Origin of the sequence: Leptospira sarikeiensis, from assembly GCF_004769615.1 — a bacterium.
Taxonomy (GTDB): Bacteria; Spirochaetota; Leptospiria; order Leptospirales; family Leptospiraceae; genus Leptospira_B; species Leptospira_B sarikeiensis.
In genome coordinates this window covers 633,930-748,913 of record NZ_RQGF01000028.1, presented here as the reverse complement: position 1 = coordinate 748,913, position 114,984 = coordinate 633,930, and the positions used below count along the sequence as shown (strand labels likewise).

The window sequence follows — 114,984 nt, the reverse complement described above, 5'->3', positions numbered from 1 at the left end:
ATATTCGGTAACTAGTGTCCGGATTATCTCTATGTCTCCCTCATCTATAACGAGAGGAATTCCCTCGTTAGAAACAAATCGTACCGAACCAGGAGTTTCCAGGACTTTAAGTTTCTCCGTTCTTATATCAATTTTTACGAATACATAAGAAGGAAATACCGGAACAAGTACCGTTTTGATCCTATCAGACCATTGTTTTTTAACCGAAATAATCGGCAAGTATAGGGTTATCCCTTTTTTCTGCAGTTGAAGTGCTAATTTCTTTTCGGATCGCGAATGTGTATAAACTGCATACCAGTATTTGGAAAGTTCAATCATCGGATTCAACACGAAAAGAGATCGGAATAATTATGACTTTTCCTTCGGGTAGTTGAAATTTCCAGCTAGAAACCGCTTTTTTAAAATGAGTTTCGAAGACTTGGTATCTGCAAGGTTTTATAGTTCTGATATTTCTACCTTGGCCGTTAGCTCCTATTTCTAACTCCCAAGAGCAATCGGATTCTAATCTTTGCTCTAATGCCCCCGCCGGGTAATGGATCTCATTTTTAAATCTCTCAATCTCGGCCTCAGGGGTCCCTGCAAGCCCGGAACTAGTAGATGAATCCAAACCTTCTCCAGAATTTTTAGGAAGAGAGAAGTATACGTTCGGAATTTGTCCTTTACTGAGCTCTAATCGAATCTGTTCAAACGATGTATTCGGAGCCATCCCTATAAGGAAATATCCGAAATAGAGAACACAATGAATGAATAAAGAAAGGATATAACTATATTTGGAATCCATTTGGATTTCCTAAGACCTGATTCAATTTGTAGGTTTGGATTCGTGCAGCAAACGATTTTTTCTTGAACAAGAACTTCGATTTTTTAAGATCTCGCGGATGCAAGGTCTGCACATAGCAAGCGGTTCTACGATTGAGATTGTTTCGATCCTAATCACTTGTTCATTCGTAGGTTGGATTACCAACTATATCGCTGTGCAAATGATCTTCTACCCAAAACATTTTAGAGGCTGGGGATTCTTAGGATGGCAAGGGATCATCCCAAGGCATTCCAAAAAAATGGCGGGGCTCATTTCAGATGTAATGATGGAAAGGTTGATCAAACCCTATGATCTTTACAAAAAACTAGATCCAAAACAAATCACAGAATTGATCCGAGATCGGATCGGTGAGAAATCTTCTTCTATTGTGAAAGAGGTATTTTTTGCAGATAACCCTGTTATTTGGTCCATGGTCCCTCAGGAATCGAAAGAGATTCTAGAAAAGGAAATACGGGAAGATATACCCCAAAAGATCGAAGAAATATATGCTTCTTTCGGAAAAAATTTGGAAGGAATATTAGGGATCGGTAATTTAATTCGAGAATCTCTATCGGGAGAAAATGCAAATGTTCTTTCCGAAATTTTTAAAAGATGTGGAGGGCCGGAATTTAGATTTATTATTCGATCCGGGATCTATTTTGGATTTTTGATCGGCTGCATCCAGGTTCTATTTATCGCATATTTGAATCAATGGTGGACCATGCCTCTTATGGGAATTTTTGTGGGATACATCACGAATTGGTTGGCGATCTTAATGATCTTCTCTCCTTTGCAGCCTAAAAATTTCCTCTTTTTCAAATACCAAGGTTTATTCTTGAAGAGACAAGTAGATGTTTCTAGGGAATTCGCTTCCGTTGTCGCTTCTAAAATTTTGGACCCTGAAAGTTTGATCCGAGTGATCTTTAATGGAAAGGGTGGTGATTTGATTATAACTGAACTAATTTCCAAATCTAAAGAGTTGATGGATGAAAAATTAAAGAAGAAGATCCCGTACGCTTCTTTGATCTTAGGTTCCCAAAAATTAGAAGAGATGAAACAAAAAATAACGGAATCGATTTTGGAATTAGTTCCTGAAGCTGCGGATAAAATGAAAGATTATATAGAAGATCGTTTGGAGATAGAGAAACTTACATTCGAAAAACTAAGTGTCCTTCCTGCGGAAGAGTTCGAACATCTACTTCATTCTGTGTTCAAGGAAGATGAAGCTACTCTGATCACTTTGGGAGCGTTCTTAGGGGGTTTGGCGGGATGTATCCAAGCATATTTAGTTTTTATAAAGTAAGACCGCAGACTAATTTTTTCTTTGTTCTTAACTAACTAAACCGAAAGCATTACTTCCCAAAAGTTAATCCGATAAAATCAAGAATTGAATTTTCTAAATTCGCTTTGCCTATCTTGATCTTATAAAATTACTGAGATTATGAGAAAGAATCTACCGATTACAGGACGTGAGATCCAATTCTCGGAATCGGCCGTTATTATTTCAAGGACCGACGCAAAAGGCAAGATTACTTATGTATCTAAAGAATTTGCAGAGGTCAGTGGCTTCTCCGAGTCTGAAATGCTCGGTCAACCTCATAATATAGTTCGTCATCCCGATGTTCCTCCTGCGGTCTATAAAGAGTTATGGGATACGGTCCAATCTGCTCGTCCTTGGAACGGTATCGTTAAGAACAGAGCAAAAAGCGGAGATCATTATTGGGTAGATGCAACTGTTACTCCTGTTTTAGAGAACGGGATCATCACCGGTTACATGTCGGTTCGCAAAAAAGCTTCCAGAGATCATATTGAAAAAGCGGAGAAACTTTTTGCGAGACTTAACGGAGAGTCACGGTTTTTACAAACGATCAATTCTTTCGTGACTTCATTTAAGATAAAGTTCGGTTATTTCGGACTGATCTCTCTTATTTTCGCATGTATATTTATTCCTTCTTCCTACTTGGGTTGGAAATTATTCGTATCCGAGCCAATCGCTTCTACGATCGCATTTTTAGCAGTAATTTTCGGATTCTTTCTATGTTTGAGAACTATCTATAAACAAAGAAAGAAAACTTCAGAGACATTAGAGATCGTAGGTAAGGTAGTAATTGGAAACCTAATCTCCGATTTTCCTAGGAGAGAAGGGACCGACGATGCAGATCGGATCTACTCGAACTTTCGATGTTTAACGATCAGTCTTTGGGGGCTTTTAGTTCAGATGAAAGAAAACTACCAAAGGAATTTGAAACTGTACGAGGAACTATTCGAATCCGTGAACTCCTTCGAAACAGGTTCTCAAAAACAAGCGCATGCCGTACAAGAAACCGCATCCGCTTCTCATGAACTTTCTAAAACGATAGAAGAGATCGTTTCTACAATTAGTGAGCAAACAAGAAGTCTTTCGAATGTGAATGCAAGCATCGGATCCATCGATATTTCCTTGGGAGAGACTTCCAAATCGATGGAAAGTTTAGAATCTCAAACCGGGAACGTGGCAGGAAAAGCGAATCAAGCCAAGCAGATCTTTAATGAAGCGATCAGATCCATGGAAGAGATCCGTTCTTATTCGAATGAGATCAACAAGATCGTAGGGATCATTACTAGCATTTCTGAGAGAACGAATATGCTCGCTTTAAATGCTTCTATAGAATCTGCTCGAGCTGGTTCTGCAGGAAAAGGATTTTCGGTTGTTGCTGATGAGATTTCCAAACTAGCGGAACAAACGAAGTCTAGTATAAAAGATATCACACAACTTGTAAAAAGTACTTCAAGTTCTGTAGAAGAAGGAGCTGTAAAAGTAGGCGAGTCGGTTCATGTTTTCGAAAATTTACAGGATTATATAGAAGAAGTCCATAATTCAGCATCCAAGGTGAAAAGTTTACTTTCGGAACAGTCCAGAAAATTGGGAGAGATCCGAAATAACTCGGACCAGGTTTTGGTTTTAGGAAAGATGATGTCCAATTCTTCTGAACAACAAAAGATCGCTGCGGGAGAGATCTCTGATTCGATGAGCTCTATTTCCAAATCTGCAGAAGATATAGCAGCGACTTCCGAAAATATAAAACACTCTGTAGAAGATACTTTGGAGCATTCGCAAAAATTAGGCGGAATCTTAAGTCATTTTAAAACTGACTGAAAAATTTCCGAATGAATTTAAGCGCTGAACTTCCGATTTCCCGGTAGGAATTCCTTCAAAAAAGCCGATATCTATTTTAGAATGGAGAATCGGTTTCTACGCCTCGCACTCTTACTCGCAATCATAGTTACACTTCTTTCTTATTGGAATCACGGTTGGGTTTCTTATCTGAAAGATTTTGTGGTCTTAATCCATGAGGCGGGGCACGCAGTCGCAACTTTGATATCCGGAGGTTCGGTCCAGATGATTGAACTGAACGGAGATGAAGCTGGGCAAACCGTTGCTTCTCCTACATCCGGGAAAAGCCCGTTTATCTTTGTTGTTTCCGCAGGATATTTAGGTTCTTGTTTGGTCGGTGGATTTTTGATCAACAGAGGATTTAAAGGAAGTCTTGTTCGACCAACCTTGTTACTTTTGGGAGGAGCAGTTTTACTTCTCACTCTTAAGTACACTTCTTCCGGAGGACTCGCGCAAAGAACCGGACTCCTTTGGGGAATTTTTCTTTTGGTCGTATCCTTCCTTCCTTTCGGTTGGGATCGATTGATTACCGTATTTTTAGGCACTAGCGTGAGTTTATATAGTCTTTATGATCTTTTAGATTTTACGGAGAATATTCAAAACACCGATGCGGGGATATTAGCATATTGGGCAACAGGCACTTTACCTGGAGGAGCTGTCCCGAAATCGGTTTTATTCTTGGGATATTTGATTGCTCTGCTCTGGTCCTTTTTTAGCGTATCCATCATATTCTTTTCATTGAAGCGAGCGGTAGCTCCTCGTCCTGCTCCGGCAGATGAGACACCTGGATTTGATGAAGGGCCGGTGGTTGGTTTGGACAATCCGTTTCCTGGAGAAGTTACTCCGGAAGTATTGGAATGGTTTTTAAGTAGAGGTTTGGATTTGAACGGTAAACCTCTTCCTCCGGAATTTACGAATATCGAGAGAATTGATGGCTAATAGAGTGCTAGTGACCGGAGGAGCCGGATTTATCGGATCCCATCTTTGTGAAAGACTGATCCAAGAGGGAAACGAAGTTATTTGTGTGGATAATTTCCATACTGGAAGAAAGAAAAACATAGAAAAACTTTTAGCCAATCCTCGCTTCGAATTAATACGCCATGATATCACCGAGCCGATCCGGCTTGAGGTAGACCAAGTCTATAATTTTGCATGTCCTGCAAGTCCTGTTCACTATCAATCCAACGCAATTAAAACTATTAAAACCAATGTTCTCGGAACTACCAACATGTTGGGACTTGCAAAAAGAGTGAAGGCAAGGATCCTACAAGCTTCTACTAGTGAAGTGTATGGAAACCCGATCGAACATCCTCAGAAAGAATCCTATTGGGGAAATGTAAATCCGATCGGGATCAGAAGTTGTTATGATGAAGGTAAGAGAGTAGCGGAGACTCTTTGCTTCGATTATCATCGAAATCATAAAGTAGATATCAGAGTGATCCGTATCTTCAATACCTACGGCCCTCGTATGCTTCCGGACGATGGAAGAGTAGTAAGTAATTTTGTGGTCCAAGCATTGGCAGGAAAAGACATCACTGTTTATGGAGACGGTTCTCAAACCAGATCTTTCTGTTACGTAGATGATCTTGTGGATGGTATCATTCGAATGATGAATACCCAAGACTTCAACGGTCCTGTTAATTTAGGGAACGATGGAGAATTCACAGTAAAAGAGTTAGCGGAGTTAGTTTTAAAAGAGACCGGCTCTTCTTCTAAAATCGTTTATAAAACTCTTCCTCAAGACGATCCAGTGCGTAGAAAGCCGGATCTGACTATAGCAAGACAAAAGCTGGGTTATGAACCGAAGGTTCCTCTCTTAGAAGGAATCCGGAAAACGGTCGAATATTTCAAAAATAACTTGGATTAATCATTCGCCGAGAAAATCTGGACCTACTTTTCCCAAACAAGGGAATTAAACCGAAAAATTGAGTTTCGAGTAGGCTGTATGAATATCGGAGTTTTAAAAGAAGCTAAGGAAGAGACTAGGGTAGCTATAACCCCAGACGTAGTAGACGCTCTGAAAAAAATCGGCGCTTCTGTTATCATTGAAAAAGGCGCGGGAGAAGGTTCCTTCTTCTCTGACGAAGATTATAAAAAAGCAGGAGCTAGCATCCAGTCTCGCGCTGATATCCTGAAAAAATCTGACATCGTTGTAAGCATCCATTTGGCTGACGGCGCAAGTCTTTCTAAGATTAAAAAAGGCGGATTCTACTTAGGTATGTTCCAGCCTGCTGTTAATCCTCAAGTAGTCAAAAAGCTTGCTTCCCAAAAAGTAACCGTACTTAGTTTGGATGCAATTGCTCGTATTACTCGTGCTCAGTCCATGGACGTTCTTTCTTCCCAAGCAACCGTTGCGGGATACAAAGCTGTTCTATTGGCTTCTACCCATTTAACCAGATTCTTTCCAATGTTAACTACTGCTGCAGGAACAATTACACCTGCATCCGTTCTGATCATTGGCGCTGGAGTTGCTGGATTACAAGCGATTGCAAGTTCGAGAAGATTAGGTGCGGTTGTAGACGTATTCGACACTCGCCCCGAAGTAAAAGAACAAGTACAATCACTTGGTGCAAAGTTCGTAGAAGTAGAAGGTGCAACTCACTCTGCTGCTGCGGGCGGTTACGCTGTAGAGCAAACTGAAGAGTATAAAAAACGCCAGCAAGAAGCGATCGAAAAGTTCGCTGCAAAAGCTGACGTGATCATCACTACTGCTTTGATCCCAGGAAGAAAAGCTCCAATCATCATTTCTAAAAAGATCGTGGATAAAATGAAGGCAGGATCCGTAGTTGTGGACCTTGCTTCTCCAAATGGAGGAAACTGCGAGTATACCCAACATGGTAAGGTTGTCCTAACTAAAAACGGAGTTTCCGTAGTTGGACACCAAAACTTGGCAGGATCTCTTCCATCCGATGCTTCCAGAATGTTTGCGAAAAACATCCTGAATTATCTGAAGTTATTAGTGAAAGAGAAGAAGATTAACTTTGACTTGAATGATGAAGTTATCGCTTCTACGACGATCACTCACGAAGGAGAGATCCGTCACAAACTTACTTTGGATGCCTTAGGTGGTGCCAAAAAAGAAGGGAAGAAGCCAGCGGCCAAGAAATAAGCCAAGGCTCCCGAAACAAGTTCCTATCACCCACCCTCCGAGTACATCGGAGGGAAAATGGTGAAGAGATAATAATCTCCCGATCCCCGCTAACAAACTAATTACCAAAAACCATTCCGGGAAACCGAATAAAAACACTAAGATCAAGGCTGCGGTCATCGAGTTAGATGCATGCGCGGATGGAAATGAATGTTTCATGTCCGGATTTTGATCCACTTTTCCTGCGACAGTAACCAATGGTCTTTTGCGAGAGATCAGCTTTTTTAAGAATAAAACAAATCGATCGTTCGCATATGCGATGATCCCTGCGTATGGGATGACAATCCACCAAGGATAAGGCAATATTTCTTTCCATGCGGCATATGCCAAATACGGAATAATCAAAAGAAGCATCATTTCTCCACGATTGATCCTGGAGAGTGTACGGTTTAAAATCGGACCATGGATCTTCTCGCGAACAAACATCGCGATTGCATAATCGATTCTTTCGAAGGCGGATAATTTTTCCAAAGTGTTTTTATCCAAGTAGGGATTTCCGTAGGGTAGAGACCAGATCCATTCTGGATACTATAGATTGTTCTCCGGAAATAAGATCTTTTAACTGTATCTTATTTTCGGCAACTTCGGATTCTCCCAGAAATAAAACGAAACGATATCCTTTTTTCTCAGCAGTTTGGATCTGTTTTCCGAGTTTGGCGGACTCGAGCATTGTTTCCACTCCGATCCCTTCTTTGCGAAGTTCATCTGCAAGTTTGAGAACTTCCGGAAAAAGTTTATCGTCCATTAAAGGAATTAAAACTGCATTTTGCGTATTTAGATCTTTCGGAACAAGATCATGTCCTTCTAAAAAATTTTTGAAGGTTACATCACCTAATCCGAACCCAATCCCGGAAAGTTGTTCGTTGGAGAAAAGTCCGATCAGGTTATCGTATCTTCCTCCGCCGTAAAGAGAGCGTCTATTTTCAGGATTGGTATCGAATACTTCGAAAATGCAACCTGTATAATAATCGAATCCACGAATGATAGAAGGGTCGAACTCGATCTGATCTTTGATCCCGAGTTTTTCTAGATCCGAAAACAGGTTCTTAATGAACTCAACGGATATAGTATCGATCCCTTCTAAATCTCCGATCGTTTGAATATTCGTATCTAGATATTTATAGATGAGTGGAAGTTGTTTGCTTGGATCTGAAAGTAGAGGGCTAATCTCCTCTTCGAAAGCTTCTTTGCTGATCTTTGACTTTTTATCCAAAAGTTTGGATACTGCATGGGCTTTCTCAGGGGCCAAAGCCAAAGTTTTGTTTAAGAAGGAATCCAAAATCCCTCTATGAGAAACTTTGATCTGATAACTTCCCTTAGGAGCTTTAAAGTTTTCTAAAATTGCATTTGCGATCAGAATGATTTCCACTTCTGCGCGATAGGAGTTTACACCAAAAAGATCCACATTGAGCTGCCAATGTTCTCTTAATCTACCCTTGCCCGGTTGTTCGTATCTCCATAGATTCGGAATGGAAAACCAACGGATCGGTTTTGCTAAATTCCTAACTTCTCCCGCAACCATTCTCGCAAGAGTCGGAGTCATCTCAGGGCGGATCGCAACATGACGATCTCCTTTATCAGTGAAATCGTATAATTGTCTTTGTACGATCTCTTCTCCGCTTTTTGCTTGGTATAGTTCGAAAGATTCTAAGATAGGGCCGTCGTATTCTTGGTATCCGAAAGACTGAACGGTTTTCCGCATAACGGAAAACATCCAGTTTCGAAATCTCATTTCTTCCGGATAAAAATCTCTCGTCCCCTTGTAAGGGGCTGTGGGTAAAAAGGCTTTCTGTTTTTCCAAGTCTCTTAGACGCTCTTAATGAAGCTTAAATTCTTCTTTAATAGAGTCATATTCGTCTTGGCATCGTTGGAGCCAACTATTTCTGCACCGACCAGGTAAATTTCCCCAACCTGTGAAATATGTCGGATTTTAAATGCGAATCTAAGAGGAGCTTGCATCTTAAAAGTTATATCCGCAGTAAAAAACGGTTTATGCAGAAAAGATTCGACTAGCTGAGATTCGGTTACTTCCAAAAGGATCCCGCCTTCGGAAGCGTTGATCACGTTCTGACGAATATCAATGTCCAGAGTATTCGAGTCCTCGATCCTTTCGTTAAAAACGTCTTCTAGTTCCACATATTTTTTCAATATAGCCGGATCCAAGGTTCTGTCCTTGGTTTCCGCATAACCTAAAGCAACGAGTTTAGGTCCTAGAGGATCTCTATAATAGATCGGATAGATGGCGAAGGATTGGATCTTGCCGGAACGATATACTTTCGTTCTATCTTCCAACATCAATTCTTCTTCGAGTTCTTGTTTTAGATCTATAAGATTAAAACCTTCCGCTTCTTCTTTAGAAAGTGGATCCAAATTGATCGCATCTTTTACGAAGATCGTTTTACCAGTACGTTTGGACATATCCTGTTCTACGCTTAGTTCTTTTCCACTCGGGAATACGAGCCTAGAATAAGGATAATCGGAAAGTATGTTTTTATGTAAGTCGGTAAGAAGGATTTGGCCGGAAGTCCCAAGAACTTTTGTAGAGTCTTGTTCCTTCTTCAACATATGGAAACGATGAGCGATTACCTTTCCCTGTAAACCTTCGATCCTTGGAAGAATTCTTCCGTCTTTAGCGATCCTCACAAATTCAGGAGAACAAATAACAACTCCGTCATCATGATTGATGGAATCTACTCTAAAGCCGATCTCCATATGTTTACTTAAGGTTTTGTAAACTGTGATCTCGCCCTCTTCGTTCACAAATTCCGGATCGATCCTAAGGAATATTTTTCCTTCTGGAGTTGTTTGCAAGATTTGTAATTCTTGTTTGAGAGGATTTTCTTTCAGAAAGAGCCCGTTATTATGTACGTACTCTTTCAGAATATAACCGATTTTTTGAGGATCCTTAATCGTATCCCAAATTCTGGGCGATTGTAGGTAGGATCGGTACTCGACGTCCATCTGTTCTCCTTTATAGCCGCCCAAGAGTTTACACTCATGGGCTTTCGCTTTTCAGGAATCAGAAGTTTGGGCTTTAAGTCCAAACTCTTATAGCTTGCGGAAGTCGACCCTCCTATTTTTTGCTCTACCTTCTTCGGTAGAGTTATCTTCATCAGGTCTGGAATACCAATAAGCTCTGGTTTTTAGCCTAGCAGCTTGGATCCCTTTACTACGAATGTAGTCAAAAACTTTCCGCGCTCTGTTCCCACTCAAGCGAGTATTATATTCTTTGGAGGCTATATTATCTGTATGGCCCCCAATCTCTATTTTATCGGACGGATTCTTCTTGAGATAGTCCACAATCAGATCGAGTTGTTTGCGATGTGCTTCAGTTACCTCGGTCTTATTGAATTCGAAATAGAGTTTTGTACCTACAACAGCTGGAACATCCGAATCTTTCCTTAAAGCGATAGAAATTGTAGATCCAGGTTTAATATCTTTTCGAATGATATTTACACTTTCGGAAATATATTTCTCAGCCTTTGCAAAAATTTCAAAATCAGTGTCGGGAAGCAACTCGATATGGAAATTTTTTGACAAACTGTTGTATTTTAGGATTTCTCCCTGTCTATTCTTAGGTGTAAACACTGTAGCGGTCGCTCCAGGGATTGGTTCTTTGGTTGTAGCATCTATAACTACCACATTAAGTCCCTTTCCTTTATCTCCATCACCTGTGTTAACCACTTTTCCTTTTTCATCGTCTTTGATCGGAAGAAGAACATAAGTCTTATAAACTTTCTTGTTCCTTTCTACGTTTCCTCTCAGATCCAATTTATCTTCAGTTGGATAAAATCCAGGAGAGGAAATTTCTACCTTATACAATCTTCCTGTTTTAAGAACAGTTTTAAAGTTAGTCGGATTTCCTTTAGAAAGATCTCCTCCGATCCTTTTAGAGGTAATCGTTCTAGAAGGTCCTACGCTATCCGAAATTTTGATCGTAGCATCCAAACCGATCATAGTCGCTTCGGATCCGTCCAATACTAATCCTTGGAAAGAAACGTCATAGGAGTTCCTCAGATTTTCCGGGACTTGGAATCTATAAATATCGTACTGTCCTTGTCCCCCATTTCGATTTGAAGAGATATAGGCCCAGAGACCTTCTTGGTCGAATGAAATCCCTTCAGAGTCGATTCCTTCTGAAACTTCTAAATTAAAAGGATGAGGAAGTTTTTCTAAACTTCCTGCTTCAGGTACGGGATGAGAAGAATTCGTTTTGGAAACAGTCAGTTTATCTTCCGGATCTTCCGTGTCAGCGTCTCCCGGAAGATTTAAGAAAATACGATAGAGAGAAAATTTCTTACGATCATTCTCTCGATTCGAAGAGAAGTAAAGTTGTTCTCCATCAGGATGAATATAGGGAAGGATCTCGCTGGATTTGGAATTAATTTCGGATCCTAGATTGATTGGATGAGACCAGGCTCCCGTAGCCAAATTCCTATAACTTACCCAAAGATCGTATTCACCGTAACCACCTGGGCGATCGGAAGAAAAGACTAGATATTTTCCATCGGGAGAAATCGCCGGCATCTTTTCGTTAAAGTTTGAATTGATCTCGGAAATTCCGATCAGATCACTCCAACGTCTTGTCTTATCGTCCCGTTTAGTATAATAAATATCTAATGCGTCAAAACCTTCTCTATCCGCTTTTACGTTACGGATAGAAGTTAGAAAAATTTCCGCAGGATTTCCCGATTCGTCGAATCGGATTGAAATCCCTCCTTCATACTTATCCGTATTGAATAGTTTGGATTTTTTTTCCCCGGAAGGAAGTTCCTTCTTATTCTGTTCCCAAATGTCCTGGTTCAGGTTTACTGGTTTTTTCCAATCCGCTTCTCCATCTCTCTTTTTATAATTTGCGTTTTCAGAAAGCCATATGTCCATCTCGCCTTCTCCGCCTGGGCGATTGGATTGGAATATCAAGTATCTTCCGTCAGGGCTGATGATCGGATTATATTCTACGTTTTGTGTATTTAATGGAGAACCGAAGTTTCTTTCTAAAAGTGTAGGAACAGGTTGTGCGAAAGGACTAGCGAGAAATAGAAAAAATAGAATACTTCCGGCAAGGATTGAGCTTACAAAATGATCCCGTTTGATATTGGATCCTTTTCCTGACTTGTAAAAAAACATCTGCGGTCCTTTACTCTCAGAAAATCCTTGGATTTTCCGCCGTTTGTATTTAGTATCGGAAGAAAGACCCCAAGGATCAAGATGGAAACTAAGATGTCGGAGAGGCTTTCCGAAGGAATTCAGGGTGCAAATTTCCCCTCTAAACCCGTATTATTCGGGGTTCTGAACATTACGAGTGATTCTTTCTCCGACGGGGGAAAGTATCTACAGGAAGATTCCGCATTGGAGAAGGCAAAATCCTTAATCGAGGAAGGCGCCGATGTGATCGATATTGGTGCCCAGTCTTCCAATACGAAAGCAAATCCAGTCTCGGAAGAGATAGAATGGGAAAGAATGAAAGGGATCATCTCTGAGCTTAAAAAAGAGAATGTCCGGATCTCGATCGATACATTTCGTCCTTATGTAATCCGTAAAGCATTGGAGACTGGCGTGGATTATATCAATAATATCAGAGGATTCGTGGATCCTGAAAGTTTGGAGTTATTGAAAGACCAAGTTGGAACTCCTACAAAGTATATTTCGATGTTTTCCCAAGATCATTCTGTGAAAGCCTCAGAAGTTTCGGATCTAAGGCCTGAGACTGTAGTATCTAAAGCATTGGAGTTTTTTAGGGAAAGAACGAGAACTTTCGAAAGTTTAGGATTGGCCGATCGGTTGATCCTTGATCCAGGGATGGGTTTTTTTCTAAGCCCGGATTATAAAGTAAGCTTTGCAGTGCTCGCAAGTATTTCAGAGATACTTTCTGAATTTCCAAATCTAATGGTTTCAGTTACTAAAAAATCTTTTTTAGGAAATGCTTTAGGAGGTTTACCAGTTGAAGAAAGAGAAGTTCCGACTGCGATCTCAGAAACATATTTATGGATGAAGGGGGTCCCGATGATCCGAACTCATTCTCCTAAATCATTTTTAACAGCGATGAAAACTTGGGAATTAGCTCACGGAATCTATAGTCCGCAACGCGGACTTCAGGAGCGAAGCGACTATAGTCCGTAACGCGGGCTTCAGGAGCGAAGCGACTATAGTCCGCAACGTGGGCTTCAGGAGCGAAGCGACTATAGTCCGCAACGTGGGCTTCAGGAGCGAAGCGACTATAGTCCGTCCTGAAATTTAGGTTATCGGCCGTGACGGATCCGATCCATCGACTCTTTTCCTTCCGGAGTTAGAGTCGGAAAAAATTCCTCTTCCGTAAATTGTAGTCCTTTGGATCTTAATTTTCTAAAATAAGGAAGCAAGACAGAAACATCCGCCTTTGGATTTTTAGAAAGTAAACAGTGCTTCCATAACTCCAAGAATACCAGGGATTCTTTTTCTGTTTCGGGGGCTCTTTGGATCCAGTTTAAAGCTTCCGAATATCTTTTTTTCTCAGAATAAGCGTGAGCAATATAATATTCTAATTCAGGAACTCTTTCTCCTGTACCGCTCAAAGAAGTCCCAAAAACTAAAACATCATCCCATTTTTCTAAAATATGGGCCATCTTCAGCATAAGGCCTCTTGCGTTCTTATGAAATGGACTTTGTTGTAGGATCTTCTCCAGATAATAATAACTTTTGGACCAATCTTGTTTTGCGAAGAAGTATTCTGCCAGACCTTCCCAAGCATATAATTCCTGTCCCGGAATATTGGAAAGTGAGTCTCGGAAGATCACAAGCTCTTCTTCTCGATTGGATTCTATCAGAACATTCTCGAATTTCTTTCTCTCTAAGGCAGGAGATTGTTTGAGATAAGTTCCCAGAAATTTTTTAGATTCGGTGATATCGTCTACTAGATAGTATAAACGTAATAGATTCAGAGCAGGGACAGGATTGTTCGGTAGAAGTTTTTGTGCGTTTAAAAACTCTTCTTCTGCATCGTCTATGAGAGAATTATGAACGAATAAGATCCCCAGATTATTTTTATCCGGAGCTAAGATTGCCTTTCCCCTATGATTCTTTGCTTCCCAAGGACTTTTAACTGAGTCTACTTTTTCCCGAGTATAATCGGTAGCGGGAAGATACAAGAACATCGTATCATTTTCGATCAGTTCATTGTTTCGGATAGGGTAGAGGCAATTAGAAAGAGAGAATACAACTAGAAGAAAGAATAGATTAAGATACTTCTGAAGCAGGATTTTCCTGCAGATTTTTTTGTGCATACAATAAGTACTTTAATGCCCGCTCTGTATCTCCATGAAACAAATACATAAGCGAAAGATCAAGCGCGTCCTGAGCTTCCGGAGCCTCGAAATCCTGAGGATTCTCTTTTGAAAGAGTAAGTTTGTCCTTAAATTCATCCAACTTCTTTCTTGTGAGAACTTCTAAATTCTCAAAGAAAACCTTTTGTTCTGTGTCCGGATTTTGTTTTGCTTCCTTAATCGAATTATTGAACTGAACGAAACCTTGTGCGGAAGAAGTGACTTTTTTTAGAGATTCAAATGATTGTTTATAATTTCCAAGTTTTACATGGATCTCAGTGACCAAGATATCCATTCTAGGATCATTCGGATTGATCTGAAGTGCGGTGTTTGCTGCCTCTAATGCAGCCTCCCATTTTTCGGTATCAAAATAGATAGTCGCAAGAGCAGCATATGCGGTCTTATTCTTCGGATCTAGTTTGATCGCATTCTTCAGATATAATTCCGATTTATCCGGACGATCTTGTTGTTTATAACAATAAGCAAGAAGCAGATGAGAGTTTAGGTATTTTTTATTTAACTCTAAAGAACTTTTGAGGGCTTTGATGGCTGCGTCTAAGCTCCCTAATCTATAAAGTTCCACACCCAGATTATAATATAGTTCTGTGGTTTTACCGAGTTCCAAGGCCTTTTGGTAGGTCTTGATCGCATTTTCAGAATCCCCGGTCCTAGAATAAAGGGCCCCTAAATTTAAATATGCCTTTTGGAACTTGGGATTCATCCCCAAAATTTCAGTATATACCTTGGCCGCTTGGGAAACCTTTCCCTCTTTTTCGAGTTTTAATGCCTCGTTGAACTTCCGTTTGATATCGGCTTCGGTCATATCCGGAATATCGACTAAAATCAGAAGAAAACAACCTGAAAAAAAATTCAGGGAAAAATCAAAAACCTCCGAAAATAGAATAGATAGAGACAGAGGTCCGAAATGAAACAAATAGCCGCTATCTTCGCATTGGTTACAGTCACCGCTTGCGCTTCTTCAGAAACAAGAAGAAGTATAAGCGCTTCCGGTGACCCATCAGAAATATTTTTTGAAAAAGAGATCGCTCCGATGGACCAAGAGTCCAAGAGAGATCTAGTACTTGCTAAGAATAATTCCTCCAGTTCCAGAGGATTGGATGATCTTTTAGCTGATAATAAACCTGTAAAGGCAACTACCCCGCCTAGACAACAAGCGAGTTCCGGAGAATTCGATGAAGTGGGTTATTCTTCTTGGTATGGCCCTAAATTCCATGGAAAGCCTACCGCTAGCGGAGAAATTTTCGATAAAACAAAACTGACTGCGGCTCACCCAAGTCTTCCTTTAGGTTCAGTTGTTAGAGTGAAGAACCTAGAAAACGATAAGGAAGTTCTGGTTCGAGTAAACGATCGTGGTCCTTTCGTTAAGGATAGGATCATTGACTTATCCGAAAAAGCGGCAGAGAACTTGGAATTCAAAGATGTAGGAATTGCAAGAGTTGGTTTGACCGTAGTTAGTAAAGGTGGAGCAGCAGCTGAATCGGAAGACATGGAAGGTTTGGAAGATGAAGAAGCTCTTCTGAAAGAAAACAAACCGGAAAGATTAACACCGAAAAAAGCGGTCACTCCTGCTCCTTTAGTAAAAGGTGCACCGAAAGGACAAACAGTTCAAGTTGGTGTTTTCAGAAATAGCCGACTTGCAGAAGATTATAGAAAAAATCTTTCTGCGGAATACGGTGAAAAAGTATATCTATTCGAAAGAGAAGGTATGTTCGTTTTACAAATGGGAGATTTTGCGGATCGTGCAAAAGCCGACCTATTAAAATCTAAACTGAAAGAAGACGGAGTGGATTGTTTTATTCCGAGAAAATAAAACAAGATTTCGGTCTCTGAAAGAAAAAGCCTCCATTCGGAGGCTTTTTTATTTAATTCCTAAAAAATTATGAAAAAGGGTGAGGAGGCAGGTTTAAGTTTTCCATGAGAGCTTGTAAATATATTTCAGACACTTCCCAATCGGGATGACAAGCAAACGGATATGTTAAATTATTAGAACAGTTTTCAATTATTCCATTAACAAAGCCTTTCTCATTATGGCTATCGGGTATAATATCACAATTAAATTCCTGTTCCAATAAGATAAATAGATCTGAATAAATCATTTATCTTATTGATTAGCTAATTGTAATGGTAAGCGAGTTGAATCCGTATCAAATTCTATTTCTGCCTTATATTTATGCCTAGTTTCAAATAGATGTAGATACGTTCCTTTCTTAGTAAGATGGTTTGACCAAGGATCAATTCCTTTCTTTTCATCGTAGGCTTTTTGGGCTAAAATACAACCTACCAAGCACTCAACCGCAGCATCATGAGTAGGGCCTTGAGCAACGAAAGTGTAATCAATTGCCTTTGCAATGTAATGATTTCCTTGCTTGCTTACTAAAATCTTAAAAGCAGTGTTGTTATCCATTATTTTAACCCTCCCAGAATTATATAACTTATATACTTATTAGTCGGCATATCGGGCTCCGAAAAGACCCTTTTTGCAATACTTTTTCCGGTACCGTTATCTTTAAAGTTTAATTAATTAGTACAGACTCATGTCTATAATCAAGATTATCCTAAACATTTACATAGTACTGATTTTGGCTTATGTCTAGTTTATCTCTGTTTTATCCCTGAATCTCAATTCCGCAAAAGAGCAAATTTTTTGTTTAATTCCTATGAGCGCGACAACCTTCTGTCTTCATCCTGCTCGCACATAATGTTTTAGCTAATTGAACAAACGCAGGGAGGCAGGTTCCAACTCCTTGACCACATGCAGGATCTGCAACCAAGAGGATCGTAAAACAATTATCGTAATTTTTTAGATCTTCTCCGCATAGGTCCTCATGGCTTACTAAGATCCCACAATTGGAAAAGGAGAAGAGGGTAAATGTCGTAAGACAAACTAGAAAAATACGCTTCAATTTTGATTTCATAATTCCTCGGCCGCAAGATGCAGATACGAATATAGCCAAAGGAAATAGAAAGAAGGTCAGTTTGTCAAAAAAATTCTAGAAGAAATTTAGATCCCGCCGCCATGGATGAACTCGTTCAATTCATCATCGTCGCTTTTTTTATCAGCGTACTTTTCAGTTAGATTACTGCGAGAATAAAGCTCGTTTACTTCCTTTTGGAGAGTATCTATCTTTTCTACCAAAATGGAGAATACTCTCGCCACAGGATCCGGAAGTTCTCCGTGATCCAACATTCTTTCCCCTTCTTTTCCAAAATCCACTTTGGATCTAACTACTTTTCCGGGAACTCCTACAACAGTGCAGTCTGCAGGGACATCTCTAAGTACAACCGAACCTGCTCCAATTCGTACATTATGTTCGATTATAATATTTCCTAAAATTTTTGCGCCGGCACCCACTACTACGTTTTCTTTTAAAGTAGGGTGTCTTTTGCCACTTTCCTTACCGGTTCCACCCAAGGTGACTCCTTGTAAGATCAAACAACCTTTTGCTATCTCTGCGGTTTCTCCGATCACTACACCTTGTCCGTGATCTATAAAAATTCCGGGTTCAATTTTTGCTCCGGGATGGATATCGATCCCGGTCAAAAATCGTGCGAAAGTATTGATGATTCTAGGAAATAAAGGTACTTTGATCCGATATAAAAAATGAGCTATTGAATGAAACCAAAGTGCGTGTAAGCCCGGATAACAAAGGACTACTTCTAGATAAGATTTAGCCGCCGGATCGTTTTTTTTAATCGCTTTGATGTTTTCGAACAAATGTTTATCCCAGTTCTTCGTATAGACGGTCGGAAGAAGAAGATTGTTTTTTCCGGATAGGAATCATGCTGAAATCGTATAAGCTTATGTAAAGGAGGAATCGTTTTGAGAGTCGATTGGAAACAGATTATGGAAGGAAACGGATCAAAAAATTGAGCAGACCGTCGTACGGATGGAATATCCTTCTTTTCATCCTAACTTTTTTCACTCTAACCTTTCAGGGAGAAACGTTGCAGATTCCCTTTTTGAGTTCGGCAACTATCTCAGAAATTTTAAGGGCCCGATCTCCTTATTCCTTTTCATTATTAGGAATTCTTTTTTGTCATGAGATGGGTCATTATCTTGCGGCAAGATACTACGGGATCCGAACCACTCTTCCTTATTTTTTGCCTGTACCTCTTGCACCTGTTGGAACAATGGGAGCTGTTATTAAGATCAAGGAAGCGATCCGAGATAAAATCCAATTATTCGATATAGGAGTTTGGGGACCTGCAATGAGTTTGGTTCTTTCTATTCCTTGTTTATGGATTGGTCTAAAAAATTCTCAATTGGTTCCCTTGGCCGAAAGATCCGTCTTATTACATTCGAATCCGGAACTTGTAGATATACATTTTGGTGATAGCATATTCACTTACTTTTTATCCCAGCAGATCTTGGGTCCATTCGATCCTAAACTTTTTACTGTGGAATACGGCCCGCTTGCATTTGCAGGTTGGGTAGGGCTTTTGATCACTGCTTTAAATTTATTACCTTTCGGGCAGTTGGACGGAGGGCATGTTTTATATTCCTTAGCGGGGGAAAAATATAGAAGATGGATCTATTATTTATTTTCAGCGTTTCTGTTACTATCCCTTTGGAATTATTCGTGGATCTTATGGGGATTACTCATCTATTATCTTATTAAAGTAGAACATCCTTATGTTCCGGATGCTTCTTTTCCCTTAGGTAAATTTCGCAAGATATTCGGTTGGAGTATGTTACTATCTTTAGTATTCATCTTCCCGATCTCTCCGATTACTGTAGTTTCCTCTTCAGGTTTGCGGACAAGTTTGGGAGAAGATCTTTGGAACTTTCTAGTAGATGTGATTTCAAAATGAGAAAAAAGATCCTTAATATTTCCTTAATCCTTTTCCTATTATTTTCAGCTTCCATCGATTCTCAGGAAGAAGGCGACGTAGATATTCAATTAACTGAAAGCCCATACGGTCTTTCCTATGATGGAACAAACTTTTGGTTCGCGGATAGTAAAAGAAGGGCGATCATAAAAGTAGATCCTACCGGAAGGCAGGAGGCCTTTAATCTAGGAATTCCATTTATTGCAGGCTTAAATTTCGATCCAAGAGAAGGAAAACTTTTCGTAGCAAGTAAGCGGATCGTTTTGAAGGTAGAGCCGAATACCGGCGGAGTAACTGAAAGGATCCAAGTCCCGATCGATAAGATCGGTGGGATCGCAAATTTTCAGAATTATCTATATATACTAGATTCGGACACTGGGAAAGTTTCCGTATATGATAAGGGCACACAAAGCTTTTTCGGTGGGTTCTTAACCGATAGATCTGAGCCTAAAGATATTTGTTTTGCAAGAGACAGTCTTTGGATCACGGATTCTTCGGATGGGAACGTATATAGATATGATCCAACTAGTGGTAAGATCACAGGTTCCGTTCGTTCTCCTTCTAAAGATATTCGAGGAATCGCTATCTTAGGAAGTAGGATCTATGTAGTAGATCGCACGACTCGAGAAGTAAAGAAGATCTCCTTTGTTGAAACGGATCGATTCCTTTCTTCTGGAGAGGCTACTTATCTGATCAATGTTAAGATTAAATATTCTCTGGATGAAGCAAGTCTTGTAGGAGGAGTTTTGGGATTACTTCCTCCGCCCACTACTGAACACCAAAGGATCCGGAATCTGAAAACAAAGGATCCTAAATTTAAAGGAGATATGGTAATGGGTGTTCGTGCTCTATCCAAAAAGTTAGGCATAGACGATCCGAAAGGTCCTCAAACATTAGAATATCATTTCGAAGCAAGAACTACCAATGTCAGGTATTACGTAATAGATGATTTTTTAAAGAAGAAGGAAGAGATTCCTACTGACTTAGCTGCATTTACCAAGAATAGGGTCGTGGTAAAAGAAAAAGCGGGGAATTATTTCTTAGATAAAATTTTCGATGCTAGATTATTTAGATCAGATTGGGATGGGTTGAAAAAATCTCTACTCGATTCTGGTTTACCCATTCGTCCGGTTAGAAGTTTGGTCTTTTCGGGAACTTCGAATCCTAACTTCAAAGATACTTTGGATATCTATATACCTAGCTTTGGTTGGGTGCCTTTGGCAAGTATCAAACCGGAGAAGATAGAATCATCTCGTGCATATCAGAAATCGGAAGATATGGTGGATCTTTTTAGAAGTGAGGCTTGGAATAGTTTACCTTCTCCAATTCTGTTTAAATCCAAGGATTCGGAAGTTTGGAAGCCTCTTCCGGCCGAAATAGAAGTCACTCTTCTTCCTAAAGGCACGGATCTTTCTTCTAACTGATAGATCTTTCTACATTTCTAAAATATCTATTGTATGCGATCACTCCCAAGGTGATCGCTCTTCCTAACATGTAGGAAGTCAGAGAAAGCCATAGTATATGATTATTATTCTCTAAGTTTCCCCAATATGCAATCGGCAGAAAGAAGACTAAAGAACTTACGATCATTGAATTCCTAAGTGTTTTTCCTTCTGAGATCCCTAAAAAGAAGCCATCAAAAATAAATGCAAAAGATCCTAAGAGTAATACCGGAGCGATCCAAAGAGCGTATTCTTTTGCAAGGTCTACTACAGGTTTGGATTTGCTGAATTGTGTGAATAATATATCAGAAGGAATAAGGATCAATAGGCAGAAGAACAAAGAGATCAAGAATCCGGAAACAAGCGCCATTTTTAGGATTTTTCTTAGTCCTTCCGAGTTTCCATTTCCTTTTAGAGTTCCTGCGACCGTTTCCATTGCGATAGCAGCTCCATCTATCCAGAAAGCGCCGATCAAAATGAGTTGGTGTAAAATTGCATTTGCCGCTAAAAATTCGGAGCCGAAACCGGAGCTGTAATTCCTAAATAAGCTGAACGTAGTGATCAATAACAATGTCCGGATCATAATATCCGAATTCAAAGAAAGTAAGGATATATAACCTTTCAGAGAAAAAATTCGGATCTCCTGTCGGACATGTAAAAACTGATCTTTTTCTTTTAACAATAAGATCAGGAAAAATGCTAACATCAGATATTGGCTGATAGAAGTCGCAATTCCTGCTCCGAAAGCTTTCCAATCTAAAATAAGAATGAACCAAAAGTTCAGAGAGATATTCACTAGATTTGCAATTACAGTCGCTACTAAAACGGTCCCACTTTTAGATCTACCTAAGAACCAACCTGTTAAAACGAAATTACAAAGAGTCGCAGGCGCGCTTATGATCCTAGCCTGAAAATAATCTAAGCCCGCGGATTTTACTTCTTTCCCACCTTCTAAAATGGAAAAGCCGAATTCTCCGATATAATTCATACATAACAATATGAATGTGCCGATCCCGGCACCCAATATCATAGATCTGATCAGGATCTGAAAAGATTCCTTTTTGTTTTCGTCTCCTTCTGCTTGAGCAGTGAGACCTGTGGTGCTCATTCTTAAGAAAGAAAAGCCCCAGAATAAATAATCAAATAACACATTAGATAATGCAACCCCGGCCATGAATGTGTGAGTTTCTAATTGCCCGAGTACTGCGGTATCAGCGAGTCCTGTAAGTGGAACGGTGAGGTTCGCGACTATATTATAGAAAGTAAGAGTGAGAAATTTTTTTTCCAAAAGGAAGTTTAGATCCGAAGTTTGTTTTTATCTTCTATATTCTGAAATACATTACAGGCAACAAGATCTCCTGTAATGTTTACGGTAGTTCTGCACATATCCAGGATACGATCCACTCCTAGTATGATACCTATTCCTTCTGTTGGAACTCCTACACCTGCTAGAATAGAAGCTAAAATTACGATCCCGACTCCGGGAGTACTCGGTGTTCCTATGGAAGCAACCACAGTCGCAAGCAAGATGAAAACGAGATTAATCGCAGTTAATTCTATTCCATACACTTGTGCAAGAAATACGGTAGCGACCGCTTGGTATAAAGCGGTCCCATCCATATTTACCGTAGCACCCAAAGGAAGAATGAACTCCGCTATTTTTTTGGAGACCCCCATCTTCTCAATCCCGGTTCTAAGAGTAAAAGGTAGAACTGCTGCGGAACTAGATGTTGAAAATGCTAGTAGCTGTACTTCTCCTGCTTGTTTAAAAAACCAGAACGGGCTTTTTTTCGCGACTAAGATGAGAATGAGAGAATACATGAACAGAATTAAAACTAATCCACCTAAAACGGTGCAAAAATAAACTCCTAAACTTAACATTACTTTGAGTCCGATTTTCACGGTGATTTGCGCGATCAAACCGAATACCGCAAAAGGTGCGATTTTCATGGCCCATTCTACAAAGACCATACTAGTTTTAAATATCGCTTGGAATACCGGAAGAACATGAGAAGCGGTTTCGGATTCGATAGAAAGAAGTGCGATTCCAACTAGAACTGCAAGTAATACTACACCTAGCATATCTCCGGTTGCAAATGTTTGAAATGGATTTCTTGGAAGAACTGAAACGATCAATTCCGGTATCTTATCTATTGAAATTGAGCCGGAAGCTTCGGAAACCTTGTTTGGAATTTGAGCCTTAGGAATTCCGGCAGCATCTACGAAAGTTCCAGGCCGGACAACACTTGCTAAGCCGATCCCGATAGATACAGCGACTATGGTGGTGAATACAAAATATAAAAATGCCTTTAGCCCAAAACTTTTCAGATTCTCTAAGGTCTCTCCTGCATGGATCCCTAAAACGATGGAGCAAAACACGAGTGGTATCATGATGATCTGCAATAAGATCAGGAAAAAATGACCAGGGAGGCCGAGCCAAGATGCGATCGGTTTGGAATATTCTATACTAACGAAAGAATTTTCGGGGCTAAGATATAATCCCACCAACAGTCCGGAACCCAAACCTAATAAAACTCTGAACCATAGTTTTTCTAAAGGAAGAAATCGAATGGTTTTCGGTAGGATTCTTTTCTGTTCGGAATCGGACATACTCGACAGAATAGGAGGCTTACTCTTATTTTTCTATTGATTTTTCCCTTTTCAAAATGATAGTGAAGGCTTTAGCCGATTTTTTACCTGTCTGAAGACGATACTAAAGACTAGGTAGATCAAAAATATAGATTCGGCTTGATGTCAGTTTCGATCCGCCGGTATCCGAAATTGCCGACAGGAGTTTATGGGGTTAAATCCGATTTCTTGGGACCTTGTCCTATTTAACTATTATTCGTTCGGAAGTTTATTGGTCACATTGACCACCATTTTCCTAGGGATTTTCTTTTTTACCCTAAAGAATAGAACGATTGCCACTACGCATCTTGGGATTGGCTTTATACTTCTCGGTGTTTTCGAGACAGGATACTTTTTAGCTGCGTTCTTATATCATCCAATTGCGGCCTATCATAGATGGCTGACCGGTGGATTCATATTATTCGCTTTAGCTCATTATACACAATTCTTACTTCGTTTTCCAGGGAACAGTAACCAAAGGATCGCAAAATGGGTGCTGATCGCAGAATATAGCGCCGCTACGGTCATGGTAGCGTTCTTTATATATTTTACCTTTATATCCGAAAAGATCTATCACTTCACTGCACATCATTGGGATTTCAATGCATATGATGTGAGCCGATACTTAGCAATCCTGATTGGGATCTTCTCCATTGTAGGTTTTATTATAATTCCTACATGGAGAGTTCTGATCACTAAGGATAAGAGAAGAATTGCTCTTTTGATGTTTAATATAGGATTTTTGATCGCAGCGATTTATCCGAATATCTCCAATATTCTCAGCAGAGACGGAGTGATGGAACGTTCGACCTACATGACTTCGAACGTAATCCTATTTCTCACAGCGTTCTCTTTCTTAGTAATCGCATTCATCAATAATAGCGCAGAACGTACTACATTCATGGTTAAGATCGTAGGGATTACTCTATTTACGATCTGTTTGATCATGCAGGCGCTCGTTTATATTTCCAGTCAAGAGAAGGACGCAGAATACGATAGTTTACGAATGGTAAATATCGAAAGAGCCTTGGAGAACGGGGTAAAATCCAGCGATATAGAGTATGTATTCCATTGGGAAGATCCGAAAGAAAATTTGAATTCTTCCGAATATGATCCTGCAAAAGAATTGGATCTAAAGCAGATCGAAGCCGATTTACAAAACGTAACTATTTACGAAGAAATCCGGAATCTAAAGGAAGAAGATTTTAGAAAATCCTTAATTACCGTTTTAGGTCACGCTCATAATTATTTCGGAGCTTATAAACGTTTTATCATAAAATTATCCAACGAAAATATAAATCTTCCTGATGCGGAACTAAAGAAGAAGATCTTAGAAAAAGCAGAAGAATGGAATAAACAGGCTTTCGTTGCTACAAACAAATTCGAAGCAGTCATTGGCGGATCTAATTGTAGCAAAGAAAGAGATTTTATTAGCGGCTTAAAAGATTCTGAATTTGGTTTTAAGGAAGAAATTTTTTCCCATTGGACGACAGAAGGTTGCCGCTGGAACGGAAAAGAATTAGACCAAGCAAAACTACGTTCCGAGGTCTTAACATACTTCAGATATTTTAAACCGAGTGAAACTCGTCACTACAGAAGAAGCAAAGATGGTTTACACCATTACGTTGCTTTCATGAAATACCAGCCCGATAAAAGCCAGATGAGCGAAGTAGGGTTCTCTTATAGAGTGTATCGCGAATTCATGCACCCAACTGCTGTGAAACAAACCGGGATCTTGCTCGCAGTAATTTTCATCGTATTAGCGTTATTCCCTCTCTTCTTTAAGAACAGCTTAGTGGATCCTTTGAATAGCCTTCTTTCCGGGGTGGAAAAGGTAAACAAGGGAGATTTGGATGTAGTCGTTCCGGTAAAGGTCAGAGACGAGATCGGATTCTTAGCGGATTCATTCAATGCGATGGTGGCATCTATCAAACAAGCTCGAAGAGAGCTCCAAGATTATGCAGAAAACTTGGAGGAGAAGGTTCGAGAAAGAACTAGAGAAGTTCAAGAAAAGATGGAGGAAGTCCAACGCCTCAAAGTTCAGCAGGACGGGGATTATTTCTTAACTTCTTTATTAGCGAAGCCATTATTCTATAATGCGAATAAATCCAAATTAGTTACTACAAATTTCATCATACGTCAGAAGAAACAATTCGAGTTCAGAGGAAAACATTCCGATCTGGGTGGAGATATTTGCGTCACCGGAAATCTTAGATTAGGCCGCCCGGATTCCTTCAAACGTTACACACTTTCCATGAACGGGGATGCGATGGGTAAATCCATGCAGGGTGCAGGTGGAGCGTTGGTAATGGGGGTTGTTATGAACTCCATTTTGGCTCGCTCTGCAGCTAATAACAGGATCTTAGATGTAACCCCTGAACAATGGTTAACTGAAATTTATAATGAGATCCACTCCGTATTCAAATCATTTAACGGATCCATGGTAATCTCCGCCTCTCTATATTTGATAGAAGATGAAACAGGGAAATGTTGGTATTTCAATGCTGAGCACCCGTATTCCGTTTTATATAGAGATGGAAAAGCAAGTTTTATCGAAGACGGGTTAACTCTTAGAAAATTGGGATTGGATTCAGAGTTCGAGTTCAAAGTCAGAAGTTTCCAATTAAAAAAAGGTGATATTATCATATTAGGCTCGGACGGCCGAGACGATGTGGACCTAACTCCTGATGAAACGATCCGTACGATCAACGAAGACGAGATGTTATTTCTTAGACACGTTGAGAATGCTAAATCAAATTTGGAAGATATAGAGATTGAGATCCGAAAAACAGGCGAATTAACGGATGACCTTTCTCTTTTGAAAATAGAATTCCAGGGTGAACCTAAAAGTGACGAGATCGAAGAAATTTTCGAATCCTCTGATCATATCGACAAAGCATTAAATACGGATTCGGTCTACGAAGAAGCGAAGAAGATGTACAAAATCGGTCGCTTGGACGAGGCATTAGATCTTTTAAAAACAGGCTACATGCACGATAGTGCAAATCAAAGGTTGAATAAACTTTTGGGTCTTTTGAGCTTTAAAGGAAAAGATTACAGTACAGCTGTAGAAGTTCTAAATAATTATCTCGGGGCCGATCCTGATCTTCACGAGTACTGGTTCTATCTTTCCATTGCGAATAAGAAGATGGGAAAATATGATCAGGCTTTGACTGCAAGTTTGAAACTGTTAGAGATAGATCCGAACAATATGTCCAATCTCGTGAATCTTTCGGACATTTACAGATTGATGGAAATGTATGATAGAGCGGAAGAATATGCCCGAAAAATCCTTCAAAAAGAACCGGGAAATGAGAACGCTCATAAACTGATCCGATTGATAGAGAGAGATCGTTGATAAGAATATTTTCCGATAAAGCCAAATGGGTTTTATTCGGGATTTGTATCCTAGTTTTATTTGGGGTCTCTTCAGTATTCTCTCAATCGAATAAAAAGCAGACAAGAAACGGCGAGGCAAACTTCTCCCTTCGATTAAGAGGAGGAGAAGTTAAACTAGTTATTCGCAACGAAACCGATTTCAAAGAATGGGATAAGTATGCATCTGAAAAAACGAAAAAGGTTTTAGACGCATATGAGTCTTATTTAGGGATTACATTCCAACAAGCATCTTCTCCGATCTTTAAAACTCTTCCATCTTCAGAAAAAGATAAAATTCGTTTAGTATTGAAGGAAGCAGTTCTTCTTAACGGGACCAGGGTTGGAGGATATAATAATGTCTCCGGAGAGTTAGGAAAAGATCTCGGTATCTTTATGGAGATCGGCCTTGTTCCTCCCGGCTATCCCGCTTTACTACTGCACGAATTGGGGCATTATTATTTTACGGAACCTGCTTGGTTAAGTGAAGGGATTGTTTCTTATCTTCCATACTTACTTTCTAAAAGAGGGTATTTGAAATTAGATCCTGACGAACTCCAATCTGTAATGGAAGAATGGACTTTATCAGAACCGATCCCAAAACTGGATCCACCTTTGTCCCAAGACTTTCATCAGAGTAATCCTAGTCTTGGGCCTTGGTTTTATTCCAAGTCTGTCCGTACGCAGTTCATTTTGCATAAAGAATTAGGGTACGAAGGATATAAATCTTTCTTAAAGCAGGTAGCCTCTGCTGAAATTTTGAACACGGATTCAATTCTAAGAATTCTGAATAAACTCCAGAGAAAGGATTGGAATAAGATCCTACAAGGTTGGGTGTTACCGGGGCCTTATTCAGTCTATCCTGTGAATTCTTTTTTGAAAATCCAAGAGATAGAAAAGCTTTAAGCTTGTTTTTTATATTCTACCTGTTATACAAAAGGGTGGACTTTCCTCGAATTTCTTTTTTGATTTGATCTGATTGGTTCGAGCTTTAATATAATCCATTTATAAGTTTATAACTTCTGGAGCGAACAGCCCGAATTCGATCCACCAAATCGAAGTTAGGATCGATTCTTTTCTCATATGGAAATTTCTTCAATCTTGCAAAACGATATTCTACTCAACTATTACTCCTTCGGGAGTTTGTTGTCGATCCTTGCCTTTTTGTGCACCTCCTTATTCTTTCTTTTTTTAAATGAGAAATCTTCCAGCACTTTGCATCTGGCTCTTGGGGCTTTGTTCTTTTCCTTCTTCTGTTCCGGTTATTTTTTTGCGGCATTCTTATACAACCCAACTGCTGCATATCATAGATGGCTAACTGTAGGTTTTATTCTTCCCGCCTTAATTCACTTGGGCCAATTCTTAGCTCGTTATCCTCAAAACGCGAATCCAAAACTAAATCGAAATCTTTTGATCGGGATGTATGCAACTGCTGCAATCGGGATTTCCTATTTCTATTACGTTACTCTTAGTTCGCCTAAGAAGTTTCACTTTACCGCTCACCATTGGGACTTTAATGCGGAAAAGGCTTCTTCTATCATCGCTGTTCTGATCGGTTTATTCGTTCTTATTTCCTTTTTGATCATTCCGATCTATCGAATGACTAAAACGAAAGGAAGGATCCGGTTTGCGATCGGCGGTTTTATGGGGGCCCTGCTTGCCGGTGGTGTGGTCCCGGCGCTAACAAATATTCTGAGCCGAGATGGTTGGATAGAACGTTCTACTTATCTCACTTCTATCGTTCTTCTAATGACATTAGGGATCTTTTTGATCCTAGTTATTTTTCTAAACTTCAGCGAAGAAAAAACTACCTTCATGGTCAAGATCGTAGGAATTACTTTCGTAACCTTGATGTTGATCATGCAGGCTCTCGTATTCATCTCCAATCAGGATAAGGAATCGGAGTACGATACCAAAAGTATTGTAAATATGGCGAGAGCTTTGGAAGGGGGAAAACAAATCCCGGAAATGCTCTATATCGTTCAATGGGAAGGTGGAGCGAAGAACGTAGACTATTCTCGCTACGATAATCAGTATGATCTTCGTCTTCCTCAATTGGAGATAGACTTTAAGAATACGATTATCTTCGAACATTTAAAACTTCTTGAGGAAAAAGGTTTTAGGGAAGCGGTAAAGAAGAACTTAAAAGATACACACGAATATTTTAGCGGGTATCGTGCATTCATTCTTAGATTTTTAGATGAGAACCCAAACCTTGAGGGAAAGGAACTAAAAGCAAAATTATTCGATGATATTATCAGTTTGAACACCGCTGTCTTTGTTACTTCGAATAAGTTGGATTATATTTTCCCGAAAGAGTTTTGTATAGATGGTCGGAATTATCTGAAAGGAGTCGGGAATCGCAAAGTAATTCCTTTTAAAGAACATCTTCTTCAAAAATGGAAGGAGAAGGACGGTGGTTGTACTTTTGGTGGAAAAGATCTTCTGATAGGCCATCTAAAAGAAGAAGTCCTACTATATTTCCGTCCATTCCAGCCTGCCTTATATAGACATTATAGAAAAAGTTTAGATGAGCACCAACATTTCGTAACCTATATCAACTATGATGTAAACAAGGACGTGGTTAGCGAAGTAGGTTATTCCTATCGTAAATACCGCGAGTTCATGCACCCCACCGCTGCAAAACAGACTTTGATCCTTGGGCTCGTATTAGTCGTAGTATTCTTCGTATTCCCATTGTTCTTCCGCCAAAGTTTGATCTCTCCTTTGAACCGATTATTATCCGGGGTAGAAAAAGTAAACCTAGGAGCCTTGGATGTGGAAGTGAAGGTAGACTTGAAGGATGAGATCGGTTTTCTATCCGATTCCTTCAATAACATGGTGACCTCGATTCGCAAGGCGAGAGGAGAACTCCAAGACTACGCGGAACATTTGGCAACTAAGGTAAGAGAAAGAACGAGAGAACTTTCGGAGAAAATAGAGGAACTCCAACGCCTCAAAGTGCAGCAGGACGGAGACTACTTCCTAACTTCATTGTTAGCAAAACCTCTTTTCTATAATGCGAACAAGTCCACTAAAGTTAGTACGGACTTTATTCTCCGCCAAAAGAAACAGTTCGAGTTTAAGGGGAAACGTGCGGATTTAGGAGGAGACCTTTGTGTTTCCGGAAATCTTCGCCTCGGAAAAGAACCTGATTTTAAACGTTATACTTTCGCAATGAACGGGGACGCGATGGGTAAATCCATGCAGGGTGCCGGAGGTTCCTTGGTCATGGGAGTTGTGATCAACTCTATCTTAGCGAGATCTGCAGCAAATGACCGTGTATTGGATACTACTCCGTCCGAATGGCTGACTGAAATTTATAAAGAGATGCAATCCGTCTTTAAATCCTTTAACGGATCCATGGTTATTTCCGGAACGTTTATATTAGTTGAAGATGAAACCGGAAAATTTTGGTATTTCAACGCAGAACATCCTTTCTCTGTGATGTATAGAGATGGAAGAGCCGGGTTCTTAGAGACTGGACTCACTCTTAGAAAGATCGGTTTAGATTCTGAATACGAATTTAAAGTTCACACTGGCAGATTGGAACCGGGAGATGTATTGATCATTGGTTCGGACGGTAAGGACGATCTGGATCTCACTCCTGAAAAAGAAATCAGGACAATCAATGAAGACGAGATGCTCTTCCTACAAATGGTGGAGAAAGGCCAAGGTGATCTAGAAAGGATGGAAGAGGAAATCCTAAAAGTAGGAGAATTAACCGACGACCTTTCCCTTCTTCGTATCGAATATTCTCCTGTAGCTTCTCCCATTAAAGATAATGATGAAGACGAAATTTCGGATCCTTTCGATTGGAAATATATCTATAAAAAAGCAAAAGAAGATTATATGGGCGGCCGTTTGAGCGAAGCATTAGGCGCTCTAGAAGGTTTATACAAATCCGATCCTCAAAATACAAAGGTTACAAAACTTTTAGGACTGCTTAGTTTTAAAGGAAAGAATTATGGAAAAGCAGTAGAAGTATTGAATAAGTACTTAGGCGCTGACCCTGACCTAGTAGAATATTGGTATTATCTTTCTCTTGCGAATAGACGCATCGGGAGAATGGATGAGGCGATCCTTGCTGCGAAAAGGATGGAGGAACTCCAACCGGATAATCCTATGAATCTGATCAATCTTTCGGATCTATATCGCCAAACGGAACAATTCGAATTAGCGTTAGAATACGCAAAACTTGCTCTGGAAAAAGATCCGGAAGACGAGAATGCTCAGAAGTTAGTAAGGCTGATTGAAAGAGATAGAAAGACCACTTAACAGAGGTCAATACTTTCCGTTCTCAAAATCTTTGTACAACATAGAGGTTTGGATCCCTTTGTTGCCTTGGTATTTGCCTGATTTATATTCCGTAATATCTCCTTCTACTGTATGGTAGAAGATCTGGCAAATCTCAACGTTCGGATAGATCACTAAAGGTTGGATTACAGAGATTTCGAGAGTCCAGAAACCTTTGAAACCTACGTCACCGAACCCTGCGGTTACATGCACATACATTCCCAAGCGTCCGATCGAAGAACGTCCTTCTAACATTGGAACTAGATTATGGGTTTCGGTGTGTTCTAAGGTTCGCCCCAGGTATAAAACTCCAGGTTGTAGAAGAAGACCGGATTCAGGAATGATCAGCTTTTCGGAAGGATTGGATTTTTTCATATCCAATGGTGTCTCAGTATAACGAACCAATTCGTTATGAAGACGAAGATTATAAGAGTTTGGGTTTAATCTGGTATCGGAATAGGGATCGATGATGATATCCTTTTCCAATCTTTTTTTAATTTCCGTACCCGTTAGAATCATTCGTTTCGCTGCTTCCTTGTTTTGTCAATTTTTGGGTCCCGGCTACGTCTCGCCTCCCTTTTTCGGACCCTTATCTTCCTTTAAATTCAGGTTTTCTTTTTTCCTTAAATGCTTTTAAGGCTTCTATTCTATCTTCCGTCTTTAATGTTTTATTATAATGTTTCCTTTCTATCTTTAAGGCGTCTTTTATATTTTTCCCTTCTCCTTCCTTGATTGCCTCTTTTGCTAAACGCAAAGAGATAGGTGCTTTTTCGGAAAGCAGGACCGCTAGTTTTTTTGCTGCCATGAGCGCAGAGTCATGCCAAACTGAATTTGCAAGTTGGATCTCTAACGCGGTTTGTGCATTGATAACTGATGCGGTTAAAATAAGTTCTAATGCTTTTGTCTTTCCTATTCTTCTCGGAAGTCTTTGGGTTCCACCTGCACCGGGAATAATTCCTAAACCTGTTTCAGTTAATCCGACTTTTGCTTCGCTACTCATTAAAATAAAATCACAACATAAGGCCATCTCCAAACCGCCGCCATATGCATCTCCATCGAGAGCAGCGATCGTTGGGAAGGGAAGATTCTCTAAAGTTAGGAAACATTTTCCGACTGAATCCAAGAATTGATGTACTTCTTTCTCGGACATATCTGCTCTTTCTTTGAGATCTGCTCCTGCACAGAATACGGATCCTTCTCCCGTGAGTACTAAAGCTCTGATCTTAGGATTTTTTTTAGCAGCTTCAATATGGGACATAAGCTGAAAAAGTAAATCCTTGGAGATCGCATTTCGTTTTTCGGGTCGATTTAAAGCAATTATACAAGTATAATCTTCGATAGAATAAAGAACCGTTTCGCTCATATATACCTTCTAAAAAATCTTTCCGGATGATCTTAATTTTTCCGATAATTGGGTAGATTCTTCCGTTTTTTAAAAACGGCAAGCAAAAGCGTTCTATGAGAGCGGTTCTAGGTTAAAGAAAAAATGCGATTTCAGATTCTAATTCTTATCTTATTCACGGTAGCTTTCTCATTTAATTGTTCCAACAGTAAGAACTCGGATTTAGCTACACAACTTGGATTGGGAAATCCTGTGATCACAGAAATCGATCCTCCAAGTGGGTCCCCTCCAATCGGTTCTAATCCCGGGACCACTGTAACGATCAAGGGTCGTCTTTTTTCCGCGGATGTAAGCTTAACTACGGTTAAATTTAACGGTATCTCGGCCAATGTTTTGAGTGCTACTAGCACTGAAATCATTACCACTGTTCCTGCGGGAGCTTCTACCGGGACATTATTCGTTACTAAGGATGGTCCTACCAATTGTGATGCAAGCAATGGGGATTCGGCCACAAACTGCTATGGCAGAACATTCTACGTGGATTGTTATAAATCTTTCGATAATCTGTATGGAGAAGAGCTTGGGGTATCCTATCCGGACTCAAAAACATTCGAGATTACCGGACAAACCGGGACCAAGGCATTGCGGATCGATCTGAATCCTGAGGGTCCAACCAACGTAAAAATTGCATGTGATACATACCTGACCTATTCCAAGTTTTCGAAAACCTGTGGAAGGACCGATGTAGGAACTATTTCGAATACGAATACCTGGGTTTTCGAGCCTACTTTAACCTTCTCCAGCTATTATACTGTGCAGATGTTCGTAACGGCCGGAAAAGGGGACTGTACGGTATCTTTTCCTTAATTGATAGGTTAAAAAAATACTTGGTTTATTCGCCGGTTTGGATTAGGATCGGAGTGGAGGAATTACTGAATGTCTACGATAACCGCTATATATCTCGGACTTGCTGAAAAAGCTTCTTCCGATCCTCGTAAGATGCCTAAGGTGGAAGGAATTCCTAATAAACCTTACGAGAACAAACAGGCTGAAGTATTTGATCAAAAAGCTATGAACCCTAGCTATGCAGGTGATATTTATAAAACGAGGGGAGCCTTCGTCGATAAAGTTTCCTGAACTTTGGGCTCCAATACGGATAGCCCTTTAAAACAAAAAAGCCCTCGAATTCGAGGGCTTTTCTTTTAGATACTCGTAGTTTCGAGATCTTATTAATCTTCTTTATAATTGATTTCTAGAATGTTTCCGGATGGATCCAAGAAATGTAGGAATTCCCCACCGTCTCTTGTTTCTGGTCCTCTTACGATTTGAACGGACTTAGACTCGAGTTCTACGATTGCCTCGGTAAAATCATCCACATCCAGAACGAAACTTAATACTGGGGACTTTACTTCGGTTAAAGAACTTTTTACTCCGTTGGTATTGAGGAGTTTAATGTTCACAGAATCCAAACCGATGATCGCGAATTCATTTCCTTTCTCTTCGATCGTTTCAAAATCGAATAGCTCGGAATAGAATTTTACGGAAGCTTCTATATCTCCGGTAGGTATTACAATATAATCGATTCCTTCTACGATGATCATTGAGGTAGATCCTGTTTTCCTTTTTCGTCATTATGAGATGAAAACCGTGCTTGTCTATCGGAAAACCGTAGGATGCCCGTTTTTCAAGTCCGGAACGGCTTTATGAGTTTGAATCTCTAAGGCCTAAAAAGCCTACCAGCTCGGAGTTCTCTTTTCCTCCCTTCCAAAGGAATCCATCCAATATATAATGTGTGAATTGAGGTAGGAAGAAGATCGGGACCAAGATCCCTTCGAGTCCGATGCCTAGTTCTGCCTTTATTACGGAAACATTTCCGAATAGATTGGGATGTTCTCTCCATACAAAACTATCCCATAACCATTCTTCAGAAAAGGCGAATGCTAAAAGTAGAAGTACAAAGGGTAGAATGGCCAGAGCCCCTCTTTTAAAAGAATAATATAAGGAAGAAGGTAGCTGATCTTTTCTAAAATCCGCATATGCGAATACAAGCGCCATATATGGGATCCCATGATTTATCACATTTGTGAGAGTGAACGCAAAATCATCGTTTAACAATACTATGCCGACATACCAAACGCAGGCGGTATTGAATAGTAGAAGTAACTTACCAGTTGAAATTGTCTCCTTCTTAAGAACCAAATAGGCTTGAATACATGAGTATATTAGAATGCAGATCCAAAATGTAAGATGTGTTAGAGAGGCGATTATTCGATTCGGAAATTGATAAAAGTCACCTTCCATGAACCATTCGAATTGTCTTCCTTCCGGAGCTACATGCCAATACAAAACGGGTAAGCCTGTGATCAGGTATAAGAAGATCTTATCCCAAATGAATGAAAATCTTTCTCTACCTTTTTCTGCTCTCGCGTATAAACTTAAAAAACCGTATTGTTGTCGGATAAAATGAAATACTGCAAGATAAGCCATTACTCCCCAGAAAAACAATTTTCCGAAAGAGTATAGGACCAAGGCCCCAACGAAACATAGGACCGGTGTCAGGGCTAATAATACTTTTTTTCGATTCCAAACTTCTTTATCCAAGTAAGCTCGGAAGATCGTAGAATAGACATGAGAAACATCTACTCCGGGAATTAATAATAACCAGAGCCAAGGAGGAAGAGCATTCCCTGAAGTTCTGGAAGATCCGTGAGAAATATTGTTAGGAAATCCAAAAAAATCAGCCGCTAATACTAAAACGACTGCGATTAAACCGGGAGAGATGAACCAGGAAAGATCGAAACTCCTAGAAATGATCCAACTCTGTTTTTGATCCGATTTGTTCATTAGATCTTTTTAATAGAGGCTTGGACTTTTTTAGAAGCTTCAAATCCTCTATACAAGGCTTCTTCAAAAATGGAAATGCCGCTTAGGTCACAATGTGCGAAATGAAGGCCCGATTCGGATTTTGAAAGTTTCTCTCTTTCCCCTCCCCATAAAAATCCTGGGACTGGACGGATCATTGCATGTGCATGAGTCATGATATCGACTCTGGAAACTAAACTTTCTATATTTGGGTGAGGGCGTTTGAGATCGGCTAATATCTCTTCTTTCCAGTTCCCCCAAGTTTTTGGAAGCATTGACCTTCTTGAAGCCAAGGTATCTTTCTCTCCGAATGCCATGTAATAAGTAAGAACAGATTGGGGCCTTAATGCTCTTAGATCTTGATGAGTTGAAACCACGTATCCAAGAGATTTGCTTTTATAGATTACGTTTTCCCAGGCCGGCGGATGACCCTTTCCTTGAGGAAGTTCGTCCACGAATAGGTTTGCGACCAACCAAGGAGAATATTCCAACTTTTGCAGAAAAGGATCCGTTTCCCCCAGGATATATTTTCTAGTAAAAGATGGAAGTGCGTAGATGACCTGCTCTGCCTCTATGAGTAAGTCCTTCTTTTCTTTAACATCGTATGCGTTGATTTCCCATTTACCCGAAACAAGACGTATTCTTTCTACGAGAGTAGAGGTTTTTATCTTTTCTATAGAAGGTTTTTGTAGGAGTTCTAACAAGAAGCCGTTTCCTTCCGGCCAAGTAAGAACTGGAGGAGAGTCTTCTTCTTCTCTCAATCTCGAACAGAAATAATGAATGCCGGCCCAGGCGGAGATATTGTCGGAATTCCCACCGTAATCGTCCCTCGCGCAGTAATCCGCATACCATAGGATTTCAGTGGATTTAATGCCGGATGCTTTTAAATAATCGGAGAATGAGATCTTATCTAATTTTAGGATCTCAGGATCTCTAGAAGATCGATCTATCGGAATACAGAATGCTTTTAGCCCGTCTCTTCCGATCTTATTTTGCCAAGAGTTTATAATTTTACGAAATAATAATTCTTGTTCGTCAGGTTCTCCGCTTCTTCTAGGAACGAGACCTGACTGCCATCTTCCTTGATAGAATAATCTTTCTTCGGGATCAAAGCAGAGATATTTTTCCGGATAGATTGGATTTCCTTTCGAATCTTTACCTTCGACCAACCCATTCTCATCTAAAAATTTACGAACTAAAACGGATTCGGGTCCCGGTTGAGGAAGATAATGTGCTCCCCATGGATATTTCAAAGAATCCGTTTCGGAGTATCTAGAATTTCCTCCTACAGAATTCTCCAGATCTAAGATCAAATAATCTTGGATCCCGAATTGAGACAAATAATAGCCGGAAGATAATCCGGAAATACCTGCGCCTGCTATGAGGACCTTGGTTTTGATCCGACCTTGTGGAGAAAAATTGCTCCTTGCTTGTCTAAGCCTATGACCTGTTTCCCGATCCGGTCCTAAAATACTTCCTTCTATCTTTCTCTTTTTGAATCTAAAATAAGATCCTAAGCTTATAAGAGCCGCTGATATTGAGAGAGCGGTTAGAAATACTCTTCTGGAAAATCGATCTTCCGACATAAATGAACGGGTCGTAGAATAGTCAGAGCGGTAGAAGACGCAAGAAAAAGAAATTTCCTTTGCTTTCCGATCGCGTCGAGAATCCTAGAGTTATGGCAGTTCTTTTGGATTTGGATAATACGGTCTTTGATTCTAGTGGGATCTATGAGTTTACGATCCGAGGACTTGAAAAAAAGGCAAAAGATCTTGGATTCTCTTCCTCTAAAGAATTCAAAAAGACTTATGATCAGGTTCGAGCAGAAGTAAAAAAAGAACTCCCGGGAAATCCGGTAAATCGTCTTAGGATCTTATACTTCAAAAAAATGTCCGAAGTATTATTCGGAGCAGTTGATCCGAGTTTTGTTTTAAAATTGGATTCTGCTTATTTCGGATTTTTTCTACAAGGGATCAAGGATTGGAAAAAGAAATATTCTTCCGAATTCAAGAGGATCCTTTCTTTACTAAAAGAATTACAAGAAGTCCAAGATCTGGTTCTGATCACTAATGAATCCTTACGCACTCAGGTTTTAAAATTATCCGTATTATTTCCAAAGGATATCAAGTATAGATTAGTGACTTCTGAAGAATCAGGAGCGGAGAAACCTTCTCCTTTGATCTTTAATAAAGCTTTAGCAGGTGCAGATCCGAAAAAATCTTATATTATCGGAGATTCTTTAGAAGATGATATTAAGGGTGGGATTTCCTTCGGATTAGAATCCTTTCATCTACAAACTCCGATCTCTTCTAAAAAGCAAAAATCGTTTTTAGAAAAGAAAACTTTGGGCGGAAAAGAATATTGGGAATCTCCCGATTTAATATCCGCTTTGAATTATATCTTAAGTTTGGAAAAAGGGATCGTTCTTTAAGATCACTTCTTCTTTAACAAAGCAAACAGTGTAAGATTCAGATTCACCTGTTTGAAAGTCAGATACCAAAGGATCAAGGTTCCGTAATAGAAAGCCTTCTTTGCGAAGACTCCTAGTTTCGCTTTCGGACCAGAAATTCCGGATACGGAAGCGATCGGTTTTAAGATCGAAAACTCTACGGAAGAAAATCCGCACTGTTCTGCCAGAAGTCCAAGGGTTTTTTCCGTATAATCGTTAATATGATCTTTTGCCTCTAAATAATGCCCGCCTTCTTGCATTCCTTTCAGGGCGACTTTCAAATTCGCTTTGAATAGTTGTACTGGGAAGTTCGGAGTTTGAACGAATAAGAATCCGCCTGGTTTTAAAAGGCCGAACAGATATTGGATGAGGCTATGAGGTTTAGGGATATGTTCGATCACGTCCCAAAGAGTAATGATATCGAAACTTTCCTGAGGCAATCCACTGTCTTGGACGATCCCTGGAAATACTTGTTTCAGACCGTTTTTCTCTCTAGCGAATTTTACGGCCTTTTCAGAGATCTCGTATCCGATCGCTTCCCAACCAGGTCTGGATGTTCCTACGGTTTTAACAAAGAATCCTAGGCCGCAGCCTACGTCCAAAATCCTTCCCTTAGGAGCGGACAAAAATTTGCCTACGAAGTCTTTATAGATCTCTCTATGAGCTACATCCCACCAGTCTAAATCATAACCGGTTTCGTCGTCCCAGTATCCTTCATAATGTTCGTCTTGTTCGTATGTGGAGAATGCATGAGTGCAGTTTAAACAACGTACGATTGGGATCCCGTTTTCGACGAATAAGGTTTTGTTTTTCTGGCTTCCGCAGAGATAGCAGGTCTGGTTCAAAGAGAAGTTTCCGTTTTAGTTGATAGTTTATCCTTCGGTTTCAGTCTCTAAATTCCAGTAAAAAACGAAGCTAGTTCAGGCCTTTTTAGATTTTCCAGGGAAGCTCCGATTGGAAGCATGGAACTATCCTCTTAGGTTTTATAAGGAGTTATGTTTGGCTAAAGTACATTTTACCAAAATGGAAGGTATCGGGAACGATTACGTATATGTGGATGCTACCAAGGATGATCTACGTTTAAGTCCGGAGCAGATCCAAAAACTTTCCGATCGTAATTTCGGGATAGGTGGAGATGGAGTCATTTTCATTCGTGCATCCGAAAAAGGCGATTTCCAAATGGATATGTACAATGCGGATGGTTCTTCTTCCGAGATGTGTGGAAATGGGATCCGTTGCGTAGGCAAATACGTTTTTGATCATGGCCTTACTACTAAAAAACAACCTAAGATAGAAACAGGTGCCGGGATCCTTGAGCTGGATCTAAAAGTAAACGGCAGTGGAAAAGTGGAACAGGTTTCCGTAGATATGGGAAAGCCGATCTTAATTCCTTCTCTTGTTCCTGTGAAATGGGAAAATGAAAATCCTATTTTGGAACAACCTCTCTCTTTTTTAAGTAAACTCCCAGGTTATTCTTCCTACAATTTGAAGTTCAGCGCCGTGAGTATGGGAAATCCTCATTGTATTATTTATGTAGAAGATCCTGATCAATTTCCTGTTCGAGAGATCGGACCCTTGATCGAGAATCATACTGAATTATTTCCTCGAAGAGTGAATGTGGAGTTTGTTTCCCTGAGAGGAAAAGATCATCTCTACCAAAGAACTTGGGAAAGGGGTGCTGGAGAAACTCTTGCTTGCGGAACGGGAGCGTGTGCAGTGATGACTGCGTCTCACTTGAACGGTAAAACAGGAAAAGATGTTCGTATCGATCTAAGAGGGGGAACTTTAAGAGTTCAATTGCTGGATAACGGACATGTCCTTATGACCGGACCTGCAACCGAAGTATTTAGCGGAGTCGTGGAAGTCTAAGCTTCCGCGTACTGCCCTTCTTGCAGTGCGATCATTCTACTTCTAACTACATCGGAGAGTTGTTTCATATTCTCTTCTAAAGTACCGGAAAGAAATTCTCTATGATCTATTTTCTCTCCGTAGATCACTTTTACTTTTTTATAGATCGATCTTTTCTTGATCTCGCAGACTTCTTTTGGCATTCCCATAAAGCTTCGAACAATAGGTGGGATCGGAATATCCGAATAAGTTTCTTCGACTGGGATGATCACTGAAGGTAGAATATCTACTTTGTTCCGAATAGAGAATGCAGCAAAGCCTGAGTGAAAGTTTACCATTCCGGATTTAAAATCATTTTTGACCATATAGTCATGGCCTTCCGGAAAAATACCTAGAGTCTCTCCCTTTTTGAAAACCTGTTGGATCATCTTGATAGAACCGATAGAAATATTTCCATCGATAGACATCGGGATCCCGCCTGCGATTTTTGCGAGGTCTCTGAAGATCGGAATCCTGAAAGTGTACTCGGCAGCGATCCAGGAAATAAATCTAGGGAAGGTATAAGAAAGAATAAAAGGATCCATATCGGATCTATGGTTGCAGGTTAAGATCAGCTTTCCGTTCGGAACTATATTCTCCGTTCCGTATGCGCTGATGTTCACCGCTAATCCGATGAATGGCGCTACGAAATTTTTGATCCGAAGATATGTCTTTGCTTCTTTCTCCACGGTGCAACCTGCCTTGCGACTATTCTCCTAAGAAAACGCTCCACCATTTTTTGTTTTGTTCTCCGGTATTTCCGGAGTTCGGATTGCCGTCGGAGGATTTTACTTCCTGTCTTGGTCTTCCGAAATCTTTTTGTTTCCGTTTCGGTTGGACATTGGAGAGATTTTTTTTGATCTCTTCGTATTCCTTGGAAGCGTTGGTGTTAGAGCGAATATAATTACGTATATCGTCCCATTGAGGATCGTCTTCATTGCCGTAAGCGGCATAGTTGAATAGATCTATTTGGTCGAATTCAGGCATACTGTTCCTTTCCGTTAAGGGGAAGTTCGAATAAGATCGATCGGAATCGCTAAAAAGCAAAATCCTTTCAAACCATTCGCATGTTTGCCTGGGAAAATACTATGGCAACAGTTTTCGTAAATTTCAAACCGGATTTTCTTTGTACGCTTTTTAAATTTTCCGGCGAATGTCACTGAATTTGGGACTTCGATTTTCCGAAGGTATTATTTATGGAGAGAGAGAATCTCCCCCCTTTAAACAGACATAATCATAAAGAATCGGAAGAACAAAAAGAAACCGGTACGGCGAAAAATTTAGGTAGGATCATTCCATTTCCTTCCCCACCAGGAAGAAATCTGAAGAAGATCCGGGAATTGTACGAGGATATTTTCGATCAGGAACCTTGAACGTAAAGTTTAGGGTTTAGAAAAGAGATCTGAGAAAATCCAAATATTCGGTTTTCCCATCGCTGTTTTCCGGTGGAGCCCAAGCCGCGAACTCTTTATCGGTCTTTGGATCGTAAGGACCTGATTTGCCTTCGAAGCAGATACAGGTTTCGGAGAGGCATACCAGAGTATGATAGACTCCCGGACTGATATCGATCCCGTACACAGGTCCTTCGGAACTAAGGAGATGTTTTTCTCTGACTGTCCCGTCTTCTTCGAATAATACGAAGCCTAGTCTTCCTTTCAGGACTAAAAATGTTTCCGGCTTAGGAGGATTTCTATGCCGGTGCGCTTGGACATAGGTATCTTTTGTGAGTACGTTCAGAAACCTTTGGTAAGGCTCTTCAAGTTCATGGAAATTATGATTGGTTCTTCCTCTTGCGGAAGAGGAAGCGAGTGGAAGGAGTTTTTCGAATAACTCCTGATCGATGAGTTGTTTATCCGGCCGAGACAAGTTGTAGATGCTGCTCGCAATACGCGATTAAGTAATCTTTGCAGGCTGTGCAAGTATCTGCAGCTCCGCAAGCTTTTACTACTTCGCGATAGTCTTGTCCTTGTTGTTTAGCAGTCTCTACGATTTTTTCAAATGTGATTTGAGCGCAATGGCACTTTTCCATTCAGGTCCCGATCTCTCTTTCTATAACTATCGTTTTTGAGACTCAGTATTAAAGTCAAGTTTTCTGAAACAAAATTTAGAATATTTTCCAAGCTTTTAAGGGACATAATGTCAGAGTTTCTAAGGAGAAGAAAACGGAGAAATTTCGGCTTATGAAAGCGGAAGCGACCGTAGCGGAAATCTTGCGATGCGCTAAAAGTTTATACTTTTGTATTTTATAATATTCGGAAGAATGTTTTGGCGCTCTGCAAATTGAAGCGTAGGGCGCGGTCCCGCGAAGCGGGATCCGCCCAAATGATCTAGTATAGATATGAATGAGTAAGTGGTGCGCCCAGAAGGATTCAAACCTCCGACCTTCTGATCCGTAGTCAGACGCTCTATTCAGCTGAGCTATGGGCGCGGATGATTAAAAAAGTTTCTTTTCCAAGAGAGTTAAATGCTCTTGAGGAAGTTTCGGGACCAGTTTTTTTCCCTTGGTGTAATTGTATAGCAGGAAACCGGATAGGCCTAGATAGATAATCACTCCCGCTAAATGGGCAATGTTTGCAAGCCAAGGTCCAGCGACAGGGATAAAGGAAAGAAACCAGGACAAAACTAAGAATGCGATGAAATATAGAACGTTTAAGAAGGCGAGTTTCGCGTGTTTATAAACTTCCGCTTCTCCGGAATAAAAACTAAATCCTAAAAGCCAATTCCCAAATAGAGGTAGAGTTACCAGATAAACTCTGAACCTTTCCGTATCTATAAATGACTTTGTTTGGTTCCAGTAAGGAGAGAGAAAAGTCCAGGCCTTAGCCTTGAGTTCCTCTAATTTTGCTGAGTATTTTTCGAACTTCATTCTCTATTTCCGGGAATAATGGTAATACGAACAATTTGCCTTGGTATGCTTGCAAGGCTCCTAAAATTCCATAACCGAGTAATGCAACCCATGCGACATAGCTGATAAAGTCGGTTACTACAGGATTCGCATGGATCCATTTTAAGATGGTGCTTAAAATCGGAAACTCTCTTAAGAACCAAACTATCAAGTATAAGAATACGAATCCTATATTTAATTTGATCGCTTGGAGTGCATGGAATTTACAAATTTCCTGTTTTTTTCTAAAAAACCAAGGAATGACCCATCCTAAAAATGGAATGTAAGAAATTGCTGCGAATAGATTGGGATAATCATCCCCTTCTAATAATCGTTTAGTCTCTTCCAGGAATTCCCGGGTGTTGAATCTCTGGTCAGACATCTTCTTACTTCTCGGGGTCAGCGGAGAGTTTGGAACTTTCGGAGACGCAGGGATTCGAACCCTGGGTACAGGTTACCCCATACGACAGTTTAGCAAACTGCTCCTTTAAGCCACTCAGGCACATCTCCAGCAGTGTTCCAACGGAGAAGGTAGGATTCGAACCCACGGTGGGAGTTACCCACGACGGTTTTCAAGACCGCTGCCTTAAACCACTCGGCCACTTCTCCGGTTAAGGATTACTTTACTGACAAGATGGGGGACCCTGTCAAGGTGATTTACCTATGAGTACGGAAAAGAACCGTCCTAAGAGATCCGAATTCCGAAGGAAGAAACTTGGAATTTCCAAAAATGAAAATTCTACTTCGAGAGAAATTTCAGGATTGGTCCTGGAGAAATGGGCGAATCTTGGAACTTCGATTTCTCATGCGGAGAATAAAACCGTTTTTGTAAAGGGAGGAATTCCGGGAGAGAAAGTCCGTATCAGGATCGATAAAGAAAATTCTAAACTGATTTGGGGAACAGTTGTTTCGGAAGAAGTTTCTTCTTCTCTTAGGATCGTTTCGGATTGTTCTGCGTTTCCTGAATGTGGTGGTTGTTCCTACAGACATATTCCATATGAGGAAGAGTTGAAGATCAAAAAATCCCTTCTTGCGGAAGCGATCCTTCATGTTTCCAAATTTCCTTCTTCTGAAATTCCAAAAATTTCGACCCTTGCTTCTTCTCCCGATGCTTATCGAAATACTGCTCAGATCAAAATCGGATTTGAAAAAGGAAAAACCAAGGCCGGTTTTTATCGGGAGAATTCCAACTCTCTCGTTTCTTTTCCGAAAGAAGGTTGCAAACATCTTCCTCTGGAGATGAACGAATACATCCGTGAAAATTTGGAGAAACGTACATCTTTTTCCAAGAAAGGAGATTGGAGGCTTCGTTTTTCTTCCGGAGAAATTTTAGAATATGATAAGCAGGAGATGAAACTCGGGCCTTATCTTTCGGAAAAAATAGAATGGTCTATTCCTGCGGAAGGGTTTACCCAAGTGAATCGTTTTCTTTTAGAGGATTGGATGATTCAGATCCGATCTTGGATCCCTAAAGACATTGGTTCCGTTTTGGAATTTTATTCAGGAGCTGGTCTAATCAGTTTGTCGGTTGCTTCCTTGGTAAAACGTTTATCCGGTTATGAGCTATCCAAATCTTCCGTTCTTGCTGCGGGCAAAAATGCGAAGAAGGCGGGTTATTCTCATCTGGAATTTCATTCTTTAGATTTGAATTCTGCTTTGCCTAAAGATTTACATTCTTCTTCTGCGAAACTTTGTATTTTGAATCCTCCTAGGGCCGGAGCTTCTTCTTCTCTTCTTAACTTTTTTGAAAGAAGTAAGCCTGCTCGGATTATTTACTCCAGTTGCAATCATTCTACCTTGGCCAGAGATTTAGGAGTTTTGAGAGATGTAGGCTATCGTCTAAAGGAAATCGTCTTAACGGACTTTTTTCCCAGAACGCAACATTTCGAAGTTTTGGTACTGTTGGATCTCTGATTTTTTACTTTCAGTATAGAGATCGAAAATCGGAGAATGGTCCTAAGGACTTTTTGAATCAAATGCCTATCATTGATGAATACGAACTTCCTCCTCGTAAATCCGAATCCGGTTCCAAGATCGGAGAAGTTTTCCAAGGAATTTGGTTGGAAGACGAGATTTGTTTTGCGATCGCAGGCGGAGGTTGTAAGGCATTTTACGGTTTAGGTTTCGGCCATGAACTCAAAAGCTGGGGGTTAAAACTTAAACAAGTTTCCGGAGTTTCTGCCGGAGCAGCCATGGTTCTTTCTCTTATCTGTGGGACGGAAGAGGAATCCGTTTCTTTTTTCGAAAGGATTGTCCGCAAGAATCCTCGTAATTTTTATTTTACCAATTTGTTTCGTGGAGGGAAAGCATTTCCCCACGAGGATATGTATCGTAGAACGATCCGATTCGGAATGGATTTCGAAAAAATTATCCGTTCAGGAGTAAAAGTTTTTATTCATACCATTAAGGCTTTTCCTAAAGACGACGCGAATAAGAATACATTTCGCCTTGCGAGGTTGATCGCAGAAACAGGAAAGGCATTTTTAGAGGACGAAAGAGATAGAGGCAAAGGGCTTCATACTGAAAGGACTTTTCGTGTTTTAAGAAACTGGAATATGAAAGAGGTTCTTTTTACGGAAGCCGACTTCAGGGATCCTGCGGTGATCGAACAGATCATTATGAATTCTTCTTCTATTCCTCCGATCGTTTCTTTTCAAAATCATGGAAGAGAATATTATCTGGATGGCGGATTGACAAATAATCTGATGTTAGAGGCATTCCCTCCTCATGCAAAAATTATAGGAATTCATTACGAGCCGACTACCATCGTAGGAAAAGATCCTAGACTTTTAGATCGTTGTTTTTTAGTAACTCCTTCTCGCCAGCTTCCGATTACTTCTTTCGATTACACCAATGCTAAAGGTGTAAGAGAAACCTATGAGCTTGGTAAATCAGACGCTTTAAAGAACAAGGAAAGGATCCTGGAGTATTTGAAAAAAGATTGGGTGAAAAAAGCGGAGAAGTTGCGTAAGAATTGATATCGATTGCCAATATTCGAACAGAGAATAGTGGAAGGAGAAATATTTTGGAGAGTCCTTTTGTTTGAGAAAAAAGTCTTTATTATAATTTTATTATTCTTATATTTCTGTAAACCTTCGGAGCAATCTTCCGGAAATCCGACCAGCTTAGATCACGAAACGATCCGAATTGAATTTATAGATGAGAAAACCGTAAAAGTCAGGGTAGACTTCTTTTTTAGCGGTTTATCATTAGATGGGCAGGAACTTGCATTTCCAGAAACGCCATCCTTTCCTTTGCGTAAATTTGAGGTTTCTTATAACGACCAATTTTATTCTATAAACCGAAGGACTGCCGGAAAAGGAAAAACATATGTTTTAGGAAAAGAGCAATATCCTTCTATTTTTCCTTTTACAGTTTCTAAGATAGAACCTGATGAGCATGGGTTTAGGCATTTGATCGTTTCTTATGAATTTACTCCTCCTTATTTCTCTTCAAAGGCAAAGAATGATCAACCTGCAGGTTATTATTTGGAATACATAATGAAAACTGGAGAAACTTGGAAGGGAGCCATCTCAGATGTTAAAGCGAGCATTCATACTGGAAAACTTCTTTGTGAAAATCTGTTTTTGTTAGAAGGTTCTATTTCGGGCGAATGTGTTTCTGAAAACATTTGGGAATCTCATATTACAAATCTAGAACCCAAAAATGATTACAAATTGATCCTGAAGGATTGAGAAGTTTTCTACTTTCCCATTTTTACGAAGGACTCGAGTCGAAATTATTTTTTTCTTACGATTTTCCTTTGGAAAAATTTTTGCTTTCTGAAAATAGATAGAAAGCCAAATGAAATCGGAGGATTTTGTTTCTTAGGTAGTTTTTGTGAACTCAAAAGAAACCATTATATCCGTTCAAAACGTAAAAAAACAATTTAAAGATGTAACCGCAGTTAACGATCTTTCTTTAGAAATTAAAAAGGGAGAATTCGTAGGTCTGCTCGGGCCAAACGGTGCAGGAAAAACAACATTAATAGAGATGTTGGAAGGGATCCAATTTCCGGATTCGGGAAAGATCCAAATTTTAGGAACAGGCTGGAAAGAGAGCGAAACTTTTCTCAGAAGTAATATCGGCCTTGCACTTCAAGAAACGAGATTTATGGACCGGGCCACAGTTTGGGAAACTCTGAAACTATTCGGAAGTTTTTATAAGGCCCCCGAATCAAGGCTTCATGAGATCTTGGAACTTACGAAACTCACTGAAAAAAACAAATCTTTCGTAAATAGTTTATCCGGAGGCCAAAGACAAAGATTGGCTTTGGGAGTTTCTATCATGAACAAACCGGAAATCTTATTTTTGGATGAGCCTACTACCGGTTTAGATCCAGGAGCTCGCAGAGATATTTGGAAAATCTTAGAAGATCTAAGAACATATGGAACCACGATGATCCTTACCACACATTATATGGAAGAAGCAGAAGTTCTTTGCGAAAGGATCATAGTAATGGATAAGGGAAAAATTTTGGACCAAGGATCCTTATCCGAACTTTTGGGAAAACTAGGTGGAGGAGAGATCGTTCGTTTCTCTTTGGAGAATGGAAATGATCCGAGTAGTATCCTTCCAGAAAAAGGAAAATTCAAGTTCAGTTGGAATTCCGACACCCACGAAGGGCGGATCAACGTAGAAAGGATCACTGATTATCTTCCTTTGATGTTGGATTCTTTTTCCAAATCAGGGATCGTTTTAAAAGAATTGGAATGTCATAAAAAAACTTTGGATGACTTATTCCTTTCCATGACCGGAAGAGGGCTGGAAGAATGAAACAGATCTATTATTTAGTCACAATCCAATTAAAGGAATTTTATAGAGAACCTGGGATCCTTTTTTGGGCATTCATTTTCCCGATTGCGATCGCCGGGGTTTTAGGGCTCGCATTTACTTCTAAGGGAGTTCCTCAAACTAGAGTTGCGATCATCTCTTCTTCTCATAATGCGGATGCGCTAAGTTCTAAGATAGAAAAAGCATTTTCCAATTCAGTCAGTGGGAATTCCGACGGGTTAGGTGTGATCGTACCTAAAATTTTTGAAGAAGAAGAGGCGATCAAAGCTCTGAAGAGAGGAGAGATCAATCTTCTAGTAAAAGAGGACGAAGCAGGAAATTTAGAATTTTCTTTCGATCCGAATAATGCGAATGCTCAGAGAGATTATCTTCTTCTTTCCAACGCTCTTATGAGTGCAGACGGAAAGAGCCAAGCTAGTTCTAAGATTAGAAAACTAGACTCAAAAGGAACAAGATATATAGATTATTTAGTTCCGGGAATGCTCGCAATGGGAGTTATGAATTCCTGTCTTTGGGGGGTCGGTTGGAATCTGATCGAAATGAGGATGAAAAAACTTTTAAGAAGAATGTCAGCGACACCTATGAATAAGCTCGCATTCGTGCTTTCTTTTTTCTTCACTCGGATCGTAGTAACAACGGTTGAATCTATTATTTTTCTTACCTTTACTTTCACGGTATTCGAAAATGCATTTTTTGGTTCGCCCATAGCAGCATTTATGATCTTTCTTACGGGAAATTTTGCATTTGCATGCATCGGCATTTTTGTAGGATCAAGGGCTCAAAGTGCTCAAGTAGGGAACGGGCTCGTGAATGCTTTCACATTTCCAATGATGGTTTTGTCCGGTATCTTTTTCAGTTATAAGAATTTTCCGGATATTATTCTCCCGTTCATCAAACATTTGCCTCTTACCTTGATGGCGGATTCTCTAAGAGCCGTATTTATAGAAGGCTCCGGGATTACAGAGTCTATCTATCCTTGTGCTTTTATGATCTTGATCGGATTTTTCTTCTTGGGTACGGGGCTTCGTATATTTCGCTGGTCTTAGTTTAACGAAGTATAGGAGTTCGGATGAATTCGGAATGGAAACAATGGGTTTATGAAAAGACTGCGAAACCTTTCTTTCTGAGTATCAATCCGGAGTCCGCTCATCATCTTGCCCAAGGTTTACTTGGGCTTTCCAAAAAACTTCCTTTTGTCTTTCCTGTATTGGAATCGATTATGAACCATTCGAGTCTTCGTTTGAAGACTAAGGTGGCCGGGATCGAGTTTGCAAACCCTGTAGGGCTTGGTGCGGGCTTTGATAAAACCGGAGAACTGTATCCTTTTCTTTCGAGGCTGGGATTCGGTTCTATCGAAGTAGGAACAATCACAGGCCAGGCTCAACTTGGAAACCCTAAGCCTAGAATTTTCAGATATTCCGAAGACGAGGCTTTGATCAATCGAATGGGATTTAATAATCCTGGAGCTGATCTTGCCGAAGAAACCATTAGAAAACAAAAGAAGAATGGTATACGTGGGATCAATGTAGGTAAGACCAAAATTGTCTCTGAAGAAGATGCTGTAGAAGATTATGTATATTCTCTGAAAAAACTGACTCCTTATGCAGACTATGCGGTCATTAATATCTCTTCTCCCAATACCCCAGGTCTGAGGAACTTTCAAAAGAAAGAAAATTTCATCAAATTGATGGATGGGATCCAAAACGGGTTAGGAGGAAAATTTCCGATTCCTACGTTCGTGAAATTCGCTCCTGATATGGAGAAAGAAGAACTAAAAGTTCTGTTGGAACTCCTACCGAATTCTAAATTGTCGGGTGTTATTTTGACAAATACCACTGTAGATAAATCAGTTTTATCACGTTTTCCGAATGTAGAAAAAGAAGGAGGGGTTTCCGGTAAACCTCTTCGCCAAAGATCTACCGAATTTGTACGATACGCTTATTCTATTCTGAAAGGATCTCTTCCGATTATAGGGGTTGGCGGGATTAATTCAGGAGAAGCTGCGTTGGAAAAAATTTTGGCAGGAGCCGATCTGATCCAACTTTATACAGGATACGTATATAACGGTCCCTTCTTGCCCGTAAGAATATTAGAATATCTAGATGGAGTTTTGGAGAAAACCGGAGCTAAATCGATTTCTGAACTTGTAGGAAGAAATAAGATCTAAATTAGATTTATTCTTCCGAAGGTTTACATTTACCTTTTTCGTCCCATTCAGCTTTCCAAACTGCTGAACCTTGTTCTTTCACTAAACGGATCGATACTTCAGTGCAAACCGTTTTACTTCCGTTTTCTGAAATTTCGAAATCGCCTTCGTATCTGAACCAAAACTGTTCCTTGGTTGGAGTGAGATTTTGACCGAATTCGGGCTCGGTGAGTCGAATAGATTCGACTGATTTGCTCTTTCCTTTCTCTTCTAAGATTGCCTCTTCTACAAGTTGATAAACTTCATCCTTAGTAGGAGGTTCTTTTCCCGGTTCGGTAACTACTACAGATCTTGCCATTCCGATATCGGAGAAGACCCAACCTTTTTCTCTCACGAAATGATAGATCACTCCAACGGGAGTTTTGGTTGTTTGGCCTTCTTTTTTGCGACTAGTTACGAAGAAGGAAAATTTATATCTTAGATCAGCAGGCAAATTTTCTTCGGGAGATTCTTTTTCGATCAGTTTCGGTTTTCCGGCGGCTTGGACGGAAAGTATTCTGTCTCCTGGGAATTTTTTGGACCACTGATTTTGTAATTCTTTCTTAGCTTTCTCCTCATCAGGTGTTCCTGCGATCTGAGAAGAAAGACTTGTGACAAAGGATAGTAAGAAGAGTCCCCCGATTAAATATATCCTTAACATAGCTCATGAGTTTTATCTTTCGGAAAGATCCTTGTCAATGAAATTCCAGGTTTAAACATTTAACGAATAGGAGAAGCTTTTGAAAGAGATCCATCTAATAAGGCATTCTAAATCAGATTGGAGCGATAATAACTTAAAGGATAAAGAAAGACCTTTATCCAAAAGAGGTCGTAAAAATGCCCGCTTCTTAGCAAAGTATTTACATAAGATCTCCTTCAAATCGGATCTTATTCTAGTTTCTCCTTCTGTCCGAACCTCAGAAACTCTGAAGGTTATCAGAAGTTTTCAAACGATTACAAAAGATGTACAATTTATAAATGAAATATATGAGGCGGATCATTCGGATCTGCTCAGAATTCTGAGAGGACTTCCTTTAAAAGTAGTAAGTGTAGTTTTAATAGGTCATAATCCGGGATTGGAGGATCTTACAAACTATTTATTATATGGTGGGAGTAAAGACTCCATCTTCGAAAAATTCCCTACATCTTCTTTTGTAAGTTTAATTTTCGATAAAAACGATTGGGCAGATTTGAGTAGTGAGACTTGCAAACTTAAAAGGTTTTGGACCCCATGAAGAATGATATTTTAAATTATAATAATATTCCGTTCAAGACATTGTTTGCAAGGGAAAGGATAGAAGCCCGTGTAAAAGAGATGGGATTACAGATCGCTCAGGATTATACGGATAAAGATCCTGTTGTAGTCTGCATTCTTCGTGGAGGAGTTTATTTTTTTTCGGATTTGACCAAAGAGATCCCGATTTCCTTGGAATTGGATTTTATTCAGGCAAAGTCCTATATCGGGACGGAATCCAGCGGGACTGTGGAATTGATAAAAGATCTGGATTCGGATATAAAAGATCGGGACGTTCTTTTAGTGGAAGATATTGTAGATACAGGCCGTACTTTGAAATTTTTGATCTCTCATATCTTATCCAAAAAACCTAAATCATTAGAGGTTGCTTCCCTCCTGTTTAAAGAGGGTGGGGACGCTGTAGGATATCCTATCAAGTATGTGGGTTGGAATATCGGGAAAGAATTCGTAATCGGCTACGGCTTGGATTATGACGGCAAATTTAGAAATCTTCCGGGTGTCTTTCTTTACTCCGAATAAGTCTCTGTTTATTCCCTCTCTGTTTCAGAAACAGAAGATGGTGGAGTAGATGTTTGGATCAATGTTTTAAATCCGGAAATTGATCTTTCTAATTCTTGGATCTTTACGGTAAATCTTTCTCCATCCGCAAAATTTTTCTCACCTACTTTTCCTAACTCAGAATAAATTTCAGCACTTAGGTCGTGATATGCTTTTTGTAAGCTGATAAATGAAGACTCTAAGTTTTTAGGGGACAATGCTTTCTTCCGGATCCTATATTTTTGAAATAAGGAGAAAATGAATTTTGCCAGTACTAAAAAATAGGCGGGTAAAAGAAGGATTGCTGCGGTTTTTAATACCGCAAAAATTTCCCAGGATTCGATGACTGCATGACTTAAGAAGGATCTAAGACCGGATACGAAAAGGACTGAAATCGTATAGTTTACCCTTGGTGTCGAAGGGGATAAGGTATTGATTACATATAATAAAGGCAGGGAAAGTATTAAAACCAAAACCAAATCGATCGGAAAGAGGTTGGAAATCAAATCCAGAAAATGAACGATGGCGTTATAGGTTTTCACCAAGTCGTCTACGGATTGGTTTAACTTATCAAAGTCTGCCTTAAGATTGGAGAAAAACTGGGTGATCTGGTTCATAAATTTGCTCCCTAGAATTCCAGGATGGGAAAAGGGAACAGCCCGGGTTAGAAAGCTGCAAGAACTTTCCCTTACTCAAAAGCTCTTCCTAGTATATTCCGTTTTCGCGTTATTTTTTTTGTTTTATCACGAGGCACATCTTCCTTTGCTTTGGATGATCGGGTTGGCCTTGATCGGATACCTCGTATCCGGTATACTTTTTTGGGGAATTGTATTCGCATTCCGAAAATTGGAAACGAAGATCGTTCTTCCCGCGATTTTTGCGGAAGTCGGGATCGAAAGACCTACCATCAAATTAGTTCCTTGGGTAGAAGCGGGTTTTTTTGCCTTTTCTATTTTAGGCTGTTTATTGACCGGATTTTTTGAAAATAGATCCGGGATCCTTTTCTTTTCGGTTTATGCTGTTGGTGTCTTATCCGCAAGATTGATCGATAATAAGGCGTATTATAAAATTGGATTATTGGGGATTCTAGTTCTGGCTTCAGGACTTATCAGCTTTAAAAGTTTACAGAGAGCGGAAATATTCGTGGCTTATTCCATGTTTAAGCCGGACTTCGAGCAGAAGGATCTGTCCAAATGGAATTTTGTAGAAGCGGAAAGGTTATTACAAAATGAAGATCTAAAACTAAGCATTCATTTACCCGAGGACTTTTATTTTCATAATCCTCAAAATTTGAATTTAGAAGACAAAACCGGGATTGGTCAGATCGCGGGGATTATTTCTTCTAGCGATTCGGATCCGAATCGATATCCTGTAGTCCGTATCTTTTTTGTTCCGTTCCGTTTCGATGATGATTCGGAACTTTTATCTCAATTCAAAAAGATCTTGGATCTTCAATTGCAAAGAGGAGATATTCAAGAATTGAATGAATTGGAAAGAGAATCTTTCGAAGATAGATATTATGGAACCTTTTGGACTTTTTACGATGTTCTCAGACCTAGATATGCTAAAACAGGTATGTTCTTTCTCGCGAAACATAAACAACCCTATAGCCTCGTGTTTATTGTAGACGAAAGCCTTATTAAAGGAAGAAAACACGAGGAATCTATAGAGAAAATTTTAAGTAGTGTTAAGATAGAAGAATAACTTTTAACTTAACGCTAAATAATCCAGATGATTTGCGATATGCATTGAATGGGCGAGTTCGTATTCTTTCTTAGTTAGTTTTCCGTATGCGAAATGTGGAGCAAATTCTCCGGAATAATTTTCAAAAGCGGAGATCGCTTTTTTTAGTTCTAATGCACTATCGGAAAGAGAGACTCCAGATTGTAAACCTGTAGCACCAGGGATTGGAGCGTTTAGATCGTGAGACATTTTACCTTTTCTGGAAAAATTCCAAAATGCAATTTTGCCCAAGGTGTTTTGGAAAATTTCGGATTTGTTTTCAGGATAACCTTTGATCGAATAATAAATACTTTGAGCGCAATGAAGTAAGATCTGGCTTGGAGTCCATTCTCCGTATTGTAAGATCGTGTTTGCTTTTAGAAGTTTATCTAACTCAATACCTGCTTCCGAAAAGTTTGAGAGTTGAAGACCTCTTTCTTTTGCACCGGAAGGAGCGTTGGAACAGGATACAATCGTAGATCCCGAGCTTAAGATCACACCTGTTACTATACTTTTTTGTATAAATTCTTTTCTAGAAAAATTCCCACCCGACATTTGAGGCTCTCCACAGTTTTTGTTTATAACTCTACCCTGATCGGATAATTATAAGAGTCAAGGATTTGCTTAAACCTCCGGAAGGTTTCCGATATACTTCGCTCTCGGACGAATTAGATTGCCTGATTCGTATTGTTCCATCGCATGTGCTAACCAACCTGCTGTTCTTCCGATCCCAAAAATCCCGATCCCTGCTCCCTTTGGAAGTTGTAAAACTTTGGAAACTAGAGCAAGCCCTGCATCGATTGTAGGATAATCTTCGATCAATTCTTCCACTTGTTTTAAAAATTGTAGATAGATTTGTACGTTTGGATCATTCGGGTAAAAACGTTTTACCATCTCGATCAGTTTTTTTCCTCTAGGATCTCCTTTTTTATATAAGGGATGACCGAAGCCCGGTATGTTCTCTCCATTCCTTAATTTTTCTTCCAATAGAAGTTTATCTTTTTTTAAATTACCTGTGGATTGAGAAAGAAGGGTGGATGCTCTTTCAGTCAATTGCCCATGTTTCGGACCGGAGAGTGCGGCAAGCCCGGCAAGTACTACTTGGTATAAGGAAGCTTCACTAGACGCGACACATCTTGCCGTAAAGGAGGACACATTCAGTTCATGATCTGCGGATAGAATGAGAGAAGCTTCCAACAATCTAAGTTTCGATCCATAATTAGAAGATTCTTTCTTTTTATTCCATGAAGAGAGAAGTGTTTCTGAAATACTTCCTTCCGAACTTGTTTTTCCGGAAGAGAATAAACATAAATATCTCAAGATAGAAGAGGATGTTTTTTTATAAGTCTTATGATCTTTTCTGAATGCCTTTGCATCTTCGTATTCTATAAAAGGAAGTAGGATCCTAGAAATATCCAAAATAGGACGACCTTCTAATCGATTTAGGATCCCTATACATTCTTCAGATAGTTTTGGCCATGTTGTATCGAAAGGATACGACTCTTCGCAATCCCAAAGTAAAGAAGCTACATCCTCAAATTTTTGATTCTCTGAGAGTTTTAAAACGTCTTTTCCTCGATAGAAAAGAGTATCTTCTCCTAATAATGTGATCGAGGACTCCAATACAGGTTGTCCCAAAGAAAGTGCTGCCCTCGCTGTTTTGCCAGGTTGACTTCTTTCTTCTCTTCTTAATAATAATTGCTCTATATCTTCTTTTCTATATCGCTTGCTTCTATCTTTTCTGCCACCTGATTCGGAGTGAAGAAGGCCTCGACTAACGTATGCATATATGGTTTGAACTTCTACCCCCAATGCGGAGGCGGCTTCGTCCGCACTTAAAAAAGGTTTTTTGTAAGAAAAAGCCATATATTGACAATATAATCAACATTGACTATATAATGTCAATGCTCTAAACTCAAATCCGAACGAAGGAGAAAAAGTATGACACTCTCTGAACAGGAAAAAGAGAAAATATATAGTCCAGGTCTGGAAGGAGTTCCTGCAGCCAGGACCAAATTATCCAAGGTAGACGGACAAGGCGGAAGGCTGATCATCGCGGGTTATCCTGTGGAAGAATTTGCGGGTAAGGCAGTTTTCGAAGAAACGATCTTCCTACTTTGGAATGATAGAAGGCCTCAACCTACCGAAACCAGTTTGTTTTCAGAAGAGCTTAGATCTTCTAGAAGATTCTCCAAAGTTATACGAACGATTATAGAAGAAGCAGTATATGCAAATCTTCCTTTGATCGATATTTTGAGGATCGGTTCTGCAGCCCTCTCTTTAGGATCTGAAAAGGAAGATCCAAGAAAGGATGCTATGGCTGTTCTTTCTACATTTCCTTTGATCGTTGCATGGGCATACCGTTTGATCAAAGGGCAAGCCCCGGTGCTTCCAAGACAAGACTTGGATATCGCTGCAAACTTTTTGTATATGTTGAGCGGAGTAGATCCGGATCCTCGAAATGTAAGGGCATTGAATACGTATCTAAATACCGTTTGTGATCATGGTTTAAATGCTTCTACGTTTGCTTCAAGAGTGATCATCTCTACTCAATCCGATATGATCTCTGCAGTGACTGGCGGCTTAGGTGCATTAAAAGGACCTTTGCACGGAGGAGCTCCTGGACCGGCTTTGGATACCGTTTTTGAGATAGGAAAGAAAGAAAATGCAGAGAAGGTCTTAAGAGATAAACTTAAACATAATGAAAGATTAATGGGTTTTGGACATAGGATCTATAAAGTGAGGGATCCCCGGGCGGACGTTCTTGCAAAAGCATCTAAGATCTTGTATGACACTGACGAGAAAAAAGACTTTTACGAGCTTGCGATGTATGTGGAAAAAACCGCATTGAGCTTATTGAAAGAATATAAACCGGATCGAATCCTGCAAACGAATGTGGAATTCTATACTGCGTTACTATTGCATGGGCTGGGTCTTCCTACAGAAATTTTTACACCAATATTTGCAATGGGAAGAGCAGCCGGTTGGACAGCACATTGTTTCGAACAAATGAAAGAAAGAATTCTAAGACCGGATGCGATCTATACGGGAGAAGACGGAAAGGTTTGGAATTGACTGAGCAAAATACGGGAAAGAACTATTGTTTCTTCCCGTATTTGATCGATTAAGGTTTAGAACTTTTAGTCTTTACACTCACTAGCTCTGTTTGAACTACCGAAAGTGGATCGATCATCGTTCCTAAAACTCTAAGTCCCAAATGTAAATGAGGGCCGGTAGACATTCCTGTAGTTCCGATCCTTCCGATCAAATCACCCTTTTTGATCTTATCACCCGGTCTCACCAAAATCTCGGATTGGTGCATATAAAGGGAATATAGCTCTAACCCATGATCAATCACGGTAAAGTTACCTTCATAATACATGGACCTTGCAAGTATTACTGTTCCGTCGTTTATCGCATAGATAGGATCTCCAATGCCACCTTTAAAATCAGAACCACCATGTGGTCTTCCTTTTTCCTTATTATAGATCCTACGCTTATAAAAAGGACTGTTTAAGATTGGATTCGGAACAGGATATTCGAAATCGTTTTCGAATTGAAGATCGGACTTAGATAAAAATGCTTTTGCTTTCGCTTCAGAACATTCTTTGATAAATGTTTTTGTTTCTTCGGGTAGCTCTTCAGTTGTATATTGTTTATCCATAGTCAAATGAGAGACTTTGGAAGTTGCAAAGTACGTTTTCTGAATAGGTATCTCGTATTTTTTGGAATCGTTTTTAGTGAAAAAATGTTTTTCGATAAGTTCTAAAACTGCATAAGGTTTAGAAAATTCAGGAGAAACCGGAAGAAATGCATAGGCGTATCCTTCTTTTTGAGCAAAAGGGATCTCTTGCCCTTCCCAATGGATCACAAAATTTCCAAGCTTATCAGCAACCCTAGGAGAAGGTTTTAATTTTAAGAACAAAAGCTCTCCTTGTGCAAATTTTCTTCCCGACAACGAGAAAGAAAAAAGTTCCTCCTGCTTTTCTACTGCTTCTCCTTTGAGTCGTTTCGATCCTTTTTTCTCAGCAACTATCGGTTTTGCTTTTTTCTCTTCTTTCTTTTTCTCAGGTTTGGAATTTAACGCAACAGTATTCAATTTAGGAAGAACGGAGGCCTTTTTAGGTTCTTCTTTCTTCTTTTTCTTATCCTGTTCTTTCGCAAAAAGAGGAGAACTCGATAAGAATATTAAAATGGAAATGATTACGATCTTTCTGAGACTTTCAAACATAGGAAAACAGTCCGAAGCTTGGACATTCTTATTATCGAATAAGACGTTTATTGGTACAGAAATATTTTTCCCAAATTGGAAAGAATCTATTCTTCCGATAAAAAGGAACTTAGTTCCGGATTCAGAATGTCAGGTATTTCATGGTGGATCCAATGAGTTCCCTTTGAAAAGAAACGAACCGAAGCTTCTTTAAACAAAGTCAGAGTTTCTTCCGCCATCTCTTTCTCTAAAAACCTGTCTTTTTCTCCCCAAAAAATGCGAGTTGGAACTTGGATCTTTCTGGAGCGGATCAACTTAGGCGGATTTTTTACTACTGCTCTATACCAATGAAGCATTGATTTTACACAACGAGGCATGGACCAGGCTTCTTTATAAAGTTTGATCTCTTCTTCGGAGAAAGCTCCTTTGATTGAAGTTTTAGTTAAGGATCTTTCCAATTTTTTATAGTTCGATCGAGAAAGAAGAAATTCAGGAAGCCAAGGGATCCTAAAGAATAGAATATACCTGCTCTTCTTACGCTGAGTCTTATCAGAAAGGATTTTTCGTTTCATGATCGTAGGATGAGGAACGTTTAAGATACATGCTTTTCTAAATCGATCCGGGAATTTGGAAAGTGTCCAGTAAGCGACTGCACCTCCCCAATCATGAGCGATTATATCCGTTTTGGAAATTCCATATACATCCAAAATAGAAATGATATCTTCCGACAGATTATCTAAGCCATAGTCAGAGATCGATTTAGGTTTAGAACTTCTCGCATATCCTCTTTGGTCCGGCGCGATTACTAAGTAGCCTAGTTTTGCGAAATAGCCGATCTGATTTTTCCAAGCATAAGAAAATTCAGGGAAACCATGCAACAATAGAAGAGGTTTTCCTTCTTTGGGTCCTGATTCGAGTATGAAGAATTTTTGACCGTTTGCTTCCAAGTATTTGGAACGAACTTCAGGAAAATCTGAAGGAAATGGAAACGATCCCGTTTTTTCTTTTAGATCGATAGACATGCGAGAAGGTATTTTATTTATTCAGCTTTCTTATTCAAGAAAGAATAAATACAGATTAGGTAAACGACCGTTTAATTTTTACTTGAGAGAATATGACAGATCTTCATATTTTTGGAATGTTGTTTAAGAATCGATTCTTAGACGGGATCAAGGACGGCTCCATAACGATTGCTTTTCGAAATTGGAGAAAATCAAGTGTAAAAGAAGGAGGCACACTTCAGACACCAGGTGGGCTTTTGGAAATTATAAAGATAGAAAAGTATTCCATCTCCAAGATCAAAAAGGCTGAAATAATAAAAGCAGGATATGGATCTATAGAAGATCTACAAAAGGATCTATATTCAAAGATTCCCGGAGAATTATATAAAATCGAATTTCGTCTGCTTGGGGCTGATCCCAGAATTAAGTTAAGGGAAAATACTTTTAGTTCTGATCAGGAGTATGAAGAACTTCACGAACTTTTAAGATCTTGGGATAAAAGATCTAAACATGGAGAATGGACAATCCCTCTTTTGAAACTAATTCGAAAATTTCCTGCAATGAAAGCAGGAGACCTGTCTTTAAAGATCGGGATCGAAAAAGAAGAACTCAAACTTTTAGTCAGAAAGTTGAAAAACAAAGGTTTAACGGAAAGTTTAGGAACTGGATACAGAATATCTCCTAGAGGAGAATCTTTTTTGAAAAAAGTAAAACAATAGATTTATGAATATTCTTCTAATTTCCTAAAAACTTCAGTTGGCCAGTCGGTCAGGCTTAAACTTTTGAGAGATGCGAATCCATGTAAAAAATCTCCGGAACATCTTCTTTCTTCGCCGCATAAAGCTTCTACATGGATTAAGATGTTTTGTTTCCTAAGTCTTTTTACTTTTACTCTAAACTCTAATAGATCTCCTAACTTAGAAGGTTTATAAAATTTTGCGATGATCTTCATGGCAGGGATGCCTTGTTGTTCTTCACTTACCATTTGTGAAAATCCGAATCCGATCCCTTCTCTAAACCAATCTTCTATCGCTTCTACGAATAAATTGAAGTATTGAGGAGTGAATACGACCCCGCCCGGATCACAATGTTGCATTCTGATGATCTTGTTTACTGTGTAGATCTTATTTGCCATTGTTTTGAACTTATATGTCCTCAAATCAGGAGGCATTTGTTTGCAAACTATTCAAACTAAAAACTAAGCTTCGGATTTGTTTGGTTTTGGAACAAAAGCGATCGTTTTATAAGTTTTTCAAAGACTCGTAATTTCCTCTCCAAACATTCAGATCTACCGGTCCTTCTATTCCTTTAATCCTTGCTCTACTATGATATTGCCAAATGATCCAGTTTCTCTCAAAGGAAGAACTTGGATGTCCGAATATATCTCGGATCCAAACTGGATATTCTAAGAAACTATCTTTTAAATAAGAATCTATAAATTCGTAAGTAAGATAGAGGATCGGCTTCTTTCCATAATGTTTTTCTAAAATGATGAGAAAGTCCCCGATTTCTTTTTTTATGTCCTGCATAGGAGGTCTTTCCTTGCAGTTCCCTACAAATTCTAAGTCAGCAACCGGAGGTAATGATTCGGGGTCCTTTGGAACGGTTGATATGAAATTTTCCGCTTGCTCTTTCCCTGGTCTGCATAAGGTAAAAAAATGATACGCTCCTACTCTTAGGCCGACTCGATTTGCTTCTTCCCAATTTTTGGAGAAGGATTTATCTTTCCAATCCCCTCCTTCCGTTGCTTTGATATAAATAAAAACGATTTTACTTTCTGAGATCTTCTTCCAATCGATCTCTCCTTGATGATTGGAAACATCAATTCCTCGGACCGGATACTCTGTCTCGGAAGGATAAACGAACCAGAGGATCCCTTTATCGAAGGCGAAATACAAACAAATTGTGCTTAATGCGAGAATGGTGAGTAGTATGATAATTTTTTGAATGAACTTCATTTTGGATTTTCTATTAAGAAATCCTGAAGGGATTGAATCCGGTCACCCTTTTTCAAAATTGTAGGAGGTCCTATAGGCGGAAAAATTATGTCTCTTCTTTGATATTCAGATTTCGGCAGATCGCTCTTTTCTCTTTAGAAAATTCTTCATTATCCTTCTTCTTCCTTTTCCAATCCCCGAATTTCTAAAAAAACCCCTCATAAAATTCTGGATTCCGCCGAATTAAAGAACAGGGACCGGACAATGATATTAAATAAAGAAGAATGGTTGGATCGGGTTTCTTCCCTTTTTGAGGAAGAGATCCGTCTGTACTCCGAAATCCTGGAGTTAGAGAAAGAAAAGACTGAATCGATCACAAAAGCGGACGGAAAATCTTTGGAAACAATTTCTAAAAAGACTTACGAATTGATCGTTCATGCAAGCGAACTGGAAAGAGTTCGTATGTCCGCAATCCACGACGTATATACTTCTAATAATTTAGGAATTCCTAAAGAAGGAACTCCAACACTTACTGATTTTTTAAATAAGATAGATCGTGAATCCGAGCACAAACTGAAACAACTCGGAACAAGATTAAAGGACACTGTTCATCGGCTGAAGGATAAAATTAAGGCCAACGATAGATTGATCCGAACCAGACAGGAATTTTTAAAAGCTACAATTGATGCGATGCGCGTTAACGCAAATAGCGGAGAAGTAGAAGTGTATGAGGATGAAAACTCTACGGTTAGAAATAAGAAGAAACGTTCTTCGGTGCTTGTAAACGCTTCTGCGTAGGGTTTGGGATAGGAGGAAGAAAGTATGGGATCCACATTCTCCGGATTAGAAATAGGTAAAAGAGGTTTGGCTGCTCACCAGCAGGCCTTACAAACTACCGGTCATAATATTTCAAACGCGGATAATAAACATTATTCGCGCCAAAGAGTCGTGCTTCAAGCGACTGATCCCCTTTATGAACCTTCTTTAAACCGTGCACATGTTCTGGGGCAGATCGGCCAAGGTGTTGAGATCGCTTCTATCGAACGTGTAAGAGATAATTTTATTGATGATAGAATTATCGAGACTTCCGGTGTGAAGGATTATTGGGCGGCTAAGAACGAGTATTTATACCAAGCCGAGAATATTTTTAATGAACCGAATGGTACAACACTTCGTACCCTTATGGATAAATTTTGGTCTTCTTGGGAAGAATTGGCAAATTATCCGGAAGATAACGCACATCGCTCCGTAGTTTTGGAAAAAGCCCAAGGTCTTGGAAGCAGAGTTGAAGATGTGTATCGCAAACTTTCTCAATTAAGAGATCAGGCGAATCGTGAAATAGAATCTCATGCTCTTCATTTGAATACGATCGGAGAGAACATCCGTACTTTAAACGAGAGGATCGCTAAGTCGGAAGCCTTAGGAGATAAACCGAACGATCTTTATGACAAAAGAGATTCTCTTTTACAAGAGCTCGCTAGCTTAACAGATATCACGATCGGAAGAAGTGACGAAGACGAATTGATGGTCTTTATCGGTCAGCAGATCCTTGTCCAAGGCGGAAAGCTGAACCGTATCGATATATTAGGAAATCCTGCTAAAGACGGACTTTTGGATCTTTATTGGAAAGTCACCGGAGATCCAGTTCTTTTGAAGAAAGGAAGACTACAAGGTTTGATCGAAGTTCGGGACAAAATGCTCGGAGAGAAGATCGACCAAGTGGATGCTCTTGCGATCAACGTAATGGATGTGATCAACGAGATCCATAAAGATGGTTTCGGACTAAACGGAAATACGAACCAAAACTTCTTCGATATTCGTTCTTTAGCATTGAATACTTTCGGAGAATATGACTCCGACGGAGATGGGCAGAATGATATTACTGCCATCTTTAGAGTTAGTGGTAAGAATACTTTAGATCCGGATCGTCCAGTTGGGATCAGCGGAACAATGACATTCTTAAAACCGGATGAAAAAGAAACTCCGGTGTTAATTCCGTATTCTGCGAATGAAACTTTGAACGGAATTATCAAACGTATTAACGCTTCTAAGGTTGGAGTTGTGGCTTATATGAACCATGATAACCAATTAGCTTTCAAAGCTACTGTTGCGGAAGATACTCCTAAGAAAAATTTCATTCTTAGACATATCGAAGATTCTGGAGAATTACTTGTAGGTTTAACTGGAATGCTCATGGCTTCCGGCCCATCCGGAGCTTATGATTATAAACGTTTAGGAGAGATCACTAAACTTCAATCCAAACCGGAAGACATTACTTTATCTCCTCATTTTCATCCTTCTTCTCATTTTAGAGTGAACGAGCAGATTGCGAATAACGTGGCGAATATCGCTGCCGCAAGAGGTAAGGATGTAGGTGGAACAGGAGATTATAATTCTCCGGGCGGGCATAAGGACGGAAGGAATGCTCTTCTAGTAGCTTCTTCCCTTAGAAATAATCCTGTGATGGTGGATTACTCCAAGACCACAGACGATTTTTATAATAGCTTAATCTCTAAACTGGCAACGGAAGCAAGAGAAGCAAAACAAGAATTTGGGATCCAAACGGACCTAATGACCGATCTCGAAAATATGAGACAATCGGTGATGGGTGTAAGCTTGGATGAGGAAATGGCGAATATGGTCCAGTTCCAACACTCGTATAACGCATCTGCGAAGATGATCAATACCATGAATGAGATTCTGGATACGATCATCAACCGCTTGGGCGTTTAATTCCGCGGGAATAGCAAGGAGGCGAAGCCATGATGCGGATCACTAACATGATGCAAAATAACACTCTGGTGAGAACTTTAAATCGTCACCAGATGGCCTTGGATGAAACCCAAAACCAATTGGGGACAGGTCAAAAAATTCGCGTCCCTTCCGATGATCCTGGAAAGGCTACCAATCAAATGTTCTTCCGATCAAGGATGAACGAGTTGGATACTTTCCAAGCGAATATCGACGACGGTTTCGGAAGATTACAACAGATAGATGGAGAACTGGATCGTATCGGGAATTTATTCCAAAGAGCCAGAGTTCTTGCGGTCCAAGCTTCTAACGGTATTTATCAAGGTGATAAAGGTTTCGAATTAGAAGTTGCTGTCGGTAAAGAGATCGATGAACTTTTAAGAGCATTAGTAGATATTGCGAACACTAGAGATGCAACCGGAAGACCTTTATTCGGTGGTCACGTAATTGAAAGGCCTCCTTTCGAGCCGATCGAATCCAAGATCAAAGGACTCCAAGGATTGGAATTAAAAAACCAATACATCGGAGTGGAATATCGTGGTGATATCGGAGAACAAATTCGCGAAATAGAGAAGGGAGAATATATCCCTGTCACTATTCCAGGAAACAAAGTTTTCTGGGGAACGAATATGAGCGTTACAAGCCGTGTGGATAACTCAGGATATGTTGCTGTTTCCGATCAAAAATTTAAGATCGATGGAGTAGAGATCCAAGTTTCAGCAGGTGACACGATTGATGATATCATTGATAAGATCAATAATTCTCCGATCGAAGCAAAGGCGAATAAACTTGCTCAAGATAATATCAGTCTTAGTTCAACTGCACCTCACCAGATCTGGTTGGAAGATGTGGATGGAGGAACCGTTCTAAGAGATATCGGTTTGATCGATGCAGGAAATTCAGAACCTCCAAACAATTATAGCAAGTCCGCAACAGTTACCGGTCTTTCCGTATTCGACGTATTGATCCAATTCCGTAACGATTTGATCCAGAAAGATCAAGAAAGAATTTCAGGTCGTGATATTCAGGACTTGGATCTTGCTTTGGAGAACGTTCTTAGATACAGATCCATCGTTGGTGCAAGGATGAATCGTTTGGATGAACATTCTCAAAGAGTCGCATTCGATAAGTCGTATATGACCGAGATACTCGCTAAAAACGAGGGGATCGATTTTCCTGAAACCATCATGAATTTGAAATGGTTGGAAACGATCCACCAATATGCGCTTAACGTCGGGTCCAAAGTGATTAAGACCACTTTGATGGATTTCTTAAGATAATAGGAAGCCTTAGGATCTATTTCTAAGATTTCTTCTTGTAGCGAATTGAAAAAAGGATAAACTAAGAGCCTAGCTCTGAAAAACAGGTCAGTCGATGATTGAGATTCATAGCAAACCTTTCGGAAAAATAGAGATTTCGGAGCGTCAGCTTGTCAATTTTCCGGAAGGACTTCTAGGTTTTGGCGGATATAAAAAATTCGCCTTGATCGAGGAAGACGAAGAGTCGGTATTTAAATGGTTACAATCCATCGATGAAGTGGATCTTGCTTTTGTAGTAATTCCTCCTTCTTTGTTCAAAAAAGAATACAAACCTCTTTTAAGTCAGGAAGAACTTTCCCAAATCGGGTTGCAGGATGTTTCGGAAGCTTTGACCTTAGTCATAGTGACGATTCCGAACGACGACCCTGCTTCTATGACCGCAAATTTACAAGGTCCTATTTTGATTAATAAGAAGGATTTGACCGGTCGCCAATTCGTTTCCCGCAACGAGATCCACTCCGTACGTGAAAGGATTTTGGAAAGCGCCACTGTGGAGATGTCCTAAGTGCTCGTACTAGCTAGGCGTACCAATGAATCCATTATTATCGGTGACGATATTGAGATCGTTATCGTGGATATCAAAGGGGATCAGGTAAAAATAGGAGTTAAAGCTCCTAAAGAAGTTTCCGTTCATAGAGCGGAAGTATATCGTGAAATCCAGGCCGAAAATAAAAAGGCTGCCGGTGCTAAAATTAAGCCGGAGGAATTGGGAAAAATTGGCAGCATGCTTAAAAAAACCGACTCAGGCAAAAAAGAAAAATCTTAAATCTCTACTTTTTCTTTTCTTAATATTCTTCGCCGTTTCCTGCTTATCTTCCCAGAGAAAGGGGATGGCATCTTCATCCGATTCAATCGTATTATATTATCTTAAAAAGAACTCTGAGACCCCGATCTTTCTACAACCTGGGTCTTGGCTTCCTGTTGCTACAACCATCTTAACGGGAGCACCTCCTGATCTAATGGATAAAAATGAGTTTTTACTTAGATGGGAAAAACTTTTTAAGTTCCTCGGAGTTTCGGACACTGGAGTTATTAATTCTGAGCCTGTTCGTTTATTTAATGAAGAAGAATCTTCCCGATTGGGTGAGTTATTATATAAGGCCGAAGCGGAAATTCCGGATGGGCTTCCTCAAGCGTATCAAATAATAATCAAAAGAGAGGATCCTATACGCCCTGGGCTTAGGATCAGAAGGACCGTTCTTTACTTAAGAAATTCTCCTGAATGCCTTATTTTAGAATTTTCTGAAATAGGTCAGGTGCTTGATTTTCAAACTACATATTCTTTTCGGGATTGGACCCTGGTGCCTATCTCCAAACCGGATCCTTCTTCCCGTAATTCTGTATTTCTCCCAGAAATCCGTCCGGATGGGTTGGACTACCTACCTTCTTTGCAAGCAGGAGAAGAAGAAAAAAATAAGATCTGTATTAAGAATATATTCTGGAATTCGAATGTTTCTAAAACGAATACAAATAGTTCCGCCAAAAAAATCCCCAAAACGATAGAAGATCGTTTGAAAACATTACAAGAACTATTGGATAAAAAATTGATCTCTAAGCCGGAATATGAAAAGAAAAAAGCGGAGATCTTAAAGGAACTCTGACCCGGAAATCAGGATGATCTCCGGATCTTCATGTTACAGAACTTAAACTTAGAAGTTTTTAACTAGCCCGAAACTACCTCCGTAGTTACCGAACTGTTTATTATCTAAGGTAGAAGCTAGGTTGTCTACCGATCCAATTTCTACAGGAGTACTTCCCGGAGCTATATTGAAACCTTGAACTCCACCGACACTGAAAGTACTTAATTGGTAGAATCCTCCAACCCTGATCCCGAAGGTGTTGAAAATCCTGATGATAAATCCGGTTTCAAAGCTAAGTGAAAAACCGCTTAGGCCCTCAAAAAATCCGTCTTTAGATTTAAATATTGTGCCTTGGATCGGAGAATAAGATCCCGCAGTTCCTCCCGTATCGACACCGGTTTGGAAGGCAGCCATTGAAATATTTCCCCAGAACATATTAAAATCTCCACGGAAATACCAGTTCAATCTTTCCCAAATCGGCACGGCAATTCCGTAATCGATTGAGAAATTTGTAATATTATATTTTAGCTGACCGCTTGAAAGTGCATAACCGCTTTTATCATCGGAAGCTCCTTCCGAGAAACCTGGCAATTTAATCCCAATGTTATTATAGTTTCCAGTAGTTGAAGAACGTCCGTATCCGATAGAAAATTCATAACTAAAGTCATTTCTGGTCAGAAGATTTAATGGTCCCCAACCGTATCTTATTTTCCATTCGTTCGTAACAGGTTTGATCGAATCTTCGGTATAACGATTATTCGTGCTAGTAGTGGTTGTTTTGGTAAGAGACTTTTCACCAGCTGAATAATTGATCCCAATAAAAGTATTATCGGAAAGCTGTTGGCTTAAACGAATTTTAGGAGTGAAACCACCTTCTGGAGTAGTGGAAGTATTTTCTTTGAAAAATTCAGGAGCATCTCCAAGTACGCTATTTGCTAAACGAACACTATTTAAGATCCCGTTTACGGATTGAGGTCCGCCTTTTTGAAGACCACCGCTTACAGCATCCAATTCAAGAATAGTTAATAAACCTGAATACGTTGCTCCTGAATCCGAACTGCTACTAGAGTTCTGATTATTGGTATTTTGTATCGGAGCAGTGTTTTGATTCTGCTGATTTTGAGGCGGAGGATTTTTAGTTGGTTTTTGATTCGGAGTGTTCCCTTGTCCGAACACAGCGAAATTGATTAGCAATGTTGCCAATAAAGCTAGGATCTTTTTTTTCATCATGGTGGTGCCAGAGTAATAATTTTTTTCCCAAGACACCAATTAATTCGGGAGATATCAAGACAAAAAAACAAAAGACCGGAGCGGCCCCCGAAAGGGCCGCTCACGTAGTGAGAATAGTGAAGAGAATTGGATATATGTTAACTATTTACCGGGTTATTGGTACTTAGGTAACAATCCATAAATACCATACCCATATAACCGATTGAAAAGACAGATTTTTTTCACTTATTTGCGGTTTTTTTAATAAGAAACCTTCAATATGATTTTTGATTCGCGAAATAAATTTCCAGCTTCGATAGGAGTTGCTACTTTTCCACTCATCGCTTGAAATCCGTCCGTCATGGGATAAGGATCGGAAATTTCTTGAGTTTCGACTTGGATCTCAACAAAATCCTTAAATTTTAAGCCCAATGCCGAAAGAACTGTATCCGCTTTTTTGCGAGCATCCTTTGCTGCGAGTTGTAAAGCTTCGTGAGATGCTTTCTCTAAATTTATTTCCGTAGCTAATAGTCTGATCCCAAGAATTTGATTCGCTCCGTTTTGGATGGACTCATCAATTAATTTGCCAGCGGATTCTATCTTTGCTCTGATGAGTATTATATTGGACGCTACATAACCTTTGATCTGTCTTTGTCCAGACTTAGGATACTCATACAGAGTCTGAAGACGTATCGCTTCCGTTTGTAGCGATAATAAGGACTGCTTCTTTAGATATTTAACTAAGGAATCCGATTTAGAAGAAGTTTTTCCATGAGCCTCCTCTGCGGTTTTGGATTCGGTTTCGATCCCGATCCGGATTTCTACCAACTCTGCCGGAACTGCAACTTTTGCCGTTCCGCTTACAATTAAAATCTTCTCCTGTTCTGCGGAGGCGAGAGAGCCGAGACCGATGAATAAGAATATGCACCCGAATAATATTTTTTTCATAAAAACTCCTACGATAGGACCTTTTTCCCTGCCGAAAAATTCCAGGAGGTTTCGGAATTTTAAATTTTATTCTTGGTTATAGAAATTGAAATCTGTAAGAAAGAGTTACGATTTTTTAATGTGTTATGAACTCCTGATCATATTCATTTTGATAACGAGAAGTTCTTTTTTTCAGGTTTTTCTTCCCTAAATAATATTTCCCTTCCTCTTCCATTCTTGCCTTTTCAGAAAATTTCTCCGAACGATGAGATAAATAAGGGTGGGTCATAAAATATTCTTGGATGGGAGAAGCTGCATTCTCTTTTCCTCCACTTTCTTCCTGCAGTTTCAGAAACGTTCTGCCCATTGCAAATGGATCATAATTCTCTCTCAACAAGAGATCGTATCCGTATTGGTCCGATTCATCCTCTTGATTTTTTCCGAAGGCAGGTCTCAGAAGAATAGCTGCAGTCAAATCCGCTAATTCTCCTAGAGTAGAGGCTCCAATTTTTCGAGCTAATAATTCCCCTCTCACCATATCCATACAATGAGAAAGTTCCACATGGCCGATCTCGTGTCCTAGTACTGCCACTAGTTCAGCTTCTGATGTCACCATGTTTAGCAACCCTTTCGTTACAAACAATACACCTCCAGGCATCGCGTACGCGTTTGGCACAGAAGAGTCCATTATAAAGATCCTATATTCGAATCTTTTCTCTTTTCCAATAGTCAAGTTGGAGATCAAACTACGAAGATAGATGAGATCCGGATCCTTTTCATCCGCATAAGATTCGTATCTTAACGCGATCGAATCTCCTAATTTCTTTTCATCTAGATCGCTGATCGGCATTAATTTGGTTAGAGACCTATCCAAGGTTTTGACAGGTTTACCCAAAAGTTGAAAGGCAGGAGATAGAGTTGCCGGAAGTTCTACATTCGCCTTACTCTTTATCGCTAAGAAGGATATAACTCCGCCGAATAAGATTAGAAGAATAAAATATATAGGTCGGCGATTAAACATCCGTTTTCTCCTTATTTCCGAATTTGCTATAAAGAGTATTCATTAAGATCAATATTCCTCCTACTCCTAAGAATACGAGGGCTCTTGTAATCGTAGAAGACTGGGAAAGATCCCAGAAGATCAACCTTAGCAAACAAACTAACATCGCGGTTAGGGAGACGTATCTGAAATGTTGCGCCTTGAAAATGATCCCTAATAGGAAAATTACGAATACTTCTACCATCCATAATAATGTAAGTAGAGAAGAATCGAAACTCCAGAATAGGAATAGAGCAACAGCAGCGAAAAGAGGGTAGAAGATAATTACCTCGAACTTTTGATCCAATTTTTCCGAGATCGCCCGGATCTTTTCTGGATACCCCGTCACTTCGGTTCCTTGATAAGGAGGAAGAAGATACATTCTTACTAAATACACTGTCTGCAATAGGATCCCAACTAGTCCTCCCACCCATTCCTGGTTAGCCCAGTATTCGGAAGGAGTGAGTGCCGAACTAGAAATAAATCCCACATGAATGCATGAATACCAATAGAAGCATAAGGAATAAAATCTGAATCTTGTGATCCCCCAAGATAGTTTGAGACTGATCCAATTTAGGAAATAAGCCCAGATAATCCAAGCAACAGGGAGCCATACATTCGGGATCTCTAATGCTATTATCGCTGTGCAGAATATAGCGGTCAATTCCCAGAACAGAGTTAAAATAGAATTCCAAAGATCGGAAGAACCACTTTCTTGTTTAGGGCTATTGGCCCAGTATATGAATACTCCGACCGCCAAAGCCTGGATCAAAAATCGGATCTTAAAAAAGCCTACATATAATTCCGATTGAAGATGAACGAGTGTATGTGCTCCTAAAAATAAGACCACGAACGTGAGTGCAAAAATTTGCAGAACGGTTTTTCCGGAAGTAAAAGAAGATTTCCAAGTATTCTCCCATTTCGATTCACGAGCAGAAATAAAATGTTTGGTTTCGAGATAAACAAGAGAAAGTAAAAGCCAAATGATCCCTGGTAAGAAGGGAGAGATCGGTTGTGTTACCCAATATGTCAAAAATAGGACATGCAAGGAAAATAATATTGTCCCTGGTATAGAGAAATATACGGTTTTTTCTTTGCCGATCTGGATCTTTGAGAGAGGGATCATTAAGAAGCAGAATAGGATCGTAGGTAGATCTTTTAAGAGAACTTCCCATCTTTCCAGATCGTAAATCCTATAGATCACTTCGCAATGTAAAGCGGCAGTAAAGAATAGTATTCCGATCCCGAGTCCATTCCATTTTCTGAATTGGCGTACTGCTAGAATCACTATTCCGAAAATAGGAAGGCAAAGTTCCGAATACTTCCAGTTGAATGTTTGGAAACAAATAGCAGAGGCAAGTAAACCTGAGAAAATACCGGAAGGAGATATTTTAGAGTCTCCTCCAAATCCATAGATATCATCGCAAGACTCGGGTGCTTCCTTATAACGGATCTCGTCATATAATTGAACTGCAAAACTCAAAAGGATCATCCAGACCGTAGTGATTACTACGGGCCAAGTTCCCAGATCATTTCCTCCGGAGTATTTTGCTAGCAAGAGTACTAGATATCCAAACCAAGAAAGGTGTAGAAGAACGGCTCCTATTCCTTTCAGAAGATTTTCTTTTTCCTCGGCGCTTACTACGAAGAATATAAAGAAAAGTACGGATATATACACATTGATGAGATAAACATCGATTTCCCAACGAGTGAGAAGTAAGATCCCGATCGAGGCAAGTGCGAGAGATACAAGTGTATCGGTTAGGTATAACCAGCGTATTTTTAATTTTTCACGAGCGGTTCTTGCCCAAAAGAAAAGTACGATCGAGATCAGAACTAAGACCGGAGGATTCCATTTTGAGCCGGTGGAATATACCGAAAGCCCGAGGCCGATACTTGCCCAAATGATAAGATGAGTAATGAAAGGAAGATGTTTTAGATTTTCGGATGAATAGATCTTTCTATAATGTACTAGTATGGAAGGAATTCCAATGGCCAGGGTTCCCAATATTCCCCAAATCCTGGAATGCGAGGAATTTAATATATGTAATTGTTCCGAAAAATGTCCTTTATAAATGAAATTTAATATTAAAAACGAAACTACGGTTTGTATTAAATGGAATTCCCATTTTGATCTATAGGACAATACAACGCTGAAAACTGAAACTCCTACTCCGAGTAGGAAGATAAGAGTGCTTAAGGGAAGAATAGCTAAAGAAATTAAACTTAGTACGATATGTAAGCTTGCGAATTTCTGTTGCGAGGTCTGCCATGCAAGTCCTAAATTTACTGAGATACCCGCGATGATCAATAGTAGCGCATAAAATTCGGATTCTATCCATTTCATTCCTGGAACGGAAACTGCAGCAACGCAGGAGAAGAGAATTACGGCACCGGAACCGCTTCTTAACCAATAACCTATCTGTTCCCAGAATTCTTTTTTTACTAAAAGAACGGAAACTGCAAACAATCCCACTCCGATCCCTAAGACCATTAAGAACCGAAAGAAAGGAGACATGTTTAACGCAGCATAGATCCCTAAGAATCCTACACCCATAACGAGGATGATGGTCCCTAAAATACCGGTCCAATTATTCGCGATCTGTTTTTCGAGTTTTGCCCATGCTTCCGATTTTTGAGGAATTGGCTGAGGTTCTCTTTTTGGTAAGGGAAGGGGAGGGGCGTATGCTTTGGTAGTCGCAGCTTTAGGCGCTTCTTTTTTTGGTTCTGGGATAGTTTCCCTGACTACGATCGGCTTTTCTTCTTTTACAGTAGGCTTCTTCTTTTCTGCCTGTTTCTCCTGCTCAGGAACAATATCTTTTTGTTTTAATTTGTTTTCGAGGTCTTGTACCTTCTCTTGAAGTCCGTTGATCTTAGATAATAGAATGAATGGGATGAGTAGATAGAATAGGCCGACAAAAAAGCCGACTAAACCGAGCAAAAAATCCATAGGCGAAATGAGTTCAACATATGGGATCTGAGTGTAAATTTATTTTTAACCGGTTTTCTCGCAATATAAGGGCTTTTTCGAATAACGTGGATAAAATAGATAGAAACCGATAACTTTCTTAAATTTTGGAAAAAAAAAGGAACTTTTAGAAAAATAGTTTCTAGCGTTCTTGAGTCCATTAGTATTTGGGGAGCTTCTCCCGGTGCTACAAGTTTGGAATCTTCCTTATCACAACTCAATGTAATGAAGCAGTTCTTCGAGAGAATGGGGGACGGAATACTTGTATTCTCTTCTTCCGGAAGTTTAATAGAAGCGAATCCTGCCGCTCTAAACCTATTGGGTTATTCGGTAAACGAGTTAAGAGAAATAGATTTTAATCTAATTTCAGATATTCGGAATGGGATCTTCGAAAGCCTTAAGTTAGAAGAGAAAACGAATTGGTATTTAGGATACTTTCTACTAAAAAATAAACAGATCAAAACCTTCTACTGCCAAGGTTTTAAAATAAGCGGTGAAGCCGATCCAGATCTTACCATTTGGATCCATATACGTTCTCCTAAACAAAACGAGATCTCTAAAGATGATATTTCCAATCCTGAGATAGGTTGGAAAGCGCTTGAAAAATTTTTCGATATGAATCCTCTTCCGATGGCGATTACGGAGATCGAATCCGGAAAATATCTGAAAGTAAATAAACAGTTCTGCATTCAGGTTAAATATTCCGAAGAAGAGATAGTCGGTAAGAGTGCGCTTGATCTTGGTTTCTGGAGTTCAGCAGAGACAAGGGCTGATATAGTAGAAGCGATCAAAAAAGAAGGTTTTGTTCGAGATATAGAATTACGTTTTACTAATAAGGCAGGAGAAGAATTTTGGGGCCTTTTTTCCGCTCATCCGATCGAATACGGCGGATCTCTTAAACTTCTTACTATCACAGTACCGATCACAGACAGGGTTAAAGAAGAAAGGGAAAAACAAAAACTTTTAGAAGAACTGAAAGAGAATGAAGAGATCTTAAATCAGATCGTTCGACTAAACCCTACTGCAATTACATTATCCAAGTCGGATGGGACTTATTTGGACGCAAATGATGTGTTCCTAAGTTTGATCGGAAAAACAAGAGAGCAAATTTTAGGAAAATCTCCTACAGAGCTTGGAGTTTATTACGATGTAAGTGATCGCGAGATCATTCGTGGACTTCTGATACAAAAAGGGGCAGTCGATAATTTAGAAGTAAAGATGGGGACTGCGGAAGGAAAAGTTCGCTCCATTCTTTTTTCGGCAAGAGTGATAGAAGCTCGCGGGGATAAAAAAATACTCGCTGTAGGACATGATATCACTCATATAAAAGAGGCCCAGGTAGATTTGGAAGGGCTTGCTTCCGAGTTGGAAAAAAGTAAGGAACTCTTTCAAAGATTATTCCAATTGATCCCTTCATCTGTTGTTCTTACAGATCTACATTCCAGAAAGATTATAGATGTGAACGAAAGATTTTTGGAATCGATGAATATGAAACGATCCGAAGTGATCGGAAAGCTTACTACCGATCTGAAAATTTGGGATTACGATCCTGATAGGCGGATGGAAATTTATAAACAGTTGGATGAGAAGGGAGAAGTCAGCAATATAGAGACTGTATTCAGATCCGCCGATTCGATAGCGATCCCGGTACTTTATTCTGGAAGGATCGTAAACTTAAACGGTAGACCGCATGTGATCTCTTTAGCAACGGATATCAGAGAGAGATTAGAGTCGGAAGAAAAAACAAGAAAGTTGAATGCGGAGGTCCGTTACAATAAGGAACTATTTGAGAAAATTTTCCAAATGAACCCTGCTGCGGTTTCTTTATCCGATCTCGAAACCGGAAGGTATCAGGAGATCAATGAAGCCTATTGTGATCTGATAGGTTATACTCGAGAGGAGATCATAGGCAAAACTTCTTTCGAGCTCGGGATCTGGAAAACACCTTTGGATCGTGCAAAGATCCGTAAGGAACTAGAAGAAGTTGGTTGGTCGAAAAATATAGAAGCAACTATCAATCGTTCGGATGAGACCGAAAGACATGTAATCTCCGGTAACCGGGTCTTTAAGATCGGAGATAAGATGATGCTTTTGGCTCTATTGATCGACGTTACAGATAAGAAAAAAGTAGAGAAAGAAAGAGATCAATACTTGATCCAGTTGGAAGAAAGTAAGGATCTTTTTGAAAAAGTATTCGATCTGAATCCGGACACAATCTGCATTTCCGATCTGGAAACGGGAAAATATATTAGCGTGAATTCCATGTTCTACGATCTTTTCGGTTACACCAAAACCGAGGCGATCGGTAAAAATTCTGCGGACCTAGGAATTTGGCCAAACCCTGAGATAAAACGCGAACTCATAGAACAAATGAAAATAACAGGTATATTAAGAGATATTGATGTACCTTTTACTCGTAAAGACGGGACGGTTGTGGATTCTATCTTCTCCGGTAGGATCGTAAATTTGGTAGGAAGACCTGCCGTGGTAGCTATTACGAAAGATAATACTTTAGCGAAAGCTGCCGCTAAAGAGAAAGAAGAAGAAAACGCAAAATTATCGGAACAAGCCAGAGTTCTTTTGAATATGGCTACGGATCCTGATTTTGCTTCCGGAAATATTTCCGAAGGTTTGAATAATATAGTCAAAATGTGTTCAGAGACCCTTGGATGTGATCGAGCATCTATCTGGCTTTTTTCTGATAGAGAAAAAACGATCTGGTCCTTGGTTGCAGGTTGGGATAAAAAATACGAAAGTTTTATGGAACCCGCGAGCATGAATCTTTTGGATCATCCGAATTATTTCGCCGCGATCAAAACGGAAAGATTTGTGGATGCGTATGATGCCGTAAATGATCCTAGGACTTCCGAATTTGCTGAAAGTTATAGTACCCCTCTTGGAATTCAATCTTTGTTGGATGCTCCGATCTTCTTAAGAGGTGGGATCTACGGTATCATCTGTTTGGAACATAGAGATTCTCTCCGCCGATGGAAAGGTTACGAACAACAGTTTGTGGTTACCGTCGCAGAGCAGGTTACACAGTTAATTTTAAATTCAGAAAGAAGAGAAGCAAAAGAAGAGTTGGAGAATGCCGTAAGGATCAGGACTTCCGAACTTGCTTCCGCCTTGGACAATCTTAGAAAGACCCAAGATCAGTTGATCTTGTCTGAAAAAATGGCCGCCTTAGGGCAATTGGTAGCAGGGATTGCTCACGAGATCAATAATCCATTAGGTGCAATCTCTGCGTTGAGCGGGGAATTGCGTGCTTATTTGGATTCTTCTCCTGAACGTTTGAAAAAACTCGGTCCATATTTTGCAAACGCAGAACCTTCTTATATAAAAAAATTGTCGGAATTCATACGTGCAGGTATCAACAGCAAAGAATTACCGATCTCAAGAGAAGATAGAAGGAATGTGCTTAAAAAACTCAAAAATAAATTGAGTGAACTAGGCTTCGAAAATTCTTACGATCTCGCAGATCGATTAATGGATGTAGGCTTACATAATTCTACCGAAGAATTTCAGGAAGTTTTCGCAGAAAAATTAAATTTACCTCTTTTGGATTTTGCGATCGAAGAGATCCAAACTTATAAAAACGCTGCGTCTATCCGGCTCGCTGTAGATAGAACTTCTAAGATCGTTTATGCACTAAAAAGTTTTGCTCATATCGATTCCGGGGAAGGTAAGATCGAAACTGATCTTGCGGAAAATATCGAAACGGTACTTACTATCTACCATAATCAGATAAAGAACGGAGTCGAAGTCGAACTCGATTTCCAATCTAGACCGATCATTTATGCTTATCCGGATGATTTGATCCAGGTGTGGACCAATTTGATCTATAATTCTCTGCAAGCGATGCAGTTCAAAGGAAAGATCAAAATTTCCATTTTGGATTCAGACTCGGATGTGTCCGTACTGATAGCCGATAATGGCCCAGGAATACCGGTAGATATTAAATCCAAAATATTCGATCCTTTTTATACTACGAAAGCGCCCGGAGAAGGGAGTGGTCTCGGGCTCGATATTTCCAGAAGGATCGTATTAAAACACGGGGGCAGAATCGAATTTACTTCCAAGCCCGGTAAAACAGTTTTTAAAGTTTTGCTCCCGAAAACTTGAATGAAGTATATTTCAGGTCTTAAAGAATTCTACTTCTTGTTTTAAGGAACTTGCTTGAAGAGCTAACTTCTCAGCCAAGGAATCTATATCACCTACGATCGAATTTAGAAACTCAGTAGTCTCAGAAATACTCCCGATTGTTTTAGAAAATTCTAATGAAGTTTGGGATTGTTCTTTCGTATGATTTCTGATCTCTTCTGCTGATCGAATAAGTTCCGAGAATGCGTTTTTTACCCTAGCACTTGCTACTAATTGAGCTTCTGACAAAGAAGAAACCTCCATAATTCTTTCGGAAGTATTTTGAGCAGTGTCTCCGATCCTTCTGAATGCTATTTCGGTATTTCCCAAAACTTCCCTTCCGGAGCTAGTAGCCTTTACGGCTTCCACTAATGTTGCACGGATCCTTTTTGCATTTTCTTGGGTTTGTTCTCCCAATTTGGAAATTTCCTGAGCAACTACTGCGAATCCTTTTCCTGCCTCACCTGCTCTTGCTGCTTCGATTGCTGCATTCAAAGAAAGTAATCCGATTCTATCGGTAATTTCATGGATCACATTTACGCTAGCTTCCATTTTTGCAGTATTCGATTCGATTTCGGACATTGCATTTCTTGTACTTTGTAAGGCTGCTTCTCCGTTGGAAGTTTCCAATCTCATTCTCTCTGCATCATTCTTAGTATCCATTAAGGAAGTGTGAACATTACGAATTCTATCCTCAAGTTCGGATAAGGACGCGGTTGCTTGTTCCACGGTTGCGGATTGTCCATCCGCTCTGGAAGAAGTGGATTGGATAGAAGCGGCAATTTCTTCTACACCGGAACTCATTTGTTCAGTGGATGCAGCTTGTTCTTGCATTTTGATGGAAAGATCTTTGGTTTTACTTTCCAACATTTTGGAACTTTGGGAAAGTTTATCCGATTCTCTCACTACGGTTTTTACAACGATGCGTAAACGTTTTACGAAATCGTTCAACATTTTACTACTTCTTCCAAGCTCGTCTGTAGATACCATTGGAAGTAGTATTTTTAATTCTCCCTGTGACATTTCTGAGAATGCGCCCATCATGTTTTTGGAATTTCTTCTGATACTTGCAGCTAAAAGGTAAGAAGAGATCGTTACAGTTATGATCATGAAGAATATAGTTAAAGATAAAGGAATAGTAACATCCCCTAATTTCAACCAACCGGAGGTCTCCTCCACGAGTAGATAACCGAAGATGATTACTGGAAGAGAAGCAATGGACGCGATCGTTGAAATGATCCTTGCGAAGATAGAAACTTTTCGGATCTTCTTTTCGTCCATTGCAAGACCGTTCAATCGATCCGATTCCAATACTTCGGAAAGAACGGTTTCAGTAAGGAAGAAATGAGAAATTCCTAATGTAGGATAAATGATCAGAGGTAAGAATAAAAATGGAGCAGATTCAAAAAACTCCGGAATAAAGAAAAGATGCATCATTTTCCATGCAGCCGGAATTCCGTAACTCCATTGTACAAGATAAAATCCAGTATTCACTACTGGAAAGTTCAGAAGTTTTCTTTTTACTTCGGTTTTGCCGTTCGTATTGAGTTTTTCCCATTTAGAAGGTTCTAGATTGGATAATAGTTTGCCTAAATAAAGAAAACGAAGTGTTGGAAAAAAATAGGAAGTGGTCAAAACTACCGTAGAACACCCGATCAACGAAATGGCTTTATTAAAATCGTAACCGCCCGCAGCGATGATAAAAAGTACGGCTAATGGAACTGCAAGAACAGAAGTTAGTAATTCTAAACCTAAAGTAAGCCTCCATCTTATTTTTCTCGATTCTCCCCTTGTCATTTCTCTTCTAATTCCTTTTTTTATTTGAAGAAGCTACGGCTTCCGTATATTCCATGACAATGAGACGCAGAACGCTTTTATCATCCACCTATTTGTCAATTTTACTGTTTGGATTCTTTTACGAGTATTCAACAATTTATGGAAAAAGTCAGACAACCGACACAGCCTCGCCTTCTAGTATTCAATCGGGGCCAATGCTGGGTTATTCGACGCATAAAGAAGTGAAAATCTGGGTTCAAACTAAAACTCCTTCGAAAGTATATGCGAAATATTTTATTTCCGGATCGCCCGAACAAAGCCACATAACTCGAGAAGTAAGTACTGAACATCAAAAAGGAAACGTCGCACATTTGATCGTCGATCAAGTTGAGCCTGGAAAAACATACGAATATATATTATATATAAACGGAAAATACCAGGAACCTAAGTCGGAACAAAAATTCAAAACACAACCGATCTGGATCGGAAAACCTACAGGGCCTCCGGATATTAAATTCGCTTTAGGTAGTTGTGCATTCGTAAACGATCCAAAATACGATACTCAGGCAAAACCTTACGGGGGAGAATACTTCATCTACAAATCCATATCCGCACAGAAACCGGATTTTATGCTTTGGATGGGAGATAATATCTATCTAAGAGAACCGGATTGGGAATCTAGGACCGGATTTATATATCGTTATACTGAACAAAGATCCTTGTCGGAACTCCAACCATTGCTTGCGAATGTCCATCATTATGCAACTTGGGATGATCATGACTGGGGACCGAATGATGGAGATGCTTCTTTTTGGATGGGAGCAACTGCAGAAGAAATATTCAAATTATTTTGGGCCAATCCGAATTACGCAAAAAAAGGGATCTACGGTTCCTTTACTTGGGGGGATGCTCAATTCTTTTTGATGGACGATCGTAGTTTTAGAACTGCAAACGATAATAAAACCGGAGCCCGTTCTTTCTTTGGAGAGGAACAATTGGATTGGTTAGTCAATGGGCTCGCATTTTCCAAAGCGACTTTTAAGTTTGTTGTGGTCGGTGGCCAAGTATTAAACCCGTTATCCGTCTTTGAAAATTATTCCACCTATGCGGAAGAAAGGGAAAAATTACTTTCTAAAATCGCAAAATTGAAGATAAAGAACCTGATATTCCTGACGGGCGATAGGCATTTTACGGAATTATCATATTTGGAGGAAGGTTTCGATTATCCTATTTATGACTTTACAGTTTCTCCTTTAACCTCTTCTACACATCCTCCAATTACGGAAAAAAATCCTTTGAGGATCGATGGAACTATGGTAGATGCCAAAAGAAATTTTGGTACTATCGAAATCTCCGGGCCTCTCAAACAAAGGACCTTAATATTCAAAGTTTTTGATTCGGAAGGTAAGGAGCTTTGGTTGAGAGAAATTAAAGCTAAATGAAAATCCCCAAGTTTATGCTGTATCTTCTTTCTATTATCCTAATCGTATTTTTAGGACTTTTTAGCCTCTTATACTTGAATCAGGATAAATTGATCTTTTTTCCGGAAGTGTTGCCCGAGGAATTTACCTTCTCTTTTCCATATCAATTCCAAGAAGTTTCCTTGGAGTTGGAAAATGGAGAAAAGGTTTACGGGTTATTTTTTCCGGCTCAAGGACCTTCTAAAGGTACAGTATTATACTTTCATGGAAACGCAGGAAGTTTGAGAAGTTGGGGCGGAGTAGCGGAAGATTTTGTGCCTAGAGGTTGGGATCTTCTGATGACTGATTATAGAGGTTACGGAAAGAGTAGAGCGAAGCTGACCGAAAAAGGAATGTATGAGGACGCAGGTGCTTGGTACAATTTTCTAAAAACGGATAAACTAAAAAGAGAGAATGAGATCATCCTTTATGGCCGTTCTATCGGGACCGGTGTCGCGGTCGATCTAGGTTTAAAAACCAATCCGGGATATATTATATTAGAAACTCCTTATACTTCTTTGCCGGATCTTGCTAAGGAATTTTATCCGATAGTTCCAAGTTGGTTCCTTTCTTTTTCCTTAAAATCCCAGGCTAAGATCGGAAAATTAAGATCCCCTGTTACCATTATACATGGGACGGAAGATGAGATTGTGCCTTTCCACCAAGGAAAACAGCTATTTAAAACAGGAGTGGAATCAGGATTGAAGATCCAATTTTTAGAAATAGAAGGAGGAAATCATAATAATCTCTCCTTCTATCCGGAATATCAAAAAGGATTATCTGAAATTTTAGATTCGGTCCATATGAATCGAAAAAAAACCGATCTTCAGAGATAATCTGGGAACAATACTTTTAGTTTAGCAACCGTGTCCGGATTTCTGCGTTCAGGAGCGGTAATCAAAGAGAATTTAGTGCTATTCTTTAAAGTTAGATCATCCCCATTTCCGAGGTCTGGGATCAAAGCACTCAAAAGTTTTTTAGCGTTATCTGCATTCTTCCCTAAATTAGCCATGACCATTTCTGCAGTGACAGCTTCTTCGTTCTCTCTCCAGCAATCATAGTCAGTAGACATACAAACCATTTGGTAAGCGATCTCCGCTTCTCTTGCTAATTTTGCTTCCGGGAGAACGCTCATGTTAATGATGTCTGCACCCCAAGAACGATACATATGAGATTCCGCTCTTGTAGAGAATAATGGACCTTCCATACATACCAATGTTTTTTCTTTATGGATCGGAAGACTTACTTTTGCAGCAGCCTTTTCGATACGATCGCTCAAACTTTTGGAAAATGGATCTGCAAAAGGTGCATGAGCTACCATACCTTTCCCGAAGAAAGTTGACTCTCTTCCTCTTGTTCTATCGATGATCTGAGAAGGAATAACGAAATCTAAAGGTTTGATCTCTTCTCTTAAACTTCCTACAGAACTAAATGCAACGATCTCTTCTACACCAAGGATCTTAAGAGCGCAAATATTTGCTTTTGTAGGAACTTCATGAGGCATGATAAAATGCCCAACACCATGACGTGGTAAGAATGCGATTAGTTTACCGTGGATCTTTCCGATCTTAATCGTGTCGGAGGGTTTTCCCCAAGGAGTGTCCGGAAGAACTTCCTCTACAAGTTCCATTCCATCCAGACTATAAAGACCTGTTCCTCCGATTACTGCAGCTTTTACTTTGGTCCCCATTGATCCTTCTCCTTTGAACCGGAATAAATTCCATTTATCGAAGGACGGGTCCCCTTGTAAAGAAGAAGGAAAAGAAAGGGCCTTAGGAATTTTCGCTAAGCACTTTTAATTCCGATGCCTTGGTTTTGATCACATCAATTTCAGAGTTTAAACTGGCTGAATCTTCGTTAATCTCGTTAATATCTTTTTCTAATTGGGACATGGTCCGAACCATTTCCTTTTGTCCTACAGCCTGCTCTTTTTCAGACTCGTGAATTTCACTGGATACGGATCGGATACTTTCCAACTCGCTTAAAAATTTACGGATGATATTTCTTTGTTCCACATACAATTGATTCATCTGTACGATCTTGTCTGAAGTTTCTAAAACTTTGAACTTTTGTTTTTCGGTAAGATCTCCCGTTTCTGCAGAGGCACTTTTTGCTTCGTTAATGAAACTTTGGGATTGTTTTACGATCGTAGAAATAGACTTTGCATTTTCGGAAGTGAAGTCTGCGAGTTTACTTACTTCATTCGCAACTACCGCAAATCCTCGCCCTGCTTCTCCTGCTCTCGCGGCTTCGATCGATGCATTTAATGCGAGAAGATTTGTTTTATCCGCGATTTCTCCCATGATCTGATTGATCTGGTCCACTTTATCGAATGAACCAGCGATATCTACCAAGTAGGATTTTGTTTTTTCCGCGGCGATAGTCACGTTTTCCATATCTTCTTTATTATTCGTAGCAAATGAGGACAATGTGTCGCTGTATCTCGTGATATTCGAGACGATATCTTCCAGTTTTTGGGAATCTTCTACAAGTTCGCTTAAACTTTTATTTTGGGATTCTATGGATCTAGAAGTATTATTTGAAGCGGCAGAAAGCTCCTCTAATACTGCATTTACTTGTTCTAATGCGGCGGCTTGTGATTCCATTTTTTCGCCCGTTCTATTGATGAATTGGGCAAACTTTACGATGGATTCTTCCAAACTCACTGCAGAATTTTTGATGATACTTTGATTCTCACTTAGTTTATCCAAAAGATCTTTAGAGTCGGAATACAATCTGTTTCCTTCTTCCGTTAATCGTAGGAACAATCTCATCAATTGCGCGAGTATCACACTGGCTACAAATATGAATGCGAGTTTAATAATTTCAGTAGAAGCGCTTAAGTTGTAAGGAAGTTTTGCGGCCTCCGGATCCATTACGAAGCCTGCTCCGTTTTGTAAGGCACATACGAGAGCGATCGCAGCTCCGGCCGTGGAGAAAACTCCTACAATTAATACGAATACTCTTTCTCCTAAGAGACAAGAATAGATCATTATATAAAAGTAAATGAAGAATAATACGACGTTCTTAAGAGTTCCTGCAGCAACGTCCGGTGATACGAAGGTGTCCAAGATCAAAGTAGCACTAAGAACATTCACATCGAATAGAACGAACATTTTATGGAAACCTATGGACATGTTCCTTTTTCGGTTCGCGATAAAATTAAAAATACAATAGATTCCCATGAATGCAGTTCCGCCTGCATGGACCATAAATTGTAATGGTTGAAAACTTTTATAAGCACCCGCAAGGGACAGGATAAATAGTATTACTAAACCGAGCCGGATACGGTTGATTACTATGGCCCCATTTTTCCAAATCTGAAGAATTGTGGATTCGGTTTTGAGAAGAGAAATTTCCATTCTTACCTCTGATAGCACTTAGGCAAATTATCGGAGGCGAATGTATGTATCTATAAGAAGCCGCCGAAAGAGCCTAAAAGGCCCTCTCCAGTAGACGTAAATTTATTGAATGGACTAACGTTTCCCACTTCGTTTATTAAGAAGATTGTCCGCTTAATATCCTTAGCTCGGATGCTTGGCCCTTAATTTTGTCAATTTCTGTATTTAAGCGAGTGGATTCTTCGCTGATCTCGTTTATGTCCTTTTCCAACTGACCCATTGTTTTCATCATTTCATTCTGGCCTACGGTTTGTTCCTTTGTAGATTCCAGAATATCGGTAGAAGCGGACTTAATATTATTCAATTCGCCAAGGAAACTTTTAAGAATGGACTTTTGCTCCTTATAAAGATCGTTCATCTTTAGGATCCTATCCGTAGTCTCTATCAATTTGGACTTTTGTCTTTCGGTAAGATCACCCGTTTCAGCAGAAGCTGTCTTTGCTTCGTTGATAAAACTTTGGGATTGTTTTACGATCGTTGAAATTGATTTTGCATTTTCGGAAGTGAATTCTGCAAGTTTACTTACTTCATTCGCAACTACTGCAAATCCTCGTCCTGCGACTCCCGCTCTTGCTGCCTCTATCGAAGCGTTTAGTGCCAGAAGATTTGTTTTATCTGCGATCTCTCCCATGATCTGGTTGATCTCATCCACTCGATTAAATGAGTTTGCGATATCTGCTAAATAAGAATTAGTTCTTTCAGCGGCGATAGTTACGTTCTCCATATCCGTTTTATTCTCTTCTGCAAATACGGAAAGAGCCTCGCTGTATTCGGTAATATTACCTATGATACCTCCCAGCTTTTGGGAATTATTCGCGAGCCCTGAAATACTTTCGTTCTGAGTTTCAATGGATTGGGAATTATTGATGGAAGAGGCGGAAAGTTCTTCTAATACAGCATTCACTTCTTCTAATGCTGCTGCTTGGGATTCCATTTTTTCACCGGTCCTTGCGATATAATCCGCAAATTCTCCGATAGAAGATTCCAGGTTCTCAGCCGAATTACGAATGATCACTTGGTTTTCTTTGATTTGACTTAAGAAGACCTGAGACTCTCCGAACAATCTTGAACCTTCCGAAGTAAGGTTATCGAATAAACGCATTAGTTGGTATAGGATCACACTTGCGGTGATCATAAATCCAAGTTTCACGACTTGAACGGAGAAGATCAATGTGTCTGGGTCTTTTGACTTCTTAGCGTTCTCAGTAAGCACAAGCCCGTTTTTCCAACCTACATAAAGAGCGATTGCGACGCCGATCGCAGTCAAAAACCCAACCAGTAATACGAATTTTTTCTCTCCCAATAAGGCAGAATAGATCATTATATAAAAGTAAATGAAGAATAAGATCATGTTTGCGAGAGTATCTCTCGCAACGACTGCATCGATACTACAATCTGCAGCCATGATCGCAGAAAGAATGATCACGTCCATGATCACTAATGTTTTTTGGAATCTGATCCCGACTTTTCCCCATCTTGCAAGGAAAAACTCAAGCAAACAGTACAACGCCATCAAGCCTGTTCCGACGGAATGTGCTATAACTTGAGTGGGATGGTTTGTTTTGGAAACTCCGATTAAGGTTAGTATGAATAATACGACTAATCCTAAACGGATCCTATTAATTACAACGGCACCGTTCTTCCATATTTTTGTAATGGATGATTCTTTTGAGATCTCGGAATTTTCAATGGAACTCATCACTATCCTGCCGACTGAAATTTATTTTTAATTTTTATAATTACGCATTAGATCGGATCTTTAGGGAAAGTTAGATCGTATCCCTATCGACGCAAGCTTTTATGAGAACAAGCTCAAGTAAAGATCGGATTGGGTCCGTTAAAAATCCAAGATATATGTCACGCAATGGATGATCTCACTTGGTCGAAGATACGATCTAATTCATAGATCCCTTCTTCGAATAAAGCCGGCCCTGGCTGTAAGATAATCGCAGGATCCATCTCAAAAAGTAGATCCTTTTTGATTGCAGGAACATCCTTCCATTCTTCTCTTGTTCGGACCCATTCGAAATCCATAGGTTTACCGCACCAACTTCCTACAATAACGTCGGGTTTTGCTTCCGCGACTTCATGAAGGCTTATGATCCTATCCTTTGCAAGAGATTTGTCCTTTAAGTGTTTGAAACAATCTTCTACACAAAGTATCTCTAATATTTCAGAAACCCATCGGATCCCGGTGATAATAGGATGATCCCATTCCTGGAAAAAGACTTTTAGTTTAGGTTTGGATCCGGATTTCTCTTTTAATTCTTTCAAATTTTTCTTATACGTTTCTACAAGTTTAGAAACTTCTTCCGATTTCCCGATCAGGCCGCCTACCATCAGGATTGTTTGAAAGATCTCTTCTAAACTTCTTTGGTTGGTGATCAGAACGTTTAAGCCTTCTTTCACTAAATCATGCGCGAGTTGTGCTTGGATATCGGAGAATCCGATTACTAGATCCGGATTCAGATCCTTGATCCTTTTTATATTCCCGTTAATGAAAGCGGAAACTCTAGGCTTCTCCTCTTTCGCTTGAGGAGGTCTGACAGTGTATGCAGAAATACCTACGATCCGATCTTCTTCTCCTAAAAGGTACAGAAGTTCAGTCGTTTCTTCCGTTAAACAAACGATTCTTTCCGGACCGATCCTGCTCAACTGTGATACTTCTTCTTATCTTCTATCAGCTTTTCAACAACGCTTGGATCAGCGAGGGTAGAAATATCTCCTAATCCTTCGAACTCTCCAGAGGCGATCTTACGAAGGATCCTTCTCATGATCTTTCCGGATCTAGTTTTAGGAAGCCCAGGTGCCCAGTGAATTACATCCGGTCTTGCGATCTTTCCGATGATCTTTTCTACAGTAGCGATCAATTCTTTCTTCAAAGAATCGTTTGTGACCACTCCTTCCTTTACGGTAACGTATGCATAAATTCCCTGGCCTTTGATATCATGAGGAAATCCTACAACTGCAGCTTCCGCGACGGAAAGATTTTCTACGAGTGCGCTTTCTACTTCTGCAGATCCGATCCTATGGCCCGAAACATTGATCACATCGTCCACACGACCTGTGATCCAGTAGTAACCGTCCTTATCTCTTCTTGCTCCATCTCCAGTGAAATAATATCCTTTATAAATGGAGAAGTAGGTATCGTAGAATCTTTTCGCGTCCTTGTATACTCCTCTCATCATGGAAGGCCAAGGAGATTTGATCGCTAAGTTTCCGGAGACTTCTCCCTTAGAATTGATCTCTTTTCCGGAATCATCTAAGAGGACAGGTTCTACTCCAAAAAACGGAAGAGTTGCAGATCCCGGTTTCTGAGCGATTGCTCCCGGCAGAGGAGAGATCATGATCCCTCCTGTTTCTGTCTGCCACCAAGTATCCACGATCGGGCATTTGGATTTTCCTACATGTTTAAAATACCATTCCCATGCTTCCGGGTTGATAGGTTCTCCCACGGACCCGATCAGTCTTAATGTACTTAAACTTCTTTTTTCGATCGGTTCCGTTCCTTCTCTCATTAAAGAACGGATCGCAGTAGGGGCGGTGTAGAAGATAGTGACTGCGTGTTTGTCTATAACATCCCAGAATCTTCCGGCATCCGGATATGTAGGAACTCCTTCAAACATAACTGAGGTGGCTCCATTAGAAAGAGGGCCGTATACAAGATAACTATGACCTGTGACCCAACCGATATCCGCAGTACACCAATATGTATCCGTAGGTTTGATATCGAAAATATAATGGAAGGTCATATTGACCCCGAGCAAATAACCTCCGGTAGTATGGAGAACACCTTTGGGTTTTCCTGTAGATCCGGAAGTATATAGAATGAAAAGAGGATCTTCCGCATCCATCTGTTCCGGTTTGCAGTATGCAGGAAGATTCGGATCATTCATTAGATAATGCCACCAACGATCTCTGCCTTCTTTCCAATTTAATTCTGCTTCTTGACCGGTCCTTTTAACAACGATCACATTATTTACTTTTTCAGAAGATTGATCCAAAGCAGTATCGACTGCTTTTTTCAGATCCAAACTTTTTCCACCTCTATAACCTCCATCTGAAGTTACGATGAGTCTAGGTTTACAGTCTTCTATTCTACTTTGTAAAGCTTCCGGAGAGAAGCCTCCGAATACTACGGAATGGATCGCGCCGATCCTAGTACAAGCTAGGATTGTGATCGCAAGTTCCGGGATCATAGGGAGATAGACCATGACCACGTCACCTTTTCGGATCCCTGAATTTTTTAGGACATTTGCGAATTTGTTCACTTCGCGATAAAGATCGTGATACGTATATACTTTGGATTCTTGAGGATTGTCTCCTTCCCAGATGATCGCAGCTTTATTTTTTAAAGGAGAGTTTAAGTGACGGTCCAAACAATTATAGGAGACATTCAATTTTCCTCCTTGGAACCATTTCACTTTTGCATTCTTGAAATCATGCTCTAAAACTTTGTCCCATTTTTTGAACCAAGTCAGTCGGTTAGAAGCTTCTCTGGCCCAGAATTTTTTAGGGTTCTCGATGGATTCTTTATATAATGCCTTATAATCTTTTAGAGTAATATTGGCCGTTTTTTTAAAATGAGGGAACGGTTGGACGATTCTTTCTTTTGACATTACTTCTTTCCTTCGCAATCGAATACGAAACTTTTTAAATTCCAGATTGTCCACTCATTCTCTACTTAAATTCGGATTACAGAGAAAGTGGATGGGTCTAATCTGGTTGCAAAAATTGAACAAATGTTTTGAAAAGTTGATTTTTATCTTACTACTCCTATTCGAAATTTTTATTTAAAATCTTATTCGTTATGAAAAAAAGAATGCTCCCCGACCGTATTACAGTAGGTTCGACTCAATGTCGGATAAATTGGTATCTGAAACTAAGGATAGTTTCAAAAGAAAGTTTTTAGTGTGGTTGGTGCCCACACTTGTAGTATTCCTACAAAGGATCATCGGCCTTACATCTAAGAGAGTTGAATTGGGAAAGGAACATTTTAATTCCTTATACCCTTTGAAAAAACCTTTCATTCTCTCCGTATGGCACACCAACGTTTTATATTCTCCCTACTTAAATAAAAATCGTAAACTTGCAGTTTTGATCTCCGAGTCCAAGGACGGAGATTTTATCACTGGAGTAGTTCATAGATTCGGGAACGGAAGTATACGTGGGAGTTCCTCCAAAGGTGGCTCTCGTGCTTTAAAGGCAATGATCGTACATCTTAGAAAAAATTTACCTGCTGCGTTTACTCCGGACGGACCTAGAGGCCCCGCTTGGATCGTTCAACCGGGACTAATTGCTGCGGCACAAGTCGCTCAAGTACCTATCTTGCCTTTTCACTATGAATGTACGAAACAATGGATCGCAGAAAAATCTTGGGACAAACATAGGATCCCTAAACCATTCACTACGTTTGTTATCTCTTATGGAGAGCCGATCTCTATCCCTAGGGATCTGGATGAAGCAGGTTTTGAAAGAGAGAGACTCCGAGTAGAAAAAGCAATGCTCGAAAATAAAAATCGAGCAGAGCTTAAGGCGGAAGAACTTAGAAAGGCGGCTGGGATTAAGTCGAACCAGTCCGAATTAGATCTAAAAACTCGCTCCTAGTCACCATATTCGTTTTAAATTCTCCGAGCATACAGGATGTAAATAGTTCGGAGTTTTGTTTTTCGACTCCTCTCATCATCATACAAAGGTGTTTTGCCTTAATGACTACCGCGACCCCTAACGGATCTAAAACATCCATTAGGGCGTAAGCGATTTGCTCGGTCATTCTTTCCTGGACTTGGAGTCTTCTTGCAAACACGTCTACGATCCTTGGGATCTTGGAAATACCTATGATCTTTTTATTCGGAATATAACCCACATGAGCCTTTCCATAAAATGGAAGAAGATGATGTTCGCAGAGTGAATACATTTCTATATCCCTGACTAGGACCATACCTTGGCTATCTTCTTCGAAGATAGCTCCATTCACGATGGTATCTATATCTGCCTTATAACCAGAGGTTAAAAATTCGTACGCTTTTCTGACTCGTTTTGGAGTGTTTAAAAGACCTTCTCGACTCGGATCTTCTCCGATCGCTTTTAAGATATTGGTTACTTCATGTTCCAAGGCGTCTCTTCTCCGTTCTTCGCTTTTGAGATGTATTTTGTTAGACTCGGTCTGGACAAGTGTTTGCAGTTTCCTTCTCTTTTCAAGGGGAAAAGCGATTAGCTTGCCAGTCCGACTTGATCCTACATGATGGTTTTAATTTTCTATGAAGTCCAAAGAGGTAAAAATCGGGTTTGATGCCAGAATGATTGCCCATTCGGGGATCGGTTCTCGAATCAAGGGCTTATTGAACGATTTGCCCGGCCCGGCTTCTAAGAAGGAAATTCGAATCACTCTATTGGGCAATCCGGATCTTTTAAAAAAGAATCTATCACCAAAGTCCTTATCCTTTTACGAAATTCTAGAATATAATGCTCCGATCTATTCGATCAAAGAATGGTTCGGGATCCCTCAAATGAAAGAATTCGATTTGTTGGATATCCCTCATTTTAATGCTCCTCTTAAATATCTTGATCGTTCTTTAGTTACTATCCACGATATCATTCCTTTTAGAATGAAACAGTTTCATTCTTCTTTTTTGAAACAATTGTACATGAGATTTGTTTTTTTAGCGATCGGCAAAAGAGCAAAGAAAGTGATCACAGTTTCCGATTTTACTGCAGAGGATGTTTCGGAAGTTTTTTCATTCTCTTCTTCCAAGATGAGAACGATCTATAATGGTCTAGATCAGAAAGTCTTTTTTCCTAAAACTGATCCGGAACAGAAGAAGTTCTTAAAAAAATATAATTTGAAGTCCGGCTTTTTATTGAGCGTGGGGATCGGCAAAGAACATAAAAATTTGGGCTTCGTGCTTAGATCCTTCAAGAAACTTTGGGAAGAGAAAAAATTAAAATCCGATTGGGTGATTGCAGGTTCAGGCGGAAAACTTCCGGAATATTTATCGGAAGAAGCGAAAGGTTGGGAAGATCGTATTAAGCTGGTTCCTTATCTTTCGGAAGAAGAACTTGCGACTTTATATTCTTCTGCAGGATTATTAGTGTATCCATCTTTGTATGAAGGTTTTGGATTTCCACCTGTAGAAGCACAGGCTTGCGCTTGCCCTGTTTATTCTTCGAATTCCAGTGTTCTTCCCGAAATTTTGGAAGACTCCGCATTTTTCTTTGATCCTACAGATCCGATATCGTTCGAAAGCGGCTTATTGAAATTATTAGCTTCTCCCAAATTGTTAAGATCTAAGATCCAAGCCGGCAAAAAGAATTCTAAAAGATTCGATTGGAAAAAAACCGCAGAACAGGTTGTGGAAGAATATCTGAAACTTGTTTAAGTAAAATTTTATAAGTTTCTAAAGGTCGGCTTTCCGAGAGAAGTTTTTCTCTCTTCTATCTTAATACGTATCTCTTTTCTTTCTTCTTCCGAATACATGGTCCATTTTCCGATCTCTTCGAGACTGCGATAACAACCTTCGCAGAGACCGGTGTTTGGATCCATATTGCAGATCTTGATACAAGGAGAACGAACGATCATCTGAGTTATCTGGTCTTTTGGACCTTCTTCTTATTTGACGATGTTTTTTTAGGTTTTGCCTTTGCAGATTTTTTAACTGCTAAACTTCCGTTATCTTCTACCATTCCGGATAATTCAGTAAATAAGGAAAGTCCTGAAATTTTACCCGGAACGATCACGTGGGCAGCTCCGTTATTTCGAAGTACTTCTGCTTCTTTCGGATCGTCCGTGGTGAGAATGATCTTAGGCTGATGGTGTCTGCAGATACTTTTTAAGGATTCCAATAATCGTCTATTGGTAGTTCCTTTTAAGATCATATCGGAAACTGTACAGACGATATATCTTGCCTCTTCGATCCCTAGATGGTGAAGGCTTTCCGGATTTGCAAGATCTCCGTAAGCCCAACGGATCCCTTTGGATTCTAATGTTTGTCTATAGATCGGATTGAAGTCCACAACGAGCATACGCTTTAACCAGGAAGATTTTTCGTTTTCGATCCCGTCGATCAAACCTTGGGCGATACGGAAATATCCAAGAACAACGATATCTCTTTTGGTCTCGCCTGTGACTTGGGATTCCAAAGGTTCTTTATTCTCTTTTACACCAAAGAGAGAAACAACTGCGATGATCCCTCTAGCAATCTTATCATTAAATAAGATAACGTATGTTGAAATGATCGATGCAATGATCATCGATGTAAGAACGATCGCCTGTAGATCTTTTCCGATATGTTCTTTCTGGACTCCTAACGCGAGAATTACCAAAGAGAATTCCGAGATCTGAGCTAAGTTCAAACCTGCGACGATACCTGCTCTTAGACCTTTTCCGGAGAAAAAAACTGTAGGAGCTACGATCAAAACCCTGCTGACTAAAACGAATCCAACGGCTAAGAATGCGAGTCCAAGATCGCTTGCGCTTGGAGCTTGGATCTTCATTCCGAGAGCTACGAAGAATAGAGTAATGAAGAAATCTCTGATCCCTGAAAGTTTACTGATCACATCCGCGCCGTAAGGGAAGGCTGCAATACTTACTCCTGCGATCAACGCTCCCATCTCTTTTGAAAGTTGGAGTTTTTCTGCGACACCGCATAAGAAGAAACACCATGCGATTGATGTGATGAGCACTAACTCAGGTTTAGAAGCTGCAAATAGAAATAATCTGGAAAGAATATAACGGCTAACTACGAAAGCGACTGCGACAAGTGCGATCCCTTTTACTAAGGATCCGAGAACGTTTAGGATCTGAGGATCTTGTAGATCTGGTTGAATCCCCATAAAAAGGATGGCCCAAATATCTTGTAAGACTAATACCCCGATCGTAAGTCGTCCGGCGACAGTACTGATCTCAAATTTATCATGCAGAAGTTTGACTACGATCATTGTCGAACTGAGTGACATTGCGATCGCAAAATACAATAGATCGAAATTCCCAGGACCTGGAGGGAAGAATGTCTTAAACGCAAACCAAGCCGCGGCGACTCCTAAGAAGAACTGTAAGACTCCCAGCGCAAACATGGAGCGACCCATTCTGGCCAATTCTTTCAGATCGATCTCTAAACCGATGATGAATAATAAAAGGATCAAACCGATCTCTGAGATCAGTTCGATACTCTCTTCGCTTTTTACATAACCTATGGTCAGCTTGCCGCCGACATATGGCCCGAATAATGGGCCGATAAAAAGTCCTGCTACAACATAACCTAATACGAGAGGTTGTTTGAAGGCTTTTGCAATGATAGCGAATAGGGTGGCAAAAATTATACTAAGGGCGATATCGAGTAATAAAGTAAGCGAATGATGTTCCATCTTGTCGGTACGGATTCTCCCCTGGTGATTTCGTTTTTAGGATATTACAAAAAGAAATTATTAAATGAATACAGTCCATTCTCTTTTTAGTCCGAATTTTTGGGCCACGAGAATGAGTGAGATCTAATTCTCTCGAAATTTAGTCAGCAGACTTGAACAGATCCTTCACAGCGTCTTTTGCTTTGGATAAAGTATAATCTTCTCTATCGATCAAGATCAGATCTAAATTCTCTTTTTCGATCCGAGCTAGTACTTTAGCGATATCTGCGGGTGATTTTAGGTTCGTCGCTAAATATTTGAATTTAGATCCGCATTCAGGACAGGATCTGTCCTTGGTATAGTTCAATCCGAGATGTTTACATTTTCCGCAAGTACCATACAGATCATCGATGATCATCAACTGAGAAGTGATTTCGCTTACGCTCAGTTTTTTCCAGACGCGGATGTATTTTTTGTCTTCGGTCGACATTCCTTTAAAAAAACGAATTCGAAAGATTAGTCAAGGGTTTTACGGATCGTTTGAATGATGATAGAAGAGGCTTCTTCTAATTCCGTTTTAGAAATACATAGAGGAGGAGCAAATCGGATCGTATGATCATGGGTTTGTTTCGCAAGGATCCCGGATTCTAAAAGTTTATAGCATATTTTTTTGGCTCTGGGGCCAGTTTCGTCCGGGAAAAATTCTACTGCGTTTAACAATCCTTTCCCTCTAATCTCTTTTACTTTTCCTGGAAACTCGGACTTGAGTATTTCCAAAGAAGATCTGAATTCTTTTCCTCTAAGATCAGAATTCTCGGAAAGATTTTCTTCCAACAAAACTTGTACTGCTGTTTTTGCTACAGCTGCAGCCAAGGGATTTCCACCGAATGTGGAACCGTGGGTCCCTGGTTTTAAAGTAAGAATAATTTCATTAGAACCGAGCACTGCAGATACAGGAAGTGTTCCACCTGATAAAGCTTTTCCTAATACTAAAAGATCCGGCTTTATGTTCTCGTGATCCGCGGCTAAAAGTTTTCCGGTTCTTCCCAAACCTGTTTGTACTTCGTCCAAGATCAGAAGAACATTATTTTCAGTGCAAAGTTTTCGGATCTCTTTTAAGTAACCTTCTTTCGGTAAGATGACTCCGGCTTCTCCTTGGATTGGCTCTACCATAAAAGCAGCTACATTCGGGTCCTGTAGTTCTTTTTTCAAAGATTCGATATCATCAAATGGAATGACAGAAAAGCCGGGAACGAATGGGCCGAAATCTCCTCGGCTATTCGGATCAGTTGATGCTGAAATTGCACCTATACTTCTTCCCCAAAAATTTCCGGAGGCGAAAACGATCTTAGCTTTGTCGGTAGGGATTTTTTTGACTTGGTATCCCCATCTTCTCGCGAGCTTGACCGCTGTTTCCGCAGCTTCTACTCCGGTGTTCATTGGAACCATTCTGTCAAAACCGAAGGTCTCACATAAAAATTTTTCCATAGGACCGAGTTGATCATTATAAAAGGCGCGAGAAGTCAGAGTCAGTTTTTCTGCCTGGGATCTTAAAGTTTCGATAATTCTAGGATGGCAATGTCCTTGGTTGACTGCGCTGTAAGCGGATAAGAAATCGAAATATTTTTTCCCGTCTGTGTCCCAAAGAAAGATACCTTTTCCTCTCTCCAATACTACTGGAAGAGGTTCGTAATTGAAGGCACCGAACTCTTTTTCCGTATCTAAGTAAAATTGGGACGTTTGCGTGTGCATCGTTACTTCATTCTCCTGGCTTGAGAGTCGCACAAGGAGATTTCGGTATTTTACCTTGACTTTTATGTTTCAACTTGTTGAAATTTATCGCATGCAATCTTATTTTAAAAAGATATTTATTACAATTGCGATCGCGTCTTCCGCGATTATGTTCCTTTCAACCTGCCTTTATACGAATATAAAATCTCCCGGATGGTATTATTCCCAGAGTTACTCTGACGTAAGAGGAATGGAACCTGTAGGAAAGCTGGAAGGTATTTCCTGTGGAACTAGTTGGCTGTGGATGGTTTATACCGGGGATGAAAGTTACGAAACTGCCGTTCAAAATGCGATCAAGGATAAAGCGGATCTTCTATTCGATGTTCAAACGGATTATAGTTATAAATCCTTTATATTCGCTTTGTATTTTGAGAAATGTACTAGAGTAACCGGTATCGGGGTGAAACTCCCTCAAAGACTTTTGAAAAAAGAATGAAGCTCGTTCCTTACAAACGAATTCTTTTTGCGACCCTAATCATTTCACAATTATTCCAGTGTATTCAGATGGGAGGGGGAGGTCGTACTCTGATCCGTAGAAACCCGGAACCATATCCAACCGGGATCGGGATCCCACCCGATAATGATGTTCATTTAAACGGTGTAAACTTTCGAGATCCATCTATTCATTATGGAGAATCTTCCACTAAATTGAGAACAGGCGGATTTGATGGATATATTAGAGCTACTACTTCTCTTCCGCATAAGGATATGTTCCATGCTTCTTTAGATGGTTGGGATTGGTCGGAACATAGGATCGTAAAGTTCGAAGGAGAAAGCAAGGGTTGTCAGTTCGGAGTACGATTATTTCTTCCGATCAAACGTGGGTCGAATGATGCTTTTGTTCCGATCCATTTTACATTTGGGGCTAAAAGTTTTTACGAAGAGTTGAACGAACAGATGAAGTTAAATTCTATCCAAGCATTATTCGATAGTAGGCTGGACGTGGAATATACGGCTTATATCTTCGGATTATTCAGGCGAAAATGTCTGAGGTTTCAAAGTTATGGCATCCAAAAATTCTAATTCAATTCCATTATTCTTATCCGGACTCTTAGGCTTTTTAGCAGTCGCTCTCGGTGCATTCGGTGCTCACGGATTAAAATCCTTAGTAACTCCTGATCTTTTGGTCATCTTCGAAACAGGAGCAAGATATCATTTGATCCATGCAGTAGTCCTACTCGGTCTGTCACTAAGCGGAAAACTTTCCGAATCTAAGTCTTTAAGATTCGGATTCTGGTCCATAGTAATTGGGATCTTGATCTTCTCAGGATCGTTATATATTTTAACACTCACCGGAGTTCGTATTTTAGGAGCTGTGACTCCCTTCGGAGGAGTCGCTTTATTATTAGGTTGGGCTTCGATCGCTTATTCTGCTTTTTCTAAAAAAGAATAAATTTCCTATCTGGAAATATGGAAGTTAAAATCCGTATTTCCAAAAGTTCCATACAATCTTAACCAAATGGGCAATAACATTTCAGTCGCTCTTGCCCCTGTAATATCTCCTAAATCAATAATATTCTTCCAACCGAAATCATTCGCTAAAAGGTCTGAAACTTTTTTCTTAGCATCCGGATCATTTCCACAAACGAATATATCATGTTCCCCCGGAACTCCTGAGGCGTTTACCATGATGGTGCAATTCATCGTGTTGAGTGTTTTAACTACTTTCAGATCCGGAAAAGATTTTTGAATGGTTTCCCCTAAAGAATCATTGGTCCCGAAAATTAAACCGGGTGGTCTTCCTTTGGAGAAATCGAGTGCGTTAGCGAGATCTACTAAAATTTTTCCTTTTAGAGTTTCTTCTCCTGCTGACTTTAATACTTCTAAGCTGATCTCTCCTTTTGTACAATTGAATAAAATATCACCGAAAGAAGCTGCGTCTTGGAAAGTTCCTTGAGAAGCTTTGTTTCCGGATTTGGAAACCCACTCTGCGGCCTTTTCATTCGTTGCAGAACGGGATCCCATCTTTACTTCGTGCCCTTTTTGGATGAGTTTGCTTCCTATGGTTTCTCCTACCATTCCGGTGCCTAAAACTCCGATTTTCATTTGATTCTCCACATATAATTTCAAAATACTCGAATCGATCCGATCGACGGTTCTTAGACAAAGAATTGAATTGATTGTTCTTTCTATTCTTTTTCTGTATTGGAAAAAAGAAATAAAACTGTAACTGTATTCTTTTTAGAAATAGGGAATGATATTTGAAGTATGAAACAGGAATATACGATCTTTCAAGTAGATGCCTTTACCGATTCTTTATTTAAGGGAAACCCTGCTGCAGTCGTTCCTTGGGAAGGAGAATGGCTACCAGATACTAAACTGATTGAACTTGCTGCGGAGAATAATTTATCAGAGACAGCATTCTATCGGCCTCGAAAAGAACCGGGAGAATATGATCTAAGATGGTTTACTCCTGGGGTAGAAGTGGATCTTTGCGGGCATGCGACTCTTGCTACATCATTTGCGCTCTATGAATTATTGGAGAAGGAGGAAGAAACTCCTTCTTTAAAATTTCATACAAAAAGTGGTTTGTTAGAAGTGTTTCGAGAGGACGGAAAATACTATTTGGATTTTCCTTCTAGACCTCCCGTAAACACTGAATATTCTCCTGAAGATTTTCTAGATTGCTTCGATCTGAAGGCGAAAGAAATTTTAAAGGCAAGAGATATAGTTTTCGTTTTTGAAAAAGAATCAGAGATCAGAAATTTAATACCGAATCATGAAGCTTTAAAGAAGATCCCGTTCTTCGCGGCGATCGTAACTGCCCCTGCTGATCCTGGTAAACCGTATGATTTTGTTTCTAGATTTTTCGCTCCTGCAAAGGGAGTGCCGGAAGATCCTGTGACAGGTTCTTCTCATTGCACTTTAATCCCTTATTGGTCCAAGAAGTTAGTAAAGAAAAACCTGAATGCGTATCAAGCCTCTCCTAGAGGCGGACATTTAATTTGCGAAGATAGAGAAGATCGGGTTCGGATCGGAGGAACTTGTAAACTATACTTAAAAGGAAGTTTTTATTTAGAATAAGAACTCACTTGTAAGATTTATTTTTCAACCCTGATTCCAGAATTTGTAAAATTTTATCCGCTTCTTTCATCGCGTTGTTCTTATCTATTTGTAAAATGACATTATTCAGTTGGCATTCGTTCAACAAGACTGAATATCCATGAACGATGGACCAACTTGCAGTAGCCATTTCTCTTGCTTCGAATTTTGTGATCCTTTCTGACTCACAAGCAAGTACAGTCTCCCAAAGTTTTAAAAAAGCATTCTTACCTGCTTCGGAAAGATCTTCCGAATTTCCTATTGGTCCGAGATCTATATGCCACATTGCTCTATAATAGCCCGGATTTTCTAAACAGAAAGATATATAAGCTAAGCCGATCTTTCTTAAACGTTCGAAAGGATCTTTTGTAGAAACTTCTTTTTCCGCTCTTGTAAATTCTTCAGTGATCTTTATGAATCCGTCTTTAGATATTTCCTCCAGAAGATCCCTATGAGAAGGAAAATGTCTGTATGCAGCGGCATGACTTACCCCCGCTTCTCTTGCTATTTCACGGATCGTAAATGCAGAGTCTTTACTTGTCTCTATACGTTTTAAGGCTAATGCCTTTAAAGTTTCTGCCAAATTCCCGTGATGATAGGAACCTTCCGGTTTTTTGATTTTTTTCTTAGAAGGCATAAAAAATTTCCTAAAATATGTTGACGATGGTAACATTTAGTGTTACCAATAGTAACATTGTTGGTCCAATATTAGAATTTTCAAGCAATTCCCGGAAGAAAATGGGAAATAAAGAGGTTTTATGACTCCAGAATTGGTGTTTAAGTTAGCGAGTAATTTTGCAATAGTAGGTTGGTTATTATTAGCCGGATTGCCCAACTCTAAAATTACAAGGGTTCTGATAAGGAACGGAGTATGGCCCTTACTTCTATCCATTCTGTATTTAGCGATTTTAGCATCCAATACGGGAGGAGGATTTGATTTCGGATCCTTGGAAGGAGTGACTAAATTGTTTGCGAATCCTTGGGTATTACTCGCAGGCTGGGTGCATTATCTTGCTTTCGATCTATTCGTTGGTATTTGGGAAACAAAAGAAGCTGAAGTTTTGGGAATCTCAAGATGGATCTTGATCCCATGTTTATTCTTCACTTTGATGTTCGGCCCTGTAGGTTATTTATTATTCCAGATCGTTCGATGGAGAAAAGGGGGAGACCATGCAAGCATCTAATGTTTTAAAATTAGACCAAATGCAAAGTGAAGGTTATCTAACAAAGATCCGTAAGAATCGAGCATTAAGCTTTTATACAGGTCTTGTATCTTTGATCTTGATCCCGGTTTATATTTTACTTTCTCAAGTGGATCCAAGAACCGTATTGGGGATCAATACTTGGATCAAACCTATAAAGTTTGCGGTATCAATTTGGATTTTCCTTTGGACTACTGCTTGGTTTTTGGAACAACTCTCAGAGTTTCCTTCATTCAGAGATAAGGTGGAAAAGTATTTTGTGATCTCTACGATCGTAGAATTGTTTTTGATCACATTGCAGGCTGCAAGAGGAGTTCAATCTCATTTCAATCAGTCTTCTGCATTGGATGGGATGATTTATAGCGTGATGGGATTGTTTATTTTTCCTATGATCCCTGTTTCCATTTTAATGGATCGTAAGTTCAGGCTTTTGAGTTCAAAACTGGACCCAAGAACATTGATCTCGATAAGATTCTCTCTTTGGATCTTTGCAATCGCTTCTATCATTGGGGTTTTTATATCTGCGAGACTTGCTCACTCTGTAGGAGTTCCTGATGGAGGTCCCGGATTACCGTTATTGAATTGGAGTCGAAATGGAGGAGATATTCGAATTGCACATTTTGCAGGGATCCATGCACTTCAGATCCTTCCTCTATTTGCTTACTTTGCAATTAAAAGGAATTGGAAACAAGCAAGTGTCGTTTCTGCTTCTATAGGATACGCTGCGCTTGTGGGATTTGTTTTTATTCATGCAATGCTCGGAAGACCTTTGATCTAATTTTTAAACGATCCGAACTTGTCATATTTTGATTTGGTTCGGATCGGTTTTCTTTCTCCCTTTTTTAATTCTTACTCAATTTAGAATGCAAAAGAAATCAGATCGGATTAGTGTCGGAATTCGAATGGTTTCCAAAAAATCTCAAAAAGATAGAAATGAACAAGAAATCATCTCCGATATTCTTCGTCCTCATTCCAAAAAAATTTTAGAAATAGTAAAATCCCTTAGAACGAAAATTTTAAACATGTTCCCGGATTTCGAAGAGAGAGGTTATCCGGTTTGGAAGGCGATCGGATTTAGGGATAAGAACTTAGGTTATCTTTGCGGGATTTTTCCTTTTGAAGATAAGGTGAGATTAGTATTCGAATGGGGAATTTTGCTCAAAGATCATAACGGTATACTTTTAGGAGAAACAAAACAGATTCGATATATGGATTTTATATCCGCCGGGGAAATCGATTTTGTTTCGATTGGGAATTTTATAGATCAAAGTTTGGATTTACCTAAAAGTAAAAAAGATAAGGAATTGCTTATAGAAGCTTTACATTTGTCTCAAAAGCCAGTTTCTAAAAAAAGGAAGTCCTGATGGAATATCTTAAATCCGTAATCATTTTTATACTCGCAGGTATTTGCGAGATCGGCGGAGGATATTTGGTTTGGCTTTGGTATAAAGAATCCAAATCGATCCTTTACTTACTAGTCGGCGGAGCAATTTTGATTTTATACGGGATTGTTGCGGCCTTACAATCTTCTTCTTTTGGAAGAGTGTATGCGACCTACGGTGGATTTTTTATAGTAATGTCATTGTTATGGGCTTGGAAAATGGACGGATTTGAACCGGATAGATATGATATCATCGGCTCTTTGATCGCATTATTCGGAGTTGCGATTATCTATTACGCTCCTAGATAAATTTAGGCTCCGGCTCTCTCCGTTCCGTAATAAAATTTTCCCTGTTTGCGGATCAGATTTCGAGTGATCAATCCATCTGCAATAATCAAAAGACCTTGGGCTGCAGCTTTTTTCTTTTCTTCCGGTGCTTCGTTTTGTTTTGCCATAAGCTCATGAACATATGCCCTACGTTTCGGATCCATAACTCCTAACATAGAACCGCAAACTTTTTTATCTCCGACCAAAAATGCTAGAGCAAGAGTTTGGGGAGGAGACTCATTGCATAAATAGAACAAAGCGAGATTATCGAAGAAGGAAAGTTCTTCGAAGGATTTTAATGTTAATTCTTCCTGTTCTTCTCCGCTCATATGCTCTCCTGTTCTTTGATCTTGGAGCCCAAGTATTCGACCAAATATTTGGAATTCGGTTCTTCACCTGTAGCTTCTCGGATCAGATCCTTGGCTTCTAAACTTCTGCCTTTACTATGAACATGTTTTCTAAGCCATGCAAGTAGAGAAGAAGTTTCTCTTTTTTTAAGCTCTTCAGGGAATTTAGGATTTTGTTGGACGAACGCGGAGTATAACTGGGCCGCGTAAATATTTCCCAAGGAATATGTAGGAAAATAACCGAATGCTCCCCCGCTCCAATGAACATCCTGTAAAAAACCCTTTGCATCATCCGGGACATCCACACCGAGCAAATCTTTCATTCCGTCTTTCCAGGCTTTAGAAAGATCTTTTAAGGCTAACTCTTTTCTGAAAATTGCCCTTTCAATCTGAAAACGAAGGATCACATGAAGGTTGTAAGTGATCTGATCCGCCTCAACACGGATGAAAGACGGTTTGGATCTATTCACGAAGGAATACAGTTTTGCAAAAGGAAGAGAAGATTCTTTAATCCCCATTTTCTCTAAAAAGATAGGATAAACACCTTCCCAAAATTCTTTGGATCTTCCTACTTGATTCTCCCAGAGCCTACTTTGAGACTCATGAACACCTAAGGAAACAGAATCTTTTAAGGGAGAAGGACCTCCTATAATCAAAGAAATTCCCGCTTCATATAATGCATGGCCAGTTTCATGAAGAACAGAATAAACCGAAGAAAGAGGATCCGAATCTTCGTAACGAGTAGTGATCCGTTTATCAAAAGAACCTAAGGAAGTAGAGAAAGGATGCGCGCTTGCGTCCAAACGAAAACCCGATTCAGGCAAACCTAAAAGAACAGGCAGGCTTTTATTAAATGGAATTTGAGAATCGATCGGAAAATTTCCGACAAAAGGAAACTCGGAATCCTTAGCTTTTGCAAGAAGAGGAACAAGGGATTTTCTGAGATCAGAAAAAAGAATTTCTAGATCGGATGCTTTTGCTTCAGGCTCATATTCATCCAAAAGAGCGTCATACGCTTCCGTAGAATATCCAAAGAGATCTGCTTTTTGAAAAACCAAACCAACGATCTTTTCCAAAATTGGAAGAAAGATAGAAGAGTCATTTTTCTTTCTCGCATCAACCCAAATCGAATGAGCTTCGCTTGTAGTTTTAGAAAACTCTTCTACCCAAGAGATAGGCAAACATGAAGAACGATCCAGGTCTTTAAATAAAAGATGAAGCTCTCTTTCTCTTAAAGATTTACCTGGAAGATCCGCTTTAGAATTTTCTTCTCTCGCTCTCTCAGCTAATTTACGAAATGGATCCGAAATAAAAGATTTATGAGCAAGACCCGAAAGGAAACTAAGTTGATCACCTCTTTCGGCAAGGCCATCTTTTGGGATACCGATCTCCATATCCCAATGCAAAACACTTCCGATGTTCCGAAGGTGTTGAATATTCTGGAATTCATTACGATATTCCCTAAACGCCGGAAGAAGATTTTCCCAATTTTGAAGCTCGGATTCCCACATACTTAAAAAACATTCTTTTCGATTGACATCCCGCCCACCAACCAAAAACTGACTTTTATCCTATCGCGGGCATGGTGTAATGGCTAGCACCGTAGCCTTCCAAGCTTCTAGTGAGGGTTCGAGTCCCTCTGCCCGCAAAAAGATCCCCCTTAATCAAAAACTAAATAAACGAATCCCAAAGAATACGAGGGACGCGAACGGTTTCGCCTGAGAGCAAAAATAGCTCGCGAAACGAGCGTACATTTTTGCGACCGAGGCACAGGAAGTGCCGAGGCAGGCGAAACACGCCTCGGAGCCAAGTTTTGCAGGATGCAAAACTGCGAAGAGGTCGAGTCACCACTCTTCCCTAGTACCACAAACAAATATATAACAACGCTCGAGCGAAGCGAAAGCGCAGATCGGACCAACAACGGAATCTACTTCTCCGTTCACCATCCGAACTCTAACAACGCTCGAGCAAAGCGAGAGCGCAAATCAGACTAACAGAAAATTTCAAACTAACTAAGTTCAAAAAGAAAGGCCATAGGACTAACAACAGAACCCACTCTCTGTGCTACCAACAAATATATAACAACGCTTGAGCGAAGCGAAAGCGCATAACAGACCAGCAACAAAATCTAAACACAAAAACCCAAATCAACTACAGCTTATAAGCAAAACTTCATCACCCAAAGATCGTATCCAAGTACATCATAAACACAAAACCGAAGATCAGAGTCAGAGCGGAAAAATCATGGAACCCCCTCTTATGAGTTTCCGGAATAATTTCCCCAACGATAATGAATAACATAGCACCTGCTGCGAAACCCATAGTCCAAGGCATCATAGGACCTGCAATGGTTACCGCAAAACTTCCAACAAGACCTCCGATCGGTTCAATGAGACCTGTTGCGAAAGCTATCAGAAAGGATTGTATCTTAGAATATTTCACGGATAGAAGAGAGACTGCTACAGCAAGACCCTCCGGAATATTTTGGATCCCGATCCCGGTCGCAAGAGAAATTCCGCCAGGTAGATCTTCTCCAGCGAAGCCAACACCAACAGCCATACCTTCCGGAAAATTATGAAGTGTAATCGCTACTACGAATAACCAGATACGACTCAATGCTTTCGTGTCCGGTCCTTCTTTTCCTGAAATAAAATGTTCATGAGGAGAGTATTTGTGAATTAAGAATAAAACTCCGACCCCAAATATTAAGCCGAATATTACGATGATAACGGCTGAATTTTTATTTTGAAAATATATCTCTCCGATCTCTAAGGCTGGAAGTAGTAAAGAAAAGAAAGAAGCAGCGAGCATAATCCCAGCAGCAAAACTTAAAAGTGCATCTTCCAGTTTAGCTGAAAGTTGTCGGATCAGAAACACTCCGGCAGCTCCAAGACCAGTGCAAAGGCCTGCTACTAAACTTGCAAGAAAACCGGAGAGAATGATTTGGGAAGGCATGATCCTGATTCCAATCCTGATCTTTTGAACTGCAACATCTTTTGTTTCAAAGAATATGTATATCTTACGAAAGCGGTAGGGATCGAAGCGATATCCTGCAAAGCGCAAAGAGATAAAGAGTAATATTTATAAAACGTTGAGATTTATTTTTGCGCTTTGCAGATACAAGCGTAGAGCCCGACCTCGCGCAGCGAGGGACCGCCATAGATAATAAAAAATTTCCAAATTCCATTCTGATCTTGAACTTTGTTCTGGACTGGATTCGGATTTGGTTCCAAATCAGTTCTCATTCTTTATTTGGTGGGAGAATTATGATCCGGATCACAAAATACGTTTCTATTCTTTTGATTTTTCTTTCTGTAGGAACTTTGTTCGCTCAAAACGAAACTTATACGGTGACTGCGAGTTCTTGGCCTTCTGACTTTTCTTCTTTTGAATCTTTTAGAGATGCGAATGCTACGAGCTCCCAAGGTGCGGTGATCGTTCTATTGGCTGCTCTTTCTATCTATTCTAAAAATGCGGAAGAAGGCCGTAAGGCTTTGATCATTTGTTTGGATAGTAATTCGTTGATCTCGGATACTTCTCCGAACGGTTATAAAGGTTTTAATATCAATCGGAACACGATCGATCTAGTGAAAAGGCAATTGGAACAACATCCTTATTTGATCGGTTCTTATCTTCCTGGTTCTTCTTTTCAAAACGGATATAAACCTTCTAATCCGCCGTATAATTTTACCTTAACTTCCAATCGTTTTAGCGGAACGGAAGAGTCCGGACAGAAGAAATTATTTCTTCCTTCATCAGGAGCCGATACCCCAAGACCCGTAACAGTAAAAAGAAACGCAAAAGGTGTGTGGAAAGCTGCGGAATTCTCGAGTTTATTGGTAGGGATTAAAAAACCTGCAACTTCGAACCCTGCGGATGATCTTTGATCCTTTTCATTTTTGTCTGTTAATTTTAGGAATGAATTTCCTATTTATCTTCTTCTAATTATAATAGCCGGTGTTTGCCGGCTTTATGATGTTTTTCTTTAGAACTTCTTCTTTATTCTTGGTTTGTTTCTGCCTATGTTTGAGTTCCTGCAAACAGGATTCGAATGCAGAAAAGAATTCTTTATTTCTGTTTCTTTTGACAAGGGTTTGGATCCCTTCTCCTGGCACTTCTTTTCAGATCCAATTTTCGGGCACTCTGGATGAATCCGTGAATGTAGAAGTTTTCGATATAGATTCCGATCTGACGGATTCGGATCCAACGGTTATCCAAAGACTTCATTCTGCAGGTAAAAGGGTCATTTGTTATATCGATGTAGGATCTTATGAAGATTATAGATCGGATGCATCCAAGTTCCCTTCGGAAGTATTAGGGAATGTTTATGCAGGCTTTCCGGATGAAAGATGGTTGGATATTCGAAGAATGGATCTTTTGTTCCCGATCTTTAGCGCACGTTTTGATAAAGCGAAGGCTCAGGGTTGTGATGGGATCGATCCGGATAATGTGAACGGTTACCAAAATGATACCGGATTTCCTTTGTCTGCCTGGGATCAAATCCGCTTCAATCGTTGGATCAGTGATCTTGCACATATAAGGGGAATGTCTGTAGGTTTAAAAAATGATCCGGAACAAATCTCGGATTTGATTTGGTACTTTGATTGGTCCGTAACTGAAAGTTGTTATGACGGTGGATGGTGCGATTTAGAAGAAGCTTTTCCGAATAAAGGATCTGCAGTTTTTCAGATTGAATATGTGGAGAATGGAACGACCAAGAACGATTTCTGTTCTCAGTCGATCTCTCTTCATTTTACCGGTTTGCTAAAAAACCAAAGTCTGGATGCGTATAGAGAATCTTGTCCTTAAGAGGCTTCTTTCTCAAGCATATCCGCCGCAAATGCTTCTTCTAATTGGCGGACTGCATTTTTCGAATACGCGATCAGTTCTTTTTCGTTATGTCTGAGTTTGAACTGATCTTTTACCATCTTCTCATCGTAATCCCTGAATTTTTGAATGAAGTATTTCACCTCAGAAGGTAAAAATCCAAGGTCATTTAAAGCTTCTTCAGCTAGTTCTAAGGAAGAAGCAAATGTGTCCCTGCGTATCGTTTCTATTCCGAGTTCCATTAGATCGAAATAATGAGATCTATTTCTCGCACGCGCAATGATCTTGAGATTCGGGAAATTTTCTTTAGCGATGCTTGCGATCTTTACCGATAACTCAGCGTCTTGGATCGCAAGTACTAATATATCTGCGTGTGCTGCACCGGCCGCGGTTAATAGATCTAATCTGCTTGCATCTCCGTAGTAGATCTTATGCCCGAATTTTCTGGCAGCATTGACCTGGTCTGCATTATGTTCTAATGCTGTGAATTTTACCTTATGTAAATACAACATCCTGGAGATGATTTGACCGACCCGTCCGAATCCTGCGATGATCACACGATTTTTTTCGTAGATTGGATCCGCAGGTCTTTCTTCTTCTTCGTGAACATATGGATCGATTACTTTTTCTTTTAATATACCTATAAAAGGAGTTAAGATCATAGAAGCAGTTACGATTACGATAGAATAATCCGTAGTTTCTTTTGCTAATACGTTTAACTGTGCGGCAACATTCAGGATTACGAATGCAAATTCTCCACCTTGGGAAATACTAACTGCTAGATTACTCGCTGAGTCAGAAGTGAGTTTTGCGATTTTTCCTAAAACGAAAAGTACGATCCCTTTGACCGACATGAGTCCTATAGCAAGTCCGAAGATCAGAAATGGATGATTTAGAAGTATTTCTAAGTTCATGGACATTCCAACTGCAAGGAAGAATAGACCTAAAAGTAATCCTTTAAACGGTTCTAGATTTGCTTCCAATTCGTGTCTGTATTCCGAATCTGCTAATAATACTCCGCCTAAAAACGATCCGAGTGCCATGGAAAGTCCTACCTTCTCCATTGCGAAAGAAACTCCCAGAACTAATACCAAAGAAAGTGCCACGAAGATCTCATGATTTCCTGTTGCCGCAATCATTCTAAATAGAGGTCGCATTAAAAATCTTCCGCTCAATACGACTAAGAAGATCGCAAGAGCCGCTGTACCTAATTTATAAAAATTGAATCCTTGGTGAGAATTTTCCGCGCCAATTGTACTCATTGCAGCCATGGGAAGGATTGCCATGACCGGAATTACTGCAAGATCTTGGAATAGAAGAATTGCAAATGCAGATCTACCGTAGGAAGTGTTGAGTTGATTTTTTTCTGCCAAAGACTGTAAAGCAAATGCGGTGGAAGAAAGTGATAAACTTAAACCTAAAATGATCGAAGAAATAAATCCAAGTTGGAATAAATATCCTATCAATCCTCCAAGAAGAAGAGAAGATATGGCTACTTGAAATAAACCCATTCCGAAAACAGGTTTTCGTAGTACCCAAAGTGTCTGAGGTCGGAGTTCCAACCCGATTAGGAATAAAAGAAGAACTACACCGAATTCGGCAAAATGCATGATCTCGGTGCCACCCGTTACAAGTCGGATCCCATGCGGTCCGATCAGTATTCCTCCGACTACATAACCTATAATAGAACCAATTCCCAATTTTTTGAAAATCGGCACACATAGAACTGCAGTGCTGAGCAGAATAATAGCGGTAACTAATAAACTTTTTTCTTCCATCAATACGCTTCCTTCCGGTTCGGATTAATTTTCATTAGACTTTTTAGAGAGTGCTAGTAAAACCTCTTTTCCTATGTATGAGTCTGGTTTCTAAACAGGAAAACGCCATAACTATTTCGATCTATGTATGGAAAACGGGCGTTATTCATTAGATCCGTGTTAAGAAAGAGTTTTAAAAGAAAAATGAGTCGATCCAAGAGAGATTTCGAATAGATCGAAAATTTATGATCCAAAAATTATTCCAAATTCGATTCCTTCTGTTTCTGAGCTTTTGTTCTTTTACAGCAGAAGTTTTGGCAGAAGAAATATCTTCTTCTAAAACTTCCGAAAAGATCGTACAAGTAAAGAGCCAAGATACTAAATCGGATCCAAAAACTACAGATGCGGACAAAGAAGAGGAAGAAGAAGGACTCAAAAAAGAAGAATTAAATCCTAAAAAAAAGGAAGATCTGGTTATCCCGATCCAATTCGGTTTTTTTGTGGATGGTTATTATAACGCAAGCCTGAATCGCCCGAATTCAAAAGAACTTTTGTATACGACCCAAGCGACTCGAACAAATGAATTCAATATCAATCTGGCTTACTTGGATGCGAAAGTAGAAACGGATAAGTATAGGGGAAGATTTGCAGTACAATTCGGTACTTCAGTAGTCGCAAATTATACGAATGAAGGAACCACTGGAAAAACTTCTAACGAGACTTCTATCCGAAATATGCAAGAGGCTTATGGCGGAGTAAAGTTAGGAAAATCCACATGGTTGGACGCAGGGATCTATTTCGGACATTTAGGATATGAGTCTTGGATCTCTCATGAAAACTTTGTATATACCAGAGCACTTTCTCTTGATTACGTTCCGTATTATGTTTCAGGAGCAAGACTCAGTGGTAAAATTACGGATAAGCTTTCTTACCAACTCCATTTGAATAATGGATATCAAGTAGTTACGGATAATAATAAGGATATCTCCGGAGGTTTTCGCTTAGAGTGGAATCCTTTAGGTAACTTGATGTTCCGTTGGAACACTTTCGTGGGAAATGAACAGCCTACTACAACTCCTAAAGAAACCAGATATTATAATAATTTTATAGCGGAATGGAAACCTTTTCATCGACTCACCTTGGCTTCTTCTTTTGATGTGGCGTATCAGGAAAGAGCAAGTAGAGAAGATTTGGTCTACACTCCGGAAGGTCCGATCTATATTAGAAGAGATGGAACTGCATTTAGACAAACTTACGTGGGGAATTTTTGGATCGCGTATAGATTCTTACCTGATTGGAGGATTGGAGTTCGTCTAGAAAGATATTTGGACAGAGAACAAATGATCGTGGTTACAAATACCAAGGATGGATTTCAAACGGGAGGTGGGACTGTTACCTTGGACTATCATCCAGATCCTGCAATTCTTGTAAGATTTACATACCAATATAGAAGATCTATGGATTCAATTTATCCGCATGAAGACAACACTTCAAAATTGGATCGAATGTTTATTTTTTCTCTTTCAGTTAAGATCTAAATTTGTCCGGAAAAATTTTAGAAAGAAGTTTTCTAGCGGAAATACCGGCAGGAGCTAATACTATATTCCGGCCTAATTTTTGATTTTGACTAAAACCGATCGCGATCCGGTTTCTTTCACAAACATCCAAACAAGAAACTTCCAGAACTCTTACACCTTTGATCCCTTCCGAACGAAGTGCATCCTTTAGTTCGCCTTTCAGGCGGGTTTTTCTTCCATCGGTTTCTCCTCGTATTTTCATGGCACATTTGCTACATACTAAGATCGCTTCTTCCCAATTTGCAGAAACGGAATCTATATCTTCTGAAGAGTTTTCTTCTCTACTTTGAAACAAAGAGATTAAATTCATTTTGATACCTCATAACTTAAGTTGTAGGAAGAAGCGGATCCTTGGATTTATTTTTGAGGATTTTAATTATTAAAGGCTTTTTACCTAGACCTTGGTCTTAAAAAAAATTTCCTTTTTTGAGAATAAAAGTGTAGAATTTTTCTAAAAAGGATTGAACAAAATTAAATTGTATACAATCTATTTTTACAAGCAGGAGGTGCCTTCCAGTGGCCCAGAATTTGTACGAACTAACCGCTACTTTGAATAATGGCGCGGAGAAGAAGTTAGAAGATTATAAAGGAAAAGTTTTACTTATCGTAAATACCGCTAGCCAATGCGGATTTACTCCTCAATATAAAGGACTCCAGGAAATGTACGACAAGTACAAAGGAAAAGGTCTGGAAATTTTAGGATTCCCTTGCGATCAGTTTGGTCATCAAGAACCAGGAACAGATGCTGAGATCCAAAGTTTCTGCCAGGTGAATTTCGGAGTAAATTTCCCTCTTTTCAAAAAGATCGAAGTAAACGGAGACGGAACACATCCGGTCTATCAATACCTTAAAAAACAAGCTCCTGGTTTACTCGGAAAATCGATTAAATGGAACTTCACTAAGTTTTTGATCGATAAACAAGGGAACGTGATCAAAAGATTCGCTCCGTTGACTCCTCCTGAAAAGTTGGATAAACAGATAGAGGAACTTTTATCCAAGTGAATTACGATTCTTTAAAGTTAGAGAAACAGATCTGTTTCCCACTTTACGCTTCTTCCAGAGCGGTTACTGCATTGTACAGGCCGCTTTTGGAGGAATTCGATCTTACTTATCCTCAATATTTAGTTCTTTTGGTTTTATGGGAGACTGACAAGATCCCTCTCAAAGATATCGGTGATAGATTGTTCCTCGACTCCGGAACACTGACTCCTTTATTAAAAAAAATGGAAAGCAACGGTCTTTTGACTAGAGAAAGATCGGATCAGGACGAACGTTCTCTTGTGGTGCGCTTGACTACAAAAGGAAAAAAATTGCAAAAAAAAGCGATTTGTATCCCGGAACGATTGTTGGAAGAATCAGGTCTTACTTTGGAAAAAGTGACAGATTTGAAACGGGATTTAGACGAGCTTCTTGTGATCCTAGAACAGAAACTAAGAAATTCGGCGTGACAAATCCGTTTTATCCAAAAGTATAGAGCCTCTTTTTTAAATGGCGCTTTCTTGCGTTAAGGAGTTAAAGAATGAAACGTTTACTATCCGCGATCTTATTTTCTGCGGTTCTTATCTTCGGAGCTTGTTCCTCTGAACAAAAAAAATCGGAAGCGGCTTACGTTCCGAATTCTGATATTCGCACAGTAGAAGCGAATATGATCAAGGAAGGAGATAAAAGAATTAAAGCAGAAGCTGTTTTAGGAACTCCTACATTCGAAGAGAACACTCAAGAAGGATCCGTTTTAGAATGGTATTTGGAATCTACTACTTACCAAAAAAATTCCTACAAAACTTTGGCTGAAAAACCTTCCAGAGTAGATGATAGCACCAAGTATATTAAAGTGATCGTTGATAAAAAAGGTGTGATCAGAAAATACGAGTATAAACTCTAATTCATATTTTGTATCAATAAGTAAAAGGCCGCTATCCTGCGGCCTTTTTTATATCCTAGTAAGTCCTTTAGATATCGTCTTCCAATAGATCGAATCCGGTAAAACCTAATAGAAAATCTAAAAATTCGGCGAAATTGAATCCGATCCGAATTCCGTATCGTATCGAAATATATAGTTCCACTTCGAATAAAAAGGCAGAAGGGTAATCGTCTTTGTTTTTCGGATTTTGAGCTAAGAAGTTTTGGATTGCTTCGTTCCTTTTTTGAGGATCTAAACTTTCCAAATATTTTCGAAAGAAAGCCTCTTTTTTGGCCTTTCTTCTTTCAGAGACTGGATTATTATAAAAACGTAAATATCTAATTTCGTAACTTTTTGCGTTTTGTCTTTCGTCTGAAAGTTCAGGAGTAGGATTCGGATCCTGCTCAGGATCGTTCGTTTCAGGTAGAATGAGGAAATTGTCGGAAGGTTTTGTTTCTGCTTGTTTAGGTTCTTCTTTTGGAAGAATTTCTTCATTCGGCATGGAATGAAATTTTTCTCCGCCTAAAAATGCGAAGATCAATTGTTGGGATCTATATTTTCCGTAACTTCCGCCTCTTAAACCATAACCGGTTCCTAAATCTCTTTTACCAGGTTCCGATTCTCCTCCTTGAAAAACAAAACCAGTTGCAAGAGGCCCGATCCGGACTCCGACTCCATAACCTGGAGATTCAACTCCTGCTGTGAATACGTCGGCTAAATCTTTTTTTCGATGAGACCAATATGTCGAACAGTCGATCGTTATAATGCTTAAAAGAAAAATTATTAAAAAATGAGATCTGTATGAAAGATTCTGATTTCTTTTTTGAAGATTTAAGGCTGAAATGATTTCGTTTTTTTCCGGATCGAAAGTATCGGATCTAAAGCGGAAAAGATTTAAAAAACAGATGTTCAGTCTTTCTTTCATTCTAGGTTTTCGTTCGATTTTTATCGGAGAAACTATCTTTCCGCTACGCTCTCTTCTTTCGTAAGAAACGCAATCGTAAAAGTGAAGATTTTTTATTGGTTTTCATCTTCTAGTCTCGTTAGAAAGTATCCGGATATAAATGAAATTGGAAAGAATAGATGAATGATTTGGAAGATACTCGGGTCCGTCATAAAAATATCGCAGTCTTTGGCGGCGGTCCTATGGGAGTACATCTTTCCGTTTCCTTAGCGGAAAAAACCGACAGACTTTTTCTTTGGTATTTCGATAAGAAAAAGGCGGACCGCTTACAAAAAGACAGATCCGCAGAGTTATTAGATGAATTTGTTCCTTTAGCTGATAATATCATTGTTACAAACGATTTCGATTTTTTATCCGAAGGATCTTGGATCATTGTAATTGCCGTTCCATCTAGACAAAAAGAAAACGTAATCGATAGAATATCTTCTTATCTATCAGCTGATGAAGACCATACGATCATTTCTTTTACAAAAGGTTTGGTATCTTCTTCTACTCGCAAAAAAACGAATGCGATCACTTTCTCAGATTATGTAATAAAAGTCAGAGAAATGAAAGAAAGCCTGAATTTGGAATATGTTGCGGTCGCAGGTCCAAATCTTCTTTCGGAAATGGCAAAGAACAAACATAGTTTTTTTTCCATTGCTTCCACCGGAGAAAAAGCTTCCGAAACCATGGAGGATCTATTCTCTGGGCCTAGAAATCATATTAAAACTTTTGAAGATATCCGAACTCTGGAATTATTCGGAGTGATGAAAAATCCGATCGCGATCGCTTGTGGGATCGTAAGCGGGATCCCTGAATGTGGTGCAAATTTTGAGGGAGAGCTGATCAGTCTTGGGTTTTCAGAAATTTTGACTTTGCTGAATGCTTTGGATCTTCCTACAAAACCCGCAATGGAATTCGGGCTGGCAGATTTGATCACTACTGCAACTTCTCGCTCAAGTCGTAATAGAGCTTATGGGCAAAGATTCATTCGTAAGTTGATCTCAGGAGAGGACTCTCCGAATCTATTAGAAAGAATAGAGCTCTTCTTAAATCCGAAAGAATTTATTCAGAAAGAAATGAGCCAGAGTGAAACTCATGTGGAAGGTGCGTATGCACTCTCAACAATTTTGGATTTGGCAGAAGAGAGAAAAGTAGAACTTCCACTTTTTACTACATTGTTTGAAGTTCTGACCCGCAAGGTTTCTCCTACGGAAATGATCCGATTCGTTTCTAAATCTACAAGCGACGAGATCAGAAATATTTCCAGAACTGCTCGCAAAAGATTCGGGTTATCTTTGGCTTCCGGGAAGGAATTCCAACAAGCTTTAAGAAGAAGAGTCCTTAGACATGTACATTCTCAGCCAGGACTATCGGATCGAATCTTAAAACAGTCTGGGTTGCAGATTAAATCTTTGGAGAAAAGATATTCAGAAGCGGTAGAAACGGAAGCTGGTACTGATCTTATGCTTCTTCCTAAAGAAATAGATCTATGGAAGGAAGCTGAGCTCGCTTATGACGGCGGTAAAAGTAGAAATTTAGAACGTTTAGTTGAATTTTACGTTTCTGAGATTGCGGATGAATACAGTCCATTCTTCAGAGAATCTTTGATCCATTTAGTTGCTCCTGCAAGATTTGCGATCGGAGGATTTAAACCTGGGAGTGGTTTGCCTAAGATTGGTGGGAATATCAAAGAGATCAAAGCACTCGCATCCAGATATGATATCTTATATACTCCAACACATAGATCCCATTTGGATTCTATAGAAGTAGCATTCGGCCTCAGATGGTTGGGCCTGCCAGTTCCAAGATACGCTGCAGACAAAAAAGTCATGGGAACTCCAGGACTTGCCAGGGTTTTAAAATCTTTGGGCGCATATATGGTGGATCGAAAAAGAAATCGCAATCTTCTGTATTTGGAATGTTTGACCCAATATTCTACGATGATGTTGGAAGCTGGAATTCCTACACTTGTATATCCGGAAGGAACTAGATCAAGAACAGGCGGGATCATTCCGATCAAGACAGGGATCTTGTCTACCTCTGTGGATGCATTTAAACATACCGGAAGTGAAGTGATCGTAGTTCCGATCGTTCTTTCTTATGAGAATGTTCCGGAAGATGTGGAGTTTGCAGGCAAGGACACACATCTTTCCTTTAAGGATTTTCTTTTCAAAAGAACAGAAGTGTATATGGATCTATGCGAACCGATCCCTGTTTCCAGATATATCCAAGAAGATGATCCTACTCTTTCTATTTCTCTTGAAATTTCCAGGTCTTGGCAGGCTCATCATAAGATCCTACCAAATCATATAATTGCAAAACTTCTAATGGAATCTGGTGGAGAAATTAATCTTACCGATCTAAGCAAAATGATCGAAGAAAGAGTTCTGACTTTGAAAGGAAATTATCTTACAAAGAATGTACAAGAGATTTTGGATAGAGGCCTCAGAGTATTGAGTTCCAGAAAGTTTATCAAAAGAGAAGGGAATTCTGTAAAGGCTGTAGAGAATGAACTTCTTACCTACTATGGGAATATGGTGCCGGATCAGACTTGATCCGGCCCGGGCTTCCGCTTAATCAACAGTAATTTTGGATGCGATCAAAACCGCTCTTTTTCGGAGCATAGAAATTGATTCATCCTTATTTGAATATGTGAGTGTAACTCCCATTCTTCTGTATTTTTTAGTGATCGGTTTTCCAAAGATCCTTAGATCGGATTCAGGCATTTCAGTTGCCTTATCGATTCCTTGTATATTCGGAATCTGTCCTTCCGTTTGAGCAAGGATGACAGCGCTTGCACCTCTTCTTACTAAAAGTATTTCAGGGATCGGAAGACCCAAGACTGCTCTTACATGTAATTCGAATTCATTAAAACTTTGAGTACCGGCTAAAGTTACCATTCCTGTATCATGAGGCCTTGGAGAAAGTTCGGAAAAGTAAACATCATCCTTGGTTAAGAAAAATTCCACACCCCAGATACCCGCTCCTCCTAATTCTTTTGTGACTTTCTCAGCCATATCCTGCGCTGACTTAAGTTGTGATTCGGAAATTTCTGCAGGTTGCCAACTCTCTTGATAATCTCCTCTTTCTTGTCTATGACCGATCGGAGGACAGAATAAAGTTCGTCCAGATTTTTGGGTCACGGTCAATAAGGTGATCTCGGATTCGAAGCTGATAAATTCTTCTACTATGATCTCGGAGGCGCCAGTTCTTCCTTTTGTTTGGGAAGCGATCCATGCAGGTTCTATATCCGATTCAGTTTTGATTACTGATTGTCCTTTTCCGGAAGAAGACATCAAAGGTTTGATTACGCATGGAATTCCGATGGACTTGGTTGCTTCTTTTAACTCTTCCAAGCTGGACGCGTATAAATATTTCGCGGTTTTTAAACCTAGATCTTTTGCGGCAAGATCTCGGATCGACTTACGGTTCATCGTAAAATTAGCTGCCTTTGCACTCGGAACAACTTGGTAGCCTTGTTTTTCATACTCGTAAAATCTTTCGGTGCGGATGGCTTCTATTTCCGGAACGATCAGGTCCGGTTTATGTTTATCTACGATCTTATCTAATGCGGAACCATCCAACATATCGATAACTTCTTTTTCATGAGCGACCTGCATTGCAGGCGCTCCATCGTAACTATCCGCTGCGATTACATATTGACCCAATCTTTGGGCTGCGATTACGAATTCTTTTCCCAACTCTCCGGAGCCGAGCAGAAGTATTTTCTTTTTCATAGGTTCTTTGGGAGAATTTTTGAGTAGGAACGGGAAAGGGAAGGAAAAAATGAGAAGGTCCCCGATTTGTATCCGTGACAAACCGGGGCTTAGGAAGAATGATCTTACTTTTTCTTCTTAGTGACTACGTCGAAGTTTTTATACTTTATATATTCCACATCAGAAACATTCACGCGGAA

The 114,984-nt window shown here is 39.7% G+C and carries 112 protein-coding genes and 4 tRNA genes (2 of these 116 running past the window's edge); 55 read left to right on the top strand and 61 right to left on the bottom strand.

Annotated elements, in window-relative coordinates; genetic code table 11:
• Positions 1–318 carry the 5' portion of a UpxY family transcription antiterminator gene (locus EHQ64_RS14780; protein WP_210410873.1) on the bottom strand. It extends 204 nt beyond the left edge of the window, so the window shows 318 of its 522 coding nt (coding positions 1–318); it begins with the start codon at positions 316–318; its stop codon lies off the left edge, out of view.
• A complete protein-coding gene (locus EHQ64_RS14775; RefSeq protein WP_135650465.1) occupies positions 311–781 on the bottom strand; it encodes an LIC_10042 family TonB-like protein in 471 nt (156 codons plus the stop codon). Before EHQ64_RS14775 ends, EHQ64_RS14780 begins: the two co-directional genes overlap by 8 nt.
• Before the next feature lie 97 nt (positions 782–878).
• Between EHQ64_RS14775 and EHQ64_RS14770 the strand changes: the two genes are divergently transcribed.
• From EHQ64_RS14770 to EHQ64_RS14750, 5 genes are all read left to right on the top strand, one after another.
• A complete protein-coding gene (locus EHQ64_RS14770) occupies positions 879–2,102 on the top strand; it encodes a DUF445 domain-containing protein (protein WP_135650463.1) in 1,224 nt (407 codons plus the stop codon).
• 138 nt (positions 2,103–2,240) lie between these two features.
• Entirely contained in the window at positions 2,241–3,935 is a 1,695-nt protein-coding gene (locus tag EHQ64_RS14765; RefSeq protein WP_135650462.1) for a methyl-accepting chemotaxis protein, read from the top strand.
• An 81-nt stretch (positions 3,936–4,016) separates the two neighbouring features.
• On the top strand, positions 4,017–4,892 hold the full coding sequence (locus EHQ64_RS14760; protein WP_135650460.1) for a M50 family metallopeptidase: 876 nt from the start codon (positions 4,017–4,019) through the stop codon (positions 4,890–4,892).
• Positions 4,885–5,820, top strand: coding sequence for a UDP-glucuronic acid decarboxylase family protein (locus tag EHQ64_RS14755; protein WP_425460434.1), 936 nt, complete (start codon positions 4,885–4,887; stop codon positions 5,818–5,820). The genes EHQ64_RS14760 and EHQ64_RS14755 overlap by 8 nt, the downstream gene beginning before the upstream one ends.
• A 78-nt stretch (positions 5,821–5,898) precedes the next feature.
• A complete protein-coding gene (locus tag EHQ64_RS14750; protein ID WP_135650456.1) occupies positions 5,899–7,062 on the top strand; it encodes a Re/Si-specific NAD(P)(+) transhydrogenase subunit alpha in 1,164 nt (387 codons plus the stop codon).
• Here the strand turns inward: EHQ64_RS14750 and EHQ64_RS14745 are convergent.
• The 4 genes from EHQ64_RS14745 to EHQ64_RS14730 all read right to left on the bottom strand — a co-directional run bounded on the left by EHQ64_RS14745 (position 7,015) and on the right by EHQ64_RS14730 (position 12,228).
• Positions 7,015–7,527 carry a phosphatase PAP2 family protein gene (locus EHQ64_RS14745; protein WP_167882415.1) on the bottom strand — a complete coding sequence of 171 codons (513 nt, stop codon included), beginning with the start codon at positions 7,525–7,527 and terminating at the stop codon, positions 7,015–7,017. The two genes, EHQ64_RS14750 and EHQ64_RS14745, sit on opposite strands and share 48 nt — an antisense overlap.
• Before the next feature lie 52 nt (positions 7,528–7,579).
• Positions 7,580–8,902 carry a histidine--tRNA ligase gene (hisS, locus tag EHQ64_RS14740; protein WP_135650452.1) on the bottom strand — a complete coding sequence of 441 codons (1,323 nt, stop codon included), beginning with the start codon at positions 8,900–8,902 and terminating at the stop codon, positions 7,580–7,582.
• 5 nt (positions 8,903–8,907) lie between these two features.
• Positions 8,908–10,062 (bottom strand): DUF1577 domain-containing protein, encoded by a 1,155-nt coding sequence (locus tag EHQ64_RS14735; protein ID WP_135650450.1) that lies wholly within the window; start codon positions 10,060–10,062, stop codon positions 8,908–8,910.
• 87 nt (positions 10,063–10,149) lie between these two features.
• On the bottom strand, positions 10,150–12,228 hold the full coding sequence (locus tag EHQ64_RS14730; protein ID WP_135650448.1) for an OmpA family protein: 2,079 nt from the start codon (positions 12,226–12,228) through the stop codon (positions 10,150–10,152).
• 93 nt (positions 12,229–12,321) lie between these two features.
• On the opposite strand from EHQ64_RS14730, the gene folP reads away from it, so the two are divergent.
• Entirely contained in the window at positions 12,322–13,221 is a 900-nt protein-coding gene (gene folP, locus EHQ64_RS14725) for a dihydropteroate synthase (protein WP_246048780.1), read from the top strand.
• A gap of 119 nt (positions 13,222–13,340) precedes the next feature.
• On the opposite strand, the gene EHQ64_RS14720 is transcribed toward folP, so the two are convergent.
• Both EHQ64_RS14720 and EHQ64_RS14715 read right to left on the bottom strand, forming a co-directional pair.
• Complete coding sequence (locus tag EHQ64_RS14720) at positions 13,341–14,231, bottom strand: tetratricopeptide repeat protein (protein WP_246048779.1); 891 nt, start codon at positions 14,229–14,231, stop codon at positions 13,341–13,343.
• A gap of 82 nt (positions 14,232–14,313) precedes the next feature.
• A complete protein-coding gene (locus EHQ64_RS14715) occupies positions 14,314–15,222 on the bottom strand; it encodes a tetratricopeptide repeat protein (protein WP_135650442.1) in 909 nt (302 codons plus the stop codon).
• Between the two features lie 102 nt (positions 15,223–15,324).
• On the opposite strand from EHQ64_RS14715, the gene mpl36 reads away from it, so the two are divergent.
• Entirely contained in the window at positions 15,325–16,230 is a 906-nt protein-coding gene (gene mpl36 / locus EHQ64_RS14710) for an RlpA family plasminogen-binding lipoprotein MPL36 (RefSeq protein ID WP_135650441.1), read from the top strand.
• 291 nt (positions 16,231–16,521) lie between these two features.
• On the opposite strand, the gene EHQ64_RS14705 is transcribed toward mpl36, so the two are convergent.
• The 3 genes from EHQ64_RS14705 to cysE form a co-directional block, all read right to left on the bottom strand.
• Complete coding sequence (locus EHQ64_RS14705) at positions 16,522–16,824, bottom strand: hypothetical protein (RefSeq protein ID WP_135650439.1); 303 nt, start codon at positions 16,822–16,824, stop codon at positions 16,522–16,524.
• Between the two features lie 244 nt (positions 16,825–17,068).
• Positions 17,069–17,335 carry a hypothetical protein gene (locus tag EHQ64_RS14700; RefSeq protein WP_135650437.1) on the bottom strand — a complete coding sequence of 89 codons (267 nt, stop codon included), beginning with the start codon at positions 17,333–17,335 and terminating at the stop codon, positions 17,069–17,071.
• An 86-nt stretch (positions 17,336–17,421) separates the two neighbouring features.
• Positions 17,422–18,135 carry a serine O-acetyltransferase gene (gene cysE, locus EHQ64_RS14695; protein ID WP_135650435.1) on the bottom strand — a complete coding sequence of 238 codons (714 nt, stop codon included), beginning with the start codon at positions 18,133–18,135 and terminating at the stop codon, positions 17,422–17,424.
• 152 nt (positions 18,136–18,287) lie between these two features.
• On the opposite strand from cysE, the gene EHQ64_RS14690 reads away from it, so the two are divergent.
• Together EHQ64_RS14690 and EHQ64_RS14685 are read left to right on the top strand one after the other, a co-directional pair.
• On the top strand, positions 18,288–19,232 hold the full coding sequence (locus tag EHQ64_RS14690; RefSeq protein ID WP_135650433.1) for a site-2 protease family protein: 945 nt from the start codon (positions 18,288–18,290) through the stop codon (positions 19,230–19,232).
• Positions 19,229–20,674 carry a Vgb family protein gene (locus EHQ64_RS14685; RefSeq protein WP_135650431.1) on the top strand — a complete coding sequence of 482 codons (1,446 nt, stop codon included), beginning with the start codon at positions 19,229–19,231 and terminating at the stop codon, positions 20,672–20,674. Before EHQ64_RS14690 ends, EHQ64_RS14685 begins: the two co-directional genes overlap by 4 nt.
• Here EHQ64_RS14685 and EHQ64_RS14680 read toward each other — a convergent pair.
• Positions 20,667–21,980 carry an MATE family efflux transporter gene (locus tag EHQ64_RS14680; protein ID WP_135650429.1) on the bottom strand — a complete coding sequence of 438 codons (1,314 nt, stop codon included), beginning with the start codon at positions 21,978–21,980 and terminating at the stop codon, positions 20,667–20,669. The genes EHQ64_RS14685 and EHQ64_RS14680 overlap by 8 nt on opposite strands.
• 8 nt (positions 21,981–21,988) lie before the next feature.
• The gene (locus EHQ64_RS14675) at positions 21,989–23,302 is read right to left on the bottom strand and encodes a dicarboxylate/amino acid:cation symporter (RefSeq protein ID WP_135650427.1); all 1,314 of its coding nucleotides are present in this window, start codon (positions 23,300–23,302) and stop codon (positions 21,989–21,991) included.
• A gap of 187 nt (positions 23,303–23,489) precedes the next feature.
• Here EHQ64_RS14675 and EHQ64_RS14670 point away from each other — a divergent pair, with 187 nt between their 5' ends.
• From EHQ64_RS14670 to EHQ64_RS14660, 3 genes are all read left to right on the top strand, one after another.
• On the top strand, positions 23,490–26,678 hold the full coding sequence (locus tag EHQ64_RS14670) for a SpoIIE family protein phosphatase (RefSeq protein ID WP_135650425.1): 3,189 nt from the start codon (positions 23,490–23,492) through the stop codon (positions 26,676–26,678).
• Positions 26,675–27,601, top strand: a complete 927-nt coding sequence (locus EHQ64_RS14665) for a hypothetical protein (RefSeq protein ID WP_246048778.1) — start codon at positions 26,675–26,677, stop codon at positions 27,599–27,601. The genes EHQ64_RS14670 and EHQ64_RS14665 overlap by 4 nt, the downstream gene beginning before the upstream one ends.
• 177 nt (positions 27,602–27,778) lie before the next feature.
• Positions 27,779–30,973 (top strand): SpoIIE family protein phosphatase, encoded by a 3,195-nt coding sequence (locus EHQ64_RS14660; RefSeq protein ID WP_135650423.1) that lies wholly within the window; start codon positions 27,779–27,781, stop codon positions 30,971–30,973.
• A 6-nt stretch (positions 30,974–30,979) separates the two neighbouring features.
• Here EHQ64_RS14660 and dcd read toward each other — a convergent pair whose 3' ends face one another.
• The gene (dcd, locus tag EHQ64_RS14655) at positions 30,980–31,510 is read right to left on the bottom strand and encodes a dCTP deaminase (protein WP_135650421.1); all 531 of its coding nucleotides are present in this window, start codon (positions 31,508–31,510) and stop codon (positions 30,980–30,982) included.
• A gap of 70 nt (positions 31,511–31,580) precedes the next feature.
• Positions 31,581–32,354, bottom strand: coding sequence for an enoyl-CoA hydratase/isomerase family protein (locus EHQ64_RS14650; protein WP_135650419.1), 774 nt, complete (start codon positions 32,352–32,354; stop codon positions 31,581–31,583).
• 123 nt (positions 32,355–32,477) lie between these two features.
• Between EHQ64_RS14650 and EHQ64_RS14645 the strand changes: the two genes are divergently transcribed.
• Together EHQ64_RS14645 and EHQ64_RS14640 are read left to right on the top strand one after the other, a co-directional pair.
• Positions 32,478–33,200: an LIC10067 family putative lipoprotein gene (locus tag EHQ64_RS14645; RefSeq protein WP_135650417.1), complete on the top strand. Its 723-nt coding sequence runs from the start codon at positions 32,478–32,480 to the stop codon at positions 33,198–33,200.
• Between the two features lie 69 nt (positions 33,201–33,269).
• On the top strand, positions 33,270–33,470 hold the full coding sequence (locus tag EHQ64_RS14640) for a hypothetical protein (protein WP_135650415.1): 201 nt from the start codon (positions 33,270–33,272) through the stop codon (positions 33,468–33,470).
• A gap of 92 nt (positions 33,471–33,562) precedes the next feature.
• On the opposite strand, the gene EHQ64_RS14635 is transcribed toward EHQ64_RS14640, so the two are convergent.
• The 3 genes from EHQ64_RS14635 to EHQ64_RS14625 all read right to left on the bottom strand — a co-directional run bounded on the left by EHQ64_RS14635 (position 33,563) and on the right by EHQ64_RS14625 (position 36,781).
• Complete coding sequence (locus tag EHQ64_RS14635) at positions 33,563–33,934, bottom strand: VOC family protein (protein WP_100708606.1); 372 nt, start codon at positions 33,932–33,934, stop codon at positions 33,563–33,565.
• A 100-nt stretch (positions 33,935–34,034) separates the two neighbouring features.
• Positions 34,035–35,177 carry a hypothetical protein gene (locus EHQ64_RS14630; RefSeq protein ID WP_135650413.1) on the bottom strand — a complete coding sequence of 381 codons (1,143 nt, stop codon included), beginning with the start codon at positions 35,175–35,177 and terminating at the stop codon, positions 34,035–34,037.
• A complete protein-coding gene (locus tag EHQ64_RS14625; protein WP_135650411.1) occupies positions 35,177–36,781 on the bottom strand; it encodes an NAD(P)-binding protein in 1,605 nt (534 codons plus the stop codon). Before EHQ64_RS14625 ends, EHQ64_RS14630 begins: the two co-directional genes overlap by 1 nt.
• Before the next feature lie 92 nt (positions 36,782–36,873).
• Here EHQ64_RS14625 and EHQ64_RS14620 point away from each other — a divergent pair, with 92 nt between their 5' ends.
• A complete protein-coding gene (locus EHQ64_RS14620) occupies positions 36,874–37,626 on the top strand; it encodes an HAD family hydrolase (RefSeq protein WP_135650409.1) in 753 nt (250 codons plus the stop codon).
• A 2-nt stretch (positions 37,627–37,628) separates the two neighbouring features.
• On the opposite strand, the gene EHQ64_RS14615 is transcribed toward EHQ64_RS14620, so the two are convergent.
• Positions 37,629–38,489: a class I SAM-dependent methyltransferase gene (locus tag EHQ64_RS14615; protein ID WP_135650407.1), complete on the bottom strand. Its 861-nt coding sequence runs from the start codon at positions 38,487–38,489 to the stop codon at positions 37,629–37,631.
• Between the two features lie 154 nt (positions 38,490–38,643).
• On the opposite strand from EHQ64_RS14615, the gene dapF reads away from it, so the two are divergent.
• Positions 38,644–39,513, top strand: coding sequence for a diaminopimelate epimerase (dapF, locus tag EHQ64_RS14610; protein ID WP_135650405.1), 870 nt, complete (start codon positions 38,644–38,646; stop codon positions 39,511–39,513).
• Here the strand turns inward: dapF and EHQ64_RS14605 are convergent.
• Positions 39,510–40,220 (bottom strand): lysophospholipid acyltransferase family protein, encoded by a 711-nt coding sequence (locus tag EHQ64_RS14605; RefSeq protein WP_135650403.1) that lies wholly within the window; start codon positions 40,218–40,220, stop codon positions 39,510–39,512. The genes dapF and EHQ64_RS14605 overlap by 4 nt on opposite strands.
• A gap of 19 nt (positions 40,221–40,239) precedes the next feature.
• The gene (locus tag EHQ64_RS14600; protein WP_135650401.1) at positions 40,240–40,518 is read right to left on the bottom strand and encodes a hypothetical protein; all 279 of its coding nucleotides are present in this window, start codon (positions 40,516–40,518) and stop codon (positions 40,240–40,242) included.
• Between the two features lie 209 nt (positions 40,519–40,727).
• Between EHQ64_RS14600 and EHQ64_RS20255 the strand changes: the two genes are divergently transcribed.
• A complete protein-coding gene (locus EHQ64_RS20255) occupies positions 40,728–40,904 on the top strand; it encodes a hypothetical protein (RefSeq protein ID WP_167882408.1) in 177 nt (58 codons plus the stop codon).
• A gap of 16 nt (positions 40,905–40,920) precedes the next feature.
• Here EHQ64_RS20255 and EHQ64_RS14595 read toward each other — a convergent pair whose 3' ends face one another.
• The 7 genes from EHQ64_RS14595 to EHQ64_RS14565 all read right to left on the bottom strand — a co-directional run bounded on the left by EHQ64_RS14595 (position 40,921) and on the right by EHQ64_RS14565 (position 43,024).
• Positions 40,921–41,397 carry a WbuC family cupin fold metalloprotein gene (locus tag EHQ64_RS14595; RefSeq protein ID WP_135650399.1) on the bottom strand — a complete coding sequence of 159 codons (477 nt, stop codon included), beginning with the start codon at positions 41,395–41,397 and terminating at the stop codon, positions 40,921–40,923.
• Positions 41,381–41,560 carry a hypothetical protein gene (locus EHQ64_RS14590; protein WP_036089447.1) on the bottom strand — a complete coding sequence of 60 codons (180 nt, stop codon included), beginning with the start codon at positions 41,558–41,560 and terminating at the stop codon, positions 41,381–41,383. Before EHQ64_RS14590 ends, EHQ64_RS14595 begins: the two co-directional genes overlap by 17 nt.
• Before the next feature lie 322 nt (positions 41,561–41,882).
• Positions 41,883–41,959 (bottom strand) — tRNA-Arg (locus EHQ64_RS14585).
• 6 nt (positions 41,960–41,965) lie between these two features.
• On the bottom strand, positions 41,966–42,397 hold the full coding sequence (locus tag EHQ64_RS14580; protein WP_135650397.1) for a hypothetical protein: 432 nt from the start codon (positions 42,395–42,397) through the stop codon (positions 41,966–41,968).
• Positions 42,351–42,797, bottom strand: a complete 447-nt coding sequence (locus EHQ64_RS14575) for a magnetosome magnetite crystal formation protein family (protein ID WP_135650395.1) — start codon at positions 42,795–42,797, stop codon at positions 42,351–42,353. Before EHQ64_RS14575 ends, EHQ64_RS14580 begins: the two co-directional genes overlap by 47 nt.
• A 39-nt stretch (positions 42,798–42,836) precedes the next feature.
• Positions 42,837–42,925 (bottom strand) — tRNA-Ser (locus EHQ64_RS14570).
• Between the two features lie 13 nt (positions 42,926–42,938).
• Positions 42,939–43,024 (bottom strand) — tRNA-Ser (locus tag EHQ64_RS14565).
• Between the two features lie 54 nt (positions 43,025–43,078).
• Between EHQ64_RS14565 and EHQ64_RS14560 the strand changes: the two genes are divergently transcribed.
• From EHQ64_RS14560 to EHQ64_RS14535, 6 genes are all read left to right on the top strand, one after another.
• Complete coding sequence (locus EHQ64_RS14560) at positions 43,079–44,329, top strand: class I SAM-dependent RNA methyltransferase (protein ID WP_135650393.1); 1,251 nt, start codon at positions 43,079–43,081, stop codon at positions 44,327–44,329.
• 62 nt (positions 44,330–44,391) lie between these two features.
• Positions 44,392–45,393, top strand: a complete 1,002-nt coding sequence (locus EHQ64_RS14555; RefSeq protein WP_135650391.1) for a patatin-like phospholipase family protein — start codon at positions 44,392–44,394, stop codon at positions 45,391–45,393.
• A gap of 60 nt (positions 45,394–45,453) precedes the next feature.
• Positions 45,454–46,110: a hypothetical protein gene (locus tag EHQ64_RS14550; RefSeq protein WP_135650389.1), complete on the top strand. Its 657-nt coding sequence runs from the start codon at positions 45,454–45,456 to the stop codon at positions 46,108–46,110.
• 145 nt (positions 46,111–46,255) lie between these two features.
• A complete protein-coding gene (locus EHQ64_RS14545) occupies positions 46,256–47,191 on the top strand; it encodes an ABC transporter ATP-binding protein (protein WP_135650387.1) in 936 nt (311 codons plus the stop codon).
• Positions 47,188–48,255 (top strand): ABC transporter permease, encoded by a 1,068-nt coding sequence (locus EHQ64_RS14540; RefSeq protein ID WP_135650385.1) that lies wholly within the window; start codon positions 47,188–47,190, stop codon positions 48,253–48,255. The genes EHQ64_RS14545 and EHQ64_RS14540 overlap by 4 nt, the downstream gene beginning before the upstream one ends.
• 23 nt (positions 48,256–48,278) lie before the next feature.
• On the top strand, positions 48,279–49,376 hold the full coding sequence (locus EHQ64_RS14535; RefSeq protein ID WP_135650383.1) for a quinone-dependent dihydroorotate dehydrogenase: 1,098 nt from the start codon (positions 48,279–48,281) through the stop codon (positions 49,374–49,376).
• Between the two features lie 7 nt (positions 49,377–49,383).
• Here EHQ64_RS14535 and EHQ64_RS14530 read toward each other — a convergent pair whose 3' ends face one another.
• Complete coding sequence (locus tag EHQ64_RS14530; RefSeq protein ID WP_210410859.1) at positions 49,384–50,055, bottom strand: hypothetical protein; 672 nt, start codon at positions 50,053–50,055, stop codon at positions 49,384–49,386.
• Between the two features lie 79 nt (positions 50,056–50,134).
• Between EHQ64_RS14530 and EHQ64_RS14525 the strand changes: the two genes are divergently transcribed.
• Positions 50,135–50,629, top strand: coding sequence for a SixA phosphatase family protein (locus tag EHQ64_RS14525; protein ID WP_135650381.1), 495 nt, complete (start codon positions 50,135–50,137; stop codon positions 50,627–50,629).
• Positions 50,626–51,168: a hypoxanthine phosphoribosyltransferase gene (gene hpt / locus EHQ64_RS14520; protein ID WP_135650379.1), complete on the top strand. Its 543-nt coding sequence runs from the start codon at positions 50,626–50,628 to the stop codon at positions 51,166–51,168. Before EHQ64_RS14525 ends, hpt begins: the two co-directional genes overlap by 4 nt.
• 8 nt (positions 51,169–51,176) lie before the next feature.
• Here hpt and EHQ64_RS14515 read toward each other — a convergent pair whose 3' ends face one another.
• On the bottom strand, positions 51,177–51,803 hold the full coding sequence (locus EHQ64_RS14515; RefSeq protein ID WP_135650378.1) for a hypothetical protein: 627 nt from the start codon (positions 51,801–51,803) through the stop codon (positions 51,177–51,179).
• A gap of 118 nt (positions 51,804–51,921) precedes the next feature.
• On the opposite strand from EHQ64_RS14515, the gene EHQ64_RS14510 reads away from it, so the two are divergent.
• Positions 51,922–52,890 (top strand): hypothetical protein, encoded by a 969-nt coding sequence (locus EHQ64_RS14510; RefSeq protein ID WP_246048777.1) that lies wholly within the window; start codon positions 51,922–51,924, stop codon positions 52,888–52,890.
• Between the two features lie 3 nt (positions 52,891–52,893).
• Here the strand turns inward: EHQ64_RS14510 and EHQ64_RS14505 are convergent, their stop codons facing one another.
• Entirely contained in the window at positions 52,894–53,463 is a 570-nt protein-coding gene (locus EHQ64_RS14505; RefSeq protein ID WP_135650374.1) for a DUF1569 domain-containing protein, read from the bottom strand.
• 69 nt (positions 53,464–53,532) lie between these two features.
• Positions 53,533–54,774: a citrate synthase family protein gene (locus EHQ64_RS14500; protein ID WP_135650372.1), complete on the bottom strand. Its 1,242-nt coding sequence runs from the start codon at positions 54,772–54,774 to the stop codon at positions 53,533–53,535.
• Between the two features lie 75 nt (positions 54,775–54,849).
• Here EHQ64_RS14500 and EHQ64_RS14495 point away from each other — a divergent pair, with 75 nt between their 5' ends.
• Positions 54,850–55,983: a citrate synthase/methylcitrate synthase gene (locus tag EHQ64_RS14495; RefSeq protein WP_135650370.1), complete on the top strand. Its 1,134-nt coding sequence runs from the start codon at positions 54,850–54,852 to the stop codon at positions 55,981–55,983.
• 49 nt (positions 55,984–56,032) lie between these two features.
• On the opposite strand, the gene EHQ64_RS14490 is transcribed toward EHQ64_RS14495, so the two are convergent.
• Together EHQ64_RS14490 and EHQ64_RS14485 are read right to left on the bottom strand one after the other, a co-directional pair.
• On the bottom strand, positions 56,033–57,139 hold the full coding sequence (locus tag EHQ64_RS14490; protein ID WP_135650368.1) for a M23 family metallopeptidase: 1,107 nt from the start codon (positions 57,137–57,139) through the stop codon (positions 56,033–56,035).
• Between the two features lie 86 nt (positions 57,140–57,225).
• Entirely contained in the window at positions 57,226–58,140 is a 915-nt protein-coding gene (locus tag EHQ64_RS14485; protein WP_135650366.1) for an alpha/beta fold hydrolase, read from the bottom strand.
• A 92-nt stretch (positions 58,141–58,232) separates the two neighbouring features.
• Here EHQ64_RS14485 and EHQ64_RS14480 point away from each other — a divergent pair, with 92 nt between their 5' ends.
• Entirely contained in the window at positions 58,233–58,838 is a 606-nt protein-coding gene (locus EHQ64_RS14480; protein ID WP_135650364.1) for an ASCH domain-containing protein, read from the top strand.
• 2 nt (positions 58,839–58,840) lie between these two features.
• Here EHQ64_RS14480 and EHQ64_RS14475 read toward each other — a convergent pair whose 3' ends face one another.
• Together EHQ64_RS14475 and EHQ64_RS14470 are read right to left on the bottom strand one after the other, a co-directional pair.
• Positions 58,841–59,290: an acyl-CoA thioesterase gene (locus tag EHQ64_RS14475; RefSeq protein WP_246048776.1), complete on the bottom strand. Its 450-nt coding sequence runs from the start codon at positions 59,288–59,290 to the stop codon at positions 58,841–58,843.
• A 70-nt stretch (positions 59,291–59,360) separates the two neighbouring features.
• Entirely contained in the window at positions 59,361–60,077 is a 717-nt protein-coding gene (locus EHQ64_RS14470) for a glycoside hydrolase family 25 protein (RefSeq protein ID WP_135650362.1), read from the bottom strand.
• Positions 60,078–60,320: 243 nt separating this feature from the next.
• Between EHQ64_RS14470 and EHQ64_RS14465 the strand changes: the two genes are divergently transcribed.
• From EHQ64_RS14465 to EHQ64_RS14440, 6 genes are all read left to right on the top strand, one after another.
• Positions 60,321–60,854, top strand: a complete 534-nt coding sequence (locus EHQ64_RS14465; RefSeq protein WP_167882407.1) for a flagellar protein FlgN — start codon at positions 60,321–60,323, stop codon at positions 60,852–60,854.
• A 24-nt stretch (positions 60,855–60,878) separates the two neighbouring features.
• The gene (gene flgK / locus EHQ64_RS14460; RefSeq protein WP_135650360.1) at positions 60,879–62,789 is read left to right on the top strand and encodes a flagellar hook-associated protein FlgK; all 1,911 of its coding nucleotides are present in this window, start codon (positions 60,879–60,881) and stop codon (positions 62,787–62,789) included.
• Between the two features lie 32 nt (positions 62,790–62,821).
• The gene (locus EHQ64_RS14455) at positions 62,822–64,087 is read left to right on the top strand and encodes a flagellar hook-associated protein 3 (RefSeq protein WP_135650612.1); all 1,266 of its coding nucleotides are present in this window, start codon (positions 62,822–62,824) and stop codon (positions 64,085–64,087) included.
• Between the two features lie 94 nt (positions 64,088–64,181).
• Complete coding sequence (fliW, locus tag EHQ64_RS14450; protein WP_135650358.1) at positions 64,182–64,631, top strand: flagellar assembly protein FliW; 450 nt, start codon at positions 64,182–64,184, stop codon at positions 64,629–64,631.
• Entirely contained in the window at positions 64,632–64,892 is a 261-nt protein-coding gene (gene csrA / locus EHQ64_RS14445; protein WP_020769544.1) for a carbon storage regulator CsrA, read from the top strand.
• On the top strand, positions 64,810–65,727 hold the full coding sequence (locus EHQ64_RS14440) for an SHOCT domain-containing protein (protein WP_425460433.1): 918 nt from the start codon (positions 64,810–64,812) through the stop codon (positions 65,725–65,727). The genes csrA and EHQ64_RS14440 overlap by 83 nt, the downstream gene beginning before the upstream one ends.
• Before the next feature lie 48 nt (positions 65,728–65,775).
• Here EHQ64_RS14440 and EHQ64_RS14435 read toward each other — a convergent pair whose 3' ends face one another.
• The 4 genes from EHQ64_RS14435 to EHQ64_RS14420 form a co-directional block, all read right to left on the bottom strand.
• Positions 65,776–66,936, bottom strand: coding sequence for a hypothetical protein (locus EHQ64_RS14435; RefSeq protein WP_246048775.1), 1,161 nt, complete (start codon positions 66,934–66,936; stop codon positions 65,776–65,778).
• 240 nt (positions 66,937–67,176) lie between these two features.
• A complete protein-coding gene (locus tag EHQ64_RS14430) occupies positions 67,177–67,863 on the bottom strand; it encodes an SIMPL domain-containing protein (RefSeq protein ID WP_135650355.1) in 687 nt (228 codons plus the stop codon).
• A 115-nt stretch (positions 67,864–67,978) separates the two neighbouring features.
• Complete coding sequence (locus EHQ64_RS14425) at positions 67,979–68,863, bottom strand: M48 family metallopeptidase (protein ID WP_135650353.1); 885 nt, start codon at positions 68,861–68,863, stop codon at positions 67,979–67,981.
• A complete protein-coding gene (locus EHQ64_RS14420) occupies positions 68,856–71,831 on the bottom strand; it encodes a DUF2339 domain-containing protein (RefSeq protein ID WP_135650351.1) in 2,976 nt (991 codons plus the stop codon). Before EHQ64_RS14420 ends, EHQ64_RS14425 begins: the two co-directional genes overlap by 8 nt.
• Before the next feature lie 243 nt (positions 71,832–72,074).
• Between EHQ64_RS14420 and EHQ64_RS14415 the strand changes: the two genes are divergently transcribed.
• Positions 72,075–75,971 carry a PAS domain S-box protein gene (locus tag EHQ64_RS14415; protein ID WP_210410872.1) on the top strand — a complete coding sequence of 1,299 codons (3,897 nt, stop codon included), beginning with the start codon at positions 72,075–72,077 and terminating at the stop codon, positions 75,969–75,971.
• Between the two features lie 12 nt (positions 75,972–75,983).
• On the opposite strand, the gene EHQ64_RS14410 is transcribed toward EHQ64_RS14415, so the two are convergent.
• Positions 75,984–77,786, bottom strand: a complete 1,803-nt coding sequence (locus tag EHQ64_RS14410; RefSeq protein WP_135650347.1) for a methyl-accepting chemotaxis protein — start codon at positions 77,784–77,786, stop codon at positions 75,984–75,986.
• A 59-nt stretch (positions 77,787–77,845) separates the two neighbouring features.
• Between EHQ64_RS14410 and EHQ64_RS14405 the strand changes: the two genes are divergently transcribed.
• Together EHQ64_RS14405 and EHQ64_RS14400 are read left to right on the top strand one after the other, a co-directional pair.
• On the top strand, positions 77,846–79,207 hold the full coding sequence (locus tag EHQ64_RS14405; protein WP_425460432.1) for an alkaline phosphatase D family protein: 1,362 nt from the start codon (positions 77,846–77,848) through the stop codon (positions 79,205–79,207).
• Positions 79,204–80,061, top strand: a complete 858-nt coding sequence (locus tag EHQ64_RS14400) for an alpha/beta hydrolase (RefSeq protein WP_135650343.1) — start codon at positions 79,204–79,206, stop codon at positions 80,059–80,061. Before EHQ64_RS14405 ends, EHQ64_RS14400 begins: the two co-directional genes overlap by 4 nt.
• Here the strand turns inward: EHQ64_RS14400 and mtnP are convergent.
• The 5 genes from mtnP to acs all read right to left on the bottom strand — a co-directional run bounded on the left by mtnP (position 80,052) and on the right by acs (position 87,245).
• A complete protein-coding gene (mtnP, locus tag EHQ64_RS14395; RefSeq protein ID WP_135650341.1) occupies positions 80,052–80,915 on the bottom strand; it encodes an S-methyl-5'-thioadenosine phosphorylase in 864 nt (287 codons plus the stop codon). The genes EHQ64_RS14400 and mtnP overlap by 10 nt on opposite strands.
• A gap of 82 nt (positions 80,916–80,997) precedes the next feature.
• A complete protein-coding gene (locus EHQ64_RS14390) occupies positions 80,998–82,587 on the bottom strand; it encodes a methyl-accepting chemotaxis protein (protein WP_135650339.1) in 1,590 nt (529 codons plus the stop codon).
• A gap of 136 nt (positions 82,588–82,723) precedes the next feature.
• Positions 82,724–84,316 carry a methyl-accepting chemotaxis protein gene (locus EHQ64_RS14385; protein WP_167882412.1) on the bottom strand — a complete coding sequence of 531 codons (1,593 nt, stop codon included), beginning with the start codon at positions 84,314–84,316 and terminating at the stop codon, positions 82,724–82,726.
• A gap of 167 nt (positions 84,317–84,483) precedes the next feature.
• A complete protein-coding gene (locus EHQ64_RS14380; protein WP_135650336.1) occupies positions 84,484–85,281 on the bottom strand; it encodes a cobalamin-binding protein in 798 nt (265 codons plus the stop codon).
• Entirely contained in the window at positions 85,278–87,245 is a 1,968-nt protein-coding gene (gene acs / locus EHQ64_RS14375) for an acetate--CoA ligase (protein ID WP_135650334.1), read from the bottom strand. The genes EHQ64_RS14380 and acs overlap by 4 nt, the downstream gene beginning before the upstream one ends.
• 238 nt (positions 87,246–87,483) lie before the next feature.
• Between acs and EHQ64_RS14370 the strand changes: the two genes are divergently transcribed.
• Positions 87,484–88,233, top strand: a complete 750-nt coding sequence (locus EHQ64_RS14370) for a lysophospholipid acyltransferase family protein (protein WP_135650332.1) — start codon at positions 87,484–87,486, stop codon at positions 88,231–88,233.
• On the opposite strand, the gene folE is transcribed toward EHQ64_RS14370, so the two are convergent.
• Complete coding sequence (gene folE / locus EHQ64_RS14365; protein ID WP_210410858.1) at positions 88,190–88,741, bottom strand: GTP cyclohydrolase I FolE; 552 nt, start codon at positions 88,739–88,741, stop codon at positions 88,190–88,192. The two genes, EHQ64_RS14370 and folE, sit on opposite strands and share 44 nt — an antisense overlap.
• Positions 88,742–88,886: 145 nt before the next feature.
• Between folE and EHQ64_RS14360 the strand changes: the two genes are divergently transcribed.
• Complete coding sequence (locus EHQ64_RS14360) at positions 88,887–90,005, top strand: glycosyltransferase family 4 protein (protein ID WP_135650328.1); 1,119 nt, start codon at positions 88,887–88,889, stop codon at positions 90,003–90,005.
• A gap of 8 nt (positions 90,006–90,013) precedes the next feature.
• Here EHQ64_RS14360 and EHQ64_RS14355 read toward each other — a convergent pair whose 3' ends face one another.
• From EHQ64_RS14355 to rocD, 4 genes are all read right to left on the bottom strand, one after another.
• Positions 90,014–90,205, bottom strand: a complete 192-nt coding sequence (locus EHQ64_RS14355; protein ID WP_135650326.1) for a DUF1289 domain-containing protein — start codon at positions 90,203–90,205, stop codon at positions 90,014–90,016.
• A gap of 5 nt (positions 90,206–90,210) precedes the next feature.
• On the bottom strand, positions 90,211–91,989 hold the full coding sequence (locus EHQ64_RS14350) for a cation:proton antiporter (RefSeq protein WP_135650325.1): 1,779 nt from the start codon (positions 91,987–91,989) through the stop codon (positions 90,211–90,213).
• A gap of 139 nt (positions 91,990–92,128) precedes the next feature.
• Positions 92,129–92,458, bottom strand: a complete 330-nt coding sequence (locus tag EHQ64_RS14345) for a hypothetical protein (RefSeq protein WP_135650324.1) — start codon at positions 92,456–92,458, stop codon at positions 92,129–92,131.
• A 26-nt stretch (positions 92,459–92,484) separates the two neighbouring features.
• Positions 92,485–93,720, bottom strand: coding sequence for an ornithine--oxo-acid transaminase (gene rocD / locus EHQ64_RS14340; RefSeq protein WP_135650322.1), 1,236 nt, complete (start codon positions 93,718–93,720; stop codon positions 92,485–92,487).
• Between the two features lie 148 nt (positions 93,721–93,868).
• Between rocD and EHQ64_RS14335 the strand changes: the two genes are divergently transcribed.
• From EHQ64_RS14335 to EHQ64_RS14325, 3 genes are read left to right on the top strand one after another with little or no spacing between them, the layout of a single operon-like run.
• Positions 93,869–94,195: a TRL-like family protein gene (locus EHQ64_RS14335; RefSeq protein WP_246048794.1), complete on the top strand. Its 327-nt coding sequence runs from the start codon at positions 93,869–93,871 to the stop codon at positions 94,193–94,195.
• On the top strand, positions 94,192–94,782 hold the full coding sequence (locus EHQ64_RS14330; RefSeq protein WP_135650318.1) for a hypothetical protein: 591 nt from the start codon (positions 94,192–94,194) through the stop codon (positions 94,780–94,782). The genes EHQ64_RS14335 and EHQ64_RS14330 overlap by 4 nt, the downstream gene beginning before the upstream one ends.
• Entirely contained in the window at positions 94,763–95,152 is a 390-nt protein-coding gene (locus EHQ64_RS14325) for a DUF423 domain-containing protein (RefSeq protein ID WP_135650316.1), read from the top strand. The genes EHQ64_RS14330 and EHQ64_RS14325 overlap by 20 nt, the downstream gene beginning before the upstream one ends.
• Positions 95,153–95,157: 5 nt before the next feature.
• Here EHQ64_RS14325 and EHQ64_RS14320 read toward each other — a convergent pair whose 3' ends face one another.
• A complete protein-coding gene (locus tag EHQ64_RS14320; RefSeq protein ID WP_135650314.1) occupies positions 95,158–95,805 on the bottom strand; it encodes an NADPH-dependent F420 reductase in 648 nt (215 codons plus the stop codon).
• A gap of 162 nt (positions 95,806–95,967) precedes the next feature.
• Here EHQ64_RS14320 and EHQ64_RS14315 point away from each other — a divergent pair, with 162 nt between their 5' ends.
• Positions 95,968–96,783, top strand: a complete 816-nt coding sequence (locus tag EHQ64_RS14315) for a PhzF family phenazine biosynthesis protein (protein ID WP_135650312.1) — start codon at positions 95,968–95,970, stop codon at positions 96,781–96,783.
• Between the two features lie 4 nt (positions 96,784–96,787).
• Here EHQ64_RS14315 and EHQ64_RS14310 read toward each other — a convergent pair whose 3' ends face one another.
• Entirely contained in the window at positions 96,788–97,438 is a 651-nt protein-coding gene (locus EHQ64_RS14310) for a TetR/AcrR family transcriptional regulator (protein ID WP_135650311.1), read from the bottom strand.
• A 121-nt stretch (positions 97,439–97,559) separates the two neighbouring features.
• Here EHQ64_RS14310 and EHQ64_RS14305 point away from each other — a divergent pair, with 121 nt between their 5' ends.
• From EHQ64_RS14305 to EHQ64_RS14290, 4 genes are all read left to right on the top strand, one after another.
• A complete protein-coding gene (locus EHQ64_RS14305) occupies positions 97,560–97,985 on the top strand; it encodes an ABA4-like family protein (protein ID WP_135650309.1) in 426 nt (141 codons plus the stop codon).
• Positions 97,972–98,781, top strand: a complete 810-nt coding sequence (locus EHQ64_RS14300) for a hypothetical protein (protein WP_135650307.1) — start codon at positions 97,972–97,974, stop codon at positions 98,779–98,781. The genes EHQ64_RS14305 and EHQ64_RS14300 overlap by 14 nt, the downstream gene beginning before the upstream one ends.
• A 124-nt stretch (positions 98,782–98,905) precedes the next feature.
• On the top strand, positions 98,906–99,367 hold the full coding sequence (locus EHQ64_RS14295) for a DUF1801 domain-containing protein (RefSeq protein WP_135650305.1): 462 nt from the start codon (positions 98,906–98,908) through the stop codon (positions 99,365–99,367).
• Entirely contained in the window at positions 99,367–99,693 is a 327-nt protein-coding gene (locus EHQ64_RS14290; protein ID WP_135650303.1) for a YnfA family protein, read from the top strand. Before EHQ64_RS14295 ends, EHQ64_RS14290 begins: the two co-directional genes overlap by 1 nt.
• 2 nt (positions 99,694–99,695) lie before the next feature.
• On the opposite strand, the gene EHQ64_RS14285 is transcribed toward EHQ64_RS14290, so the two are convergent.
• The gene (locus tag EHQ64_RS14285; RefSeq protein ID WP_135650301.1) at positions 99,696–100,040 is read right to left on the bottom strand and encodes a hypothetical protein; all 345 of its coding nucleotides are present in this window, start codon (positions 100,038–100,040) and stop codon (positions 99,696–99,698) included.
• On the bottom strand, positions 100,037–101,569 hold the full coding sequence (locus tag EHQ64_RS14280; protein ID WP_135650299.1) for a carboxypeptidase M32: 1,533 nt from the start codon (positions 101,567–101,569) through the stop codon (positions 100,037–100,039). Before EHQ64_RS14280 ends, EHQ64_RS14285 begins: the two co-directional genes overlap by 4 nt.
• A 65-nt stretch (positions 101,570–101,634) precedes the next feature.
• Here EHQ64_RS14280 and EHQ64_RS14275 point away from each other — a divergent pair.
• Positions 101,635–101,706: transfer RNA gene (locus EHQ64_RS14275), tRNA-Gly, on the top strand.
• A gap of 527 nt (positions 101,707–102,233) precedes the next feature.
• On the opposite strand, the gene EHQ64_RS20400 is transcribed toward EHQ64_RS14275, so the two are convergent.
• Positions 102,234–103,013, bottom strand: coding sequence for a ZIP family metal transporter (locus EHQ64_RS20400; RefSeq protein WP_135650297.1), 780 nt, complete (start codon positions 103,011–103,013; stop codon positions 102,234–102,236).
• 311 nt (positions 103,014–103,324) lie between these two features.
• Between EHQ64_RS20400 and EHQ64_RS14265 the strand changes: the two genes are divergently transcribed.
• Both EHQ64_RS14265 and EHQ64_RS14260 read left to right on the top strand, forming a co-directional pair.
• On the top strand, positions 103,325–103,945 hold the full coding sequence (locus EHQ64_RS14265; protein WP_135650296.1) for a DUF6935 domain-containing protein: 621 nt from the start codon (positions 103,325–103,327) through the stop codon (positions 103,943–103,945).
• An 85-nt stretch (positions 103,946–104,030) separates the two neighbouring features.
• Entirely contained in the window at positions 104,031–104,867 is an 837-nt protein-coding gene (locus tag EHQ64_RS14260) for an endo alpha-1,4 polygalactosaminidase (protein ID WP_135650294.1), read from the top strand.
• Here the strand turns inward: EHQ64_RS14260 and EHQ64_RS14255 are convergent.
• Complete coding sequence (locus EHQ64_RS14255; RefSeq protein WP_135650292.1) at positions 104,864–106,663, bottom strand: monovalent cation:proton antiporter-2 (CPA2) family protein; 1,800 nt, start codon at positions 106,661–106,663, stop codon at positions 104,864–104,866. The genes EHQ64_RS14260 and EHQ64_RS14255 overlap by 4 nt on opposite strands.
• A 224-nt stretch (positions 106,664–106,887) precedes the next feature.
• Here EHQ64_RS14255 and EHQ64_RS14250 point away from each other — a divergent pair, with 224 nt between their 5' ends.
• Positions 106,888–108,180: a porin gene (locus EHQ64_RS14250; RefSeq protein WP_135650290.1), complete on the top strand. Its 1,293-nt coding sequence runs from the start codon at positions 106,888–106,890 to the stop codon at positions 108,178–108,180.
• Here EHQ64_RS14250 and EHQ64_RS14245 read toward each other — a convergent pair.
• On the bottom strand, positions 108,170–108,529 hold the full coding sequence (locus EHQ64_RS14245) for a hypothetical protein (RefSeq protein ID WP_135650288.1): 360 nt from the start codon (positions 108,527–108,529) through the stop codon (positions 108,170–108,172). The two genes, EHQ64_RS14250 and EHQ64_RS14245, sit on opposite strands and share 11 nt — an antisense overlap.
• A gap of 206 nt (positions 108,530–108,735) precedes the next feature.
• Here EHQ64_RS14245 and EHQ64_RS14240 point away from each other — a divergent pair, with 206 nt between their 5' ends.
• From EHQ64_RS14240 to EHQ64_RS14230, 3 genes are all read left to right on the top strand, one after another.
• On the top strand, positions 108,736–109,221 hold the full coding sequence (locus EHQ64_RS14240; RefSeq protein ID WP_135650287.1) for a glutathione peroxidase: 486 nt from the start codon (positions 108,736–108,738) through the stop codon (positions 109,219–109,221).
• A complete protein-coding gene (locus EHQ64_RS14235) occupies positions 109,218–109,667 on the top strand; it encodes a MarR family winged helix-turn-helix transcriptional regulator (RefSeq protein WP_135650286.1) in 450 nt (149 codons plus the stop codon). The genes EHQ64_RS14240 and EHQ64_RS14235 overlap by 4 nt, the downstream gene beginning before the upstream one ends.
• Before the next feature lie 71 nt (positions 109,668–109,738).
• On the top strand, positions 109,739–110,101 hold the full coding sequence (locus EHQ64_RS14230; protein ID WP_135650284.1) for an LIC13410 family lipoprotein: 363 nt from the start codon (positions 109,739–109,741) through the stop codon (positions 110,099–110,101).
• A 67-nt stretch (positions 110,102–110,168) separates the two neighbouring features.
• Here the strand turns inward: EHQ64_RS14230 and EHQ64_RS14225 are convergent, their stop codons facing one another.
• Complete coding sequence (locus tag EHQ64_RS14225; RefSeq protein WP_135650610.1) at positions 110,169–110,963, bottom strand: LIC13411 family adhesin; 795 nt, start codon at positions 110,961–110,963, stop codon at positions 110,169–110,171.
• 239 nt (positions 110,964–111,202) lie between these two features.
• Between EHQ64_RS14225 and EHQ64_RS14220 the strand changes: the two genes are divergently transcribed.
• A complete protein-coding gene (locus tag EHQ64_RS14220; protein WP_135650282.1) occupies positions 111,203–113,623 on the top strand; it encodes a 1-acyl-sn-glycerol-3-phosphate acyltransferase in 2,421 nt (806 codons plus the stop codon).
• Between the two features lie 18 nt (positions 113,624–113,641).
• Here the strand turns inward: EHQ64_RS14220 and purT are convergent, their stop codons facing one another.
• Both purT and EHQ64_RS14210 read right to left on the bottom strand, forming a co-directional pair.
• Positions 113,642–114,805: a formate-dependent phosphoribosylglycinamide formyltransferase gene (purT, locus tag EHQ64_RS14215; protein WP_135650280.1), complete on the bottom strand. Its 1,164-nt coding sequence runs from the start codon at positions 114,803–114,805 to the stop codon at positions 113,642–113,644.
• A gap of 104 nt (positions 114,806–114,909) precedes the next feature.
• Positions 114,910–114,984: the 3' portion of a FecR family protein gene (locus EHQ64_RS14210; RefSeq protein ID WP_135650278.1), read on the bottom strand. Its footprint extends 1,050 nt past the window's final position; only the last 75 of its 1,125 coding nucleotides appear in the window; the start codon falls outside the window, past its right edge — the gene reads right to left on this strand; the stop codon is at positions 114,910–114,912.

Coding starts and splice junctions, on each gene's coding strand:
- EHQ64_RS14775 (WP_135650465.1), bottom strand. CDS start 781: ATGGATTCCAAATATAGTTATATCCTTTCTTTATTCATTCATTGTGTT.
- dcd (WP_135650421.1), bottom strand. CDS start 31,510: ATGATTCTAACGGGTACGGAAATTAAAAAAAGATTGGAAAAGGATATC.
- EHQ64_RS14745 (WP_167882415.1), bottom strand. CDS start 7,527: ATGTTTGTTCGCGAGAAGATCCATGGTCCGATTTTAAACCGTACACTC.
- EHQ64_RS14625 (WP_135650411.1), bottom strand. CDS start 36,781: ATGTCGGAAGATCGATTTTCCAGAAGAGTATTTCTAACCGCTCTCTCA.
- EHQ64_RS14285 (WP_135650301.1), bottom strand. CDS start 100,040: ATGAGCGGAGAAGAACAGGAAGAATTAACATTAAAATCCTTCGAAGAA.
- EHQ64_RS14425 (WP_135650353.1), bottom strand. CDS start 68,863: ATGTTTAATCGCCGACCTATATATTTTATTCTTCTAATCTTATTCGGC.
- EHQ64_RS20255 (WP_167882408.1), top strand. CDS start 40,728: ATGGAGAGAGAGAATCTCCCCCCTTTAAACAGACATAATCATAAAGAA.
- EHQ64_RS14415 (WP_210410872.1), top strand. CDS start 72,075: ATGAAGCAGTTCTTCGAGAGAATGGGGGACGGAATACTTGTATTCTCT.
- EHQ64_RS14760 (WP_135650460.1), top strand. CDS start 4,017: ATGGAGAATCGGTTTCTACGCCTCGCACTCTTACTCGCAATCATAGTT.
- EHQ64_RS14645 (WP_135650417.1), top strand. CDS start 32,478: ATGCGATTTCAGATTCTAATTCTTATCTTATTCACGGTAGCTTTCTCA.
- EHQ64_RS14430 (WP_135650355.1), bottom strand. CDS start 67,863: ATGAAAAAAATATTATTCGGGTGCATATTCTTATTCATCGGTCTCGGC.
- EHQ64_RS14730 (WP_135650448.1), bottom strand. CDS start 12,228: ATGTTTTTTTACAAGTCAGGAAAAGGATCCAATATCAAACGGGATCAT.
- EHQ64_RS14535 (WP_135650383.1), top strand. CDS start 48,279: ATGAATTCGGAATGGAAACAATGGGTTTATGAAAAGACTGCGAAACCT.
- EHQ64_RS20400 (WP_135650297.1), bottom strand. CDS start 103,013: ATGCCTTCCCAAATCATTCTCTCCGGTTTTCTTGCAAGTTTAGTAGCA.
- EHQ64_RS14480 (WP_135650364.1), top strand. CDS start 58,233: ATGACAGATCTTCATATTTTTGGAATGTTGTTTAAGAATCGATTCTTA.
- acs (WP_135650334.1), bottom strand. CDS start 87,245: ATGTCAAAAGAAAGAATCGTCCAACCGTTCCCTCATTTTAAAAAAACG.
- EHQ64_RS14320 (WP_135650314.1), bottom strand. CDS start 95,805: ATGAAAATCGGAGTTTTAGGCACCGGAATGGTAGGAGAAACCATAGGA.
- EHQ64_RS14575 (WP_135650395.1), bottom strand. CDS start 42,797: ATGTCTGACCAGAGATTCAACACCCGGGAATTCCTGGAAGAGACTAAA.
- EHQ64_RS14245 (WP_135650288.1), bottom strand. CDS start 108,529: ATGAATTTAATCTCTTTGTTTCAAAGTAGAGAAGAAAACTCTTCAGAA.
- EHQ64_RS14265 (WP_135650296.1), top strand. CDS start 103,325: ATGATCCGGATCACAAAATACGTTTCTATTCTTTTGATTTTTCTTTCT.
- EHQ64_RS14360 (WP_135650328.1), top strand. CDS start 88,887: ATGAAGTCCAAAGAGGTAAAAATCGGGTTTGATGCCAGAATGATTGCC.
- EHQ64_RS14260 (WP_135650294.1), top strand. CDS start 104,031: ATGATGTTTTTCTTTAGAACTTCTTCTTTATTCTTGGTTTGTTTCTGC.
- purT (WP_135650280.1), bottom strand. CDS start 114,805: ATGAAAAAGAAAATACTTCTGCTCGGCTCCGGAGAGTTGGGAAAAGAA.
- flgK (WP_135650360.1), top strand. CDS start 60,879: ATGGGATCCACATTCTCCGGATTAGAAATAGGTAAAAGAGGTTTGGCT.
- EHQ64_RS14310 (WP_135650311.1), bottom strand. CDS start 97,438: ATGCCTTCTAAGAAAAAAATCAAAAAACCGGAAGGTTCCTATCATCAC.
- EHQ64_RS14765 (WP_135650462.1), top strand. CDS start 2,241: ATGAGAAAGAATCTACCGATTACAGGACGTGAGATCCAATTCTCGGAA.
- EHQ64_RS14495 (WP_135650370.1), top strand. CDS start 54,850: ATGACACTCTCTGAACAGGAAAAAGAGAAAATATATAGTCCAGGTCTG.
- EHQ64_RS14290 (WP_135650303.1), top strand. CDS start 99,367: ATGGAATATCTTAAATCCGTAATCATTTTTATACTCGCAGGTATTTGC.
- EHQ64_RS14515 (WP_135650378.1), bottom strand. CDS start 51,803: ATGAACCAGATCACCCAGTTTTTCTCCAATCTTAAGGCAGACTTTGAT.
- EHQ64_RS14735 (WP_135650450.1), bottom strand. CDS start 10,062: ATGGACGTCGAGTACCGATCCTACCTACAATCGCCCAGAATTTGGGAT.
- EHQ64_RS14465 (WP_167882407.1), top strand. CDS start 60,321: ATGATATTAAATAAAGAAGAATGGTTGGATCGGGTTTCTTCCCTTTTT.
- EHQ64_RS14470 (WP_135650362.1), bottom strand. CDS start 60,077: ATGAAGTTCATTCAAAAAATTATCATACTACTCACCATTCTCGCATTA.
- EHQ64_RS14700 (WP_135650437.1), bottom strand. CDS start 17,335: ATGAAATCAAAATTGAAGCGTATTTTTCTAGTTTGTCTTACGACATTT.
- EHQ64_RS14630 (WP_135650413.1), bottom strand. CDS start 35,177: ATGAACAAATCGGATCAAAAACAGAGTTGGATCATTTCTAGGAGTTTC.
- EHQ64_RS14280 (WP_135650299.1), bottom strand. CDS start 101,569: ATGTGGGAATCCGAGCTTCAAAATTGGGAAAATCTTCTTCCGGCGTTT.
- EHQ64_RS14255 (WP_135650292.1), bottom strand. CDS start 106,663: ATGGAAGAAAAAAGTTTATTAGTTACCGCTATTATTCTGCTCAGCACT.
- EHQ64_RS14420 (WP_135650351.1), bottom strand. CDS start 71,831: ATGGATTTTTTGCTCGGTTTAGTCGGCTTTTTTGTCGGCCTATTCTAT.
- EHQ64_RS14620 (WP_135650409.1), top strand. CDS start 36,874: ATGGCAGTTCTTTTGGATTTGGATAATACGGTCTTTGATTCTAGTGGG.
- EHQ64_RS14455 (WP_135650612.1), top strand. CDS start 62,822: ATGCGGATCACTAACATGATGCAAAATAACACTCTGGTGAGAACTTTA.
- EHQ64_RS14305 (WP_135650309.1), top strand. CDS start 97,560: ATGACTCCAGAATTGGTGTTTAAGTTAGCGAGTAATTTTGCAATAGTA.
- rocD (WP_135650322.1), bottom strand. CDS start 93,720: ATGCACACGCAAACGTCCCAATTTTACTTAGATACGGAAAAAGAGTTC.
- EHQ64_RS14505 (WP_135650374.1), bottom strand. CDS start 53,463: ATGTCGGGTGGGAATTTTTCTAGAAAAGAATTTATACAAAAAAGTATA.
- EHQ64_RS14650 (WP_135650419.1), bottom strand. CDS start 32,354: ATGAGCGAAACGGTTCTTTATTCTATCGAAGATTATACTTGTATAATT.
- EHQ64_RS14315 (WP_135650312.1), top strand. CDS start 95,968: ATGAAACAGGAATATACGATCTTTCAAGTAGATGCCTTTACCGATTCT.
- EHQ64_RS14355 (WP_135650326.1), bottom strand. CDS start 90,205: ATGATCGTTCGTTCTCCTTGTATCAAGATCTGCAATATGGATCCAAAC.
- EHQ64_RS14600 (WP_135650401.1), bottom strand. CDS start 40,518: ATGCCTGAATTCGACCAAATAGATCTATTCAACTATGCCGCTTACGGC.
- EHQ64_RS14330 (WP_135650318.1), top strand. CDS start 94,192: ATGAAGCTCGTTCCTTACAAACGAATTCTTTTTGCGACCCTAATCATT.
- EHQ64_RS14635 (WP_100708606.1), bottom strand. CDS start 33,934: ATGATCATCGTAGAAGGAATCGATTATATTGTAATACCTACCGGAGAT.
- EHQ64_RS14500 (WP_135650372.1), bottom strand. CDS start 54,774: ATGGCTTTTTCTTACAAAAAACCTTTTTTAAGTGCGGACGAAGCCGCC.
- EHQ64_RS14485 (WP_135650366.1), bottom strand. CDS start 58,140: ATGTCTATCGATCTAAAAGAAAAAACGGGATCGTTTCCATTTCCTTCA.
- EHQ64_RS14325 (WP_135650316.1), top strand. CDS start 94,763: ATGGCATCCAAAAATTCTAATTCAATTCCATTATTCTTATCCGGACTC.
- EHQ64_RS14590 (WP_036089447.1), bottom strand. CDS start 41,560: ATGGAAAAGTGCCATTGCGCTCAAATCACATTTGAAAAAATCGTAGAG.
- EHQ64_RS14715 (WP_135650442.1), bottom strand. CDS start 15,222: ATGACCGAAGCCGATATCAAACGGAAGTTCAACGAGGCATTAAAACTC.
- EHQ64_RS14230 (WP_135650284.1), top strand. CDS start 109,739: ATGAAACGTTTACTATCCGCGATCTTATTTTCTGCGGTTCTTATCTTC.
- EHQ64_RS14350 (WP_135650325.1), bottom strand. CDS start 91,989: ATGGAACATCATTCGCTTACTTTATTACTCGATATCGCCCTTAGTATA.
- mtnP (WP_135650341.1), bottom strand. CDS start 80,915: ATGGGGACCAAAGTAAAAGCTGCAGTAATCGGAGGAACAGGTCTTTAT.
- EHQ64_RS14405 (WP_425460432.1), top strand. CDS start 77,846: ATGAGACGCAGAACGCTTTTATCATCCACCTATTTGTCAATTTTACTG.
- EHQ64_RS14335 (WP_246048794.1), top strand. CDS start 93,869: ATGTTCCTTTCAACCTGCCTTTATACGAATATAAAATCTCCCGGATGG.
- folP (WP_246048780.1), top strand. CDS start 12,322: ATGTCGGAGAGGCTTTCCGAAGGAATTCAGGGTGCAAATTTCCCCTCT.
- EHQ64_RS14250 (WP_135650290.1), top strand. CDS start 106,888: ATGATCCAAAAATTATTCCAAATTCGATTCCTTCTGTTTCTGAGCTTT.
- EHQ64_RS14220 (WP_135650282.1), top strand. CDS start 111,203: ATGAATGATTTGGAAGATACTCGGGTCCGTCATAAAAATATCGCAGTC.
- EHQ64_RS14560 (WP_135650393.1), top strand. CDS start 43,079: ATGAGTACGGAAAAGAACCGTCCTAAGAGATCCGAATTCCGAAGGAAG.
- EHQ64_RS14675 (WP_135650427.1), bottom strand. CDS start 23,302: ATGTCCGATTCCGAACAGAAAAGAATCCTACCGAAAACCATTCGATTT.
- EHQ64_RS14300 (WP_135650307.1), top strand. CDS start 97,972: ATGCAAGCATCTAATGTTTTAAAATTAGACCAAATGCAAAGTGAAGGT.
- EHQ64_RS14400 (WP_135650343.1), top strand. CDS start 79,204: ATGAAAATCCCCAAGTTTATGCTGTATCTTCTTTCTATTATCCTAATC.
- EHQ64_RS14390 (WP_135650339.1), bottom strand. CDS start 82,587: ATGGAAATTTCTCTTCTCAAAACCGAATCCACAATTCTTCAGATTTGG.
- EHQ64_RS14755 (WP_425460434.1), top strand. CDS start 4,885: ATGGCTAATAGAGTGCTAGTGACCGGAGGAGCCGGATTTATCGGATCC.
- mpl36 (WP_135650441.1), top strand. CDS start 15,325: ATGAAACAAATAGCCGCTATCTTCGCATTGGTTACAGTCACCGCTTGC.
- EHQ64_RS14770 (WP_135650463.1), top strand. CDS start 879: ATGCAAGGTCTGCACATAGCAAGCGGTTCTACGATTGAGATTGTTTCG.
- EHQ64_RS14640 (WP_135650415.1), top strand. CDS start 33,270: ATGTCTACGATAACCGCTATATATCTCGGACTTGCTGAAAAAGCTTCT.
- EHQ64_RS14685 (WP_135650431.1), top strand. CDS start 19,229: ATGAGAAAAAAGATCCTTAATATTTCCTTAATCCTTTTCCTATTATTT.
- EHQ64_RS14370 (WP_135650332.1), top strand. CDS start 87,484: ATGTCGGATAAATTGGTATCTGAAACTAAGGATAGTTTCAAAAGAAAG.
- EHQ64_RS14410 (WP_135650347.1), bottom strand. CDS start 77,786: ATGACAAGGGGAGAATCGAGAAAAATAAGATGGAGGCTTACTTTAGGT.
- EHQ64_RS14475 (WP_246048776.1), bottom strand. CDS start 59,290: ATGCCTCCTGATTTGAGGACATATAAGTTCAAAACAATGGCAAATAAG.
- EHQ64_RS14435 (WP_246048775.1), bottom strand. CDS start 66,936: ATGATGAAAAAAAAGATCCTAGCTTTATTGGCAACATTGCTAATCAAT.
- fliW (WP_135650358.1), top strand. CDS start 64,182: ATGATTGAGATTCATAGCAAACCTTTCGGAAAAATAGAGATTTCGGAG.
- EHQ64_RS14670 (WP_135650425.1), top strand. CDS start 23,490: ATGGGGTTAAATCCGATTTCTTGGGACCTTGTCCTATTTAACTATTAT.
- EHQ64_RS14720 (WP_246048779.1), bottom strand. CDS start 14,231: ATGTTCTTGTATCTTCCCGCTACCGATTATACTCGGGAAAAAGTAGAC.
- EHQ64_RS14530 (WP_210410859.1), bottom strand. CDS start 50,055: ATGTTAAGGATATATTTAATCGGGGGACTCTTCTTACTATCCTTTGTC.
- EHQ64_RS14660 (WP_135650423.1), top strand. CDS start 27,779: ATGGAAATTTCTTCAATCTTGCAAAACGATATTCTACTCAACTATTAC.
- EHQ64_RS14555 (WP_135650391.1), top strand. CDS start 44,392: ATGCCTATCATTGATGAATACGAACTTCCTCCTCGTAAATCCGAATCC.
- EHQ64_RS14750 (WP_135650456.1), top strand. CDS start 5,899: ATGAATATCGGAGTTTTAAAAGAAGCTAAGGAAGAGACTAGGGTAGCT.
- EHQ64_RS14705 (WP_135650439.1), bottom strand. CDS start 16,824: ATGGATAACAACACTGCTTTTAAGATTTTAGTAAGCAAGCAAGGAAAT.
- hpt (WP_135650379.1), top strand. CDS start 50,626: ATGAAGAATGATATTTTAAATTATAATAATATTCCGTTCAAGACATTG.
- EHQ64_RS14580 (WP_135650397.1), bottom strand. CDS start 42,397: ATGAAGTTCGAAAAATACTCAGCAAAATTAGAGGAACTCAAGGCTAAG.
- EHQ64_RS14345 (WP_135650324.1), bottom strand. CDS start 92,458: ATGTCGACCGAAGACAAAAAATACATCCGCGTCTGGAAAAAACTGAGC.
- EHQ64_RS14295 (WP_135650305.1), top strand. CDS start 98,906: ATGGTTTCCAAAAAATCTCAAAAAGATAGAAATGAACAAGAAATCATC.
- EHQ64_RS14490 (WP_135650368.1), bottom strand. CDS start 57,139: ATGTTTGAAAGTCTCAGAAAGATCGTAATCATTTCCATTTTAATATTC.
- EHQ64_RS14540 (WP_135650385.1), top strand. CDS start 47,188: ATGAAACAGATCTATTATTTAGTCACAATCCAATTAAAGGAATTTTAT.